Annotated in this window: 109 protein-coding genes and 1 other RNA gene (1 of these 110 only partly in view); 56 read left to right on the forward strand and 54 right to left on the reverse strand. The window is 61.0% G+C overall.

Going from position 1 to position 111,724, the window contains the following annotated elements; translation table 11 throughout:
- The 4 genes in view from ACIROY_RS07630 to ACIROY_RS07645 are tightly spaced (at most 27 nt apart) and all read left to right on the forward strand, a layout consistent with a single transcriptional unit that may run on beyond the window.
- A protein-coding gene (locus ACIROY_RS07630) for an ABC transporter substrate-binding protein (RefSeq protein ID WP_402340971.1) crosses the window boundary here: on the forward strand, positions 1–538 show its 3' portion. Its footprint begins 479 nt before the window's first position; 538 of the gene's 1,017 nt are visible here — the last part of the coding sequence; the start codon falls outside the window, past its left edge; the stop codon is at positions 536–538.
- Between the two features lie 21 nt (positions 539–559).
- The gene (locus ACIROY_RS07635; RefSeq protein WP_402274090.1) at positions 560–1,327 is read left to right on the forward strand and encodes an ABC transporter permease; all 768 of its coding nucleotides are present in this window, start codon (positions 560–562) and stop codon (positions 1,325–1,327) included.
- Positions 1,315–2,055 carry an ABC transporter ATP-binding protein gene (locus ACIROY_RS07640; RefSeq protein ID WP_402274092.1) on the forward strand — a complete coding sequence of 247 codons (741 nt, stop codon included), beginning with the start codon at positions 1,315–1,317 and terminating at the stop codon, positions 2,053–2,055. Before ACIROY_RS07635 ends, ACIROY_RS07640 begins: the two co-directional genes overlap by 13 nt.
- A 27-nt stretch (positions 2,056–2,082) precedes the next feature.
- Positions 2,083–2,382 carry a hypothetical protein gene (locus ACIROY_RS07645; protein WP_402340974.1) on the forward strand — a complete coding sequence of 100 codons (300 nt, stop codon included), beginning with the start codon at positions 2,083–2,085 and terminating at the stop codon, positions 2,380–2,382.
- 155 nt (positions 2,383–2,537) lie between these two features.
- On the opposite strand, the gene ACIROY_RS07650 is transcribed toward ACIROY_RS07645, so the two are convergent.
- On the reverse strand, positions 2,538–3,137 hold the full coding sequence (locus tag ACIROY_RS07650; RefSeq protein ID WP_402340977.1) for a LysE family translocator: 600 nt from the start codon (positions 3,135–3,137) through the stop codon (positions 2,538–2,540).
- 187 nt (positions 3,138–3,324) lie between these two features.
- A complete protein-coding gene (locus tag ACIROY_RS07655) occupies positions 3,325–4,527 on the reverse strand; it encodes an ammonium transporter (protein ID WP_402340979.1) in 1,203 nt (400 codons plus the stop codon).
- Between the two features lie 384 nt (positions 4,528–4,911).
- Between ACIROY_RS07655 and ACIROY_RS07660 the strand changes: the two genes are divergently transcribed.
- Entirely contained in the window at positions 4,912–6,579 is a 1,668-nt protein-coding gene (locus tag ACIROY_RS07660; RefSeq protein WP_402340982.1) for an alkaline phosphatase D family protein, read from the forward strand.
- Positions 6,580–6,620: 41 nt separating this feature from the next.
- On the opposite strand, the gene ACIROY_RS07665 is transcribed toward ACIROY_RS07660, so the two are convergent.
- The 16 genes from ACIROY_RS07665 to ACIROY_RS07740 all read right to left on the reverse strand — a co-directional run bounded on the left by ACIROY_RS07665 (position 6,621) and on the right by ACIROY_RS07740 (position 22,901).
- Entirely contained in the window at positions 6,621–7,421 is an 801-nt protein-coding gene (locus ACIROY_RS07665; RefSeq protein ID WP_402274950.1) for an IclR family transcriptional regulator, read from the reverse strand.
- A gap of 141 nt (positions 7,422–7,562) precedes the next feature.
- Positions 7,563–8,288: an SDR family NAD(P)-dependent oxidoreductase gene (locus tag ACIROY_RS07670; RefSeq protein WP_402274103.1), complete on the reverse strand. Its 726-nt coding sequence runs from the start codon at positions 8,286–8,288 to the stop codon at positions 7,563–7,565.
- Positions 8,289–8,315: 27 nt separating this feature from the next.
- Positions 8,316–9,605: an MFS transporter gene (locus ACIROY_RS07675; RefSeq protein WP_094565389.1), complete on the reverse strand. Its 1,290-nt coding sequence runs from the start codon at positions 9,603–9,605 to the stop codon at positions 8,316–8,318.
- A gap of 128 nt (positions 9,606–9,733) precedes the next feature.
- Entirely contained in the window at positions 9,734–10,468 is a 735-nt protein-coding gene (locus ACIROY_RS07680; protein WP_402274106.1) for an SDR family NAD(P)-dependent oxidoreductase, read from the reverse strand.
- A gap of 16 nt (positions 10,469–10,484) precedes the next feature.
- Positions 10,485–11,012 carry a 2,4'-dihydroxyacetophenone dioxygenase family protein gene (locus ACIROY_RS07685; protein WP_402274109.1) on the reverse strand — a complete coding sequence of 176 codons (528 nt, stop codon included), beginning with the start codon at positions 11,010–11,012 and terminating at the stop codon, positions 10,485–10,487.
- A gap of 361 nt (positions 11,013–11,373) precedes the next feature.
- On the reverse strand, positions 11,374–12,276 hold the full coding sequence (locus tag ACIROY_RS07690) for a LysR family transcriptional regulator (RefSeq protein ID WP_402274111.1): 903 nt from the start codon (positions 12,274–12,276) through the stop codon (positions 11,374–11,376).
- Between the two features lie 20 nt (positions 12,277–12,296).
- Positions 12,297–13,121 (reverse strand): dioxygenase, encoded by an 825-nt coding sequence (locus ACIROY_RS07695; protein WP_402274113.1) that lies wholly within the window; start codon positions 13,119–13,121, stop codon positions 12,297–12,299.
- 66 nt (positions 13,122–13,187) lie between these two features.
- The gene (locus ACIROY_RS07700; protein ID WP_402274115.1) at positions 13,188–13,610 is read right to left on the reverse strand and encodes a DoxX family protein; all 423 of its coding nucleotides are present in this window, start codon (positions 13,608–13,610) and stop codon (positions 13,188–13,190) included.
- A gap of 135 nt (positions 13,611–13,745) precedes the next feature.
- Entirely contained in the window at positions 13,746–14,987 is a 1,242-nt protein-coding gene (locus tag ACIROY_RS07705) for a class I SAM-dependent RNA methyltransferase (RefSeq protein ID WP_402340985.1), read from the reverse strand.
- 177 nt (positions 14,988–15,164) lie between these two features.
- Entirely contained in the window at positions 15,165–15,770 is a 606-nt protein-coding gene (locus tag ACIROY_RS07710; RefSeq protein WP_402274119.1) for a 2-hydroxychromene-2-carboxylate isomerase, read from the reverse strand.
- Positions 15,771–15,802: 32 nt separating this feature from the next.
- Complete coding sequence (locus tag ACIROY_RS07715; RefSeq protein ID WP_402340988.1) at positions 15,803–16,225, reverse strand: CopD family protein; 423 nt, start codon at positions 16,223–16,225, stop codon at positions 15,803–15,805.
- Between the two features lie 211 nt (positions 16,226–16,436).
- Positions 16,437–17,708: a glutamate-5-semialdehyde dehydrogenase gene (locus ACIROY_RS07720; RefSeq protein ID WP_402340991.1), complete on the reverse strand. Its 1,272-nt coding sequence runs from the start codon at positions 17,706–17,708 to the stop codon at positions 16,437–16,439.
- Between the two features lie 125 nt (positions 17,709–17,833).
- A complete protein-coding gene (gene holA / locus ACIROY_RS07725) occupies positions 17,834–18,853 on the reverse strand; it encodes a DNA polymerase III subunit delta (RefSeq protein WP_402340994.1) in 1,020 nt (339 codons plus the stop codon).
- Positions 18,854–18,856: 3 nt separating this feature from the next.
- On the reverse strand, positions 18,857–19,396 hold the full coding sequence (gene lptE, locus ACIROY_RS07730; RefSeq protein ID WP_402340997.1) for an LPS assembly lipoprotein LptE: 540 nt from the start codon (positions 19,394–19,396) through the stop codon (positions 18,857–18,859).
- 37 nt (positions 19,397–19,433) lie between these two features.
- Positions 19,434–22,091 carry a leucine--tRNA ligase gene (gene leuS / locus ACIROY_RS07735; RefSeq protein WP_402274131.1) on the reverse strand — a complete coding sequence of 886 codons (2,658 nt, stop codon included), beginning with the start codon at positions 22,089–22,091 and terminating at the stop codon, positions 19,434–19,436.
- Positions 22,092–22,250: 159 nt separating this feature from the next.
- Complete coding sequence (locus ACIROY_RS07740) at positions 22,251–22,901, reverse strand: DUF1120 domain-containing protein (RefSeq protein ID WP_402274134.1); 651 nt, start codon at positions 22,899–22,901, stop codon at positions 22,251–22,253.
- Positions 22,902–23,165: 264 nt separating this feature from the next.
- Here ACIROY_RS07740 and ACIROY_RS07745 point away from each other — a divergent pair, with 264 nt between their 5' ends.
- The 6 genes from ACIROY_RS07745 (at position 23,166) to ACIROY_RS07770 (ending at position 28,849) form a co-directional block, all read left to right on the forward strand.
- Positions 23,166–24,176 (forward strand): LacI family DNA-binding transcriptional regulator, encoded by a 1,011-nt coding sequence (locus ACIROY_RS07745; protein WP_402341000.1) that lies wholly within the window; start codon positions 23,166–23,168, stop codon positions 24,174–24,176.
- A gap of 97 nt (positions 24,177–24,273) precedes the next feature.
- Positions 24,274–25,263 carry an ABC transporter substrate-binding protein gene (locus ACIROY_RS07750; protein WP_402274952.1) on the forward strand — a complete coding sequence of 330 codons (990 nt, stop codon included), beginning with the start codon at positions 24,274–24,276 and terminating at the stop codon, positions 25,261–25,263.
- Positions 25,264–25,265: 2 nt separating this feature from the next.
- The gene (locus ACIROY_RS07755; RefSeq protein ID WP_402341003.1) at positions 25,266–26,120 is read left to right on the forward strand and encodes an ABC transporter permease; all 855 of its coding nucleotides are present in this window, start codon (positions 25,266–25,268) and stop codon (positions 26,118–26,120) included.
- A 13-nt stretch (positions 26,121–26,133) separates the two neighbouring features.
- Positions 26,134–26,937: an ABC transporter permease gene (locus ACIROY_RS07760; RefSeq protein WP_402341006.1), complete on the forward strand. Its 804-nt coding sequence runs from the start codon at positions 26,134–26,136 to the stop codon at positions 26,935–26,937.
- Positions 26,934–28,028 carry an ABC transporter ATP-binding protein gene (locus ACIROY_RS07765; protein WP_402341009.1) on the forward strand — a complete coding sequence of 365 codons (1,095 nt, stop codon included), beginning with the start codon at positions 26,934–26,936 and terminating at the stop codon, positions 28,026–28,028. Before ACIROY_RS07760 ends, ACIROY_RS07765 begins: the two co-directional genes overlap by 4 nt.
- The gene (locus ACIROY_RS07770; RefSeq protein ID WP_402341012.1) at positions 28,025–28,849 is read left to right on the forward strand and encodes a phosphodiesterase; all 825 of its coding nucleotides are present in this window, start codon (positions 28,025–28,027) and stop codon (positions 28,847–28,849) included. The genes ACIROY_RS07765 and ACIROY_RS07770 overlap by 4 nt, the downstream gene beginning before the upstream one ends.
- Before the next feature lie 88 nt (positions 28,850–28,937).
- Here ACIROY_RS07770 and ACIROY_RS07775 read toward each other — a convergent pair whose 3' ends face one another.
- The 5 genes from ACIROY_RS07775 to ACIROY_RS07795 all read right to left on the reverse strand — a co-directional run bounded on the left by ACIROY_RS07775 (position 28,938) and on the right by ACIROY_RS07795 (position 31,873).
- Positions 28,938–29,264: a barstar family protein gene (locus tag ACIROY_RS07775; protein ID WP_402341015.1), complete on the reverse strand. Its 327-nt coding sequence runs from the start codon at positions 29,262–29,264 to the stop codon at positions 28,938–28,940.
- Between the two features lie 2 nt (positions 29,265–29,266).
- Complete coding sequence (locus tag ACIROY_RS07780) at positions 29,267–29,707, reverse strand: ExbD/TolR family protein (protein WP_402341017.1); 441 nt, start codon at positions 29,705–29,707, stop codon at positions 29,267–29,269.
- On the reverse strand, positions 29,704–30,396 hold the full coding sequence (locus ACIROY_RS07785; protein WP_402341020.1) for a MotA/TolQ/ExbB proton channel family protein: 693 nt from the start codon (positions 30,394–30,396) through the stop codon (positions 29,704–29,706). Before ACIROY_RS07785 ends, ACIROY_RS07780 begins: the two co-directional genes overlap by 4 nt.
- 105 nt (positions 30,397–30,501) lie before the next feature.
- The gene (gene dapB / locus ACIROY_RS07790) at positions 30,502–31,308 is read right to left on the reverse strand and encodes a 4-hydroxy-tetrahydrodipicolinate reductase (protein ID WP_402341023.1); all 807 of its coding nucleotides are present in this window, start codon (positions 31,306–31,308) and stop codon (positions 30,502–30,504) included.
- A 52-nt stretch (positions 31,309–31,360) separates the two neighbouring features.
- Positions 31,361–31,873, reverse strand: coding sequence for an outer membrane protein assembly factor BamE (locus ACIROY_RS07795; RefSeq protein ID WP_402274955.1), 513 nt, complete (start codon positions 31,871–31,873; stop codon positions 31,361–31,363).
- 80 nt (positions 31,874–31,953) lie between these two features.
- Between ACIROY_RS07795 and fur the strand changes: the two genes are divergently transcribed.
- Positions 31,954–32,379, forward strand: a complete 426-nt coding sequence (fur, locus tag ACIROY_RS07800; RefSeq protein ID WP_029362949.1) for a ferric iron uptake transcriptional regulator — start codon at positions 31,954–31,956, stop codon at positions 32,377–32,379.
- A 166-nt stretch (positions 32,380–32,545) separates the two neighbouring features.
- Here fur and hrcA read toward each other — a convergent pair whose 3' ends face one another.
- Positions 32,546–33,592, reverse strand: a complete 1,047-nt coding sequence (gene hrcA, locus ACIROY_RS07805) for a heat-inducible transcriptional repressor HrcA (protein ID WP_402274160.1) — start codon at positions 33,590–33,592, stop codon at positions 32,546–32,548.
- A 66-nt stretch (positions 33,593–33,658) separates the two neighbouring features.
- On the reverse strand, positions 33,659–34,348 hold the full coding sequence (locus ACIROY_RS07810; protein ID WP_402274163.1) for an HAD family hydrolase: 690 nt from the start codon (positions 34,346–34,348) through the stop codon (positions 33,659–33,661).
- A 272-nt stretch (positions 34,349–34,620) separates the two neighbouring features.
- Here ACIROY_RS07810 and ACIROY_RS07815 point away from each other — a divergent pair, with 272 nt between their 5' ends.
- The 7 genes from ACIROY_RS07815 (at position 34,621) to can (ending at position 43,860) form a co-directional block, all read left to right on the forward strand.
- A complete protein-coding gene (locus ACIROY_RS07815) occupies positions 34,621–35,538 on the forward strand; it encodes an NAD kinase (RefSeq protein ID WP_402274165.1) in 918 nt (305 codons plus the stop codon).
- Between the two features lie 98 nt (positions 35,539–35,636).
- A complete protein-coding gene (gene recN, locus ACIROY_RS07820; RefSeq protein ID WP_402341026.1) occupies positions 35,637–37,283 on the forward strand; it encodes a DNA repair protein RecN in 1,647 nt (548 codons plus the stop codon).
- Between the two features lie 53 nt (positions 37,284–37,336).
- The gene (gene hemH, locus ACIROY_RS07825; RefSeq protein ID WP_402341028.1) at positions 37,337–38,443 is read left to right on the forward strand and encodes a ferrochelatase; all 1,107 of its coding nucleotides are present in this window, start codon (positions 37,337–37,339) and stop codon (positions 38,441–38,443) included.
- Positions 38,444–38,932: 489 nt separating this feature from the next.
- Positions 38,933–39,472, forward strand: a complete 540-nt coding sequence (gene grpE, locus ACIROY_RS07830; RefSeq protein WP_402274172.1) for a nucleotide exchange factor GrpE — start codon at positions 38,933–38,935, stop codon at positions 39,470–39,472.
- 150 nt (positions 39,473–39,622) lie between these two features.
- The gene (gene dnaK / locus ACIROY_RS07835; protein ID WP_402274174.1) at positions 39,623–41,557 is read left to right on the forward strand and encodes a molecular chaperone DnaK; all 1,935 of its coding nucleotides are present in this window, start codon (positions 39,623–39,625) and stop codon (positions 41,555–41,557) included.
- Between the two features lie 198 nt (positions 41,558–41,755).
- Positions 41,756–42,889: a molecular chaperone DnaJ gene (gene dnaJ / locus ACIROY_RS07840; RefSeq protein WP_402274177.1), complete on the forward strand. Its 1,134-nt coding sequence runs from the start codon at positions 41,756–41,758 to the stop codon at positions 42,887–42,889.
- 287 nt (positions 42,890–43,176) lie between these two features.
- On the forward strand, positions 43,177–43,860 hold the full coding sequence (gene can / locus ACIROY_RS07845; protein ID WP_402274179.1) for a carbonate dehydratase: 684 nt from the start codon (positions 43,177–43,179) through the stop codon (positions 43,858–43,860).
- 75 nt (positions 43,861–43,935) lie between these two features.
- On the opposite strand, the gene panB is transcribed toward can, so the two are convergent.
- The 3 genes from panB to ACIROY_RS07860 all read right to left on the reverse strand — a co-directional run bounded on the left by panB (position 43,936) and on the right by ACIROY_RS07860 (position 45,876).
- Positions 43,936–44,769, reverse strand: a complete 834-nt coding sequence (gene panB / locus ACIROY_RS07850) for a 3-methyl-2-oxobutanoate hydroxymethyltransferase (RefSeq protein ID WP_402341030.1) — start codon at positions 44,767–44,769, stop codon at positions 43,936–43,938.
- A gap of 2 nt (positions 44,770–44,771) precedes the next feature.
- Positions 44,772–45,413 carry a deoxynucleoside kinase gene (locus tag ACIROY_RS07855; RefSeq protein ID WP_402274185.1) on the reverse strand — a complete coding sequence of 214 codons (642 nt, stop codon included), beginning with the start codon at positions 45,411–45,413 and terminating at the stop codon, positions 44,772–44,774.
- A 115-nt stretch (positions 45,414–45,528) separates the two neighbouring features.
- Positions 45,529–45,876: a DMT family protein gene (locus ACIROY_RS07860; protein ID WP_116434077.1), complete on the reverse strand. Its 348-nt coding sequence runs from the start codon at positions 45,874–45,876 to the stop codon at positions 45,529–45,531.
- A gap of 307 nt (positions 45,877–46,183) precedes the next feature.
- On the opposite strand from ACIROY_RS07860, the gene ACIROY_RS07865 reads away from it, so the two are divergent.
- From ACIROY_RS07865 to ACIROY_RS07915, 11 genes are all read left to right on the forward strand, one after another.
- Positions 46,184–47,248, forward strand: coding sequence for a chemotaxis protein (locus ACIROY_RS07865; RefSeq protein WP_402341033.1), 1,065 nt, complete (start codon positions 46,184–46,186; stop codon positions 47,246–47,248).
- A gap of 90 nt (positions 47,249–47,338) precedes the next feature.
- The gene (locus ACIROY_RS07870) at positions 47,339–47,710 is read left to right on the forward strand and encodes a response regulator (RefSeq protein ID WP_402274191.1); all 372 of its coding nucleotides are present in this window, start codon (positions 47,339–47,341) and stop codon (positions 47,708–47,710) included.
- 8 nt (positions 47,711–47,718) lie between these two features.
- Positions 47,719–48,057 carry an STAS domain-containing protein gene (locus ACIROY_RS07875; RefSeq protein ID WP_402274194.1) on the forward strand — a complete coding sequence of 113 codons (339 nt, stop codon included), beginning with the start codon at positions 47,719–47,721 and terminating at the stop codon, positions 48,055–48,057.
- Positions 48,054–50,249: a chemotaxis protein CheA gene (locus ACIROY_RS07880; RefSeq protein WP_402341036.1), complete on the forward strand. Its 2,196-nt coding sequence runs from the start codon at positions 48,054–48,056 to the stop codon at positions 50,247–50,249. Before ACIROY_RS07875 ends, ACIROY_RS07880 begins: the two co-directional genes overlap by 4 nt.
- A gap of 82 nt (positions 50,250–50,331) precedes the next feature.
- The gene (locus ACIROY_RS07885) at positions 50,332–52,128 is read left to right on the forward strand and encodes a methyl-accepting chemotaxis protein (protein WP_402274957.1); all 1,797 of its coding nucleotides are present in this window, start codon (positions 50,332–50,334) and stop codon (positions 52,126–52,128) included.
- 39 nt (positions 52,129–52,167) lie between these two features.
- The gene (locus tag ACIROY_RS07890; protein ID WP_402274200.1) at positions 52,168–53,775 is read left to right on the forward strand and encodes a methyl-accepting chemotaxis protein; all 1,608 of its coding nucleotides are present in this window, start codon (positions 52,168–52,170) and stop codon (positions 53,773–53,775) included.
- Between the two features lie 11 nt (positions 53,776–53,786).
- Complete coding sequence (locus tag ACIROY_RS07895; protein WP_402274202.1) at positions 53,787–54,344, forward strand: chemotaxis protein CheW; 558 nt, start codon at positions 53,787–53,789, stop codon at positions 54,342–54,344.
- A gap of 78 nt (positions 54,345–54,422) precedes the next feature.
- Complete coding sequence (locus tag ACIROY_RS07900; protein ID WP_402341039.1) at positions 54,423–55,253, forward strand: CheR family methyltransferase; 831 nt, start codon at positions 54,423–54,425, stop codon at positions 55,251–55,253.
- A gap of 7 nt (positions 55,254–55,260) precedes the next feature.
- Positions 55,261–55,830 carry a chemotaxis protein CheD gene (locus tag ACIROY_RS07905; protein WP_402341042.1) on the forward strand — a complete coding sequence of 190 codons (570 nt, stop codon included), beginning with the start codon at positions 55,261–55,263 and terminating at the stop codon, positions 55,828–55,830.
- A complete protein-coding gene (locus tag ACIROY_RS07910; RefSeq protein WP_402341045.1) occupies positions 55,827–56,963 on the forward strand; it encodes a chemotaxis response regulator protein-glutamate methylesterase in 1,137 nt (378 codons plus the stop codon). The genes ACIROY_RS07905 and ACIROY_RS07910 overlap by 4 nt, the downstream gene beginning before the upstream one ends.
- A 1-nt stretch (position 56,964) precedes the next feature.
- Positions 56,965–58,200 (forward strand): EAL domain-containing protein, encoded by a 1,236-nt coding sequence (locus ACIROY_RS07915; protein WP_402274210.1) that lies wholly within the window; start codon positions 56,965–56,967, stop codon positions 58,198–58,200.
- A 9-nt stretch (positions 58,201–58,209) separates the two neighbouring features.
- Here ACIROY_RS07915 and folK read toward each other — a convergent pair whose 3' ends face one another.
- From folK to ACIROY_RS07940, 5 genes are read right to left on the reverse strand one after another with little or no spacing between them, the layout of a single operon-like run.
- Positions 58,210–58,713: a 2-amino-4-hydroxy-6-hydroxymethyldihydropteridine diphosphokinase gene (gene folK / locus ACIROY_RS07920; protein WP_402274212.1), complete on the reverse strand. Its 504-nt coding sequence runs from the start codon at positions 58,711–58,713 to the stop codon at positions 58,210–58,212.
- On the reverse strand, positions 58,710–60,170 hold the full coding sequence (gene pcnB, locus ACIROY_RS07925; RefSeq protein ID WP_402341048.1) for a polynucleotide adenylyltransferase PcnB: 1,461 nt from the start codon (positions 60,168–60,170) through the stop codon (positions 58,710–58,712). The genes folK and pcnB overlap by 4 nt, the downstream gene beginning before the upstream one ends.
- Complete coding sequence (locus tag ACIROY_RS07930) at positions 60,167–60,847, reverse strand: HAD family hydrolase (RefSeq protein WP_402274216.1); 681 nt, start codon at positions 60,845–60,847, stop codon at positions 60,167–60,169. Before ACIROY_RS07930 ends, pcnB begins: the two co-directional genes overlap by 4 nt.
- Positions 60,844–61,539 carry a DnaA regulatory inactivator Hda gene (gene hda / locus ACIROY_RS07935; protein ID WP_402274219.1) on the reverse strand — a complete coding sequence of 232 codons (696 nt, stop codon included), beginning with the start codon at positions 61,537–61,539 and terminating at the stop codon, positions 60,844–60,846. Before hda ends, ACIROY_RS07930 begins: the two co-directional genes overlap by 4 nt.
- The gene (locus tag ACIROY_RS07940; protein WP_402274222.1) at positions 61,536–62,624 is read right to left on the reverse strand and encodes an AI-2E family transporter; all 1,089 of its coding nucleotides are present in this window, start codon (positions 62,622–62,624) and stop codon (positions 61,536–61,538) included. The genes hda and ACIROY_RS07940 overlap by 4 nt, the downstream gene beginning before the upstream one ends.
- Positions 62,625–62,738: 114 nt before the next feature.
- Between ACIROY_RS07940 and purM the strand changes: the two genes are divergently transcribed.
- On the forward strand, positions 62,739–63,782 hold the full coding sequence (gene purM, locus ACIROY_RS07945) for a phosphoribosylformylglycinamidine cyclo-ligase (RefSeq protein WP_402274224.1): 1,044 nt from the start codon (positions 62,739–62,741) through the stop codon (positions 63,780–63,782).
- 94 nt (positions 63,783–63,876) lie between these two features.
- Here the strand turns inward: purM and ACIROY_RS07950 are convergent, their stop codons facing one another.
- From ACIROY_RS07950 to ACIROY_RS07970, 5 genes are all read right to left on the reverse strand, one after another.
- Positions 63,877–64,761 (reverse strand): peptidase, encoded by an 885-nt coding sequence (locus ACIROY_RS07950; protein WP_402274226.1) that lies wholly within the window; start codon positions 64,759–64,761, stop codon positions 63,877–63,879.
- Between the two features lie 153 nt (positions 64,762–64,914).
- On the reverse strand, positions 64,915–65,907 hold the full coding sequence (locus ACIROY_RS07955) for an alpha-E domain-containing protein (RefSeq protein WP_402274229.1): 993 nt from the start codon (positions 65,905–65,907) through the stop codon (positions 64,915–64,917).
- Positions 65,908–65,910: 3 nt separating this feature from the next.
- A complete protein-coding gene (locus ACIROY_RS07960) occupies positions 65,911–67,326 on the reverse strand; it encodes a circularly permuted type 2 ATP-grasp protein (protein WP_116434060.1) in 1,416 nt (471 codons plus the stop codon).
- Between the two features lie 261 nt (positions 67,327–67,587).
- The gene (locus tag ACIROY_RS07965) at positions 67,588–68,028 is read right to left on the reverse strand and encodes a cupin domain-containing protein (RefSeq protein ID WP_402274234.1); all 441 of its coding nucleotides are present in this window, start codon (positions 68,026–68,028) and stop codon (positions 67,588–67,590) included.
- An 86-nt stretch (positions 68,029–68,114) separates the two neighbouring features.
- Positions 68,115–68,768 (reverse strand): glutathione S-transferase family protein, encoded by a 654-nt coding sequence (locus ACIROY_RS07970; protein WP_402341052.1) that lies wholly within the window; start codon positions 68,766–68,768, stop codon positions 68,115–68,117.
- A gap of 112 nt (positions 68,769–68,880) precedes the next feature.
- Between ACIROY_RS07970 and ACIROY_RS07975 the strand changes: the two genes are divergently transcribed.
- From ACIROY_RS07975 to ACIROY_RS07995, 5 genes are all read left to right on the forward strand, one after another.
- Positions 68,881–68,954, forward strand: a non-coding RNA gene (locus ACIROY_RS07975) — sX9 sRNA.
- A gap of 203 nt (positions 68,955–69,157) precedes the next feature.
- Complete coding sequence (locus ACIROY_RS07980) at positions 69,158–70,384, forward strand: polyhydroxyalkanoate depolymerase (protein ID WP_402341055.1); 1,227 nt, start codon at positions 69,158–69,160, stop codon at positions 70,382–70,384.
- A 98-nt stretch (positions 70,385–70,482) separates the two neighbouring features.
- Positions 70,483–73,869: a DUF2126 domain-containing protein gene (locus ACIROY_RS07985; RefSeq protein ID WP_402341058.1), complete on the forward strand. Its 3,387-nt coding sequence runs from the start codon at positions 70,483–70,485 to the stop codon at positions 73,867–73,869.
- Between the two features lie 80 nt (positions 73,870–73,949).
- Positions 73,950–76,508, forward strand: coding sequence for a circularly permuted type 2 ATP-grasp protein (locus ACIROY_RS07990; RefSeq protein WP_402274244.1), 2,559 nt, complete (start codon positions 73,950–73,952; stop codon positions 76,506–76,508).
- Positions 76,505–77,446: a transglutaminase N-terminal domain-containing protein gene (locus ACIROY_RS07995; protein WP_402341060.1), complete on the forward strand. Its 942-nt coding sequence runs from the start codon at positions 76,505–76,507 to the stop codon at positions 77,444–77,446. Before ACIROY_RS07990 ends, ACIROY_RS07995 begins: the two co-directional genes overlap by 4 nt.
- 13 nt (positions 77,447–77,459) lie before the next feature.
- On the opposite strand, the gene ACIROY_RS08000 is transcribed toward ACIROY_RS07995, so the two are convergent.
- Genes ACIROY_RS08000 through ACIROY_RS08015 form a run of 4 tightly spaced genes read right to left on the reverse strand, consistent with a single transcriptional unit; the run spans position 77,460 to position 82,071 of the window.
- The gene (locus tag ACIROY_RS08000; RefSeq protein WP_402274248.1) at positions 77,460–79,502 is read right to left on the reverse strand and encodes a sodium:solute symporter family protein; all 2,043 of its coding nucleotides are present in this window, start codon (positions 79,500–79,502) and stop codon (positions 77,460–77,462) included.
- Entirely contained in the window at positions 79,492–79,761 is a 270-nt protein-coding gene (locus ACIROY_RS08005; protein WP_402341063.1) for a DUF4212 domain-containing protein, read from the reverse strand. Before ACIROY_RS08005 ends, ACIROY_RS08000 begins: the two co-directional genes overlap by 11 nt.
- Position 79,762: 1 nt before the next feature.
- Positions 79,763–81,319, reverse strand: a complete 1,557-nt coding sequence (locus tag ACIROY_RS08010) for a sensor histidine kinase N-terminal domain-containing protein (protein ID WP_402274253.1) — start codon at positions 81,317–81,319, stop codon at positions 79,763–79,765.
- Positions 81,320–81,366: 47 nt separating this feature from the next.
- On the reverse strand, positions 81,367–82,071 hold the full coding sequence (locus tag ACIROY_RS08015) for a response regulator (RefSeq protein WP_402274255.1): 705 nt from the start codon (positions 82,069–82,071) through the stop codon (positions 81,367–81,369).
- Positions 82,072–82,302: 231 nt separating this feature from the next.
- Here ACIROY_RS08015 and ACIROY_RS08020 point away from each other — a divergent pair, with 231 nt between their 5' ends.
- The 3 genes from ACIROY_RS08020 (at position 82,303) to ACIROY_RS08030 (ending at position 84,466) form a co-directional block, all read left to right on the forward strand.
- Positions 82,303–82,713, forward strand: coding sequence for a hypothetical protein (locus ACIROY_RS08020; protein ID WP_402274256.1), 411 nt, complete (start codon positions 82,303–82,305; stop codon positions 82,711–82,713).
- A 200-nt stretch (positions 82,714–82,913) separates the two neighbouring features.
- A complete protein-coding gene (locus ACIROY_RS08025; protein ID WP_402274257.1) occupies positions 82,914–83,867 on the forward strand; it encodes a Tim44 domain-containing protein in 954 nt (317 codons plus the stop codon).
- A 176-nt stretch (positions 83,868–84,043) separates the two neighbouring features.
- Positions 84,044–84,466, forward strand: coding sequence for an OsmC family protein (locus ACIROY_RS08030; RefSeq protein WP_402341066.1), 423 nt, complete (start codon positions 84,044–84,046; stop codon positions 84,464–84,466).
- A 10-nt stretch (positions 84,467–84,476) separates the two neighbouring features.
- Here ACIROY_RS08030 and ACIROY_RS08035 read toward each other — a convergent pair whose 3' ends face one another.
- The 6 genes from ACIROY_RS08035 to ACIROY_RS08060 all read right to left on the reverse strand — a co-directional run bounded on the left by ACIROY_RS08035 (position 84,477) and on the right by ACIROY_RS08060 (position 90,030).
- Positions 84,477–84,707 carry a hypothetical protein gene (locus ACIROY_RS08035; RefSeq protein WP_402341069.1) on the reverse strand — a complete coding sequence of 77 codons (231 nt, stop codon included), beginning with the start codon at positions 84,705–84,707 and terminating at the stop codon, positions 84,477–84,479.
- Between the two features lie 35 nt (positions 84,708–84,742).
- A complete protein-coding gene (locus ACIROY_RS08040; RefSeq protein WP_402341072.1) occupies positions 84,743–85,723 on the reverse strand; it encodes an aliphatic sulfonate ABC transporter substrate-binding protein in 981 nt (326 codons plus the stop codon).
- A 37-nt stretch (positions 85,724–85,760) separates the two neighbouring features.
- Positions 85,761–86,624, reverse strand: coding sequence for an ABC transporter permease (locus tag ACIROY_RS08045; RefSeq protein ID WP_402341075.1), 864 nt, complete (start codon positions 86,622–86,624; stop codon positions 85,761–85,763).
- 4 nt (positions 86,625–86,628) lie between these two features.
- A complete protein-coding gene (locus ACIROY_RS08050) occupies positions 86,629–87,624 on the reverse strand; it encodes an aliphatic sulfonate ABC transporter substrate-binding protein (protein ID WP_402274267.1) in 996 nt (331 codons plus the stop codon).
- A gap of 165 nt (positions 87,625–87,789) precedes the next feature.
- A complete protein-coding gene (locus ACIROY_RS08055) occupies positions 87,790–88,395 on the reverse strand; it encodes a sensor histidine kinase (RefSeq protein WP_402274270.1) in 606 nt (201 codons plus the stop codon).
- Between the two features lie 3 nt (positions 88,396–88,398).
- Positions 88,399–90,030, reverse strand: a complete 1,632-nt coding sequence (locus ACIROY_RS08060; protein WP_402274272.1) for a tetratricopeptide repeat protein — start codon at positions 90,028–90,030, stop codon at positions 88,399–88,401.
- 412 nt (positions 90,031–90,442) lie between these two features.
- Here ACIROY_RS08060 and recA point away from each other — a divergent pair, with 412 nt between their 5' ends.
- From recA to ACIROY_RS08090, 6 genes are all read left to right on the forward strand, one after another.
- On the forward strand, positions 90,443–91,549 hold the full coding sequence (gene recA, locus ACIROY_RS08065) for a recombinase RecA (RefSeq protein ID WP_402274274.1): 1,107 nt from the start codon (positions 90,443–90,445) through the stop codon (positions 91,547–91,549).
- A gap of 56 nt (positions 91,550–91,605) precedes the next feature.
- Positions 91,606–92,076 carry a recombination regulator RecX gene (gene recX / locus ACIROY_RS08070; protein ID WP_402274276.1) on the forward strand — a complete coding sequence of 157 codons (471 nt, stop codon included), beginning with the start codon at positions 91,606–91,608 and terminating at the stop codon, positions 92,074–92,076.
- Positions 92,077–92,507: 431 nt separating this feature from the next.
- Positions 92,508–93,674 (forward strand): ADP-forming succinate--CoA ligase subunit beta, encoded by a 1,167-nt coding sequence (gene sucC / locus ACIROY_RS08075; protein ID WP_144967216.1) that lies wholly within the window; start codon positions 92,508–92,510, stop codon positions 93,672–93,674.
- Between the two features lie 17 nt (positions 93,675–93,691).
- Positions 93,692–94,573 (forward strand): succinate--CoA ligase subunit alpha, encoded by an 882-nt coding sequence (sucD, locus tag ACIROY_RS08080; RefSeq protein ID WP_053195940.1) that lies wholly within the window; start codon positions 93,692–93,694, stop codon positions 94,571–94,573.
- Between the two features lie 166 nt (positions 94,574–94,739).
- Entirely contained in the window at positions 94,740–95,465 is a 726-nt protein-coding gene (locus tag ACIROY_RS08085; RefSeq protein ID WP_402274280.1) for a TerC family protein, read from the forward strand.
- A gap of 198 nt (positions 95,466–95,663) precedes the next feature.
- The gene (locus ACIROY_RS08090; RefSeq protein WP_402274283.1) at positions 95,664–96,176 is read left to right on the forward strand and encodes a pilin; all 513 of its coding nucleotides are present in this window, start codon (positions 95,664–95,666) and stop codon (positions 96,174–96,176) included.
- Between the two features lie 63 nt (positions 96,177–96,239).
- Here ACIROY_RS08090 and moaC read toward each other — a convergent pair whose 3' ends face one another.
- Positions 96,240–96,755: a cyclic pyranopterin monophosphate synthase MoaC gene (gene moaC / locus ACIROY_RS08095; RefSeq protein WP_402274286.1), complete on the reverse strand. Its 516-nt coding sequence runs from the start codon at positions 96,753–96,755 to the stop codon at positions 96,240–96,242.
- Positions 96,756–96,853: 98 nt separating this feature from the next.
- Here moaC and ACIROY_RS08100 point away from each other — a divergent pair, with 98 nt between their 5' ends.
- On the forward strand, positions 96,854–98,413 hold the full coding sequence (locus ACIROY_RS08100) for a M48 family metalloprotease (RefSeq protein WP_402274288.1): 1,560 nt from the start codon (positions 96,854–96,856) through the stop codon (positions 98,411–98,413).
- A gap of 21 nt (positions 98,414–98,434) precedes the next feature.
- On the opposite strand, the gene ACIROY_RS08105 is transcribed toward ACIROY_RS08100, so the two are convergent.
- From ACIROY_RS08105 to ACIROY_RS08125, 5 genes are all read right to left on the reverse strand, one after another.
- A complete protein-coding gene (locus ACIROY_RS08105) occupies positions 98,435–99,031 on the reverse strand; it encodes a DUF2946 family protein (RefSeq protein WP_402341078.1) in 597 nt (198 codons plus the stop codon).
- Between the two features lie 3 nt (positions 99,032–99,034).
- Complete coding sequence (locus tag ACIROY_RS08110) at positions 99,035–99,985, reverse strand: YheT family hydrolase (RefSeq protein WP_402341081.1); 951 nt, start codon at positions 99,983–99,985, stop codon at positions 99,035–99,037.
- A gap of 64 nt (positions 99,986–100,049) precedes the next feature.
- Positions 100,050–100,481: a YybH family protein gene (locus ACIROY_RS08115; protein WP_402274295.1), complete on the reverse strand. Its 432-nt coding sequence runs from the start codon at positions 100,479–100,481 to the stop codon at positions 100,050–100,052.
- Positions 100,482–100,577: 96 nt separating this feature from the next.
- Positions 100,578–100,775, reverse strand: coding sequence for a zinc-finger domain-containing protein (locus ACIROY_RS08120; RefSeq protein ID WP_016832182.1), 198 nt, complete (start codon positions 100,773–100,775; stop codon positions 100,578–100,580).
- Between the two features lie 33 nt (positions 100,776–100,808).
- Positions 100,809–101,729, reverse strand: coding sequence for a branched-chain amino acid transaminase (locus tag ACIROY_RS08125; RefSeq protein WP_402341084.1), 921 nt, complete (start codon positions 101,727–101,729; stop codon positions 100,809–100,811).
- Positions 101,730–101,875: 146 nt separating this feature from the next.
- Here ACIROY_RS08125 and ACIROY_RS08130 point away from each other — a divergent pair, with 146 nt between their 5' ends.
- From ACIROY_RS08130 to ACIROY_RS08175, 10 genes are all read left to right on the forward strand, one after another.
- Entirely contained in the window at positions 101,876–102,658 is a 783-nt protein-coding gene (locus ACIROY_RS08130) for an AzlC family ABC transporter permease (RefSeq protein WP_402274301.1), read from the forward strand.
- Positions 102,655–102,978: an AzlD domain-containing protein gene (locus ACIROY_RS08135; RefSeq protein ID WP_116434028.1), complete on the forward strand. Its 324-nt coding sequence runs from the start codon at positions 102,655–102,657 to the stop codon at positions 102,976–102,978. Before ACIROY_RS08130 ends, ACIROY_RS08135 begins: the two co-directional genes overlap by 4 nt.
- Before the next feature lie 169 nt (positions 102,979–103,147).
- A complete protein-coding gene (locus ACIROY_RS08140) occupies positions 103,148–104,338 on the forward strand; it encodes a phosphoglycerate kinase (RefSeq protein ID WP_402341087.1) in 1,191 nt (396 codons plus the stop codon).
- Positions 104,339–104,373: 35 nt separating this feature from the next.
- Positions 104,374–105,807: a pyruvate kinase gene (gene pyk / locus ACIROY_RS08145; protein WP_402274308.1), complete on the forward strand. Its 1,434-nt coding sequence runs from the start codon at positions 104,374–104,376 to the stop codon at positions 105,805–105,807.
- Positions 105,808–105,831: 24 nt separating this feature from the next.
- Positions 105,832–106,896, forward strand: a complete 1,065-nt coding sequence (gene fba, locus ACIROY_RS08150; RefSeq protein WP_116434025.1) for a class II fructose-bisphosphate aldolase — start codon at positions 105,832–105,834, stop codon at positions 106,894–106,896.
- 154 nt (positions 106,897–107,050) lie between these two features.
- Positions 107,051–107,947, forward strand: a complete 897-nt coding sequence (locus tag ACIROY_RS08155) for a phosphoribosylaminoimidazolesuccinocarboxamide synthase (protein ID WP_402274311.1) — start codon at positions 107,051–107,053, stop codon at positions 107,945–107,947.
- Positions 107,948–107,949: 2 nt separating this feature from the next.
- Positions 107,950–108,453: a 5-(carboxyamino)imidazole ribonucleotide mutase gene (gene purE / locus ACIROY_RS08160; protein ID WP_402341090.1), complete on the forward strand. Its 504-nt coding sequence runs from the start codon at positions 107,950–107,952 to the stop codon at positions 108,451–108,453.
- Positions 108,450–109,655, forward strand: coding sequence for a 5-(carboxyamino)imidazole ribonucleotide synthase (locus tag ACIROY_RS08165; RefSeq protein ID WP_402341093.1), 1,206 nt, complete (start codon positions 108,450–108,452; stop codon positions 109,653–109,655). Before purE ends, ACIROY_RS08165 begins: the two co-directional genes overlap by 4 nt.
- A 10-nt stretch (positions 109,656–109,665) precedes the next feature.
- Positions 109,666–110,682, forward strand: coding sequence for an L-threonylcarbamoyladenylate synthase (locus tag ACIROY_RS08170; protein WP_402274317.1), 1,017 nt, complete (start codon positions 109,666–109,668; stop codon positions 110,680–110,682).
- A gap of 278 nt (positions 110,683–110,960) precedes the next feature.
- Positions 110,961–111,701, forward strand: coding sequence for an OmpW family protein (locus ACIROY_RS08175; RefSeq protein WP_402341096.1), 741 nt, complete (start codon positions 110,961–110,963; stop codon positions 111,699–111,701).
- The last annotated feature ends 23 nt before the right edge of the window (positions 111,702–111,724 follow it).

A 111,724-nucleotide genomic window follows, 5' to 3' on the forward strand; every position in this document is an offset into this window, starting at 1 on the left:
GCTGCGCAACCGGATCCGCGCCGACGTCTCGCAACTGAAGCTGATCTATCAGGGCGAATCGCAAATCCAGGAATCGCTGCTGACCGGCGCCATCGATGGCGCCGTGATCCTCGAACCGACCACCACCAACGTGCTCGGCAAGTCGCCCAAATCCAAGGTCATCGCGCGCGGCTCCGACCTGTTTCCCAAGCAACCCGGCGCGGTCCTGCTGGTGCGCGAAAAGATACTGCGCGAACAACCGGCGTTCGTGAAGGCCTTGCTCGCCGCGCATATTTCCGCCACCAGGCTGCTTGAGAACGAGCCGGCCAAGGCTGCGCCGATGGTGCAGAAATACGTCGGCGGCGGTCGCCTGCCGGTCAAGCTGGTGGAGCAGGCGATCCGCAATTCCAAGGGCCAGTTCGTCGCCGATCCCAACACCATCATTCCCGCTACGCTGGCGCTGCAGAAATTCCAGGCCGATACGGGCACCTTGTCCGGACCTGCAGTGGATGTGCCCAAAATGTTCAATACCACCTTCTACGATGCCGCCGCGCATTGATGCAGCGAGCGCCGCGCGACCATGCTGACTCGCACCTATTCCCTGCCGACGCGCATCGCCTACGGCGTTGCCGGCGTGGTCCTGTTCGTGCTGCTGTGGAAGGCAGTCGGCGTGTTCGGCTGGGTCAATCCCGGTATCCTGCCCGATCCCTTCCTGCTGCCCGAGGCCTTCCGGCTTGAATGGGAAAGCGACCGGCTGTTGCCGGCGATCGGCTCCAGCATGATTCATTACGTGTGGGGACTGAGCCTCGGTGCGCTGGCGGGCATCGTGGTCGGCCTGGCGGCAGCGACGGTGCAGCGCTTCGACATGCTGCAAGCGTATGTGACGCGCATCCTGCGGCCAATTCCACCACTGGCCTGGGTGGTGTTCGCCATCGCCTGGTTCAAGGTCAGTCACGCCGGCGCCGCCTTCGTGGTCGCCATCGGCGTGTTCTGGGTCAACTATTTCGCCACCTACAGCGCGGTGCGCAACATCGATCCGCGCTTCTATGAACTGGCGCGCAGCTTCGGCCAGGGCGGCTATTGGCGCCGCTCCGTCAGCATCACGCTGCCGGCGATTGCGCCGGGCCTGCTGGCCGGCATCCGGACCGGCATTGGCCAGGCCTGGATGACATTGATCGCGGCGGAGTTGCTCGGCGTCCCCGGCATGGGCCAGGAGATGAACGCCGCCGCCGGCGTCGGCGCCTACGATGCGGTGGTGGTCTACATGCTGGCGATTTCTGCGGTGTACGCGGCCACCGATCTGCTCTACGTCCTGTTCGAAAGGAAGGTGCTGGCATGGCGTCCGTAATCGAATTCGACCAGTTGTCCTACTCTCATCCGGGCGCGACCACGCCGGTGATCCAGGACTTGTCACTGGACATCGAGGCCGGCAGTTTCGTCGCCATCGTCGGCGGTTCCGGCGTCGGCAAGTCGACGCTGCTGCGCACCGCCGCCGGCTTGCTGACGCCCGACTCCGGCGAGATGCGTTTCAACCTGCCGCAACGTCCCGGCCGCCGCCGGCGCGCCATCGTGTTCCAGGACAGCCGCCTGCTGCCGTGGCGCACCGTGGATGCCAACATCGCCTACGGGCTGGAGACGCTCGGCATCGACAACCAGGAAAGCGCTGCACGCGTGGCCGAAGCATTGCAACTGACCGGTCTCGCCGACCTGCACGATCGCTGGCCGCATCAACTTTCCGGCGGCCAGGCGCAACGGGTCGGCATCGCACGCGCGCTGGCGGTCAAGCCGGACATCCTGCTGATGGACGAACCGTTCAGCGCGGTCGACGCGCTCACCCGGCGCAACCTGCAGACCGAACTGATCCGCATCTGGCAGGCCACCAATTCGGCCGTCATGTTCGTTACCCACGATATTGAGGAAGCGGTGTACCTGGCCGACCGCGTCGTGGTGCTCGGCAATCGCCCGGCCACCGTGGTGGAAAACCTGCACATCGATCTGCCGCGCCCGCGCGATCGCAACGCGGCTGAATTCGCTCAGTACGTTACGCATCTGTCGTCATGGCTGGGTGTGGAATAAGATCCGCGACTATTACTGGAGACCTCCATGGAAAACCTGCGACTGATCATTCACGCTCCCACCGCCGGCGCCCTTGAACGTGGCCGCCGCAATCTCGCCAATCTGCTCAAGCAGGCGCCCACCGCGCAGGTCGAACTGGTGATCAATGCCGGCGCGGTCGCTGCTGCGCTGGATACGCCATCCCCGCTCGATAGTCATCTACGCATCTGTCGCAACACGCTGGAAGCAAATCTGTTCACCGCACCGGACGGCGTGAGCGTGGTGGCTGCGGCAGTGCTGCATATCGCGCAGCGTCAGGCCGAGGGCTGGGCTTACATGCGGGCGTGAGCGGTGAGGAATGGAAGCGTTCGCGCGACATCATGGCGTGTCTCTTGAAAAGAAAAAGCCACCTCAAGGGGTGGCTTTTTCTTTGACCGGGTTTGTTTGCAACAGCGCTTGTAAATACAGTATCAAAGAAGCGCTCTCCCTCCTCGCGGCAATGTTTATCGAAACGCCGTCCAGGCGATGAGTGCCGAGAACATCCCCAGCGCTACCGAACTTATTTGCTGAATCTTGCGGGGACCAATGAAGCTCAGGCGCTTGGTATTCAATGCGCTACCTACGCTGATCCAGAGAGCGCCTATCGGCGCCAACAGGCAGGTAAAAGGGACCATCGCGAGTGCGTAGGCCGGCAAGGTTTCGAATGCGTGCGGTGGAAAGATCACCAATGCGAACAGCAGTCCTTTCGGATTCAGAAGGGTCGCCACAAACAATATTCTTGGCGTGATGCTTCTTTGTTGCGGCGTCTGCAATAACCTGGCGTCACGCCAGACCTTGATTGCCGTATAGGCCAGGTAGCCACTGCTGGCGACTTTAACCAGCGTGGCAATCCATGGAAATTGCACTTGGATTGGCGCCAGCAATATGCCCCACAGTGAAATTGAGAGAATGTATCCGGCCAACTCAAAGGCGAGTAAGGGCAGGGCGCGCCGAATGCCCAATCCCAAACCGGCCAAAGCCAGCAGGGTGTTGGTGGGCCCCGGTGTCAGCAGAATCACCGCGACACTGAGCAAGAAGACAAAAGAGTGGAAATCAAAAGACATGAAGATCAGAGCCGGTCAGTGTGTGCGAATGCGATCGCAGGGCGGTACGGTTTGCACGCAGAGCGAGAGATCTTATTGTTGTCAGGCAGTATATGACATGCTGTTGATATTGAATATCAAACAGGGCGTGCAGCTTGCCTGTCACGCCCTTGGATGTCGGTGCCGCCTACTTGATTTTCATTGTCCATCACCAACTGGTGTCCCGCTCCGCCGTCGATGAAATCTTGTGGATCGACAGATCGGCGCCTTCGAATTCCTGTTCCGGATCGAGGCGAATGCCGATGGCTTTTTTGAGCAAGCCGTAGACGATCCAGCCGCCGATGACGGCGATGCCGATGCCGAGCAGCGAGCCGCACAGTTGCGCCATGAAGGACACGTCGCCCAGGCCGCCCAGCGCCTTGGCGCCGAAGATGCCGGCCGCCAGTCCGCCCCAGGCGCCGCACAGGCCGTGCAGCGGCCACACGCCGAGCACGTCGTCGATCTTCCATTTGTTTTGCGTGCGGGTGAACATCCAGACGAAGATCGCGCCGGCGATGCCGCCGGTGACCAGCGCGCCCAGCGGATGCATCAGGTCGGAGCCTGCGCATACCGCCACCAATCCGGCCAGCGGACCGTTGTAGACGAAGCCCGGATCGTTCTTGCCCATCACCAGCGCCACCAGTGTGCCGCCGGCCATCGCCATGAGCGAATTGAGCGCGACCAGGCCATTCATCTTGTCGAGGGTTTGCGCGCTCATGACGTTGAAGCCGAACCAGCCTACCGTGAGGATCCAGGCGCCCAGTGCGAGGAAGGGGATGTTCGACGGCGGGTGCGCGGCGATATTGCCGTCCTTGGTGTAGCGTCCGCGTCGCGCGCCCAGCAACAACACTGCAGGCAGCGCGATCCAGCCGCCGACGGCGTGGACCACGATGGAGCCGGCGAAATCGTGGAACTCGGCGCCGAATGCGTTCTTGATCCAGGCTTGCACGCCGAAGTGCTGGTTCCAGGCGATGCCTTCGAAGAACGGATACACCAGGCCGACCAGCACTGCGGTGGCGATCAGTTGTGGATAGAATTTGGAGCGCTCGGCAATGCCGCCGGAGATGATCGCCGGGATGGCGGCTGCAAACGTCAGCAGGAAGAAAAACTTCACCAGTTCAAAGCCGCTGCGCGCCGACAGGACTTCGGCGCCGCTGAAAAAGCTGACGCCGTAGGCAACGTAATAGCCGACGAAAAAGTAGGTAATGGTCGATACCGCGAAGTCTGCGAGGATTTTGACCAGCGCGTTGACCTGGTTCTTGCGTCGCACGGTGCCCAGTTCCAAAAAGGCAAAGCCGGCATGCATCGCCAGAATCATGATCGCGCCGAGCAAAATGAAGAGCGCATCGGCACCATTTTTGTGATCATCCACAGAAAAATCTCCCAATAATTGTGCAAAAATATTTTAAAAGCACTCTATTAAGCAAATTTCATTCCATTTCGGTGCAAATTATTAAGCGACTGAATTTAAAAGGGATTTTTTTGAGGTTCCTGGAGCCGCGTGGAAATCGCACGTAAATCGTGCGAAATGATGCGTCCGCTTGGTGCGTCGTCAAAAACGAGCCGCTTGCGCAACTGTTGGCGTCTCGCCAGGTTTATTGGCAGGGAACGGAAGTCATTCAGGGTTTGGGTGGAGCAACATCGAGAATCTCAATACGAGTGATCCCGGGTCTGCACAGGTCGGCATTTGTTCATGGAACGGTCACATTGCATTGCTACATTGCAATTTTCCATATGATCAGCCAAGGAGTCCGCCATGTCCGACGATGCAGCATCTTCCTCTTCGCCGTCTTCACCATCATTGCCTTCGTCCCCGTCCGCACCTTTGTCTCCGCCTTCACGCCGCGATTTTCTGCGTGATGCGGCGCTCGGCGCCGGCGCGCTGTTGAGCGCAGGTTCGCTGACGTCCGCATTCGCCCAGCAGGCGCCTGCCGTTGTGACCTCGGAACGCTTGCGCCCGCAGGTCGACAGCGGCGCCATGAGCGGCGACATCACGCGCGATGCGGCGATGCTGTGGAGCCGCACCGATCGCGCGGCGCGCGTGGTGGTGGAGTATTCGGTCCATGAGAATTTCAAGAACACGGTCACGGTTGCCGGTCCCGCCGCGCTGGCGCGCAACGATTACACCGCGCGTGTGGATCTGCGCGGCTTGCCGGTGTCGCAGCGGCTGTATTACCGCCTGCGCTTTCATGACTTGCAGCATGAGTCGGCATGGAGTGCGCCGGTGACCGGCAGCCTGATCATTCCCGGCGGCGGTGAGCGTGACATCAGCTTCGCGTTTTCCGGCGACGAGGCCGGGCAGGGCTGGGGCATCAACGAAGCCTGGGGCGGCTATCGCGTGTATGAAACCATGCGCCGCTTCAAGCCGGATTTCTTCATCCATTCGGGCGACCAGATTTATGCCGACGGTCCGATCCAGGCCGAAGTGAAGCTCGATGACGGCAGCATCTGGCGCAATCTGGTGACGCCGGCCAAGTCCAAGGTCGCGCAGACGCTCGACGACTATCGGGGCAATTTTGCCTACAACCTGATGGACGCCAACAAGAAGCGCTTCATGGCCGAGGTGCCGTTCCTGGTGCAGTGGGATGACCACGAGGTGCGCAACAATTGGTATCCGGGCCAGGTGATCGGCGCAGCGGAGAAGCGCTATCAGGAGCGCGAGCTGGATGTGCTCAAGCAGCGCGCACGGCAGGCGATGTTCGAGTACAACCCGTTCCGCATCGACGTCGCCGATCCTGAGCGCATCTATCGTTCATTCAACTACGGTCCGCTGCTGGAAGTATTCATGCTCGACGAGCGCAGCTACCGCGGCGCCAATTCGCCGAATCGCCAGCCGCTGCAAGGACAGGACGCGGCTTTCCTCGGTGCGGCGCAAATGCGCTGGATCAAGCAGGCGCTGCTGCGCTCACGCTCGACATGGAAAGTGATCGCCAGCGACATGCCGATTTCCATCGTCGTGCCCGACCTGAATGCGGATGTACCGCAGGGCACCTTCGAGGCGTGGGCCAACGCCGACAACGGCAAGCCGTCCGGGCGCGAGCTGGAGGTCGCGGAGCTGCTGCGCTTCATCAAACGCCACAACATCAAGAACGTGGTGTGGGTGACGGCCGATGTGCACTACGCATCGGCGACTTACTACCTGCCGGAGAAGGCGCAGTTCACCGACTTCAAGCCGTTCTGGGAATTTGTCGGCGGGCCGCTGCATGCAGGCACCTTCGGCCCCGGCGAGATAGACCGGACGTTCGGGCCGGACGTGCGTTATGTGAGCATTCCCGCCGACATGAAACAGAACCGCTCGCCGGCGGATCTGTTTCAGTTTTTCGGCATCGCCAAGATCGATGCCAGGACCAAGGTCATGACGGTGTCTTTGCACAATGTCGAGGGAAGCAAATTGTATGGCGTGGAGATCGCGCCGGAGGTGTAAGCGGATGGAGTGATCTGCGGCGGTCCGCGTCAGGGGCAGTGTCAGCGACCCGGGCCGGACAGCTTCTGCGTGATCAGCTTGCAGGTCGACAGCAGCGGATCGATCAAGGCCTGCTGCAATTGCGCGGGTTTGCGGAACAGCGGAATGCTGACGCTGATGCAGGCGACCGGCGTGCCTTCAGCGCCGAAGATAGGGGCGCCGACGCAGAAGATCTGGGCTTCGTTCTCTTCGCGATCTTCGGTGTAGCCGCGCTGTTGGGCCACGGCGAGTTCGGCGCGCAGGACGTCGAGGTCGGTGATGGTGTGTTCGGTGAACTTCTGCATCCTGACCGAACGCAGCAGGCGATTGCGGGTGGCCTCGTCGAGCGCAGCCAGGTAGGCTTTGCCGACCGAGCTGGAATACAGCGTCACGCGCGTGCCGACGCGCGAGGTCATGCGCACGGCTTGCGGGCTTTCCAGCTTCTCGATGTAGACCATGCCGTTGTCGCTGGGCACGGCCAGATGGACGGTCTCGCGGGTAGTGTCGCGCAGCTGTTGCAGGGCGTCGATGGCGGCGGTGCGCACATCCGAGCGCGACCATGATTTGCTGGCGAGATTGATCAGGCGCGGGCCGAGTTCGAAATGGCGCGTGCGCGGATTTTCCACCACCATGCCTTCGGCCGTCAGCGCCGCCAGGATGCGGTAGACGGTCGGACGCGGATAGCCGCTCAGTGCACTGAGCTGGGCAATCGACAGCGGCGCGTCCTGGTCGGCGATCAGCTGCAGCACGGCCATGAACTTGGAGAACGCGGCGGTGCCGGCGATTTTGGGATTGTCTTCGGCGGCGGTGTCGGAGGTCGGCATGAGCGGCATGGGCATCGGGTGTGAAGCCGGGAAAAGGAAATCAGGGGAGGAGCAGAACTGCAGAGGGGCATTATAGCCGAGGGTTTTCCCGGCACTGCGGATAGGGCGGCAGCGCCGGGAAGGTAATGCGTTACTGCAGGATCAGGACACCAGATAGCCGCCGTCGACTGGCACCACGGCGCCGGTCATGAAGGAGGCTGCCGGCGTGCACAGGAAAGCCGCGACATTGCCGATGTCTTCCGGCGTGCCCCAGCGATTGAGCGGCGTGCGTTGCAGGATAGGGCCGGAACGCGCCGGATCTTCCTGCAGCGCCTTGGTCAGCGGCGTCGCGATCCAGCCCGGCGCCACCGCGTTGACGCGGATGCCGTCGGCGGCGTAGGCGATCGCCAGCGACTTGGTCAGTTGCGCCACGCCGCCTTTGCTGGAACTGTAGGCCGGCACCAGGCCGCCGCCGAAGAAGCTCAGCATCGACGCCAGGTTGACGATGCAACCCTTGCTCTCTTTCAGCAGAGCGCGCGCTGCGGAGCAGATGCGCATGGTGCCGGTCAGGTTGACCGCGATCACCTGTTCGAACACCTCGACCTCATGCTCGGCGCCGCGCTTGATGATGCCGGCGCAGTTGATCACGATGTCGAGTTGCTGGATGCCCGCGAACAGGGCCTTGACGCTGTCTTCCGAGGCCACGTTGAGTTCGGCCAGCGTGACGCCGGTGCCGTCGAACTCTTCCGTGGCGAACGGCGGCAAGCCTGCCGCGATGACCTTGGCGCCCATGGCGGCGAGCTGGCGCGCCACCGCGCCGCCGATGCCCTGGGTGCCGCCGGTGACCAGCGCGGTTTTACCCTGGAACAGATTGGGAGTGAATGTCATGTGCTTTCCTTCAGATCGAAAATAAAATTACGCTGCTACCCGGTCGCCTTCGATCGGCTTGTTCACCACGAACATGTACACCAGCGCGGCAGCGAATGCGACTGCGGCGCTGATCAGCAGGGCGTTGACGAACGAATGGGTCTTATCGACCACGATGCCGGTGATGAGCGGAGCGAGTGAGCCGCCGAGGTAGCCGCCGAAGTTTTGCAGGCTGCCCAGCGAGGCCACCAGACGGCGTGGGATCGCCACGCTGACCAGCGCCCATGCGCCGCCGCTTGCCATGTTCACGAACGCCATCGCCAGCGAGATGTAGACAATCGCCATGAAGGTGCTTGGTGTGTAAGCAGCAGGAATGGTGAACGCGCCCGCACCGATCAGGCCGGCGCAGATCGGCCACTTGCGGCTGCGGATCGGCGCCATGCCGCGCTTCATCAGACCGTCGGCGATGTAGCCCGAAGACAGCATGCCCAGCGTGCCGAAGATGTACGGAATCACCACCACCCAGCCGGTGCGTGCAATGCTCAGGTGACGTTCATGTTCGAGGTAGGCAGGCAACCATGTCAGGTACAGCCACACCATGTAGATCACGCCCATGAAGCCGAACAGCATGCCCCAGGTGGTGCGGTATTTGAACAGGCCTTTCCATTCGTGCCAGGTCAGCTTGGCGTTGGCGTTCGGGTCGTTGTCGGTGCCGTCGGCGAGGTACAGCATTTCGGACGGCGTCAGTTCGACTTCATTGCGGTTGCGGTAGAAGATGTACCAGCCCACTGCGACCGCGATACCGGCGATACCCATGATGACGAACATCATGCGCCAGCCGAAGGACAGCATCAGCACGGTCAGGATCGGCGGCGCGAGGGCCGGGCCGATGGTTGACGAGGCGACGAAGATGCCGGTCGGGCCGCCGCGTTCGCGCACGGCGAACCATTCGGACACCACTTTGGCGCCGGCCGGGAATTGCGGCGCTTCACCGAGGCCGAGGAACACGCGCGCCACCAGGAACTGATGCAGCGAACCGACGAAGCCGCCGGCCAGTTGCGCCACCGACCACACCATCATGCCGGCGCCGAGCATCACGCGCGCGCCGAACTTGTCGAGCATCGCGCCGATAGGCAATTGCGAGAAGGCGTAGGCGAGCGAGAATGCGGACAGCAGCAGGCCCATCTCCGATGCGCTCAATCCCAGCTCCTGGCTGACGGAATGATTGGCGATGGACAGCGTGCTGCGGTCGAGGTAATTGACGATGCCGGCAAGCATCAGGAACGTCAGTGCGACCCACTGAATGCGTTTGAGCTTGCTGCTCTTTTGGACTTCCATGTTGTCTCCAATGTAAATGAAAGCGCTGCAGGTGTGCTGCAAAAAATTCACCTGCCTGCGCCGTCTCTGCGGTGCTTGTTGCAGTTTGATGAAACATCCGACCACTTGTGGCGGTCGGACGGGTAGTACTAATACGTTGCGCGTCCGCCCGACAGATCGAACACCGCGCCGGTGTTGAACGTGCATGAACCGGAGCACAGCCACGCCACCATCTCGGCCACTTCCTCGACATAGCCGAGACGGCCCATCGGGCTCTTGGCGATCATCGTGGCGACGTGCGCCGGGCTCATCTGTTCCAGCAGCGTGGTCTTCACCGCGGCCGGCGCCAGTGCGTTGACGAGGATGCCGGCGTTGGCCAGCTCCTTGCCGAGTGACTTGGTCAGCGCCAGCACGCCGGCTTTCGAGGCGCTGTAGGCGGATGCGTTGGGTGTGCCTTCCTTGCCGGCCAGCGAGGCGATGTTGACAATGCGGCCTTGGCCCGCAGCACGCATGGCGGGCACCACCGAACGGCAGGTGTGGAACACGCCCATCAGATTGACGTTGACGATGCGATGCCATTCGTCGACGTCGTACTCATCCAGCGGCACGGTCGACCCGGCAAAGCCGGCGTTGTTGATCAGAAAGTCGATGTGGCCGCGCGAGGCCAGCAGGCGTTGCGTGGCGGCGTCCACCGACGCGGCGCTGGTGACGTCGACGGTGTCCTGGCCGTAGGGATAGTCGGCGACCGGCTTGAGATCCCAGCACACCACTTCGGCGCCGGCCTGGGCCAGGCGCGCGCTGATGGCCGCGCCGATGCCGCCGGAGCCGCCCGTGACGACGGCGACGGCGCCCTGGAAGTTGTAATCGGCTTGTACGTAGCTCATCGGATTGCTCACGTCTTCAGCGCACGAACTGCTGCACGAAGTCTGCGCCCAGGCCGACCTTCTCGTAATGCGCCTTGCACATGTCGAGCTTGGTGAAGACGTCTTCGTAGCCTTCGAACTTGCCGAACGGATCGCAGTAGTACATCACGCCGGTGATGTGGAAGTAGGTGATCATTTCTTCCACGTCTTCCGGTACGTACAGGGTGTGGGTTTCGCCGGGCGGTTCGAACACGTAGCTGCCTTGCTCGGCGATCCAGTTGTGTTCCAGGTAGCGCCAGCGGCCCTTTAGCACCATGCCGTGCACGGGAGCCGGGTGGCGATGGCGGCTCAGCACGCCGGACTTGCGTACGCGCAGCAGGTTGGTCCAGTAGCCTTGCGACACGTTCAGGCACAGCGGACGGAACCAGACGTTCTCGGCTTGTGGCACCCAGACTTTTTCGTCGTCGGGAATGGCCGAGTTGACCACGATTTCCAGCGGCGCTTCTTTCGGGTTCGGGTATTGGTAGGGCATCATTTTCGATGCCTCGGGCGTGGTGGGTTGCATGCCTATTCTCCTCAGGTTTCAGTAACTGTATGGGTGGCGACTACGGCCTTTTTATTATTCTCGGTCGTCCAATATATGGACATGTAGTCTGTAATGTGGTCACTTTGAGGCAATCTGAAAAGTATGTCAAGTCACCGGTTCACAACGGAAACGCTCTGAATGCGAGTCCGACAGGCGGTTTTGCAGGTATCCCACGCCGGTTTGAATTGGTCAGACCATTCAGCGCGACGAGCGCGGATTGTGCGCCTTAAGCGATGCGAAGAAAAGGGAGATGAAAAAAAATCCGCAAGCGAGCGGATTTTTTCATGTCGTCAGCTTGCGGTCAGCAAGCGTCCATTTGCAATTGATGAAGTGGCGATGATCAGTGATCTTCCCATGTCGCTTCCTCAAAAGCATGCACGAGGAAGTCGATGGTGGCGCGCACCTTGGCCGGCAAATGCGTTCGGCTCGGATAGACCGCGTAGATGCCCAGCTCGACGGAGGTGTAGTCGGGCATCACGCGCACCAGTTTGCCGCTGCGGATGTAGTCGTTGAGCATGAAAGTCGGCTGGCGCGTGATACCGATCCCGGCCAGCGCGGCGGCCACGCAGGTGTCGCCGTTGTTGGCGTGCATGCGCACGTTGGTCTTGACGCTGACGGGACCGTCCGGACCTTCGAAATGCCATTCATCCTTGTCGGCCGAATAGCTGTAGCCGAGCACCATGTGGTCCTTGAGATCTTCCGGATGCAGCGGCGTGCCGTGGCGTTCCAGATAGTCGGGCGCGGCGCACACGACGATGCGCGTCGAGGCCAGCTTGCGATAGATCAGCGACGAGCTCGGCAGGCGCGCGATGCGGATCGCCATGTCGTAGCCTTCTTCGATGATGTCGACGATGCGGTCCGACAGCGTGATGTCGAGCTTGATGCCGGGATAGCGTTGCAGCAGGCAGGGCCAGACCTTGACCAGGTGCAGCACGCCGAAGGTCTGCGGCACGTTGATGCGCAGCAGGCCGGTCGGATCGGTGTTGCCGGCGGTGAGCATCTGGTCGGCGTCTTCCAGCGCGGAGACGATCTGCTTGCAGCGATCCAGATACAGCACGCCGGCTTCGGTGAGTGAAAGCCGGCGTGTCGTGCGTTGCATCAGGCGCGTGCCGAGACGCGCTTCCAATTCCAGAATCGTGCGCGACACCGCGGCCTTGGACACATTCAGCGCGTCGGCCGCCTTGACGAAGCTGCCCAGTTCGGCCACGGCGATGAAGCATTCGATTTCGCGCAGTTTGTTCAAGCGAGGTCTTTCCGGACAGGTTATGCCGCAGCAGGCAAATCGGCGAGGATGGACGATTGCGAACCGAAGGCAAAGGCGTCCATGCGCAGACTATGATACGTCGAACCGCTGTCAAGATGCACCAATTGCGTCCAGTCGTCGGCTGCCCCCATGGCGAAAAACAGCGTCAGCAGGTGTTCGTCGGTCGGATGCGTGCGCACTGAATGCGGAGCCGATTCGCGATAGCTCAGCAGCGCTTCCAGATTGCCGCTCTGCATCTGCGTCAGGAACCATTGCAGGAACTCCAGCGTATGCGGAGCGTCTCCGGCATCCGCGTCGTTGCGGCGCAGTTCGCGCAGGTTGTGCGTGAAGCTGCCCGAGCCGACCAACAGGATGCCTTCCTTGGCCAGCGGCGCCAGCAACTGGCCGATGCGGTAGTGATAAGCCGGCGGCTGATGCGGTTGCAGCGACAACTGGACTACCGGAATATCGGCTTGGGGATACAAGTAGCGCAGCGGCACCCAGGCGCCGTGATCGAGGCCCCAGCCGCCGTCGGTCCGGGCAGGCAAACCGGCGTCGTGCAACAAGCCGGCGACGCGTTCTGCCAGCTCCGGAGAACCGGCGGCCGGATAATCCAGTTCATACAATTCCTGCGGGAAACCGCCGAAGTCATGGATCACGCGTTGCTTGGCCAGGTTGCCTGCGCGCGGCGCCTGGGTTTCCCAGTGCGGCGAGACGATCAAGATGGCTTTCGGCGTGGGCAGGCGCTCGCCGATGCTGCGCAACAGCGGCCCGGTCCTGCCCGGTTCCACCGCCAGCATGGGCGAACCGTGAGAAACGAAAAGCGATGGCAATGCGGTAGACATGGCAGTACTCCGAAAAGAGGGAAACCCCGCGGGGACTTCAGCTCCGCGCAGGTTTCAAGATAATGATTATGCAACGTTGTTCAGGCTCTTGCGCTTGACGGCGAAGGCGCCGTTGCCGAGCAGGTAGACCGCGATCAGGGCAACGATCCACATGGCCAGGTATTCCCAGCCGCCCTTGGGGTTGCTGAAGAAGAAACCGTTCTTGCCGTGCACCGTAAAGATGGCGCCGACCAGGTCGATCGCAAGGGGGATGGCCAGCAGGTCGCCGTAGAAGCCGATCACCAGCGCGATGCCGCCGACCACTTCCAGCAGGATGATCAGGTAAGCGAGGAAGCCGGGCAGGCCCAGCGACTCAAAGAAAGCGGCAGTGCCGGGCAGCGTGAAGACGAAAATCTTCATCGCGGCATGCGCCAGGAAGAACAGGCCCGCCGTGACGCGCAGCAGGAAGGCGGCGTAATCGGCTTTGGTGTTGAGGGTAGTGGTGGTCATGTTGGCTCCCATTGATGAATGAGGCCACGATTGGCCTCGATGGGAGCAACTGTAAGGAAAAGCGAGCTTGGGATAAATACAGCGTGGCGGGATGAATTGTTTCGGTGACGTTGACAATCATCCCGCCAAGGGTGCTTAAGCCTGCTCAGGCTTGGGCTTGGCCGCCTCGCGGCGGTTGAAGCCTTCCACCATGTCGAAGCGGAACAAACGGCATTCCAGCGCACCGTTGAAGAACGGCGTCTTGCGAGCTTCCTTCAGGCGCAACAATTTCGGCAAGCCGAGGTCGGCCGAGAACAGGAACACGCTCCAGCCGGCGAAGCGCTGCTTGAGCGTGGTGCCGAAGGCGCTGAAGAAGGCGACGAACAGTTCGTCGGTCGGCACGGCCGCATCGCCGCGCACGCTCAGGCGCTCGCCGTACGGCGGATTGGTCAGCATGATGCCGGTGCTCGGATTGCCGTTGGCGTCGACCGGTGGCTTGACTTCCTGCGCTTCGATCTGCTTCAACGGCACCTCGAACTGGATGCCGGCCTTGCGCAGGTTGCTGCGCGCGATATTGACCATGTCGCCGGAAATGTCGCTGCCGAAGATCGTCGGCACGGTCGGCAGTGGATTCGGCTTGAAATCGCCTTTGATCGCCAGCCAGGCTTCGGCGTCGAAGTTGCCGAATTTTTCAAACGCAAAACGGCGGCGTGCGCCCGGCGGAATGCCGGCCAGCATCTGCGCCGCTTCGGCCAGGATGGTGCCGGAGCCGCACATCGGGTCGAACAGAACCATGCCCGGCTTCCAGCCGCTGGTGCGCAACAGGCCGGCGGCGAGGTTTTCACGCAGGGGCGCTTCGCCGGTGTCGTCGCGCCAGCCGCGTTTGAACAGCGCTTCGCCGGAGGTATCGATATAGAGGGTGAACGTGTGCGCGTCGAGGAAGCCCGAGATGCGCATGTCCGGCGTCTTGGTGTTGACCGATGGACGCTCGTCGAAACGCTCGCGGAAACGGTCGCAGATGGCGTCCTTGATTTTCAGCGTGGCGAATTCAAGGCTGCGCAACGGCGACTTGACTGCGGTGACGTCGACGCGGATGGTGTGCGACACCTCGAACCAGTTTTCCCATTCCTGCTCGAGCGCCATGTCGTAGATGTCGTTCTCGTTCTTGTATGAGCCGTGCGCCAGGCGCAGCAGCACGCGGCTGGCGATGCGTGAGCGCAGGTTGAGGTGGTAGGCGCCGAGCATGCTGCCGGAGCAATGCACGCCGCCGGGAACCTGGGTATGCACTTTCAGGTTGGCGTCGGGGCCGGCCAGCTGGGCGATTTCATTGAGTTCTTCCGCGAGGGCGATTTCGAGGCCGCGCGGGCAGGGGCAAAAATAGGAATAATTGGTGGTCATGAGGGGTACCTTTTGTCCGTTGGGGTTGATGCCTGGGTCGCCGCACAACCTGATGTCGTGTGGCGGATGCTTCTTCCGGCGGCGTTGACGGCATCTTCCGATCTGCGCCGCCGGATTCCTGCTTGCGCGGGAATGACGAATTTTTATTGCTGGTTCTGCTATTGCTTCTACTTCAAATTACTTTTCGGCAAACGCGCGTTCGACGAAGTCGAGGCGATCCTGACCCCAGTAGCCTTCGCCGTCGACGATGAACCACGGCGCGCCGAACACGTTGGCGGTGGTGGCTTCTTCGCTGAAGCGGTCGAACTCGGCCTGGACGCTGGCGGTTTCCGAGGACTTCAGCAAGCTCGCGCCGTCGTGGCCGAGGCCGTTGGCGATCGCCAGCAGGGTGTCGGTGTCGGCGATGTTCTTTTCTTCTTCCCAGATCGCGCGCATCACTGCGCCGGTCAGTTCAAGCGCGGCATTGGTGCCGTGCGCCAGTTGCGTGGCGATGATCAGGCGCGCGGCGACGTCGCTTTGCACCGGGAAGTAGGTCGGCTGCAGGTTCATCGGCAAGCCGAGGAATTTGCTCCAGCGTTCCAGTTCCTTGAGGCGATAGGCCTGGCGCTGCGGTGCGCGCTTGGCCAGCGGCAAGCCGCCGGACTGGCCGAAGATCTTGCTCAGGTCGAACGGCTTGAGCACGACCTGGACGTCGTACTGCTTGGCCAGAGCGACGAAACGCGCATGTCCCAGATAGGCAAAGGGAGAGTGCGGCGCGAAGAAATATTCACATACCTTGCCCATGAAGGACTCCGTAAAAGGATGAATCAGAAATATCAGAAAGGTTTGACGACCACCAGAATCACGATGGCCAGCAACAATAATACCGGGACTTCGTTGAACCAGCGGAACCAGGTGTTGCTGCGCTTGTTTTTGCCGTTTTCGAACTTTTTGAGCAGCGAGCCGCAGGCGTGATGGTAGCCGATCACCAGAATCACCAGCGCCAGCTTGGCATGCATCCAGCCGTTGCCCGGGCCTTTGCCGATGCCGATGACCAGATACAGGTACAAGCCCAGCGCGATGGCAGGAATCGCCAGCACGGTGGTGAAACGGTACAGGCGGCGCGCCATGCCGAGCAGGCGCTCCCTGGTGACGGTCTCGGTTTCCTGCGCCAGGTTGACGAAGATGCGCGGCAGATAGAACAGGCCGGCGAACCACGAGGCGATGAACACGATATGCAGGGCTTTGATCCAGAGCATGCGGCTTCCTTTTGGCGATTGGCTGAGAACCTGCTTGCGATCTTACTGCGAGGCCATGATCCGCGAATTGGCAATCCTTGGGCGGTGCTCGGAATCCTCATGTACCGAAGTACACTCCAGGGTTGCATAACTGAGCTCCGCTCCGGCCGCCACCGGCGATGACCTTTCGCTACAGATCGTAAACAGGTTCTGAGAGGTAAAACGATAAGGCTTACTGGCGTACTTGTCCTTGTCCCAGCACGACATACTTGAGCGAGGTCAGGCCATCCAGTCCGACCGGGCCGCGCGCGTGCAGCTTGTCGTTGGAGATGCCGATCTCGGCGCCGAGGCCATATTCGAAACCATCCGCAAAACGCGTCGAGGCATTGACCATGACCGAGGCCGAATCCACTTCGCGCAGGAAACGCATGGCGCGCGTGTAGTCTTCGGTGACGATGGCGTCGGTATGCTGCGACGAGTAGGTGTTGATGTGGTCGATCGCTTCATCCATGCCGGCGACGATTTTCACGGCCAAAATCGGCGCCAGGTATTCGGTGCTCCAGTCTTCCTCGACGGCTTCCTTGAGCAGCGGATAGCCGGCCAGGATCTGACGGCTTTCCGCGTCGCCGCGCAGCTCGACGTCCTTGGCGCGGTACAGCTCCGCCAGTTTCGGCAACACCTCGGCGGCAGCGTCGCGCGCCACCAGCAGCGTTTCCATGGTGTTGCAAGTGCCGTAGCGATGGCACTTGGCGTTGAAGGCGACGTCCAGCGCTTTTTGCAGATCGGCCTTGTCGTCGATGTAGACGTGGCAGATGCCGTCCAGGTGCTTGATCATCGGCACCTTGGATTCCTTGATCAGGCGCTCGATCAGTCCTTTGCCGCCGCGCGGCACGATGACGTCGACGTAGTCGGTCATGGTGATCAGCGCGCCGACGGCGGCACGGTCGGTGGTCTCGACCACTTGCACCGCGTCTTCGGGCAGACCTGCGCCGGCCAGGCCTTCCTTGACCAGTTTCGCCAGCGCCTGGTTGCAATGGATCGCTTCCGAGCCGCCGCGCAGGATCGTGGCGTTGCCGCTCTTGATGCACAAACCGGCGGCGTCCACGGTCACGTTGGGACGCGCTTCGTAGATGATGCCGATGACACCCAGCGGCACGCGCATCTGGCCGACCTGGATGCCGGTCGGGCGATACTTCATGTTGGAGATTTCACCGATCGGGTCGGGCAGTGCAACGATCTGTTCCAGGCCTTCGGCCATGGTGGCGATGGCCTTGTCGGACAGTGTCAGACGGTCGAGCATGGCATCCGACAAGCCGTTGGCGCGTGCCGCGGCCAGGTCTTGCTGGTTGGCGGCCCGTAGCGTATCGGCGTCGCGACGGATGGCGGCGGCGATCAGGGCCAGCGCGCGGTTCTTTGCCGCCGTGTCGGCACGGGCCATGGCGCGCGATGCCTTGCGGGCGCGCTGGCCGATGTCGTTCATGTAGTGTTCGATGTTGAGCGTCATGATGAATGTTCTCTTAATGGACTTGCACAAAACCGCCCCAGCGTCGTTGTACCTCCTAGCCGTACAACCGTACTGTCTTCGTCGGCACGCCTAGCTGGGACAATTTTGTGCAAGTCCTGACTAAATTAGTAACCTCGCGCGACTTTGAGACCCAGCTGCGACAACGCATCCCAGGCATCGCCCGAGAACGCCTTGGCGCGCAAGCCCTTGACCATCTTGTCGATTTGCGCGGCTTCCTGCAGCGCGGTTTGCAGCGTGGCCAGGCTGATGCGGCGCAGCGCCGGATCCATCAGCTTTTCGCGCGGACCCCAGATGCGGTATTCCTTGAGCAGCATGCCGAGCTGCTTGCCTTGCGCGACGCCGGATTTGAGCTTGAGCAGCGTGCGTACTTCCTCGGCCACGGCCCACAGCACCAGCGGCAGCGCTTCGCCTTCACCCTTCAACCCGTCCATCATGCGCATGAGGCGCGCGGCGTCGCCCGACAGCATCGCTTCGTTGAGCTTGAAGACGTCGTAGCGCGCCACGTTCAGCACTGCATCGTGCACCTGTTCGAAGCTCAGCTTGCCGGCCGGGTAGAGCAGTCCGAGCTTCTGGATTTCCTGATGCGCGGCGAGCAGGTTGCCTTCAACACGGTCGGCAATGAAATCCATGCACTGGCGGTCGGCGCTCTGCTGCTGAGCGGCGAGCCGGTTGCCGATCCAGCCCGGCAGATGTGCGCGCTCGACCAGCGGAATGTCGATGTACACGCCGGCCTGTTGCAAGGTGCCGACCCAGGCCGTTTTCGCGGTGGCCCAGTCGAGCTTGGGCAGGCTGATGATGGTCAGGTTGTCGGGGTTCAGGTTGGCGGCATATTCCTGCAACGCCTGGCCGCCGTCCTTGCCGGGTTTGCCGGTCGGGATGCGCAGCTCGATCAGCTTCTTGTCGCCGAACAGCGATTGCGACTGGTTGGCGGCGAGCAGTTCGCCCCATTTGAAGCTGCGTTCGACCACCAGCACGTCGCGCTCGGTGTAGCCGTTGGCGCGGGCAGTCTTGCGGATCTTGTCGGCGGCTTCCAGTGCCAGCAGATGTTCGTCGCTGGCGATGACGTACAGCGCCGACAGCGATTTCGTCAGATGAGTGTCGAGCGCATCCAGCCGCAGTTGCATCGCTTATTCCTCGACGGCGTCTGCGGTGCCGGCTGTGGCGTTTTTGCTGGCGGAGAGACGGCGCAGGATCTGCTGCACCAGGTCGCTCTGCATGTCGCGGTACAGCAGCGCTTCTTCAGCCTGCTTCGCCAGTTCCTGGTTTTCGTCGTAGGTAATGTCGCGCTTGAGCGTGATGTTGGTCAGCGGTACCAGAAGGGCGCCCTTGTTGTCTCTGACCACGAAGCTGAAACGTTGATACAGCGAAAATTCTCGTACGCGGCCGTTGGTATTCAAGGTCAGGATCTTTCTGTCGCGGGTGTCGGCGATCACTTGCAGCACCGCTTCCGCCTCCTCCTTGTCGGACACCACTTCCGCACCGCTGGCGCGGATGTAGCGCTTCAGTTCCGTGCCCAGCTGCGAGTTGTCCGCAAAGCCGAGGTAAATCGTCTTGAACGGCAGGTTCGCCGGCCCGCGCATATGAAAGCCGCAGGCGCTGAGCATGACCGCTGCCAGCAGCATCAGGAACCATTGCAGTACTTTGCGTTGGTGGAGTTGAAATGGCATGTGTGTGTCCGTGGTCAGGTTCGTGAGCGAAAATTTACTAGGCAACGATGTTGATCAGCTTGCCGGGGACGACGATGACTTTCTTCGGTGCGCCGGTCAGGAATTTCTGCACGCTCTCATTGGCCAGCGCGGCTGCTTCGATGCTGGCCTTATCGGCGTCCTTGGCGACGGTGATGCTGCCGCGCAGCTTGCCGTTGACCTGGATCATCATTTCGATCTCGCTCTGCTCCAGCGCGGCGGCGTCGACTTGCGGCCAGTCGGCGTCGAGGATGTCGCCGTGCTGCTTGGCGAAGCCCAGTTCCTGCCACAGCGCATGGGTGATGTGCGGCGTGATCGGGTTGAGGATGCGCAGGAAGATCGAGGTGCATTCGGCCAGCACGGCGTTGGCCACCGGGCTGTCTTCCAGCTTGGCGGCTTCGAGCGTGTTGAGCATCTTCATGCAGGCCGATACGACCGTGTTGTACTGGATGCGTTTCAGGTCGTGATCGGCCTGTTGCAGCACCTTGTGCACTTCGCGGCGCAGCGTCTTCAAAGCATCGTTCAGTTGAGCAGCATCAACCGCGCCGGCGCCTGCAATGCGCGCAGCGTTGTTGTAAGCGAACGCCCACACGCGGCGCAGGAAGCGGTTGGCGCCTTCGACGCCGGTGCCGGACCATTCCAATGTCTGCTCCGGTGGCGACGCGAACATGGTGAACAGGCGCGCGGTGTCGGCGCCGTACTGGTCGATCTGGGCTTGCGGGTCGATGCCGTTTTTCTTGGATTTCGACATTTTCTCGGTGCCGCCGATGATTACCGGCTGACCGTCTTCCTTGAGAATCGCGGAGGTCGGACGTCCCTTGTCATCAAGTGTCAACTCTACGTCGGTCGGATTGATCCAGATTGTTTTTCCGGTGGTGTCTTCCCGATAGTAAGTTTCGTTGAGCACCATGCCTTGCGTGAGCAGATTGGTAAACGGTTCGTCGAACTTGACCAGGCCGAAGTCGCGCATGACCTTGGTCCAGAAGCGCGCGTACAGCAAGTGCAGCACGGCGTGCTCGATGCCGCCGATGTACTGGTCCATCGGCATCCAGTAATCGTTGCGCGAATCGACCATGGCGTCGTTGCCGCCGTTGGAAGCTGCGGGCGAGGTATAGCGCATGAAATACCATGATGAATCGACGAAGGTGTCCATCGTGTCGGTTTCACGGCGCGCCGGCTTGCCGCATTGCGGGCAGTCGACGTGCAGGAATTTTTCATGCTTGTTGAGCGGGTTGCCGCTGCCGTCCGGCACGCAGTCTTCCGGCAGCACTACCGGCAGGTCTTTTTCCGGCACCGGCACGTCGCCGCAATCGGCGCAGTGGATGATCGGGATCGGCGTGCCCCAGTAGCGCTGGCGCGAAATGCCCCAGTCGCGCAGGCGGAAGGTGACTTTCTTTTCGCCCAGGCCCTTGGCGGCCAGATCGGCGGCGACCGCATCGACGGCGGCCTGATAGCCGAGGCCGTCGTAGTTGCCGGAGTCGACGGTCTTGCCGCCTTCCTTGTCGCCGTACCATTCTTCCCACACGTCGGTGGAGTAGGTCTTGCCGTCGACAGCGACGACTTGTTTGATCGCCAAGTTGTATTTTTTTGCGAAAGCGAAGTCGCGTTCGTCATGCGCCGGCACGCCCATCACGGCGCCGTCGCCGTAGGTGATCAGCACATAGTTGCCGACCCACACTTCGACTTGCGCGCCGGTCAGCGGATGGGTGACGAACAGGCCGGTCGGCATGCCCTTCTTTTCCATCGTCGCCATGTCGGCTTCGATGACGCTGCCTTTCTTGCACTCGGCGATGAAGTCTTGCAGCGCCGGGTTGTTCTTCGCGGCGAAGGTCGCCAGCGCGTGTTCCGGCGCCACGGCGCAGAAGGTCACGCCCATGACCGTGTCGGCGCGCGTGGTGAAGACCCACAGCTTGCCGTCGTTGATCAGTTTGCCGTCGTCTTTGATGTCATGCGGGAAGGCGAAACGTACGCCGGTCGACTTGCCGATCCAGTTGGCCTGCATCAGGCGCACGCGCTCGGGCCAGCCCGGCAGTTTGGTTTCGACGTGTTCCAGCAGTTCTTCGGCGTAGTCGGTGATCTTGGCGTAGTACATCGGGATTTCACGCTTCTCGATGACCGCGCCCGAGCGCCAGCCCTTGCCGTCGATGACTTGTTCGTTGGCCAGCACGGTCTGGTCGATCGGATCCCAGTTCACGGTGCCGGTCTTCTTGTAGATGATGCCCTTCTCAAGCATCTTCAGGAACATCCACTGGTTCCACTTGTAATACTCGGGCGAGCAGGCCGTCATTTCGCGCGACCAGTCGATCGCCAGGCCCATCGACGCCATCTGCTTCTTCATGTACTCGATGTTCGAGTAAGTCCATTGCGCCGGCGGTACGCCGTTTTCCATCGCGGCGTTTTCGGCTGGCATGCCGAACGCATCCCAGCCCATCGGCATCAACACGTTGTAGCCGCTCATGCGCAGGTAGCGGTACATCACGTCGTTGATCGTGTAATTGCGGACGTGACCCATGTGCAGCTTGCCCGATGGGTAAGGCAGCATGGAGCAGGCATAGAACTTCTTCTTGTCGCGGCCGTGCTTGTCCTTGGCGTGTTCGACGGTCTTGTACGCGTCGGTCGCGATCCAGTGCTGTTGCGCGGATTGTTCTACTTCTGCTGGGCTGTATTTATCTTGCATGTCGGGTTGAGGCAAAGGAAAGATCGAAACCCGGCATTATACCGGCTCGCCAGAGGGGAGACCTAGTTCTGTATCGATGTCAATCCGGCCATGAATTGCATAGTGGAAATAACAAACCGCTCCATGCAAGAGCGGCTTCGGGGATCCGGCGCGACTGTTTCAGAGATACAGCATCTCGATGCTGATCGAGCCGTCCAGCTGGATGTCGTCGGCCAGCAGCTGGTAGGCCACGCGGCTCAGTTTGGCGCTGATGTCGAGGCCAGCCACCAGCTCGCTGAAGGCCACCGGCGTGCTCCCCGCGCCGAACGAGACCTGGCTGCCGTCCTGGCGCAGGCCGCGCAGGGCGCTGCTGCTCCAGGCGGCGCTGCCGTTGGGGCGGCCCAGGATGCCGACCGACTGCCCATCGGCGACGGCGGTGGCGAAGCGCACGGCGTAGCCGCCGATGCTCTTGCCGCGGTACAGGCCCAGGCCGAAGTTGTCGCCGGCGTCGATGCCGGGAATGTCCTTCTCACGCGTCGCTTCGCGGTTATCAACGGCCTTCACGGCGATCTTGGTGGGGCCGTCGCAGGAAATGCGCATGTCCACACGCTGCGCGGGCAGGTCCTTGAAGCGTTCCTTCAGTTGCGGGTCCGATTTGATGGTGCCGAAATCGATCACGCTATTGCCGGGAAAGCTGGCCAGGCAGGCGGAAGGGCGGATCGTGCCCTTGACCACCAGTTCTGTGGTATCGGCTGCATGGGCGCCTGCGGCTGCGCTGAACAGCGGCGACGCCAAGGCGGAAAACAAGAAACGGAGCAAAGGGGGTCTCATGAAGCCTCTCTGGATAAGCAGACTGCAGGCGGGATGGTGCGCAGACGGCAAGACCATTCTGAGGCAGAGTTCCTCGGATTTATATAAGAAAACTCTCAAAAATGACTTGTTGGCAAATTGAAATGTTTCTATTCGAATATCGAGTAGAAATCGCAGCGTCCTGCGAATCTGTTTGATGGTCATAAGCCGGTAACAATGCGCTGGCACGATGTAATCGTTTTCATGCGATTCCATCTACCTCCAGTCAGATAGTCAGCCATCATCGTGCCGCCTTCCATCAAACAAGTCGCCCTGCAAGCCGGCGTGTCCACCGCGACAGTGTCGCGCCTGCTAAACAGCCCGGCATCGGTCAGCGCCGACACGGCCGGCAAGATCAACGAGGCCATTGCCGCGCTCGGCTTTCGTCCCAATTTCAACGGCCGCAACTTGCGTGCGGGACGTTCGCGCACGGTCGGCGTGGTGGTGCCGACGCTGTCCAACACGGTATTCGCGCAATGCCTGCAAGGCATCGAACTGGCGGCGCGCGCACTCGACTACTCGGTCATGTTCACCGCCACCGAATACCGCCAGGAAGACGAAGCGGCGGCGGTCAACCTCTTGCTCAGCCATCGCGTCGACGGCGTCATCCTGACGGTGGCCGATGCCAGCGCCAGCGGCACGCTGGATGTGCTCGACCGTGAAGGCATCCCTTACGTGCTGACCTACAACCAGCCGCAGCAGGCTTCACGCCTGTCGGTCTCGGTCGACAACCGCGCCGCCGCACGTGATGCCGTGGCGCACCTGATTGCGCTCGGCCATACGCGTATTCAGATGCTCACCGGTCAATTTAACGCCTCCGACCGCGCTATCCAGCGCTACCACGGTTACCTCGACGCCATGCGAGCGCATGCGCTCACGCCGATGACGCCGATCGAAGTGCCGCGCCATACCGGACTTACCAGTGCCCATCTCCAGGCATTCGCCAACCCGCAGCAACGTCCGAGCGCCTTGTTCTGCTCCAACGACTTGCTGGCGCTGGCCGCGATGCGCGATCTGCGCGGGCTGGGTTTGCGTGTGCCGGAAGACGTCTCCGTCATGGGCTTCGACGGCATCCCGCTGGGCGAGATGATGTCGCCGGTGCTGGCCAGCGCGGTGCAGCCGTCCGAACAGATCGGCGAAGTCGCCCTGCGTACGCTGGTGGCGGCCATCGGCCAGACCGAAGGGAGCGCCGGTCCGGTCTCGCAAATACTTGCGCACACGATTCGCCACGGCGGCTCGGTGCGGCTTTTCTCCTGAGGCTTTTTTCTTCAGATTCTTTATTCGTTCACATCAACAGCAATAGAAAGGAAACGACATGCGATCACTTCCACGTTTGTCACGCATTCTCCGGGCAATGGCGGCCACTGCCGCTTTCGCGGGTCTTACTGCTTCGTTCAGCGCCGCGGCGCAAAACGTCATCTGCTACAACTGTCCGCCGGAATGGGCTGACTGGGCCACCCAGATCAAGACCATCAAGGAAAAGACCGGCATCACCGTGCCGCCCGACAACAAGAACAGCGGCCAGGCGCTGGCGCAGATCATGGCCGAGAAGGCCAGCCCGGTTGCCGACTTCACCTACGTCGGCGTGACCTTCGGCATTGAGGCGAAGAAGAACGACATCATCACTCCTTACAAGCCGGCCGGCTGGAACGACGTGCCTGCTGGCCTGAAGGATCCGGAAGGCTACTGGACCACGATTCACTCCGGCACCATGGGCCTGATGGTCAACGTTGACGCGTTGAAGGGCAAGCCGGTACCGCGTTCGTGGAATGACCTGCTCAAGCCGGAATACAAGGGCCTGATCGGCTACCTCGACCCGGCCAGCGCTTTCGTCGGCTATGTCGGTGCGGTTGCCGTGAACCAGGCATTGGGCGGCACGCTGGACAACTTCACACCGGGCATCAACTACTTCAAGGCGCTGCAAAAAAATCAACCCATTGTGCCGAAGCAGACTTCCTACGCACGCCTGATCTCGGGTGAGATCCCGATCCTGTTCGGCTACGACTTCGATGCTTACCGCGCCAAATACAAGGACAAGGCCAACGTCGCGTTCGTGATCCCGGCCGAAGGCAGCGTCACGGTTCCCTACGTTGTCAGCCTCGTGAAGAACGGCCCGAACCAGGCCAACGCCAAGAAGGTGCTGGACTTCCTGTTGTCCAACGAAGGCCAGGCCATCTGGGCCAACGCCTACCTGCGTCCGGTGCGCGCCTCGGCGATTTCGAAAGAAGCCGAAGCCCGCTTCCTGCCGGCTGCCGACTATGCCCGCGCCAAGTCGGTCGACTACGGCAAGATGGCCGACGTCCAGCGTCAGTTCAGCGAACGCTATCTCTCTGAAGTGAAGTAAACATGTCCGTGCAACTGACTCGTTCAAGTCAGCCGCACCGCAAACGTCCGGCCGGCAAGGTCTGGCTGTTTGCGGTGCCGGGCATGACGCTGTTCGCCGCGTTCTGGCTGTTGCCGATGCTGCGCCTGGTCGGCGTCGGCGCCAGCGGTCCGACCGGCGCGATGGCCTATCTGGCCGTGGTGACCAATCGCCACTATCTGTGGAGTCTGGTGTCGACGCTGCTGCTGTCGGGCGTGGTCACCGTGGCGACGCTGGCGATTTCGTCGCTGGTCGGCCTGTTCCTGCAACGCAATCACGTCCCCGGCAAGTCGCTGTTGCTGGCGATGCTGACGTTTCCGCTGGCGTTCCCGGGTGTGGTGGTCGGCTTCATGGTGATCATGCTGGCCGGACGCCAGGGATTGATCGGCGCGCTGACCGACAAGCTGTTCGGCGAGTCGCTGGTGTTCGCGTACTCGCTGGCCGGTTTGTTCGTCGGTTATCTGTATTTCTCGATTCCGCGCGTCATCCTGACCGTGATGGCCGCCGCCGAAAAGCTCGACCCTGCGCTCGAAGAAGCGGCGAGGTCGCTCGGCGCCCATCCGTTGCGCGTGTTCTTCGACGTGGTGGTGCCGGCCCTGATGCCGGCCCTGATTTCGTCGGGCGCGATCTGCTTCGCCACCAGCGTCGGCGCCTTCGGCACCGCGTTCACGCTGGCGACCAATATTGATGTCTTGCCGATGGCGATCTATAACGAATTCACCAGCTACGCCAATTTCGCCATGGCCGCCGCCTTGTCCATCGTGCTCGGCCTGATCACCTGGATCGCCCTGGCGCTGGCGCATTCGCTGTCAGGCAGCAGCGTTCCGGCCACGGCATGAAGAAGGGAACACAATGAAACACTCCCTGCGGTTTTATCTGCAACTGACGTTCACGCTGCTGGTGTGCGCCTTCCTGATCGTGCCGGTGGTGCTGTCGGTGCTTGCCGGCGTGACGGAGAACTTCTTCGTCGGCTTGTCGAGCGGCTTCACACTGCGCTGGGTCGCGCAGGTGTGGGATACCTATCAGATGACCATCTGGCGTTCCATTGCGATTGCGCTGGCTTGCCTGGTGGTGACGCTGCTGGTCGGCGTACCGCTGGCCTATATGCTGGCGCGCTACAAAGGTGGCAACAGCCGCCTGGCGCGCGTCTTCGAAGAGCTGCTGATGATGCCGGTGGCGGTGCCCGGCCTGGCCACGTCGCTTGCGCTGATCATGGCCTACGGCCAGTACCGCGCCTTCCGCGGCAGTCTGCTGTTCATCCTGGTCGGACACGTGCTGTTCACCTTGCCGTTCATGGTGCGGCCGGTGCTGGCGGTGATGCAGTCGTCGCAACTGGCGGTGCTGGAAGAAGCCGCCGCCAGCCTCGGCGCCGGTGCACGTCAGCGCTTCTTCGGCGTGGTGATCCCGAACGCCGCGTCGGGCATCCTGGCAGGTGCGCTGATGGTGGTGACCTTGTCGATCGGCGAGTTCAACATCACCTGGATGCTGCATACGCCGCTGACCATGACTTTGCCGGTCGGACTGGCCGACGCCTACGCTTCGATGCGGCTGGAAGTCGGTTCCGCCTATACCCTGATTTTTCTTTTGATGATCGTGCCGCTGCTGGTCGCCATGCAATGGGCGACCCAGACATCACGCACACGCGTACGCCTATGAACTCTTCTCTTTCCATCAAACTGCGCCAATGCGCCAAGACCTTCGGCAGCGGTAGCGGCGCGCCCGCGCTGGAGCCGATCGACCTGGAAATCCATCCCGGCGAAACACTGGTGCTGCTGGGGCCGTCCGGCTGCGGCAAGACCACCACGCTGCGGCTGATCGCCGGACTGGAATTCCCCGACGCCGGCGGCCGCGTGCTGTTCGGCGACGACGATGTCACCGACCTGCCGATTGAAAAGCGTGGTGTCGGCATGGTGTTCCAGAACTATGCGCTGTTCCCCAACATGACGGTCGGCGAGAACATTGCCTACGGCCTCAAGATCCGCAAGATGCCGGCAGCCGAACGCGCTGCGCGGATCGATACGCTGCTGGAGATGGTGCACCTGCAAGGCCTCGGCCATCGCCGCATCGACCAGCTCTCGGGCGGGCAAAAGCAGCGCGTGGCGCTGGCGCGTGCACTGGCGGTGGAGCCGCGCGTGCTGCTGCTGGACGAGCCGCTCACCGCACTCGACGCCAAGCTGCGCGAAACGCTGCGCGCCGACCTCAACCAGCTGCTGCGCAAGCTCGGCATCACGGCGATCTACGTCACCCACGACCAGGGCGAAGCGATGGCGCTGGGCGACCGCATCGTCGTGATGGAGCGCGGCAAGATCGCACAGATCGGCACGCCGCAAGATATCTACTATCGGCCGGCGTCGGAATTCGTGGCCGACTTCATCGGCACCATGAACCGCGTGAGCGGCGTGACGCGTGTCGGTCACCTGCAGATTCCGGCCGGCATTGTGCCGCTGGCGAATGCGAATGGTAATGGGAAAACGGACCAGCAGGCGACGGTGATGTTCCGTCCCGAAGACGTCGAGATCGTGCCGCTCGATACCGCCGGCGCGGAAATGTTCGGCGACGTCATGTCGACCTTTTTCATGGGCGACCGCACGCGTTTGATGGTGGACGTCGGCGCCGACATGCCGGTGATCGTCGAGACGCGCCGGCGCGGCGTCTGGCACGCCGGCGAACGCATCGGCCTGCGTGTGCCGGAACATGCGGTGATGCAATTGCCGGTGCAACATTTTTCCGGGGAGACGCGCTCATGATCCTGTGCCAGATTTCCGACCTGCACATCAAGGCGCAGGGTAAAAAATCCTATCGTGTGGTCGACACCGCCGAGAGCCTGCGGCGGTGCGTCGCGCAGGTCAACCGGCTCAAGCAGCGGCCCGATGCGGTGGTGTTCACCGGCGACCTGGTCGACTTCGGCCTGGCCGACGAGTATGCGGCCCTGCGCGAACTGCTGGCGCCGCTGGCGATGCCGTATTACCTGCTGCCCGGCAATCACGACGAGCGCGCCGCGCTGCGCCGGGCGTTCCCGGACCATGCTTACCTGCAAGGCGCGGCCGACGACGCGCGCATCGAATACGTGATCGAGGATCATCCGCTGCGGATCGTTACGCTGGACACGGTGATCCCGCGTTCCAGCAAAGGTGAACTGGCCGCTCCCAGCATGGACTGGCTGGACAAGGTGCTGAGCGAACAATCGCAGCGGCCGACCGTGATCGCCATGCATCATCCGCCGTTCACCACCGGTATCGGACACATGGACGACATCGGCCTCATCAATCCGCAACTGCTGGAGCCGGTGGTACGTCGCCATCCTCAGGTCGAGCGGGTCATCTGCGGTCATCTGCATCGGTCGATACAGGCGCGCTTCGGCGGGACGATGGCGTCAACCTGTCCGGGTGTATCGCATCAGGTGGTGCTGGACCTGGATCCGCAGGCGCCGTCGCAATTCGTGATGGAGCCGCCGGGGTTCCAGCTGCATTGGTGGGGAGAGAAGACGGGGCTGATCAGCCATACGGCTTACGTTGGTGAATTCGACGGGCCGTATCCGTTCTATGACGGTGATCAGTTGATCGATTGAATTTGCTTAGAGCCTGTTCTCGATCTGTAGCAAGAGGCCGCCAGCCGGCGCCTGGTCACGGCCTCGCAGTAAGATCGAGAACAGGTTCTCAGAGCAGCGCCAGCTTGAGCGTGGCGGTTTCGTCGTAGTCTTCACAGCGTTCGTTGATCATGGCGACGCAGAATTGCAGTTCTTCCACGATGTCCGGCGCGGCGGCGCGCAGCTTGTCGCTGTGCTGGACTTCAATGGTCAGCACTTCGTTTTCCTTGAGCACGAACTTGCTCATGCCGTCGTCGTCGCGCAAATAGCTCAGGCAATCGACCCAGGCGTTCATGTTGCTGCCGTAAAAATCGGGGAAGCCGAACACACTTGCGCATTGGCGGTGGAAACTGTCCCAGTCGGTGATGAGTTCGCCGTTCAGGCGTGCTGTTGCCATGATTACTTCTTCTCTGTACTGGTTGTATCTGGTTTTGGATCGGTTACAAAACCGAGCTTGTTCACACCGTTGTTCTGCGCCGCCGACATCACGTCTGCAATCACTTCATAACGGGTCGCCTTGTCGGCGCGCAGCTGTACTTCCGGCTGCGGCTGCTTGCCTGCGGCATCGGCCATGCGCCGCGTCAATTCTTCCAGCGTGACCGGCTGGTCCTGCCAATACAGCTTGCCGGCGGCGTCGATGGCGACGCTGACGGTTTGTGGTTTTTCCGGTGCCGGCGCCGATTTCGCGGTCGGCAGATCGAGCTGCAGCGAATGCGTAAACAGCGGCGCCGAGAGGATGAAGATCACCAGCAGCACCAGCATCACGTCGACCATCGGCGTGACGTTGATCTCGGCCATCGGGCCGGCCTGGTGGTTGTCGTTGAAGCCGCCGAAACTCATGCTTCCCCCTTGCCGACGCGTTCGCCGGTGGTGAGGTAGGCGTGCAGGTCGTGTGCGAAGCCGTCGAGTTCGGCCAGCGTCAGCCGGTTGATGCGTGTAAAGGCGTTGTAGGCCAGCACGGCGGGAATCGCCACCACCAGCCCCAGCGCAGTCATGATCAGCGCTTCGCCGACCGGACCGGCGACCTTGTCGATCTGCACCGTGCCGCTGGCCGAGACCGCCGCCAGCGCGTGGTAGATGCCCCAGACGGTGCCGAACAGGCCGACGAACGGCGCAGTCGAACCGACCGAAGCCAGCAGCGTCAGGCCACGCTCCAGCCGCGCCGAGACACGGTTGATTTCACGCCGCAGCGTGCGCGTGATCAGTTCGCCTGGATCGGTGGCGGCATTGAGGGAGGGAGTGCTTTGTTTGGACGAGATGCCCGCGGCTTCGGAGGATCGTTGCGCCAGCGGAGTAAAAATTTCTTCGCTGTCGACAGTGCGCATGACGGCAATGGCGTCGGTCAGCGTGGGCGCTTTCCAGAAACCGTCGAGGGCATTGCTGCCGCGCCGGATGCGCCACGAACTCCAGGTCTTGGAAAGAATGTAGTACCAGCTGGCGACGGACATCAGCAGCAGGACATACGCGACAGCGTGCGAAACGGCATCGCCTTGCGCCCAGTAATGAGCGAATCCAACGGTTTGTTCCATATCGTGTTCTCTTGGTTGGAAGCAGAAAGAATAAATGGCAATCCGTTGGAGCGCGCATCCGCAAAAAGATTCGCTGCATCCGTTGCCAGATGCAGCGATGGATGCTTACTTCAGTCCGAGCACGTCCTGCATGTCGTACAGGCCGGTCTTCTTGTCGGCCAGGAAACGTGCGGCGCGCAGGCTGCCGTGGGCGTAGGTGACGCGGCTCGAGGATTTATGCGTGATTTCGATGCGCTCGCCGATGCCGGCAAACAGCACGGTGTGGTCGCCGACGATGTCGCCGCCACGGATGGCGGAAAAGCCGATCGACGACGGGTCGCGCTCGCCGGTGATGCCTTCGCGGGCGTAGACGGCGACGTCGTCGAGCTTGACGCCGATGGCGTCGGCGATGACTTCACCCATTTTCAGGGCGGTGCCGGACGGCGCGTCGACCTTGTGGCGATGATGCGCTTCGATGATTTCGATGTCGTAGCCGTGCGAGAAGCTCTTGGCAGCCATTTCCAGCAGCTTGAGCGTGACGTTGACGCCGATGCTCATGTTGGGAGCGAGCATGATGGCGGTCTTTTCCGCGGCGGCGGCGATGGCGCTCTTGGCGTCCTGTTCCAGGCCGGTGGTGCCGATGACCATCTTGACGCCATGCGCGGCGCAGTATTCGGCGTGCTTCAGAGTGCCTTCGGGACGTGTGAAGTCGATCAGGACATCGGCGTTGGCAAGGCCTTTGGCCAGGTCGGATTCAATCGCGACGTTGGCAGGTTTGCCGAGGAACGATGCGGCGTCGCTGCCGATGCTGGGCGAACCCGGCACGTCCAGGGCGCCGGCCAACACCATGTCGTCGGCGTTTTGGATGGCTTCGATCAGCATGCGGCCCATACGGCCGGATGCGCCGGCGACGGCGATTTTCAATACGCTCATAATGCTTTTGCTTGTAGTTGCGAGTATTGCCAGAACTTGCGTGGTGGCGTGGTTACTTGGCGGAGGACGGCGGCGTCGTGTTGGTCGGCGCGTCCGACAGTTCCGGCATGGCGCCCTTCTTGGAACCGGCGATCAGGGACAGGTATTCCTGCTCGGTGGGCAGGTCGTTGCCGCCTTCGTAGCGTTCCATCAGGTTGTCCTTGAAGAACACCGATACGCGGCTGCTCATCAGTTCGCCGTTGCCCTTGGCCAGGCGGAATTCATAGTCCCAGCGGTCCGAGTGGAACATGTCGGCCAGCAGCGGCGTGCCGAGCACGAAGCGCACTTGCTCGCGGGTCATGCCCGGCTTCAGTTGCGCGACCATCTCCTTGGAGACGAAGTTGCCTTGCTGGATATCGATGCGATAAGGCTTGAGGAAGCCGAACAGGCTGCTGCTCTTCGAAACCTGCACGCCGGTCGCGTCGGGCGCTGCTGCGCCTTCCACCGGTTTTTTGGATGCACAGCCGGACAGCAGGGTGCTCAGGGCGATCAGCGCCAGAGCGGTAGTACGGTAGGAAGGCAACATTCGCATAAAGATTTCAATTGGTTGAGCAATTGTGCTAAAACGCTATATGATAAAGCAGATAACCCGATTTTTACTGAAACATGCCTAATAATCCATCCGAACTGAAAGCCAGCGGCCTCAAGGCTACTTTGCCGCGTCTGAAAATCCTGGAAATCTTCCAAAACACCGAGGTGCGTCACCTCAGTGCGGAAGACGTCTACAAAATGCTGCTGGCGGACAATCTGGATGTCGGCCTGGCCACGGTCTACCGCGTGCTCACGCAGTTCGAGCAAGCCGGCCTGCTGCAGCGCAATCACTTTGAAACCGGCAAGGCCGTGTTCGAGCTCAACGAAGGCTCGCACCATGACCATCTGGTTTGCCTGGATTGCGGCAAGGTCGAGGAGTTCTTCGACGCCGAAATCGAGAAGCGTCAGCTCAAGATTGCCCAAGAGCACGGTTTCGAGATCGCTGATCATGCGCTGGCCTTGTACGGTCATTGCAAGGATTGCCGCAAAACAAAGAAATAAGCATTCATCCCGGCCCGATTCAATCCGGGCCCTGTTTGCAAAAAAGCCATCCCGCTGTCGCCGGATGGCTTTTTTATTGCCGCTGCGATGATGAGCGCCGGCGCTGTAAAGAAGGGTAAGCGATGTGCAACAGTTGGCCGCAGCTGCCAGTTCTGTTTGGCCCGGCTCAGCTGTTGTTGCCGCTGAGCGCGCTCGACAGCAGCTTGGCGGTGATATCGACGATCGGGATCACGCGTTCGTACGCCATGCGCGTCGGACCGATCACGCCCAGCGTGCCGACGATCTTGCCGTTGACTTCATACGGCGCGGTGACGATGCTCATGTCGTCCATCGGCACCAGTTGCGATTCGCCGCCGATGAAGATCTGCACGCCGGTGGCCTTGCTCGATACGTCCAGCAACTGCATCAGGCTGGTCTTCTGTTCGAACATGTCGAACAGTTTGCGCAGCGAGGTCATGTTCGACGACAGGTCGGAGACGCTCAGCAGATTGCGCTCACCTGAAATCACCACGTTGTCGGATTCGTCCGCCATGGCATCGCTGCCAGCTTCGACGGCGGCCTGCATCAGGCTGGTCATGTCGTCGCGCAGCTGGCGCAGTTCGTTTTGCAGGCGCAGGCGGACTTCGTCGAAGCCGAGACCGCCGTAGTGTTGGTTGATGTAATTGGCCGCCTGCACCAGTTGCGAAGGCGTGTAGTCGACCTCCGTCAGCAGCAGGCGATTCTGCACGTCGCCGCCGGGACCGACGATGACCAGCAGGATGCGCTTTTCGGACAGGCGCAGGAATTCGATCTGCTTGAAGATCGATTCGCGCTTCGGCGTCATCACCACGCCGGCAAATTGCGACAGCGACGACAGCACCTGCGCCGCATTGGAAATGATCTTTTGCGGCGAGTTGATCTGTGAGCGCGATTGCAGTTTGGTTCCCAGCGCCGCTTCATCGAAAGCGCCAAGGGCATCGGTCGATTCGATCGTCAGCAGCGTGTCGACGAACACGCGGTAACCGCGTGGCGTCGGAATGCGTCCGGCGGAGGTGTGCGGACTGGCGACGAAGCCCATTTCCTCGAGGTCGGCCATGACGTTGCGGATGGTCGCCGGCGACAGTTCCAGTCCCGAAATCTTGGAGAGCGCGCGCGAGCCGACCGGCTGGCCGTCGGCGATGTACCGTTCGACCAGGGCTTTGAGCAGGGTTTGAGCGCGATTATCTAGTTGCATGTCTTCATTCTAACGAGACGGGGCCAAGCGTGCCAACATCCCGCCATATATATCTGTCCCCGCACACTATGACGCCAGCCAGTGCGCCAATTCGTTCAGATCGGTGCATACCGCATCGGGCCGGACGTGATCCGGCAACGCGCGTTGGAAACGGTTCATCCAGACGGCGCGCAAGCCGGCTTGCTGGGCGCCAAGCACGTCCAGCGTGAGGTCGTCGCCGACGTAGACGGTGTGTTCCGGCGCCACGCCGAGCGCCGTACAGGCGGCGTGGAAGATGGCCGGATCGGGTTTGGCTGTGCCGAATTGGTGGGCAGCGATGGAGATTTCAAAATGCTCGGCCAGGCCGATGCGCGCCAGATCGGCGAATCCGTTGGACACGGTGCCCAGTTTCAGGCGCGGCTTCAGCTGCTGCAGAGCGGGGACGACGTCGTCAAAGGGCGTAACGGCATTACGGCCGGTGGTGAAAATTTCCATGGCGGGGTCGGCCAGCGCCGGGTCTTCGCCATGCTCGGCCAGCACCGCCGTCAGCGCCGCATGGCGCAACGCCCACAGGTTGATCTTGTAGGCCGGATCGGTCTGCGCCAACAGCTGCCGACGCGCGCGCAGGCTGAGAATGCTCTCGCGTTGCACCACGCCCGGCGCATGCTGGGTCAGCCATTCGTACAGCCGGGTTTCGGCAAGATGCAGCACCGGCTCGATCGCCCACAGCGTATCGTCGAGGTCGAACAGGACTGCCTGGATGTTGGTTTTGTTCATGAAATCGGTTCAGAGTAGTCTGGGGCCTGTTAACAATGAATTTGCGAGGTGCGTTTCAGCCAGCAGTGTGCTGGCAAGCCATGCAACGCGGCCAGTGCACTGCCTGGCTGAAACCCTCCGGTAACGGCTGCAGGCGTCGCCTGCCGTTGTTGCCGCTCCTTGCCATAGCACCGCTATGTCGCGTCGCTGCGCCTGGGCAGTCAACGCCTGCCGCGCGTTCGCACTCGCAAATTCATTGTTAACAGGCCCCGAATTATGCTTTAATCCGCAGCATGTGGCCCATCAAATTACCCGTGCAGGCGGCAACGCCTAAAACCATCGCAATCGTCGGCAAATATCATGCCGCCGGCATCGCGCAGTCCCTTTCCGACATCGCCGCCTTCCTGGAGGCGCATGGTCACACCATCGTGTTCGAAGCCGAGACCGCGCAGAACATCGCGCTGGAAGGCTATGACGCCATGTCGCCGGAACAGATCGGCCAGTTCGCCGACGCCGCCATCGTGGTCGGCGGCGACGGCACCATGCTCGGCATCGCACGTCAGCTGGCGCCGTTCAATGTGCCGCTGATCGGGATCAATCAGGGGCGGTTGGGGTTCATGACGGATATTTCGCTAGACCGCATGATACCGGTATTGGCCGACATGCTGGACGGCAAGGTCGACGTCGAGACCCGTTCGCTGCTCGAAGCCACGGTATTCCGCGACGGCGAGCAGATTTTCAATGCGCTTGCGTTCAATGACGTGGTGGTCGCGCGCGGCGCCTCGTCCGGCATGGTCGAACTGACCGTGGAAGTGGACGGTCGCTTCATGTACAACCAGCGCTCCGACGGCCTGATCGTGGCCACGCCGACCGGCTCGACCGCGTACGCCTTGTCGGCCGGCGGACCGATCCTGCATCCGAGCCTGCACGGCATCGTGCTGGTGCCGATTGCGCCGCATGCCCTGTCGAACCGTCCGATCGTGATTCCGGATTCCTGCGAGATTTCGATCCAGGTCGTCAACGGCCGCGACATCAGCGCCAACTTCGACATGCAGTCGCTGACCAGCCTGTCGCACGGCGATCGCATCGTGATCCGGCGCTCGGCGCACAAGATCACCTTCCTGCATCCGGAAGGCTGGAGCTACTACGACACCTTGCGGCAAAAGCTGCACTGGAACGAATACCCATCGGTTGAAGGCCGCCTGCAATAAGCCCACGCTCAGTAGAATAGGCGACAATAAGCGCCTCGGGCGTCTTCTCATCAGGAAAGACGCCGCCGATATTGATAAAACACCAATTTCACCATCCCATGCTGCGTACCCTCTCGATTCGTGATTTCGTTATCGTCGATGCCATCGAACTTGAGTTCGCTCCCGGATTTTCCGTCTTCACCGGCGAAACCGGCGCCGGCAAATCCATCCTGATCGACGCTCTGGCGCTGGCATTGGGCGGCCGTGGCGATGCCAGCGTGGTGCGCGAAGGCGCGGCCAAGGCCGACATCACGGCCGATTTCAGCGCCGGCCCCGATGTTGCCGCCTGGCTTGAAGCGCATGAGTTTTCGGAAGAGGATGGCGGCGTGCTGCTGCGCCGAGTGATCGACAACGCCGGTCGCTCCAAAGCCTTCATCAACGGTATCGCCGCCACCGCGACGCAATTGCGCGAACTCGGCGAACTACTGGTCGACATCCACGGCCAGCATGCGCATCAGTCGCTGCTCAAGGCCGACGCGCAGCGCCAGTTGCTGGACAGCCAGGCAGGCTTGCTGGACGAGGCCAAAGCCGTCGCCGCCGCTTACAAGACGTGGCGCGCCCTGGCGAAACAGCGTGAAGAATTCGAAGTCAACGCCAAGAATGTCCTGCTCGAGCGCGAACGCCTCGAATGGCAGGTCAGCGAGCTTGAAAAGCTGGCCGTCAAGCCGGGCGAGTGGAGCGATATCAGCAACGAACACAGTCGCCTGTCGCATGCCGCCAGCTTGATCGATGGCGCGCAGGAAGCGTTGAATGCGATCTCCGAATCGGAGTCGCCGATCCTGTCGCAACTGTCGTCGCTGACGCAGAAGCTGGGCAAGCTGACCGACGTCGACGCCGCGCTCAAGCCGGTCATGGATGCGCTGGAGCCGGCGCAAATCCAGCTGCAGGAAGCGGTCTATGCGCTCAACGATTACCTGGGCCGGGTTGAGCTCGATCCGGCGCGTTTGCGGCAGGTGGATGGGCGGATGGAAGCAATCCACTCCACTGCGCGCAAATTCCGCCTGGCGCCGGACGACTTGCCGCAGGAGCACGCCAAGCTGGCGGAAGAATTGAAGCAACTGGCCGATGCCAGCGACCTTGACGCCTTGCGCGCGCAAGAAGCAAAACTACAGGCCGCCTACACCGGCGCCGCGCAGAAATTGTCGAAGGGCCGCGCCAAAGCCGCCAAGGCGCTGGGTGAAGCGGTCACCGCCGCGATGCAGGATCTGAGCATGTCGGGCGGACGTTTCGCCATCGCGCTGGAAGGCTGTGAACCGGCGGCTTACGGCGTCGAACAGGTGGAATTCCTGGTGGCGGGCCACGCCGGCGTGGCGCCGCGGCCGTTGGCGAAAGTCGCCTCCGGCGGCGAACTGGCGCGCATCGCCTTGGCGATTTCGGTGATCGCGTCGAGCTCGACGGCGACGCCGACATTGATCTTCGACGAAGTCGACAGCGGCATCGGCGGTGGTGTGGCCGAAGTGGTCGGCCGCCTGTTGAAGCGCCTCGGCCAGGATCGCCAGGTCTTGTGCGTGACGCACTTGCCGCAAGTCGCCAGCCAAGGCAACCAGCACTTCCAGGTCAGCAAGCGCAACGACGCCGGCAAGACCGTATCGCAGATCGAAGCGCTCGACGCCAAGTCGCGCGTGGAAGAAATCGCGCGCATGCTGGGCGGCCTGGAAATCACCGCGACCACCCGCAAGCACGCACGCGAGCTGCTGGCGCTGTAACGCCCCGGCAGCATCGCCTCCTTCCAGCTAACGCCAGACCTTCACGGATTTCCATGTCATTTCGCAAAGAACCTCCTTACACCCACGGCGCGACTGCGCAGACAGCGGTCGTGCTGGTCAACCTCGGCACGCCCGACGCGCCGACCGCGCGCGCGGTGCGCCGATATCTGAAGCAATTTTTGTCGGATCCGCGCGTGGTGGAAATCCCGCGCGCTATCTGGTGGTTCATCCTCAACGGCATCATTCTGCCGTTCCGCTCGGGAAAGTCGGCTGAAAAATACGCCTCCATCTGGGACGCGGAAGGCTCGCCGCTCAGGCTCAACACCGAACGCCAGGCCGCCTTGCTGCGCGCACGCCTGCTTGAGCGCGGCCACCGCGTACACGTGACGTATGCGATGCGCTACGGCAGTCCGGCGGTGTCGCAGGTGCTCGATGAACTCAAGGCGCAAGGTTGCGACCGCATCCTGATCCTGCCGGCTTATCCGCAGTATTCGGGCACCACGACGGCCTCGATTTTCGACGCCGTATTCCAGCACTTCGCCAAGGTGCGCAATGTACCCGAACTGCGCCTGATTAAGCATTACCACGACCACGACGGTTACATCCAGGCGCTCAGGCAGTCGGTGCAGGCGCATTGGGACGCCAACGGCCAGCCGGACAAGTTGGTCATGAGTTTCCATGGCGTGCCCAAACGCACGCTGCTGCTGGGCGACCCTTACCATTGCGAATGCTACAAGACCGCACGGCTGCTGGCCGAAGCGCTGGGCCTGAGCGAGGCGGAATACGTGGTGACGTTCCAGTCGCGTTTCGGCAAGGCCGAGTGGCTGCAACCCTATACTGCGCCGACCTTGCAGGAACTGGCGCGCCAGGGCGTGCAGCGCGTCGACGTCATGTGCCCCGGCTTCACCAGCGACTGCCTTGAGACGCTGGAAGAAATCGCGATGGAAGCCAAGGCCGAATTCCTGCACGCCGGAGGCCGCGAGTTTCATTTCATCCCGTGCCTGAACGATGCGCCCGCCTGGGGCCAGGGCATGATGGAAATTGCCGAACAGCACCTGATCGGCTGGCCAACCTTGGCCGGCGCCACTGCGCGCGAAGAAGAACAAAAGCAGGCTGCCATCTCCGCCGAACAGGCCCGCCGCCACGGCGCCACGCAATAGTATCAACGCCGCAAACTGGACGTGATCGGGCTGCAGCCTGTTAAAATAGCGGGCTGCGCTGGTCTTGCATTGAGGAAATTTTGTGCAGGTCGGGGCGCCGTGCGGCGCTACCGGGACGAATCCCGGTCCCGGCTTCAATACAGCGCAACCAGTTGTGAATAGCTGATCCACGCTGCTGCCAGCAGGGTATAGGCAAGGATGGTGGCGGAGATAAGCGGCAATTTCATGACGTCTCCTTGAAATTTGGCGGGGAAAACATAAATCGAGTCTGATCGCACCATCATAAATGTTGCATCGCAAACGCCTGTTTCAAGTGTAGTAAATTCTGTAACAAGACGTTAGAACGTTTAGTTGGATGCCATATGACTTCTGGATATGGCCTCGGCGCGTAATAACCATTGAAAAACTAGGGTTAAGCCTCATGTGCAGCCCCAAGCGCCATAAGGCGCGTAAAACCTACCATGCGTACCATGTCGGAGAGTATTAACTATGCAAGATACGGAAAAACCAGCGGAAAACGAAGCAGTGCAGGACGCACAAGCGCAGACGCAGGCGTCTGAAGCCGTCGAGCCGGGCCTGGAAGAACAGCTGATCGCCGCCGAAGCCAAGATCGCCGAGATGCAGGATGCTTTCCTGCGCGCCAAGGCAGAAGCCGAGAACATCCGTCGCCGCGCCCAGGACGATATCAGCCGCGCCCACAAGTTTGCGATCGAAGGCTTCGCCGAGTCGCTGCTGTCGGTCAAGGACAGCCTGGAAATGGCGCTGAAGATCGAAACACCGTCGGTCGAATCGCTCAAGGAAGGCGTCGACATGACATTGAAGCAACTGTCGGCTGCCTTCGAAAAGAACAAGCTGCTGGAAATCAGTCCGCAAGCCGGTGAAAAGCTGGACCCAATGAAGCACCAGGCGATTTCGGCCGTGCCGGCGGAGCAGGAAGCCAACACCGTCGTGACCGTCCTGCAAAAGGGTTACACCATCTCCGAACGCCTGCTGCGTCCGGCTCTGGTGACCGTTGCGCAAGGCAAGTAAGCTGTCGCTGTACAGATAAAAACGATAAACGGCACAAAATTTGCTTTTAAGTGACACTCGTCGCTTGAAAGTCAGATTTTTCTCCACATATTAAAACTATCAAAACTATTGTTGTTCCCTAACGGGGACTTAAGGATCGAAGGAAAAATCATGGGCAAAATCATTGGTATTGACTTGGGTACAACCAACTCGTGCGTCTCCGTCATGGAAGGCGGCCAGCCGAAAGTCATCGAAAACTCCGAAGGCGCGCGTACCACGCCTTCGATCATTGCGTATCAGGAAGACGGCGAAGTACTGGTTGGCGCACCTGCCAAACGCCAGGCCGTCACCAATCCTAAAAACACCATCTACGCCGCCAAGCGTCTGATCGGCCGCAAGTTCGACGAAAAGGAAGTGCAGAAGGACATCTCCCTGATGCCTTACGCGATCGTCAAGGCCGACAACGGCGACGCCTGGATCGGCGTGCGCGACAACAAGCTGGCGCCGCCGCAAATCTCCGCAGAAGTGCTGCGCAAGATGAAGAAGACCGCCGAAGACTACCTCGGCGAAGAAGTCACCGAAGCGGTCATCACCGTGCCGGCTTACTTCAATGACGCGCAACGTCAGGCAACCAAGGATGCCGGTCGCATCGCCGGTCTGGAAGTCAAGCGCATCATCAACGAACCGACTGCGGCAGCGCTGGCGTTCGGCCTCGACAAGACCGAAAAGGGCGACCGCAAGATCGCCGTGTATGACCTGGGCGGCGGTACTTTCGACGTTTCGATCATTGAAATCGCCGACGTCGATGGCGAGAAGCAATTCGAAGTGTTGTCCACCAACGGCGATACGTTCCTCGGCGGCGAAGATTTCGACCAACGCATCATCGATTACATCATCGACGAGTTCAAGAAGATCAACGGCCTCGACCTGTCGAAGGACGCGATCGCCCTGCAACGCATCAAGGCTTCGGCCGAACGCGCCAAGATCGAACTGTCGTCGTCGCAGCAAACCGAAATCAACGAGCCGTACATCGCCATGGCCAACGGCGCACCGGTCCACCTGAACCTGAAGATCACCCGCGCGAAGCTGGAATCGCTGGTGGAAGAACTGATCGCCAAGACCATCGAGCCATGCCGCACCGCCATCAAGGATGCCGGCGTCAAGGTCACCGACATCGACGACATCATTCTGGTCGGCGGCATGACCCGCATGCCGAAGGTGCAGGAGAAGGTCAAGGAATTCTTCGGCAAGGAACCGCGCAAGGACGTCAACCCGGATGAAGCGGTCGCCGTCGGCGCCGCAATTCAAGGCTCGGTGTTGTCGGGCGAGCGCAAGGACTTGCTGCTGCTGGACGTCACGCCACTGTCGCTGGGTATCGAAACCATGGGCGGCGTGATGACCAAGATGATCAAGAAGAACACGACCATCCCGACCAAGTTCAGCCAGGTGTTCTCGACTGCCGACGACAACCAGCCTGCGGTGACCATCAAGGTTTACCAGGGCGAGCGCGAAATGGCGGCCGGTAACAAGGCCTTGGGCGAGTTCAATCTGGAAGGCATTCCACCTTCGCCGCGCGGCACGCCGCAAATCGAAGTGACCTTCGACATCGACGCCAACGGCATCTTGCACGTCGGCGCCAAGGACAAGGCCACCGGCAAGGAAAACAAGGTCACCATCAAGGCCAATTCCGGCTTGAATGAAGAAGAGATCGAGAAGATGGTGCGCGACGCCGAGGCCAACGCCGACGAAGACAAGCGCCTGAAGGAACTGGCCGAAACCCGCAACCAGGGCGACGCGCTGGTCCACTCGACACGCAAGGCATTGACCGAGTACGGCGACAAGCTGGAAGCCGGTGAGAAGGACGCCATCGAAGCCGCCATCAAGGAGCTGGAAGAAGTCCTGAAGGCCAACGACAAGGCCGCCATCGACGCCAAGACGGCAGCGCTGTCCGTGGCTGCGCAAAAGCTGGGCGAGAAGATGTACGCCGACCAGCAGGCACAGCAGGCTGCGGCCGGCGGTGCGGCTGGCGCAGGCGCGGCAGGTGCAGGCGAATCGCGTCCGAAGGACGACGACGTTGTCGATGCCGACTTCAAGGAAGTGAAGTAATCCGGATTGCGGACGAAGGGAAATTTTTCTTTCGTCCGCAGCCCGACGCAGCATTCGGATTCAGATTTAGAAACACGTCGGCCGGCTTTGCCGTCCGACACGCCGAGCAAGATGGTCGCAAGATCGTCTCTCGGCTTTTTCACATTGTTGGTTCTCGCGCAGGTGCGGGGGAAGCCCAATAACAAGGTGTTATAAAACATGGCAAAACGTGACTTTTACGAAATCCTTGGTTTAGCGAAAAACGCGACCGACGACGAGATCAAGAAGGCTTATCGCAAGCTGGCGATGAAGTACCATCCTGACCGCAATCCCGACAGCAAGGGCGCGGAAGAGAAGTTCAAGGAGGTCAAGGAAGCCTACGAGATGCTGTCAGACGCGCAGAAGCGCGACGCTTACGATCGTTACGGCCATGCCGGCGTCGACCCCAACATGGGCGGCGGTGGCGGCGCGGGTGCGGGCGGCTTTGCCGACGCCTTCGGCGACATTTTCGGCGACATTTTCGGTGGTGGCGGCGGCGGTGGACGTGGTCGCGGCGCGGGTCCGCAGGTGTACCGCGGCGCCGACCTGCGCTACAACCTCGAGATCACGCTGGAACAAGCGGCGCACGGTTTCGACACCACCATCCGGGTACCGTCCTGGGACGAGTGCGATACCTGCCACGGTTCCGGCGCCAAGCCCGGTACCTCGCCGACCACTTGCGGCACCTGCGGCGGCCACGGCCAGGTACGCATGCAGCAGGGCTTCTTCAGCATTCAGCAGACTTGCCCGAAGTGCCACGGCAGCGGCAAGGTGATTCCCGAGCCATGCCCGACTTGCGCCGGCGCCGGTCGCCTCAAGCGCAACAAGACGCTGGAAGTGAAGATTCCTGAAGGCATCGATGACGGCATGCGCATCCGTTCGTCCGGCAACGGCGAACCTGGTATGAACGGCGGTCCTCCGGGCGACCTGTATGTCGAAATTCACATCAAGCAACACGAAGTATTCCAACGCGACGGCGACGACTTGCATTGCGAAATGCCGATCTCGTTCGCCAAGGCGGCATTGGGCGGCGACATCGAAGCACCGACCCTGAGCGGCAAGGCCTCCTTCACGATTCCCGAAGGAACGCAGTCGGGCAAGACGTTCCGCTTGCGCGGCAAGGGCATCAAGGGTGTGCGTTCTGGCTACGCCGGCGATCTGTTCTGCCACGTCGTGGTGGAAACGCCGGTCAAGCTGACCGAACGTCAGAAGGACCTGTTGCGCGAATTTGAAAAACTGACTGCCGAAGGCGGCGCCAAGCACAGCCCGCAGACCAAGACCTGGAAAGACAAGGTCAAGGAATTCTTCGAGTAAATCCGACAAGACCGGCGCCGCCGTTTGAGGCCGCGCCGGTTTTTGCGGCGTTTTTTCTATACAATGCAGTCGCGGCCCATGGTGCTGGTAACACAGTGCTCAGAACATGCGCCGCACATTTCCGGAAGACATCGTTAGCATGCGCCATCGGCCGCCAGGCCGCATCCAGCGCCCGCCATGGCAAACATGGCGAACGTCCGGTCTTCTTTCATTCATCCTCATGCCCGCCGCGATCGGCCCTTTCGGGTGCGATGCGACGACAAGCGTGAAACTCGATCTTGCCGACTATGACAATACCAAGCCAACAAGACCAGGTTCAGCTGCAACTGCTGCAAGGCAACCGCCGCTGGGCAAGTGAAATCACCGCGCGGGATCCCGACTTCTTTTTGAAGCTCGGCTCGCAGCGTTCCCCCGAATATTTCTGGATCGGCTGTTCGGACAATCGCGTTCCGGCCAACGACCTGCTCGGCCTGTTGCCGGGTGAACTGTTCGTCCACCGCAACATCGCCAACGTGGTCGTGCACACCGATTTGAATTGCCTGTCGGTGTTGCAGTTCGCGGTCGACGTGCTGAAGGTCAAGCACATCATCATCTGCGGCCACTATGGTTGTGCAGGGGTGCAGGCAGCGCTCACCAAGCGCCGCGTCGGCCTCGCCGACAACTGGCTGCAGCACGTGCAGGACGTCCACGAAAAGCACATCGGTTGTTTCCACGACCACATGTCGCAGGGCGATCAGCATGACCGCCTGTGCGAGCTCAACGTGCTCGAACAGGTCGCCAACATCTGCCGCACCACCATCGTCACCGATGCCTGGGAACGCGGTCAGGAATTGAGCATCCATGCGCTGGTCTACGGCGTGCACGACGGCCTGCTGGAAGCCTTGTCGCCGACCATCAGCAATGCCGACGAGTGCAGCAAGAACCTGGCCGTCAGCCTGGATCGCTACAAGGACATCAAGGACATTCGCTGACGCGAAACCGTCCCTGAAAATAAAAAGCCCGCGCGAGCGGGCTTTTTTGCGTCTGCCGATACCCAGGGAGCGCGCTCAGAAGCAATGCTCCGCCGCCGGGAAACCGCCGTCCTTGACCGCCGTCACATAGCCGCGCACGGCATCCTCCACGCTGGCCGCACCGTCCATGAAATTTTTCACGAAGCGCGCCTTATGGCCCGGGAACACGCCCAGCATGTCGTGCATCACCAGCACCTGGCCGGAGCAGTCAGGGCCCGCGCCGATGCCGATGGTGGGGATGCGCAACTGCGCCGTCACGTCCGCGCCGAGCGCCGCCGGAATCGCTTCCAGCACCAGCAGCGAAGCGCCGGCCGCCTGCACCGCCCTGGCGTCGGCATGCAGCAATTCAGCGCCTTCCAGTGTCTTGCCCTGTACTTTGAAACCGCCCATCTGATGCACCGATTGCGGCGTCAGGCCCAAGTGCGCGCAGACCGGAATGCCGCGTTCAGTCAGCAGGCGGATAGTGTCGGCCAGCCAGGCGCCGCCTTCAATCTTCACCATGTGCGCGCCGGCCTGCATCAGCTTCACGGCGTTGTCGAATGCCGCCAGCGGCGAGCCGTAGGTGCCGAACGGCATGTCGGCGATGATCAGCATGGACAGGTTGCCGCGCGCCACGCTGGCGGTGTGATAGGCGATGTCGGCGATAGTCACCGGCAGGGTCGACTGATGACCCTGGCAGACCATGCCCAGCGAATCGCCGATCAGCACGGTGTCGACGCCGCTGCGGTCCATCAATGCTGAAAAGCTGGCGTCGTAACAGGTCAGCATGGTGATCTTGTCGCCTTTGTCGCGCATGGCTTGCAGCGTGTGGATGGTGACGGCTTTCTTGCGTGCTGCCGGGCTTGGGGCGTCTTGCAGATAGGCGGCCATGGTTATTCTCCTCGGTTCAGGAATGCGCGCTTGCCGCGCATCTCAACGATGTGCGACAGCAGCAGCTCAAAATCTTCGTCGCTGTCGGCCATGTTCATGTGCTCGTTGTTGACGATCAGCAGCGGCGCAGCATCGTAGTTATAGAAAAAGCGGCTGTAGCTGTCGCCCAGGCGCTGCAGGTAATCGTGCGAGATCGACGCTTCCATCGGGATGCCGCGCTTGCGGATGCGCTCGACCAGCGTCTCCACCGGCGCCTGCAGGTAGATCACCAGGTCCGGCTGCACGGCATGTGTGCGCAGGTGCTGGTAAAGCTGTTCGTAGAGTTTCAGTTCTTCGTCGGCCAGCGTCAGGCGTGCGAACAGCGGATCTTTTTCCAGCAGGAAGTCGCCGACGAAGCGGGTGTTGAACAGGTCCGACTGCGCCAGCTCCTGCAATTGCTGGATGCGCTGGAACAGGAAGAACATCTGCGTCTGCAGCGCGTAACGGCCGGCGTCGCGGTAGAACTTTTCGAGGAAGGGATTTTCCTGCGGCTGTTCCAGCACGGACTGCGCGCCGAGACGCTCGGCCAGCTTGCGCGCCAGCGTGGTCTTGCCGACGCCGATCGGGCCTTCGATGACGATGTAGTGGTAGCTGTCTAGATCCATTCTCGCTCTTGGCGGATATTGCACCGCACACAGTGGATGGGAGTCCGCATTGTACGAGAGTCGTGCCGTGCTGTCAGCGCACTGTCAGAACCGGTTCCGCAGAACGAGCGGGACGTCAACTGCGGAAAATGAAATACACCGCCCCCACCAGGCACAGCGCCGCCCACACATAGTCAAGCTTGAACGGCTGCTGCATGTAAATCATTGCAAACGGCACGAACACGGTCAGCGTGATCGCCTCTTGCATGATCTTCAGTTGCGCCAGGCTGAACTGGGTGTAGCCGATGCGATTGGCCGGCACTTGCAACAGGTATTCGAACAGCGCGATCGACCAGCTGATCAGCGCCGCGATCCACCAGGGTTTGGAGGCCAGGCTCTTGAGATGACCGTACCAGGCGATGGTCATGAAAATATTCGACAGCGCCAGCAAGCCGACGGTCTGTAACGCGACAGGAATTTGCATGGGATCAATAAGGGTGGTGAAGCTTGTTTCTGGATGGCAACGCATACTCTGACAAATCAAGCTGAATTCTGCCTCTATTCGGCCCACAGACCAAGTCCCCGGCGGTCCAGAATAAGGAACGCAGAACATGACCGTCGATACAGAACGTTGGTCTGCGGAAATTTTAAATATTCTCGACGAATGTATAAAAAACCGGCTGCATGTTGCCGTTAATGCATGAGAGGCGGCAAGTGACGCGATATGTGGAGGCGATGTGGGGGTCGTCCCGCCGGAACCATCAAAAATCAAACATTCAGATTGGAACATCGTGAAGTCGAATTACCGCGCCTTGCTTATGTTGTGGGGGACCAATGCTCTTTTGCTCGCGCTGCTCGCGCCGCGATGGTGGCAAGGTGTCATCGCCGGTGCGCTGATCGCAGGCGTGGCCTGGGTGCTTGGGGCCAGTCCGGCGCAAGCCGGCGGGCAATCGGCGGTGGACGTTCCCTCTTCCCATACAAAGGAGCCGGCAACCCGGGCGTCGGATCTGCCGGTGCTGGTGCAGGCGGTGGTGCCGGCCTGGCGCAACAACGTGCAACTCGCGCGCACCCAGACGCAGGAAGCCATCGACAAGCTCACCCAGCGTTTCGTCGGCATCCATCAACGCCTTGGCGGTGCGGTGAGCCTGGCCGAAGGCGGCAAGAACGGCGACGTCCTGCAAGTCATTCAGAACGCCGCTCAACAGCTCGGCGGCATCGCCGACGCGCTGGAGCAAGTGCTGACCACGCGCGACGCCTTGCTGCGCAAGATTGAAGCGCTCAGCCTGCACAACGACGACATTCGCCAGCTTGGCCTGCAGGTCGAGCAAATCGCCGGTCGCACCGGCGTGACCGACCTGTTCTCCGACCAGGCCAGCTGGACCGAGCTGGCGGCCAGGTCCGCCGAGACGGGTCGTCAGATCGTCAGCAAGACCAAGGCGGTCCAGCAACAGATCCAGGCCACGCATTTGTCCGCCAACCAGCTGGATGCAGACGCCGGCCGCATGGTCGACGACTCGCGCATGGTGATCGATTCGGTCATCGCCGATTTCCGCCAATCCGCGGACAAGCTCAGCGGCACCGTCGGCCAGCTTGAAGAAGAAAATCGCGAGGTTGACCAGGAGGTCTGCGACATCCTGGTCAACCTGCAATTCCAGGATCGCATCAGCCAGATCCTTGATCACGTCCAGCTCGACATGGTCAAGCTGACGGGACTGGTGGAGAGCGCCGCACCCTTGCCGCCCAGCGCGGCATGGCTGTCCGATCTCGAAAAAACCTATACCACGCAGGAGCAACGCCAGGTACACGCCGGCCAGCAGGCCGACAAGTCAATGCAATCACAAGTTGATTTCTTTTGAAGAGGATGGCATGCATGCACGAACCGAGTTTTTTTCACGCCGCGGGCAGCACGGGCATTTCTGCAACGACTTCTTGCGGGGATCGCTGACATGAGTCCCAAGACCATTCTCATCGTTGACGATTCGTTCAGCCTGCGTCAGACCATCAGCATCGCGCTCAAGGCTGCCGGTTACGACGTGGTCGAAGCAATCGACGGCCGCGACGCGCTCAACAAGCTCGACGGCCGCAAATACAATCTGATCATCTCCGACGTCAACATGCCCAATCTGGACGGTCTGAGCTTCGTGCGCGAAGCCAAGCAGAACCCGAGCTACAAGTTCACGCCGGTGCTCATGCTGACCACTGAAAGCGGCGATAAGCGCAAACAGGAAGGCAAGGCCATCGGCGTGCGCGCCTGGGTGCACAAGCCGTTCCTGCCGCCGGTGCTGCTCGACGCCGTGGCCAAGTTGGTGACTCCTTAGGACATGACATGCCATTGACGCAAAGCACGCGCGACGGACATTTGCTGCTGCTGGTGAGCGGAGGCTTCACCATATTCCAGGCAGCCGAGTACAAGCCGCAACTGCTGGGTGTGCTCGATGGCGCCGACGATGTGCTGGAGCTGGATCTGAGTGCCTGCGACGAGCTCGACACCGCCGGTCTGCAGCTATTGCTGCTGCTCAGGCGCGAGGCCGCCGCGCAGTACAAGCAGCTGTTGCTGAGCGGTGTCGGCCCGGCCGTGCAAAGCGTGTTGAACATGTTGCAACTGCAGGATCTGATGCGGGCCGATTCGACTTCGTCGTCAACTTCGTTGCAGGGGCTGGCATGAAAAAAGATGCCGCCCGCGACGCTCTGGTGCAGGAAGCGCGCGAACTGCTCGTCGCCATGGAAGCGGCGTTGCTGCAGATCGAAAGCGATGGCGCCAGCCGCGACGCGATCAACGCCATCTTCCGTGCGGCGCATACGATCAAGGGGTCGGCGGGACTGTTCGCTTTCGACAGCATCGTCAGCTTCACCCATCTGCTGGAAAACGTCCTCGATAAGGTGCGCAACGGCATCGTGAAGCTTGATGACGCCATGATGTCGCTGCTGCTCAATTGCGGCGACTACATGAGCGAGCTGGTCGACGCCATCGCCGAACTCAAGGAAGAGCAGGATCCCGATCCGGTCCGGCGTGCCGAACTGGAAGCAACACTCAATACGTACCTGGCGCATGTCGCGCAACCGCAGGCGGAAAGCGTCGATGTCGCTGCAAACCTTGTCGCTGACGTGGCCACGCCCGATGCACCGGGCGCAGCACCCGACCCCGGCGCGGTCTCCAATCCGCATTGGCACCTGTCGTTGCGCTTCAGTCCCGACGTCTTGCGCGACGGTCTTGATCCCTTGTCCTTCCTGCGCTATCTGCTGACGATGGGCAGCATGGTCTATGCACATGTGATCGATCTCGCCATTCCGGCCGCCGATGACATGGACGCGGAACTCTGTTATCTCGGCTTTGAAATCGGTTTTTCCAGCACGGCCCGGCGCGAGGAAATCGATAGCGTCTTTGAATTCGTGCGCGAAGACAGCGACATCATCATCCTGGCGCCGCACAGTCAGCTCACCGAGTACCGGAGCTGGCTGCAGAGTCTGCCCGAACGCGAGGAAGTCGCGTTGCATCTGTTGCAGTCCGGCGCCCTGAACGCTATTGAATGGCGTCAGCTGCAAATCGACACAGTCGATGTTGTCGATGCCGTCGCCGAGTCCGATCCGCATGCCGTGACAGCGTCGCCGATTTCTGCACGCATGCCTGCCCTGCGTCAGAAAGTCGGAGACGAAAAGAAAAACCTGGAACAGAAATTCATCAAGATCGAAGTCTCCAAACTGGATCAGCTGATCGATCTCGTGGGCGAACTGGTGATCGCCGGCGCCGGCGCCAGCCTTGTGGCCAAGCGCAAGAAGGATCAGCGTTTTGAAGAAGCGACACAGGTGATTTCCGGATTGGTGGAGCAGATACGCGACGCCGCGTTGACGCTGCGCATGGTGCAGATCAACGAGGTATTCCAACGCTTCCCGCGTGTCGTACGCGACATGTCGCGTGAGATCGGCAAGAACATCGAATTGATCGTCACGGGGGCCGACACCGAACTCGACAAGTCGATGGTGGAAAAGATCGCCGACCCGCTCATGCATATCGTACGCAACGCCATGGATCACGGCATTGAATCGGCGGAATCGCGGCGCGCCGCCGGCAAGCCGGAGATCGGCGTGTTGCGCCTTAACGCGACGCATGAATCAGGCAGCGTGGTGATCGAAGTATTCGACGACGGACGCGGCCTCGACAAGGAGCGCATTCTGCGCAAGGCGGTCCAGCAGGGACTGGTGACGGCAGATGCGGGTTTGTCCGAACGCGACATATTCCGCCTGATCTTCGAGCCCGGATTTTCTACCGCCGAGCAAGTGACGTCGCTGTCCGGTCGCGGCGTCGGCATGGACGTGGTCAAGCGCAACATCGATGCGCTGCAAGGCGAGGTCGAGATCTACAGCAACCCCGGTCAGGGCACGATGGTGCGCATTCGCCTGCCGCTGACGCTGGCGATCATCGCCGGCTTCCAGGTGGTGGTGGGCGGTGCGGTGTTCGTCATCCCGCTCGACCTGGTGGTGGAATGCATCAACCTGTCCAGTCATCAGGTGCACAACAACGTGGTGACGCTGCGCGACGAGCCGCTGCCGTTCATTCCCTTGCGTGAACTGTTCGACCTGCCGCAGCGTGAATCGGCGCGCAAGAGCCTGGTGATCGTCCAGTACGGGCCGTTGCGTGCGGGCCTGCTGGTCGACAACCTGTTGGGTGAATGCCAGGCGGTGATCAAGCCGCTCGGCAAGCTGTTCAGCAAGGTGAAGGGGTTGAGCGGATCGACCATCCTCGGCGATGGGCGCGTCGCCCTGATTCTGGATGTGCCGCATCTGATCGCGCATACCGGAAGGATGGAACAGGCCGAGGTAAGACGTACCGAGAGCCGCATGAGCGCGGCGAATGACTGACATGAACAAGCAGGTGCGCGTGAAGGATTCCATCCACCGCGACGCCGACCAGAAAGACAGAATGCAGAACAGGGGAGTAGTCATGAAAAACAAGTTGACGCAACGAATGAGCATCCGCCAGCTATTCGTCTGGCTGGTGATCGTGCTGGCGGTGCTGATGGGATCGATCGTCAGTGTCACGCGCGCGCTCAAGGAGGCCAATACCAATCTCGACCTGGCGCACGAATCGCGGTACTACTCGTTTGTTCTGGCCAACGAAATGCGGCGCAGCTCGGAAGACCTGACCAAGTTCGGTCGCGCCTATGTCACGACGGGGGACCCCAACGACGAAGAGCGTTACTACATCGTGCTCGATATCCGTAACGGCAAGCGTCCGCGTCCGAAGAACTATGAGCGTGTGAATCTTGACCTGGTGATGGCCAAGCAGCTCAACGCCATGCCGGCCGATCCGGCGGTGCCGCTGCTCGACCTGATGAAGCAGGCCGGCTTCACCGCACCGGAATTGGCGAAAATGCAGGAAGCGAAGGTCACCTCCGATGCGTTGACCAAGACCGAGATTACGGCGTTCAACGCCGTCAAGGGGCAGTTCGATGACGGCGCCGGCAACTTTACCGTGACCGGTGCGCCCAACCAGGCAATGGCCCAAGAACTGATGTTCGACCAGAACTACCGCGCCATGGTAGGCCGCATCATGGTGCCGATCAATGACTTCCTGCGCATGGTGGATGAGCGCACGCAGCGACGCGTGAACGTCGCACAGGCGCGCTATTCCGAACTGGAGATGGTGATCTTCTCGCTGCTGGGCGCCTCGATGCTGCTGTTGCTGGTGTGCCTGTTCTTCACCTACCGCGTGATTCGTTCGCAACTCGGCGGCGAGCCGCGCGACGCCATGATCGTGCTGCGCAAGGTGGCCGAAGGCGACCTCACGGTCAAGGTGCCGGTGTCGGACAAGGATACCGGCAGCGTCTTGCACAGCACCCAGCAGATGATCGCCAAGTGGACCGCCGTGATCGGCGACGTCAACGGCACCGCCAGTTCGCTGGCGTCGGCGTCGGAGCAGATCTCGGCGTCATCGCAGGCGCTGAGCAAGAATGCTTCGCAGCAAGCGTCCAATGTGGAAGAAACCAGCGCCTCGGTGGAAGAGATCACCGCCACGATCGCGCAGAATGCGGAGAACGCCCGCGTCACCGACAGCATCGCCAGCAAGTCCGCCAGTTCCGCCGTGGAAGGCGGTGAAGTGGTGCGCGAAACGGTGATGGCCATGAAGCAGATCGCCGGCAAGATCGGCATCATTGACGACATTGCCTACCAGACCAATCTGCTGGCGCTGAACGCGGCCATCGAAGCGGCGCGCGCCGGCGAGCACGGCAAGGGTTTCGCCGTGGTCGCGGCAGAAGTGCGCAAGCTGGCGGAACGTTCGCAGACTGCCGCGCAGGAAATCATCGCGGTTGCGGAGAACAGTGTCAGCCTGGCCGAAAAAGCCGGTCATCTGCTGGATCAGATGGTGCCGTCGATCCGCAAGACCGCCGATCTGGTGCAGGAGATTTCCGCCGCTTCGCGCGAGCAATCGGCCGGTCTCGAACAGATCAACAACGCCGTGCACCAGATGGCGCAGACCACGCAATTGACGGCGTCGGCATCCGAAGAATTATCGTCCACCTCCGAAGAAATGAGCGCGCAGGCCATGCAATTGCAGGAGTTGATCCTGTTCTTTCAGGTCGGTGAAGAAAAGCGCCCGCAGTCGAAGAAAACATCCAAGCCCGGCAAGGTGGTCAACGAGCCGCCCACGATCAGCACAAAGTTCGTCAAGCCCGCCCGCATTTCGATGCTGGACGGCGGCGACGATCCGATTGACGAATCTTCGTTCAAGCGCTTTTGACCGGCACGCCACGATAGGTTGAGGCGAGGAGGAATTGTGATGAAGCTCTCCAGCAAGCTCGCAGTCTGTTTTGCTTTCGGTGCGCTGCTCACCGCCGCGGTTGGGGCCGATGGCGTGGTCAACCTGTTTCGCGTCAATGCCATGTTGCAGGAAATTTATACCGTCAATCTGCTGACGATCGTGAACCTCAACCAGACCAACAAGGTCGCGGTCGAGATTGCCATGTCCCTGCAAAACATGGAGAAATCTGAAGAACCTGTGGAGCGGAAACGCATCGCCGATGTATTGAAGTACCGGCTGGACGATCTCGGGCAAGCCTATGCGAACTACAAGACGACCACGGTCCTGAGCGATCTGGAACGCACCCTGCAGCGACAAGCTGATGTGCTGATCGACGGCTATGTCAAACGTGTTGAGCAACGGCGCGATCAGTTGTTGCGCGACCAAGACGCCAAAGGGAATCCTGATTCGCTGCGCATTGAATCCGATAGCCTGCGTTCACAGCTGGCCGCGCTGGTGGACGAGAACGTGCGGCAGGCGACAGTGAACAAGACCAAGGCGGCGACGCTTGAGCGCCGGACGCTGGAAGAAGTTGTCGCAGTCACCGCGCTCGCGCTGTTCATCGCGCTGGCATTGGCGCTGTACACGCGCCATACGTTTGCGCGCCAGATCGGCGGCGATCCGCGTGAAGTCATGCGCATATTGCGCAAGATCGCCGATGGTGACCTGACGGTGCAGTTTGCCGTCGGCAAGAAAGGGCAGGGCAGCGTACTGCACAGCGCGCAGCGCATGCTCGATCAGCTTGCGCTGGTGCTCAGGGACGTCAATACGGCGGCGGTGACGCTGGCCTCGGCGTCGGGACAGCTGACTTCGGCCGCCGAACAACTCAGCAAGAATTCATCCCAGCAGGCGGCGGATTCCGAAGAAACCAGCAGCGCCATTGGTCAGATTTCGGTGACGGTCAGCCATAACACCGCCAACGCCAATCACACCAATGCCATCGCCAGCGAATCGGCACGAGCTGCGACCGAAGGGCGTGAGGCCGTACGCGAGACGCTGGAAGCCATGCATCAGATTGTTGCCAAGATCGGTGTCATCGACGATATCGCCTATCAGACCAATTTGCTGGCGCTCAATGCTGCGATCGAAGCGGCGCGCGCCGGTGAGAACGGCAAGGGCTTTGCGGTGGTGGCCAACGAAGTGCGCAAGCTGGCCGAGCGATCGCAGATCGCCGCCCAGGAAATCGTCTCGGTGTCGGACCACAGTGTAGGCCTGGCCGAGAAGGCGGGCATGCTGCTGGAAGGCATGCTGCCATCGATCCAGCAGACCGCCGACCTGGTCGAGGCGATCTCGCTGTCGGCGCGCGACCAGAACGCCAGCCTGGTGCAGATACACAGCGCCATCGGCCAGATCACGCAAGCCATCCAGCTCAATGCGGTGGCCTCCGAAGAATTGTCAGCGACGTCGGAAGAAATGAATGAGCAAGCCCATCAATTGCGCGAACTGATGGGCTATTTTTCACTGGGGGCGCCTGATGAAGAGCGTGCCTCAGTGCCGCCGGAGCCGCCGGTACGCGAAGGAAAATATCTCGGCGGTGGCGCTGCAGCTGCCGATGGAAAAATGGAAACGGTGTTGTCGGATGTTTGAGGAGTACATGCATGCCAAGTTTGTCGCTTAACGGCGAATCGTCGTTCGCCAGGACGCAGCATCAGGAACCGGTGCAGAGCCGCCAGTTCCTGACCTTTGTGCTGGGCGAAGAGTTGTTCGCCATGCCGATTGAAGATATTCGCGAAATCATCGAATTCAGCAGCCTCACCGAAGTGCCGCTGATGCCGAATTTTTTACGCGGCGTGATCAACCTGCGCGGCGCCGTGGTGCCGGTGATCGACTTGTCGGTGCGCTTCGGCAGGGCGCAGACGCCGGTCGCCAAGCGCACCTGCATCGTCATCATGGAGCTGATGCAGGAGCAGCAGGGCCTGCTTCTGGGCGTGATGGTGGATGCGGTGCGTGCAGTGCTGACCGTCGAAGATGAAAAGATCGAGCCGCCGCTGTCGTTCGGTGCGCGCCTGCGCGCCGACTTCATCGAAGGCATGATCAACATCAAGGACAGGTTCGTGGTGGTGCTGGACGTCAAGGCGGTGTTGTCGGTGGATGAGTTGTCGACGCTGATCGGCATGGCTGCCGTCGAGGAAATGTCGACGCCCTCCGGACAGTAGAAATTAAAAAAGGCGCCGCCCGCCGTCGGCGGCGCCACGAAATACGAAGCAGGCAATCGTTAACCGGGGATCACGCAGATGAGTTCCAGCATCGAGTCAATGGCACTGGATGTCAGCGATCAGGAAATGCTGTTGTTCCAGCAGCTTTTCAGGGAGCACATCGGGCTGTACCTGCCCTTCTCGAAGAAGGCGCTGCTGTGCAGCCGCCTTTCGCGTCGCCTGGGCGAGCTGAGCCTGTCCAGCCTCAAGGAGTACCACGCGCTGATTTCGCGTCCGCAGGAAGAGGCGGAGCGTCAGCGCGCGATCGACCTGATCACTACCAACGAGACCTATTTTTTCCGCGAACAGAAGCACTTCGACGCCTTGCGCGACGATATCCTCCCGGCAATCGACCGGCGCCATCCGCTCAAGGTATGGAGCGCCGCCAGCTCGACCGGCGAGGAAGCCTATTCCATCGCGATGGTGCTGGACGATCATCGCAGCCAGCTTCCGTGGAGCATCCTCGCATCCGACATCAGCCAGCGCGTGCTGTCGTTCGGCCGGCGCGCCCTGTATCCGATGGTGCGCGGAGAGTTGATCCCGCCGTCGTATCTGTCGCGCTATTGCCTGCGCGGCACCGGCGAGTACGACGGCCATTTCCTGATCGACCAGAAGATCCGCAAGCGCGTGAACTTCGAGCAGCGCAATCTGCTGAGCCTGCCGGTTGAGATGGATGGGCAGTTCGACGTCGTGTTCTTGCGCAACGTCATCATCTATTTCGATTTTCCGACCAAGGTTGATGTCTTGCGTTCCGTGGTGAACAAGCTGCGTCCTGGCGGCTGGCTCATCGTCGGTCATTCCGAATCGCTGCACGGCATGCCGCTGGAGCTGCAGATGCACGCGCCCTCAATCTATCGGCGGCTGCCATGAGGCTGCCATGACTCAGCGCATCTTCGTCAATCTGGGAGAAGTGTATTTCGGCCAGGGCGACCTGCAGGTCGAGACGCTGCTCGGGTCCTGTGTGGCGATCACGCTGTGGCATCCGGTGCGACATTTCGGCGGGCTCTGTCATTTCGTCTTGCCGGAGCGCAGGCATTCCCCCCGGCTGGGTGCTGACGGCGTGCAAGTACACGAAGCGCCAGACGGCCGGTACGGCGACGAGGCTTTATCACGCTTGCTGGAGCAGGTTCGGGTGCATGGCACGCGCATTGCCGATTACACGGTCAAGGTCTTCGGCGGCGGCAACGTGCTGGGCCTGCCGCCGACCAAGCTCAGGATAGGCCAGGCCAATGCCGATTTTGCACTCGACATCCTGCAGCAGCATCACATCCCCGTGACGGCGCAGGATGTGGCGGGCGAGGGTTATCGTTACCTGCGTTTCGATCTCAACAATGGCGACGTCTGGGTCAGGCGGGGCCATGGTGTCTCGCACGACATGGAAAAAGTCCCTGCTGCAGCCGCAGGCAGACCGCTACGCACTGCAGCGTTTGGCAAGGAGCAGACATGACGATCAAGGTCATGATAGTCGACGATTCGTCGGTCGTACGCCAGGTCATTCAGGATCTGCTGGAGCCCTGTCATGACATCAGCGTCATTGCCACGGCGCCGGATCCGATTTTCGCCATGGCGAAAATGCGGGCCAACTGGCCCGACGTCATCGTGCTCGACATTGAAATGCCGCGCATGGACGGCATCACCTTCCTGCGCCAGATCATGGCGATACGGCCGACGCCGGTGGTGATCTGTTCATCGCTGGCCGAGCGCAGCGCTTCGGTGACGATGGAGGCATTGGCGGCGGGCGCAGTCGGCATCATCACCAAACCGCAGCTGGGCATACGCGACTTCCTGCAGGATAGTTCGGATGACCTGATCGCAGCGATACGCGCTGCTGCTCAGGCCCGCTTGCGACGTGCGCCGACCGCGTCGAATGCGGCCGGGGGCCTGAGTTTCGGCAACGAAGTCGAGCGCAATGCGCGCCATGATTCCGTCGCGGCAGGCATTGCCGACGGCAGCAGGCTGACGGCCGACGCGATGCTGGATGCGCCCGGCTACCTCGACGGCCTGATTCCCGTTACGCCGAAAATCGTCGCCATCGGCGCCTCGACCGGTGGGCCGCAAGCGCTGGAAAAAGTGCTGCGTGATTTGTCCGAAGAATGTCCGGGCATCATCATCGTGCAGCACATGCCGGAGAAGTTCACACTCAGTTTCGCCAAACGCCTCAACGCCATTTCAGCCATCGAGGTCAAGGAAGCCGAGCACTACGACCTGGTGTTGCCAGGACGCGCACTTGTTGCGCCGGGCGGGGCCCATATGATGGTCAAGCGCGATGGCGTGCAGTACTATGTAGAGGTGGTCAACGGCCCTCTCGTCAGCCGTCACAAGCCATCGGTGGACGTCTTGTTCCGTTCCGTCGCCAAAGCTGCCGGCAAGAATGCAGTGGGTATCATCATGACCGGAATGGGCGACGACGGCGCGCGCGGCATGAAGGAGTTGCACGACGCAGGCGCGTCAACCTATGCACAGGATGAAAACAGTTGCGTGGTCTTCGGCATGCCTAAAGAGGCATTGGCGCAAGGCGGCGTAAGCGATGTGATTTCTCTTGAGAACATGTCTTCCGTGATCAACCAACATGGCTACTAACATGACGCCCTTTACCATTGAGACTTTGCTGATTGTCGACGACAGTCCTCTGCAACGTTTGCACACCGTGGGCCTGATGCGCGATCTCGGTGTGGAAATGATCTACGAAGCCGGCGACGGCCAGGAAGCACTCGATTTGCTGGGGCTGTTGAAGTTGCCGCCGAGTCTCGTGATCGTCGATCTCGAGATGCCCGGCATGGACGGCGTCGAGTTCATCCAGCACCTGCAGGAAAGAAAACTGAATTTCCCCATCATCGTCGCCTCCAGCCGCGAGACATCCCTGCTGGCGTCAGTGGAGACCATGATCGAGGCGCTCGGCATGCACGTGTTGGGCGCGCTGCAAAAGCCGCTCAATCAGGAAAAGATCCTCGGCGCGCTGAAATCATTCGACAGCAATCTTGCCCTCCCGACGAAAGACGATGCGCTTCCCGCCGTGTGCGAAACGGAACTGGCGGCGGCGATCCGCAACGGCGAAATCATCGCCTTCTATCAACCCAAGGTGGATATCCGCACCGGCATGCTCAAAGGCGTCGAAGCATTGGCGCGCTGGATGCATCCGGCCAACGGCATGGTGCCGCCCGATCGTTTCATTCCGCTGGCGGAGAAGAGTGGCCTGATCCATGAGCTGACCTTGTCGATGCTGACGCAGGCGATGGCGCAGGCGGCGCTATGGAACGAGCGCGGATTGCCGCTGAAGGTGGCGGTGAACCTGTCGCCGTTGTCGCTCGACATTCCCGGCTTCGTGCAGAAGATCGTCGACCTGCTGGCGCAGCATGCATTGCAGGCGGATCAGATGGTGCTGGAAATTACCGAAGGTTCGGTGGTGGCCAATCTGGGCACGGCGCTCGGTACGCTGGCGCGGCTGCGCCTCAAGGGTTTTGGTTTGTCGATCGACGACTACGGCACCGGCTTCTCGTCGATGCAGCAGCTGGCGCGCATCCCTTTTACGGAACTCAAGATTGATCGCTCATTCGTGCACGGCGCGCATTCGCGCCAGAACTTGCGCGTGATTTTGCAATCCGCACTGGACATGGCCAGGCGTCTGGAACTGGTGACCGTGGCCGAAGGTATCGAGACAATCGAAGACTGGCGTTTGCTGCAAGAATCGGGATGCATGATAGGGCAGGGTTACCTGATCGCGAGGCCGATGCCGGCCAACGATTTGCCGGTATGGCTCAAGGGACACCATCGGCGTTTGGGTGAACTGCGTCCTCCGGCAGGCGCTGTCGAGACCTGAACGTTCGGGTCAGTTCAGCAGTTCGATCGCCTGATCCCGCACTTGCGCTTGCAGGTCGCGCGCTGCGCCGATACCGGGAATGACGGCGTCCGGTGCAATCTCCAACAAGGGTATCAACACGAAGGCACGCAGCGCCATGCGCGGATGCGGCAGCGTCAGTACGTCGTCTGCAAGCTGCAGGTCGCCGTAGGACAGGATGTCGAGATCGAGGGTGCGCGGTGCATTGCGGTAAGGACGTTCGCGTCCATGCGCCAGTTCGATGGCTTGCAAGGCCGCGAGCAATGCGTGCGGCGTGAGCGTGGTGTCGAGTTGGGCAACGGCATTGACGTAATCGTCGCCGCCGGCGTCAACCGGCGCAGTGCGGTACAACTGCGATTGTGCGCTCAGCACGGTGTCGGGCAACAGCGCCAGGCGGCGCAATGCATCTTCCACCGTAGCCCGGGCGTCGCCCAGGTTGCCGCCGATGCCGATGAAGGCGCGCACCGCCGTTACGGCTGTTGCCGCAGGCGTCATGCGTCGCCGTCAGACGAGGAGTTGCCGCCACTGCCACTGCCGCTGCCTTCTCCGCCACCGCTCTTGCTGCGATTGCGGCCGCCGCGACGCTTGCGTTTGCGCGCTGCCGGAGCAGGGCCAGCACCAGCACCAGCACCAGCACCCGTACCAGCGGAACCTGCCGACGCTGCACCGCCGGCGCTGCTTGTCGTGGGCTTGCGCGCCAGCAGTGATTCGCGGCCGGAATTGTCGGCTTCCATGAAGTCGGTCCACCAGTCGCCCAGCTCTGCATCGATTTCGCCGGAGGCACAACGCAGGAGCAGGAAGTCGTAACCGGCGCGCAGGCGCAGATGTTCCAGCAATTTATATGGCGCCTTGCCGGTGCGGCGTTCGAAGCGCGGTTGCATGGCCCAGATGTCGCGCATGTCGGAAGCGATCTTGCGCTGCAGGGCGAGCTTCTCGGTCTGCGCGTTGAGGACGTCGTCGGCAGCCAGATGCAGCGCCGGGATCGGGTACTCGCCGGAAGCCTGGTAGGCGCGCCATTTCTCAAGCACCTGATGCCACAGTAGCGAAGCGAACAGGAAGCCCGGCGAGACCGGCTTGCCCTGCTTGATGCGCGCATCGGTATTGGCCAGCGCCAGGGTGACGAATTTTTCGCCGAGCGGCTGCTCCAGCACGACGTCCAGCAGCGGCAGCAGGCCGTGATGCAGGCCTTCCTTGCGCAGCTGTTGCAGGCAGGCCAGCGCGTGGCCGCTCATGAGCAGCTTGAGCATTTCATCGAACACGCGCGCGGCCGGCACGTTGTTGATGAGCGGCGCCATGACCGGAATCGGCGCGCTGGTGGCGGCGTCAATGCTGAACTTGAGCTTGGCGGCGAAGCGCACCACGCGCAGCATGCGCACCGGGTCTTCGCGATAGCGCGCTTCCGGCACGCCGATGATGCGCAAGGTCTTGGCGCGGATGTCGGCGATGCCGCCATGGTAGTCGAGCACCGTTTGCGCCGCCGGATCGTAATACATGGCGTTGATGGTGAAGTCGCGGCGCACCGCGTCTTCATGCTGTTCGCCGAAGGTGTTGTCGCGCAGGACGCGGCCGTGTTCGTCCTTGGGGGCGGCGTCCGCCGAACTGCCGCGGAAGGTGGTGACTTCGATCAGCTCCTGGCCGAACATCACGTGCACGATCTGGAAGCGGCGACCGATGATGAAGGCGCGCCGGAACAATTGCTTGATCTCTTCGGGCGTGGCGTTGGTGGCGACGTCGAAGTCCTTGGGCTTGACCGACAGCAGCAGGTCGCGCACCGCGCCGCCGACGATGAAGGCCTTGAAGCCGGCTTCCTGCAAGGTCTGCGTGACGCGGATCGCGTTCGGCGAGACCAGCTGCAGATCGATGCCGTGCTGCTTCTGGCTGAGGACGGTGGGCTCGGTGGTGTCGAGCTCTTTTTTCTTGCCCAGGAAGGAGCGGATGAATTTTTTGATCATTGCGCGTGGGCGTCGAAGAGATTCAGGATGGGCCAGCCTTGGGCAATCGCATGTGCCTTGAGCTTGTCGTTCGGATTGGTGGCGACCGGGTGGGTGACGGCGGCCAGCAGCGGGATGTCGTTTTGTGAATCGCTGTAGAAATGGCTTTGCGGGAAGTCGGCAATGCTCTTGCCTTGCTCTCGCAGCCAGGCCTGGGTGTGCACGATCTTGCCCGGGCCGAAGGTCGGTGTTCCCAGAAGGCGGCCGGTGATGTTGCCTTCCGCATCGAACTCCGGCAGTGCGGCGATCAGGTGATGCACCTTGAACAGCTTGGCGATCGGTTCGGTGACGAAGCTGTTGGTGGCGGTGATGATGGCCACCAGGTCGCCGGCGTCGAGGTGCTTTTGCACCAGTGCGAGGGCGGCTGGCGCCATAGCAGGCTTGATGACTTCGTCCATGAACTGCACATGCCAGGCGTCCAGCTGGGCGCGCGGGAATTTGGACAGCGTGCCGAAGGCGAACTCGAGATACTTCACCGGGTCCAGCGTACCGGCCTGGTAATGTGCGAACCACTCGTCGTTGGCCTTGCGGAAAGCAGCGGCGTCGATGGCGCCGGTGCGCGCCAGGAACTCGCCCCACTCATGGTCGGAGTCGATCGGGATCAGCGTATGGTCGAGGTCAAATAAGGCGAGATTCATGGCGTTTCGTTTTCAGCTTCCTGTTGAAGAAGGTCGCGTAGCAGCGGCAGGGTGATGGGGCGCTTGGTTTCGAGCGAATAGCGGTCGAGCGCGTCGAGCATGCGCGACAGTGAAGGCATGTCGCGCCGGTAATGGGTGAGCAGATAGGACAGGATGCCGGGCGACACGGTCATGCCGCGCGCCTGCGCCGATTGCGTCAACGCGGCGATCTTCTCGTCGTCGGTGAGACCGTTTACTTGATAGATCAGGCCCCAGCCGAGGCGCGTACGCAAGTCTTCGCGCACCTGCAGCTGTGCCGGCGGCTGTGCGCCTGCGCTGACCAGGTAGCCACCCAGTTCGCGGATCTGGTTGAACAGGGCGAAGGCAGCGATCTGCGACGCCGGCGGCAACTGCTCGCAGTCGTCGAGCAGGTAGCATTGGATGGCCGGGTCGTAGTCGAAGGCGCCGTCGTCGGCATCGGCGGAAATCAGGCGGGAACCGGTCGGGATCTTCTGCGCCAGCGAATGCAGCAGATGTGTTTTGCCCGCACCGGTTTCGCCCCAGAGATAGATGAAGCGATCGCTCAAGGTCGGTTGCGCGTGCGCCGCGGCGATGTCTTGCAGGCGTTGCAGCAATTCTGCATTCTGGCCTGTCACAAACGTGTCGAAAGTCGGCGGCTGCTGCGCGCTCAAATCCAGCAGAAGTTGTCTCATGTCTCGCTATTGTAGAAACTGCTGCTCAGGTAATGCTGGCGCAGGTGGCGCACCACCACCGACATGATCGCCGAGGCGGGCAGGGCCACCAGCACGCCGACAAAACCGAACAACTGACCGAACGCCAGCAGCGCGAAGATCACCATCAGCGGATGCAGGCCGATACGTTCGCCCACCAGTTGCGGCGTCAGGATGAAGCTTTCCAGCACCTGACCGATGCCATAGATGATGGCCACGGCCACCAGGCCATACAGGCCGGTGAATTGCAGCACGGCGGCGATCAGCGCCAGCACCAGGCCGAGGCCGAAACCGACGTAGGGGATGAACACCAGCAAACCGGTCAGGATGCCGACCGGCAAGGCGATGTCGAAGCCGGCGATCGCCAGCGCTACGGAATAATAGGTCGCCAGGATCAACATGACCAGTAATTGGCCGCGCAGGTATTGCGCCAGCAGGTCGTCGACTTCTTCCGTCATGGCGCTGATCTTGCCGACCCAGCGGCGCGGGATCATGCCGCGCAGGCGCTTGATGAAGGGATGCCAGTCTTGCAACAGGTAGAACAGCACCATCGGGATGAACAGCAGGTTGGCGGCCCAGGTCAGCAGCGCGGTGCCGCCGATCTTGGCCGACGCCAGCACCGAGGCCCAGATTTCATCGCCGCTGGTGGCCAGCTGCTGGGTCAGGATGCGCTTGATGCCGGTGATGTCGAGGCGCACGTGGATGCCGAATTCGCTCAGGCGCGGCGCCACCTTGGCATTGAGCTTGTCGAGGAAATTCGGGATCTGCTGCTGCAGCAGCGGAATTTCCTTCACCAGCACCGGCACCACGATCAGGACCAGTGCCAGCCCGGCCAGCAACAGCAGCAGGACGACGATCAGCACCGCCACCACACGCGGCAGCAAAAACGGCCCGATGCGGCGGCGCGCCAGCCAGTCGACACCCGGATTGAGGGCGTAGGCCAGGATGGCGGCGGTGACAAACGGGGTCAGCATCGGCCCCAGCAATATCAGGAGGCCTACCAACAACAGCCCTAAGGTGAGCCACAACAAGCTTTGTTTTTGCTCATCCGTTAAAGAAAAAGGCATGGAAATAGGGCTTTAGATGAATCGGTTTGTTAAAATCACGGTTTACTTCAGGTTTCAGCGGCCTTGTTGCCGCAGATACTCCTCTATTTTACCGCCTCCAGTGCCAATATCATCATGACTTCATCATCCAATGTTTCCCTCTCTTACCGCGACGCGGGCGTCGACATCGATGCGGGCGACGCTTTAGTCGAGGCTATCAAGCCGTTTGCCAAGCGTACGACCCGCGAAGGCGTGCTGGGCGGCATCGGCGGTTTCGGCGCGTTGTTTGAAATCAGCAAGAAATTCAAGGAGCCGGTGCTGGTGTCCGGTACCGACGGCGTCGGCACCAAGCTGAAACTGGCTTTTCACCTGAACAGGCATGACACGGTCGGCATCGATCTGGTCGCCATGAGCGTCAACGACATCCTGGTGCAAGGCGCCGAGCCGTTGTTCTTCCTCGATTACTTTGCCTGCGGCAAGTTGGACGTGGCCAGCGCCACCGATGTCATCAAGGGCATCGCCAAGGGCTGTGAACAAGCCGGTTGCGCGCTGATCGGCGGCGAAACCGCTGAAATGCCGAGCATGTATCCGGACGGCGAATACGACCTGGCCGGCTTCGCCGTCGGCGCGGTGGAAAAATCCAAGCTGATCGACGGCACCAAGATCATCCCGGGCGACGTCGTCTTGGGTCTGGCCTCCTCGGGCGCCCACTCCAACGGTTATTCGCTGGTCCGCAAGATCCTGGAAGTCGCCAAGCCTGACCTGAACGCCGATTTCCACGGCCGCAAGCTGGCCGACGTGCTGCTGGAACCAACCCGTATCTACGTCAAGCCATTGCTGGCGCTGATGGAGGCTATGGAAGTGAAAGGCATGGTCCATATCACCGGCGGCGGCCTGGTCGAAAACATCCCGCGCGTCCTGCAAGACAATCTGACTGCCGTGCTCGACAGCAAGGCCTGGACCATGCCGCCGCTGTTTACCTGGCTGCAGGAGCACGGCGGCGTGGCTGACGCCGAAATGCACCGCGTCTTCAACTGCGGCATCGGCATGACCGTGATTGTCTCCAAGGAAAACGCCGCCGCCGCCGAAGCGCAGTTGAAGGCGGCCGGCGAGACCGTGTTCCGCATCGGCGAAATCCGCGCCCGCGCCGAAGGAGAAGCTCAGACGATCGTTGTTTGAGTCTTTCGGACATTGCCGCCCGGTTGACGCCGGGCAATAAAAACGGCTGCAAGAAATTGCAGCCGTTTTTGTTTGGATGATCTGCAGCGCGCGATCAGTTCGGTTGCTGCGCCACTTCCGCTTCGCCGTCGCCGGCCAGGGTCTGCCGGGTGACCGGCGGCACATCGCGGGCCACGGCTTCCGGCGGCTGCACGCGCACCGGCTGGCTGTGGTCGACCGATGACGACAATACATTGAGCGTCGCTTCAGGGGCGGCGTCCCAGACCGGATCGTCGATCGCCTCGAACACGCGCTTCAATTGCGAGCCCCAGCTGCGGCGGATCATCTGGAAATACTGGTTGTGCTCGTCAATGGTGACGAAGCGCGTCACCGCCAGGTCATTGCTGTTGTAGACCAGCAGGTCCAGCGGCAGACCGACCGAGATGTTCGACTTCAGCGTCGAGTCCATCGAGATCAGCGCACACTTGGCAGCCTCGTCCAGCGAGGTGTGGGGCGTGACGACGCGGTCGATGATCGGTTTGCCGTACTTGGCTTCGCCGATCTGGAAATAGGTGTTCTCGTCGTGCGATTCAATGAAGTTGCCCGCCGAATACATCTGGAACAGGCGGCAGCGCTCGCCCTTGATCTGGCCGCCGAAGATGATGCTCACATTGAAGTCGATACCGAACTTGGCCAATTCTTCCGCATCGCGCTGATGCACAGTGCGGATCGCGTCGCCGAGAATCTGCGCGGCTTCGTACATCGAGGTCGCGGTCCAGATGGTGCGGCCTTCGGCGTTGGTCTTCTCCGACACGATCTGGCGGATCGATTGTGAAATGGAAAGATTGCCCGCCGTCATCATCACCATGACGCGTTCGCCCGGATTCTCGTAGACGTTCATTTTGCGGAACGTGCCGATATGATCGACGCCCGCATTGGTTCTCGAGTCGGATAAAAAGACCAGGCCTTCGTTCAGGCGCATGGCGACGCAATAAGTCATGATGTGAGCTAAAAATGTAAAAGCCGGATTTTACAGGAAGCCCCGCCGGCACTGAGTGCGGGCGGGGCCCAAATGTCGTGGACCTGACACATTATCGGCAAATTCCAGACAATTCTTAACCGTCAGGTTGGCAATTAATAAATTTTTTACGATTTATGCTGCCAAAGGAACAAGAAAATCCTTGCTGATACGATTGCCGAGCTCAAAGATGCGCTCCAAAAACACCGTCAGGTAATCGTGCAGGCCGGCATCGAAGACTTCCTCGATGCGGCTGAACTTGAGATCGGCGTCCAGCTTGCCGGCGAAGCGTTCGGTATCGGCCGAGACGTCGTTGCGGACGTGTTTCAGGTTGCTTAGCACATGGTCCATGCAGGCCGCCAATGAACGCGGCATGTCGGCGCGCAGGATCAGCAATTCGGCAACGCGTTCCGGCGTGATGACGTCGCGATAGACCTTGCGGTAAATCTCGAAGCCCGACACCGAGCGCAGGATCGCCGCCCAGTAGTAGAAGTCGATCTGGCTGTCCTGGCCTTTGGTTTCCTTGCTCAACAGGCCTTGCTGCTGGCTTTGGCCCGACTTGACGGTTTCCTTGGCGCCGTGGAATTTGACGTCGATGATGCGCGCGGTGTTGTCGGCGCGCTCGAGGAAGGTGCCGAGGCGGATGAAGTGGAAGGCTTCATCCTTGAGCATGGTGCCGATGGTGACGCCGCGCGACAAATGCGAGCGATGCTTGACCCATTCAAAGAAGTCGCTCGGGTTCTGCTCCAGCGCATTGGTCTGCAGATAACCCTGCATCTTGATCCAGGTGGCGTTCTGGATTTCCCAGGCTTCGGTGGTCAGCGCGCCGCGCACTGCGCGGGCGTTCTCGCGCGCCTGCTTGAGGCAGGACGCGATCGACGACGAATTGCTGGGGTCGCGCACCATGAAATCGATGACATCCTTTTGCGTCAGCGCATCGTACTTCTTGTTATAGCCATACTGCAGCTCGGAAATGCCGAGCAGCGCGCGCCAGCCTTGCTCGGCGTCGTCGGTTGATTGCGGCAGCAGGGCGGTCTGCACGTGCACGTCGAGCATGCGGGCGGTATTTTCGGCGCGTTCGGTGTAGCGCGCCATCCAGAACAGGTGGTCAGCGGTGCGGCTCAACATGATTTATTTCTCCAGAATCCAGGTGTCCTTGGTGCCGCCGCCTTGCGACGAATTCACCACCAGCGAGCCTTCCTTGAGCGCCACGCGCGTGAGGCCGCCTTTGACCATCGAGACGGTCTTGCCGGACAACACGAAGGGACGCAGATCGAGATGGCGCGGCGCGATGCCTGAGTCGACATAGGTCGGGCAAACGGACAGCGCCAGCGTCGGCTGGGCGATATAGCCATCGGGTTTTGCGATCACGCGCTGACGGAAATCCTCGATCTCCTGTTTGGTCGACGCCGGGCCGACCAGCATGCCGTAGCCGCCGGCGCCGTGTACTTCCTTGACCACCAGCTTGTCGAGATTGGCCAGCGTATAGGAAAGGTCTTCCTTCTTGCGGCACTGATAAGTCGGGACGTTGTTGAGGATGGGTTCTTCGGACAGGTAGAACTTGATCATGTCCGGCACGTACGGATAGATCGACTTGTCGTCGGCGACGCCGGTGCCGATGGCATTGGTCAGCGTGACCTTGCCGGCGCGATAGGCGGCCAGCAGACCCGGCACCCCCAGCGAGGAATCAGCACGGAACGCCAGCGGATCAAGGTAGTCATCGTCGATGCGGCGGTAGATGACGTCGACACGTTTCGGTCCGCGCGTGGTGCGCATGTAGACGGTGTTGTCCTTGACGAACAAGTCCTGTCCCTCGACCAGCTCGACGCCCATCTGCTGCGCCAGGAACGCATGTTCGAAATATGCCGAGTTGTACATGCCCGGCGTCATTACCACCACGGTCGGATCGACCACGCCGACCGGCGCGACCGAGCGCAGATTGTCGAGCAGCATGTCGGGATAGTGATCGACCGGCGCGATCTTGTGACGCGTAAACAGTTCGGGGAACAGCCGCATCATCATCTTGCGGTTTTCCAGCATGTAGGACACGCCGGACGGTACGCGCAGGTTATCTTCCAGCACGTAGAACTCGCCCTCGCCGGCGCGCACGATATCGACGCCGGCGATGTGGGCGTAGATGTCGGAGGCGACGTCGACGTCCTGCATCTCGGGACGGTATTGCGCGTTCTTCAGGATCTGCTCAGCCGGGATGACGCCGGCCTTGATGATCTTCTGGCCGTGATAAATATCATGGATGAACATGTTGAGCGCTTTGACGCGCTGCACCAGGCCTGCTTCCAGCTTGGCCCATTCGGCGGCATGAATGATGCGCGGAATGATGTCGAAGGGGATCAGCCGCTCGGTGCCGGCATCGTTGCCGTAGACCGCGAAGGTGATGCCGACGCGGCGGAAAATCAGGTCCGACTCAGCGCGTTTGCGAACGATGGTCTCAGCAGTTTGGGACGACAGCCACGCCGCGAATTCATCGTAGTGCTTGCGGACCGAAACGGTGCCGTCGGAGTACATCTCATCGAAAAAATTTGCCATAAATTTGCTTCATTTTCTGGTGCTGATGCGGGGGATTTTTAGCTTGGGGCTTTAGCTTGAGACTGGGCGAATATTATTTGTTCATTGGTAGTTGCCGGCATCCTCATCGCTGGTGAAGGTAGGCACAGACTATCACGCCATTTCCGCTTTTGGACAGCGAAAATTGCATGCGGTTCTGGTCCTCAATTGCGCCAGCGATGGCCGCTCCGGTTTGATGAGCGCTTTGATGATGCGGATTGAAAATGATTTGTTCCTCCTGATTCAGGCCCACGGCGTCGGCGCGGGAACCGCGGCCGGCGCGGGCATGTCGATGGTGGTGAAGTCGGCCGGGCTGACGATTTCCAGGTACTCCATGTCCGGCGAGTAGTCGAACAGAAAGTGCACGATGCCCGGACGCTGGTGCACGCAATCGCCGGTTTTCACCAGCGTGACCTGGTCCTCATACATGAAGCGCGCCCAGCCCTTGAGCATGATGACAATATGAAAGTTCGCTTCGTGCCGGTGCCAGCCGGTACCGGCTTCCGGCGCCATGTTGGCCTTGACCAGCTGAGCCACGACCTGGCCGCCGGTGGCTGCGGCGATGCCGAGGTCGCGGTACAGGAAGAAGTCGCGCAGGCCACCTTGTTCATACTGTGTGTCGCCTTCGCTGACGTGGGAGAACACATTCAGGGAGGTCGGCTTTGTTTCGGCTATCGTATTCATGACACTGGTCCTTTCTGCGGCGGGCCGCATTCGGTTGGCTGATGAAATACCTTGGCTTGCGTCTCCTGATCCACTCTTGGCTTTTCTTAGAATTCCACGTCCAGTTCGTCGATATCCTCAGGTTCCTTCTGTGCGGCGGCGATCCATTCCTTCATCTCCGGCATCGCCATGATGCGCTTGCTGTAAGCCGCGCAGATCGGCTCCAGCTTGACGTCATAGGTGATGAAACGCGTGATCACCGGCGCATACATGGCGTCGGCCATGGTGCGTTCGCCGAACAGGAAGGGGCCGCCATAGGTGGCCAGGCACTCCTTCCAGATGGTGGTGATGCGCTGGATGTCGGCCTGCGCGCGCGACCAGACTTTGAAATTGGGGAAGTGCGCCTTGAGGTTCATCGGCAATGCCGAGCGCAGGGCGCTGAAGCCGGAATGCATTTCGCCGCAGATCGCACGGCAATGCGCGCGCGCCGCCTGGTCGGCCGGCAGCAGCTTGGCGGCCGGGCGGATTTCGTTGAGATACTCGGCGATCGCCAGCGTATCCCAGACAAAGATCTCGCCGTGCTTGAGGCTGGGCACCAGGATCGACGACGACAGCAGCAGGATTTCTGCGCGCGCATCGGGGTCGTCCGGCGACACGATGTCTTCCTGAAACGGCAACCCGGCAAATTTTGCGAGCAGCCAGCCACGCATGGACCAGGACGAGTAATTCTTGCTGGTGATGCGCAAAGTCGTTTTAGGCATGTCAGTCCTTTATGTGTATGGGTGCTTTTGACTTTGGCGCGTCATTTATTGAACGTGCCTGCGATCTTACTGCGAGGCCATGATCCGGCGTCGGGTGGTGCTCGGGATCCTCATGTGCTCAAGCACACTCCGGTTCCTGCGCTCCGTCCGCCACCGGCTGATGGCCTCTCGCTACAGATCTCAGGCGCGTTCAGACGCGCAGTTTGCGTGGACGCGTCCGTAGCGGCAGACCGCCATTTTTCGGCCTGCGGATGTTGCGAGTCCTCTACTTGCAAAGGGCGTGCCAGCGACGTCCATGATGTCGGTCGCGGCTCATACGCTCCCGAAGGTCAATGGCATGCATATTGCATCGAAGGAGGGACTGGTGAAACCGAGGGAGTGGGTTGTATATGACAAATATTTACCAGGCCTACCAGCAATACGCCGACGCCACCGATCCGCTGCGCGCTTCGGCCCGGGCGGCAGCGCCGTTTCTGGGGCATAGCTGGCCGGGTTTGCCGTCCAGCCCCATGCTGCGCAAAATGGCCGCAGCCTACGAGGTATTTGCACGCACGCAATTGACGCATGTGCGCCCTCCCTTCGCTATCGACAGCGTTCTGGACGGCGGGCGCACCGTTGCGGTGCGTGAAGAAGTCATCGACCGCACACCGTTTTGCACGCTCCTGCGTTTCCGCAAGGAAACAACGGCCGAGCAACCGGCGGTGTTACTGGTGGCGCCGATGTCGGGCCACTTCGCGACGCTGCTGCGCGGCACCGTCAAGACCCTGCTGCGCGACCACGACGTCTACATCACCGACTGGCACAATGCGCGCGACATTGCGCTCGAACACGGCCGCTTCGGCCTCGACGAATACGTCGGTCACCTGATCCGTTTTCTGCAGGTCATCGGCCCCGGCGCGCATCTGGTCGCGGTGTGTCAGCCGACCGTGGCGGCCATCACCGCCGCCGCCGTGATGGCCGAGAGCGACGACCCGGCCCAGCCGCGCACCATGACACTGATGGCCGGGCCGCTCGACACGCGCGTCAATCCGACCACAGTCAACGAGCTGGCCAAGAGCAAGCCAATCGAATGGTTCGAGAAGAATCTGGTCAGCACGGTGCCGGCGCGCCATCCCGGCGGCGGCCGCAAGGTCTACCCGGGTTTCATGCAGCTGGCGGCGTTCATGAACATGAACCTGAATCGCCACGTCGACGCCTTCCGCAACCTGTACACCTACCTGATCGAGGACGAACACGACAAGGCCGAAGCGATCAAGGTGTTCTACGAAGAATACTTCGCCATGTCGGACCTGCCGGCCGAGTTTTACCTGGAAACGGTGCGGGTGGTGTTCCAGGAACACGCCTTGCCGCTCGGTTTGCTGCAGTTCCAGGGGCGACCGGTCAACCTCAAGGCGATCCGGCGCACCGCACTGTTCACCGTGGAAGGTGAGAAGGATGACATCTGCGCCGTCGGCCAGACTGTCGCTGCACAGGATATGTGCAGCAGCATCCGCCCGTACATGCGCCTGCACCATGTGCAGACGGCGGTGGGCCACTATGGCGTCTTCAACGGACGCCGCTGGGAAAATGAAATCTATCCACGCCTGAGGGATTTCATTAATATGCACCACAGGTGAACGTTTCCTGATCTGGTGCAACCCAAGCAACAATAGGACATCACAGCAGTCCATCACAGCAGTCCATCAGCTCAACTTGTTTGTAGTAAAGGATCTTCATGTCAATTCATGTGGCGCTGAACCATGTCACGTCTTACCGTTATGACCGTGCTATCAATCTGGGACCTCAAGTCGTGCGCCTGCGCCCGGCGCCGCATTGCCGTACGCGGATCCTGAGCTATTCGCTGCGCATCCTTCCCGAGCCGCATTTCATCAACTGGCAGCAGGACCCGCAGGCCAATTACATGGCGCGGCTGGTATTCCCCGAGAAGACCGAAGAATTCCGCATCGAAGTCGATCTGGTGGCCGAAATGTCGGTCATCAACCCTTTCGACTTTTTCCTTGAGCCGTATGCCGAACAAATTCCGTTCAAGTACGCCGAGGAGCTGCTCAACGAGTTGTCGCCGTATCGCAAGACACTGCCGCTGACACCGCGCTTCCAGAAATTCCTCGATGGCATTTCGCGCGAGAAGATGAACAGCGCCGACTTCCTGGTTGCGTTGAACCAGAAGCTGGCCGACGCCGTCGCCTACACTATCCGCATGGAGCCGGGCGTGCAGACGCCGGAGGAGACGCTCGAGATCGGTTCCGGTTCCTGCCGCGATTCGTCCTGGCTGCTGGTGCAGGTGCTGCGCCACCTCGGCCTGGCGTCGCGCTTCGTCTCCGGTTACCTGATCCAGCTCACCGCCGACCAGAAATCACTGGACGGCCCATCCGGACCGGAAGCCGATTTCACCGACCTGCACGCCTGGTGCGAAGTCTATCTGCCGGGCGCCGGCTGGGTCGGCCTCGATCCGACCTCGGGCCTGTTCGCCGGCGAAGGCCATATCCCGCTGTCGTGCACGCCCGAGCCGTCGTCGGCGGCGCCGGTCAGCGGCATGGTCGATCCCTGCGAAGTGGAATTCGAACATTCGATGAGCGTGTCGCGCTTCTGGGAAGCGCCGCGCGTCACCAAGCCGTACACCGAAGCACAATGGAGCGAAATCGAAGAACTCGGCCACGCCATCGACGACGACCTCGACGCGCTCGACGTGCGTCTGACCATGGGCGGCGAACCGACTTTCGTGTCGCTTGATTATCCCGACGAACCTGAATGGGCCACCGCCGCATTGGGTGCCACCAAGAAGCCGCTGGCAGCCGATCTGTACCACCGCATGCGCGAAAAATACGCGGTGCAGGGCCTGCCGCATTTCGGCCAGGGCAAGTGGTATCCGGGCGAACAATTGCCGCGCTGGGCGCTCAACTGCTACTGGCGCCGCGACGGCCAGCCGATCTGGCACAACCGTGATCTGATCGGCGACGAAACCACACCCAACGTCAAGGACGACGACATCCCGGAGCGTTTCCTCAAGGGCGTGGCTGCACGCCTGGCGCTCGACGGCAAGCACATCTTCCCGGCCTATGAGGACGTGTTCTACTACATGTGGCGCGAGCGCCGCCTGCCGGGCAACGTCGATCCTTTCGATTCCAAGCTCGACGACAAGCAGGAACGCGCGCGCCTCATGCGCGTCTTTTCGCAAGGCCTCGACAAGGTCGCCGGCTACGTGCTGCCGGTGGCGCGCCGCCCCGACAACCTTGGTTGGCAAAGCGGCGACTGGTTCCTGCGCAGCGAGCGTTGCTACCTGTATCCGGGCGATTCGCCGCTGGGCTATCGCCTGCCGCTGGATTCGCAGCCATGGGTCAAGTCGACCGACTATCCTTATGTGCATGCAGCCGATCCGACACAACAGTTTGCGCCTTTGTCGCCGGCGAACGATGTGCGCCTCAAGTTCGTCCAGCGGCCCGCGCTCAACGGTGCGACGTCGGTGGCGTTCCAGCCGAATCACTACAACACGCGTCGCGGCAGTCCGTTGACGGGCCCCGGCAAGGGCGTGCCCGGTGCACAGGGATTCGCCGGCGGCGCGCCTGCGCTGTTCCAGTCTGCCGACTGGATCACCCGCACCGCGCTGTGCGCCGAAGTGCGTAACGGCGTGCTGTACCTGTTCATGCCGCCGCTTGCCGAGCTCGACAATTATCTTGAATTGGTAGCGGCCATCGAAGCCACCGCCGAAGAACTCGGCCAGCCGGTCCTGATGGAAGGTTACGAGCCGCCCAATGATCCGCGCGTGCGCAAGTTCAGCGTCACACCGGATCCCGGCGTGATCGAAGTCAACATCCAGCCGGCCTACAACTGGCGCGAGCTGGTCGACCAGACCACGCACCTGTACGAAGCCGGCCGCGAGTCGCGCCTGACCACAGAGAAGTTCATGCTCGACGGCCATCATTCAGGCACCGGCGGCGGCAACCACATGGTGATGGGCGGCGCCACGACGGCGGATTCGCCGTTCCTGCGCCGGCCCGATCTGCTGCGCAGCCTGATCAGCTACTGGCACAACCATCCGTCGCTGTCCTATTTGTTCTCAGGCATGTTCATCGGTCCGACTTCGCAGGCGCCGCGCATTGATGAAGCGCGTAACGATTCCACCGTGGAAATCGAACTGGCCTTTGCCGAAATGGAAAAGCAGATTGCCCAGGGCGGTTGTGCACCGTGGCTGGTCGACCGTTTGCTGCGCAATTTGTTGATCGACGTCACCGGCAACACGCACCGCGCCGAGTTCTGCATCGACAAGCTGTATTCGCCCGACAGCGCCACCGGCCGCCTCGGCCTGCTGGAATTGCGTGCCTTCGAAATGCCGCCGCACGCGCGCATGAGCCTGACCCAGCAGTTGCTGCTGCGCGCGCTGGTGGCGCGTTTCTGGAAGACGCCGTACAAGCCGCAGCGTCTGGTGCGCTGGGGCACCGAGCTGCATGATCGTTTCCTGTTGCCGCATTTCATCTGGCAGGATTTCAACGACATCATGGACGACATGCAGGAAGCCGGCTATCCGATGCAGGCCGAGTGGTTCGCGCCGCATTTCGAATTCCGCTTTCCCAAGATCGGCGACTTTGCGGTCAAGGGCATGCAACTGGAATTGCGCACCGCGCTGGAGCCATGGCACGTCCTGGGCGAAGAGGGTAGCTCGACCGGCACCGCGCGTTATGTCGACTCATCGGTGGAGCGGCTCGAGGTCAAGGTCAACGGCATGGCCAAGGACCGCTATGTGCTCACCTGCAACGGTGTCGCCGTGCCGCTGCAACCGACCGGCGTGGTCGGCGAGTTCGTCACCGGCGTGCGTTATCGCGCCTGGCAACCGCCGTCGGCGCTGCATCCGACCATCGGCATCGATTCGCCGCTGACCTTCGACCTGGTCGATACCTGGAACGGCCGTAGCCTGGGCGGATGCCAGTATCACGTGGTGCATCCGGGCGGACGCGGCTACGAGACCTTCCCGGTAAATGCCTTCGAAGCGGAAAGCCGGCGTCTGACACGCTATCTGCGTCTCAACCACACGCCGGGAAAGATGGAAGTAAGCGCTGCGCGACCATCAATCGAGTTCCCATTTACGTTAGACTTGCGACATTACTAATTAACAACGCAGGCCGTTCTGCCGTTGCCGCAGATCATCGCCATCCTGGGTGATTGCGGCAACGGCGCCCTCGAAAATCTATGTATCAGCGCCTCCTGCAAAGCTACACCGCCGACGCCGATCGTTACGACGAGATGCTGGCTGCCGACGGTCGCTTACGGCCGCACTGGCGCACGCTGATCGATCAGCTGGAAAATCTTTCGCCCGAGATGATGCGCCGCCGCGCCGACGAAGTGCGCGACGCCATCGCCTCCGACGGCATGACCTACAACGTCTATGCCGATCCGCAAGGCGTCAGCCGTCCGTGGGAACTGGACCTGCTGCCGCAGATCGTCGCCGCCGACGAATGGCAGCAGCTGTCCGCCGCCGTCGCACAACGTGCGCGCCTGCTCAACGCCGTGCTCGACGATCTCTACGGCGAACAGCATCTGCTGGCCGAAGGTTTGTTGCCGCCGGCGCTGGTGTTCGGCCAGCATGGCTATTTGTGGCCATGCCGCGATGTACGTCCGCCGGGCGGCGTGCACCTGCATCTGTACGCCATCGACCTGGCGCGCTCGGCCGACGGCAACTGGTGGGTAATCGCTGATCGGACGCAAGGACCTTCTGGCACCGGCTACGCCTTGCAGAACCGCCAGATCATGACGCGCGCCTTGCCCGAAGCGATGCGCGACATGCACGTGCAGCCGCTGCTGAATTATTTCCACGCGCTGCATCAATGCCTGACGCGACTCGCGCCCAAAAGCAGTGAACCGCCGATGGTGGTGCTGCTGACGCCGGGACCATACAACGAAACTTATTCCGAGCACGCCTTCCTGGCGCACACGCTGGGCTTCCCGCTGGTCGAAGGCGTGGATCTCACTGTGCGCGGCGACATGGTTTATCTCAAGACGCTGACCGGCCTGCGCCGCGTGCATGCGATCATGCGCCGCCTCGACGATGACTACTGCGATCCGCTTGAATTGCGCTCGGATTCCGCGCTCGGCATTCCCGGCCTGACGCAGGCTGCGCGCTCCGGCAACGTGCTGATCGCCAACGCGCTCGGCAGCGGCGTGCTGGAGTCGACTGCGCTGCATGGTTTCCTGCCGGCGATCAGCCAACGCCTGCTCGGCGAAGAACTCGCCTTGCCGGCCGTGGCGTCATGGTGGTGCGGCGAAAAGCCGGCGCTGGACTATACGCTGGCGCATCTGGAAGAACTGGTGATCATGCCGGCCTTCCCGTCGATGCGCATGCAGCCGGTGTTCGGTCATACGCTGAATGCGACCGCGCGCCGTCGCCTGATTGAAAGCCTGCAATTGCAGCCGCACGCTTACGTCGCGCAGGAGTGGGTGCGGCTGTCGCAAGCGCCGGTACTGTCGCGCGGCGGTGAGTATCACCTGACCAACCGCACCGTCAGCCTGCGTGTGTTTGCCGCCGCCGACGGCGAAGGCGGCTATCACGTGATGCCGGGCGGCCTCACGCGCGTGGCCCCGCGTCAGCGCCGCGACGTCGTCTCCATGCAGCAGGGCGGCACCAGCAAGGACGTCTGGGTTCTTGGCGAAAAAACTGATGCGGACGATGCCGCCGGCGTTGCCAGCGCCATGGCCGCCGCAGAGACCAGTGTCGCCGTCGGCCCCGGCGCGATGACCGATCCGGTGTCGCGCACTTCGGAACTGATTCGCACCACCGTAGACGTCTCCTCGCATGCCGGGGAAAACTTGTTCTGGATGGGCCGCTACGCCGAACGCACCGACAATCTCGCACGTTTGTTGCGCACGACCCTGCAATGCACGATCGAACCGCAATCCGACAACCGTGTGATCCTGCGCAGCGTCAGCGAGATTTGCATCCGCCTCGGCATCCTGATGCCCAAATCGGAGCAGGCGCATCCCACCATCACCGCCCTTCAGCAGAGTCTGCAGGCGGCGATCGCGGACCCCAGCGCCACGGTCAGCATCTCCACGCACGTGCGTCACCTGCATCATTCCGGTTACCAGGTGCGCGAGCATCTGTCGCTGGACAACTGGCACGCGCTCAATCGCATGCCGCCGATGGTGCAGGAAAAAATCAACTCGCCGACCGCCATGCTGCACGTCCTCAACAACGTCGTCCAGGCTTGCTCCGGTCTGGCCGGCCATGCGCTGGACGACATGACACGCGATGAAGGCTGGCAGTTCCTGATGATCGGGCGCCACATCGAACGCATGGTGCACCTGGCGGCCTTGTTCGATCAGTTCATGCAACTCGAGCCGGCGCGCCAGAACGCGGCGCTGACCTGGCTGCTGGAGTCCTCGAGCAGCATCGTCACCTATCGCGTGCGCTACCGGCGTACGCCGGAGTGGCTGCAGGTGCTGCACCTGCTGGTGTTCGACGTCAGCAATCCGCACAGCATTGCCTACCAGTTCCGCATGCTGCAGCACTACCTGACCGACATCGCGCAGCAGCTCGGCATCCTCAGCATGAACATCCCGGCGCATCTGAGCGAGCAGCTCAACAGTTTTGCGCTGCCTGATTTTGCGCGCGATGCGGCGACCTCGGAAGCCGCCGGCGAACGCCTGATCCAGCTGATGCGCGAAGCGCGCGGCGCAGGCTTCTCACTGACCGATGATCTGTCGCGGCATTTCTTCACGCCGCTCAGTGCGCCGGTGAGCCAGGGGGTATGACGATGAGCGACGCTATCTATCACATCGTGCACGAGACCAATTATCAATATGCGGCGCCGGTACGGCTGTCGCATCAGGTGCTGCGCCTGACCCCGCGCTCGCTGCCGTGGCAGACCTGCACCTCGCATTTCATCAACATCCTGCCGGGACCGACTAACCTGATCAATCTCTACACGGACAGCTTCGGCAATGCGCTGCAGTCGTTCTCGCTGGATCAGGATCATGCCAGCCTCGATGTCTATGCAGAGTCATGGGTGGAGATCTCATCACGCCAGTTGCCTACCGCCACGCCGGCCTGGGAGACGGTAGCCGAGACGCTGTCGTATCACGCCGGTCGCAGCCTTTCTGTCGACAGGCTAGAGGCGTCGCGGTTTCTGTTCGAATCCTCGCATGTCCGGATTAAACGCGAATTCGCACATTACGCTGCAGAGTGCTTCACACCCGGATTGCCGTTGCTGCACGGCGTTGAGGCGCTGATGAAACGCATCTTCAATGAATTCACGTTCGATCCCGAAGCGACCACGGTGTCGACGCCAGTGACCGACGTCTTCGTCAGCAAGCGCGGCGTGTGCCAGGACTATGCCCACTTCATGCTGTCCTGCCTGCGCTCGCTGGGGTTATCGGCGCGCTACGTCAGCGGCTATCTGCTGACGCAGCCGCCGCCGGGCCAGCCGCGCCTGATCGGCGCCGATGCGTCGCACGCATGGGTATCGGTGTATTGCCCGGGCCAGGACGGCCAGCCGGATTGCTGGATCGATGCCGATCCGACCAACGGCATCTTCCCCAATGTCAGCCACATCACGTTGGGATGGGGACGCGATTTCCTCGACATCTCGCCGTTGCGCGGCGTGTTGATCGGCGGCGGTCAGCAGACCATGCAGGTGGCCGTGACGGTGATGCCGGCGCAGGAAGTGCCGGGATTACCGTTCGCGCGTTGACGCATGTTGACGACTACGGCGTGCGAATGTGATCGATCAGCGCAATCGTTCGTTCATCGGGTGGCGGCGTCAGCAAGCTGACAATCACCAGCGCGGCGATGCCGACCGGCACGCCGAACAGCCCGGCCGAAATTGGCGCGATGTGGAACCACTGGTTGGCGGCATTGCCGCCAAAGGCCGGATGCGTGGTCAGCATGTAGTACACGCACATCACGAAGCCGGCGACGATGCCGGCGACGGCGCCGGGCTGATTGGCGCGCTTCCAGAAAATCCCGAACACCAGCGCCGGGAACAGCGTCGACGCTGCCAGTGAAAATGCCACCCCCACCATCGACAGGATGTCGCCCGGTTTGAGCGACGCCGCATAGGCGGCCAGCAACGCCACCACCAGCAACAGCAGCTTGGAAATCGTCACGCGTTTTTGCGTCGAGGCGGCCGGATCGATGACCTTGTAATACACATCGTGCGACAGCGCATTGGAAATGGTCAGCAACAGGCCGTCAGCAGTCGACAGCGCTGCCGCCAGACCGCCCGCCGCCACCAGCCCCGAAATGAAATACGGCAGGCCGGCGATCTCCGGCGTGGCCAGCACGATGATGTCGCCGTCGAGCGCGATCTCGCCGAGCTGCACCACACTGTCGTGGTTGAGATCGGTGATGCTGACCAGCGGATTGACCTTGTCGATATTTGCCCAGTAGTAGACCCAGTCGGGCAGGTGCGAATAGGTACTGCCGACCAGCGAGGTGTAGATGTCGTACTTCACCAGGATCGCCAGCGCCGGCACCGTGATATAGATCAGCATGATGAAGAACAACGTCCAGAACACTGACTTGCGCGCCTCGTGCACCGAGGGCGTGGTGTAGTAGCGCATCAGGATATGCGGCAATGCTGCGGTGCCGACCATCAGGCAAAACACCAGCGCCAGGAAATTGTTGCGCTTGATGTTGGCTGCGTCCTCATCCTTGCCGGGGAAGGGCTCGGTCTGCGACACCGGCGGTTGCGCGCGCGCGATATTGTAGGCCTTGGCGTCGGTCCACTTGCGTTCGGCCTCCTCGGCGCTCTTGGGGTAGGCCGTCAGCGCGCGGCTGGCGCTCTTGATCTCGGCCAGCGAGGCATGGCTGTTGCGTTTGACTTCCTCGATGTGATGCTGGGCGTCGATGCGGCCTTCTTCCCATGAGCGCGGCAGGGTGCGCAGTTTCTTTTCGTAGTCGTCGGCGCGCGCCTGGAAGATCGCGCTGACTTCTTTTTCTTTGGGATCGTCGGCGATGCGTTTCTCGGCTGCATTCAGTTTCGGCAGCACCGACCCGTAGGCCACCTGCGGCACCGGCACGCTGGTGTGCTTGGCCGACAACCAGATTACCGGGATCAGGTAGGCGAACAGGATGATGATGTATTGCGCCACTTGGGTCCAGGTGATCGCGCGCATGCCGCCGAGGAAGGAGCACACCAGGATGCTGGCCAGCCCGAGGAAGATGCCGATCGAAAAATCGATGCCGGTGAAGCGCGAGGTGATCAGGCCGACGCCATAGATCTGCGCCACCACATAGGTGAACGAAATGATGATGGTGGCGATCACCGCGAGGATGCGCACCAGGTTGCCGCTGTAGCGGCCCGGATAGCGTTCGGCCAGGAAGTCGGGAATGGTGTATTGGCCGAACTTGCGCAAGTAAGGTGCGATCAGCAGCGCCACCAGGCAATAGCCGCCGGTCCAGCCCATGATGTAGGCGAGGCCGTCGAAGCCTTGCAAATAGAGGCCGCCGGCCAGGCTGATGAAGGTCGCCGCCGAGATCCAGTCGGCCGCTGTCGCCATGCCGTTGAACAGCGCCGGCACACGCCTCCCGGCGACGTAGTATTCGGGTACGTCGGAGGTGCGGCTGACCACGCCGATGCCGGCGTACAGCGCGATCGTCACGAACATGAACAGGTAGCCGATCCAGGCGCGCGGCATGCCTTCGTGCTCGAGCACCGCCAATACCAGCAGGAACAGGATGAAGCCGACCGTGTACCACGAGTAGTAGCGCGTCAGTCGCCAGAAAAAACTCTTGTCACTCTCCATGCGTGTGCTCGCCGGTTTGTTGTAGTTGTCGTTCTGCTCGGCCCATCCGGATCGTGTACGCCGCGACGATCGCCAGGTAGACCAGCATGATGCCCTGCGCCGCCATGTAGAACGACAGCGGCCAGCCGAACAGGTTAACGCGGTCCAGTTCGCGCGCAAAGAACACGGCACCGAAGGTGACCACGAACCACAGCCCCAGCAGTGTCATGGTCAGGCGACGCGTCTTGTCCCAGAAATTGGATGCAGTCTTGTTTTCCATATCAGCCGATGTCGTCCATGTAGGTCTGGCGCGGCGTCATGCGCAGCGTCACGCGGAACAGGCAGCCGGGTGCTTTCGGATCGGTGCTGCGCGGGTTGTTGGAGATGTCGACGGTCGCTTCGTGCTGCTGCGCGATCTCGCGCACAATGGCAAGTCCCAGGCCGCTGCCGGCGGTGTGGGTGCCAAGGATGCGGTAGAAGCGTTCGAATACGTGACCGCGTTCGGTCGGAGCGATGCCGGGACCGGTGTCTTCCACTTCCAGGAAGGCCTGCCCGCTGTCTTCGTCGGCACGCGCGCGCACCGTGACGCTGCCGAGCGCCGGGGTGTAGTGGAGGGCGTTGTCGAGCAGGTTGCTGAGCAGCTCGCGCAGCATGATGGAGTTGCCCGAGATCATGATGGGATGGCCGGGCTGCTCGAAGCCGAGATCGATGCGCTGCGTGAACGACATCGGCACCCAGTCCTGCACGACGTTACGCGCCAGCTCCGACAATTCGATCGGTTCGAATGGTGCGGTCGCGGGCGTCTGGTTTTCGGCGCGGGCCAGCGACAGCAATTGATTGACCAGGCGCGTGGCCGACTCCGAGCTCTTGGCCAGTTGCTCCAGCGAGCGGTGGATGTCGGCCTGGTCGGTCTGGCGCAGGGCAAGTTCGGACTGCATGCGCATGCCGGCCAGCGGCGTTTTCATCTGATGCGCGGCGTCGGCGATGAAACGTTTTTGCAGCGCGATGGTTTGCGACAATCGCGCCAGCATGTCGTTGAGCGAACGCACCAGCGGCGAGATTTCTTCCGGTACTTGGCCCGAGTCGATCGGGCTCAGATCATCGGGACGGCGCGCGCGGATGCGCTGCTGCAATTCAGACAGCGGCGACAGTCCGCGCGACAAGGCGAACCACACCAGCGCCAGCGCCACCGGCAGGATCACGAACTGCGGCAGGATCACGCCCTTGATGATTTCGTTGGCGAGCTGGGCGCGTTTCTCCAATGTCTCGCCGACCTGCACCGTGGCCAGGCGCGGCTCCTTCGACGACGCGGCGCGTTGTTCAGAAGTGCGGCGCAGGTCGACTTGCGTGTAGGCGATACGTACGTCGTTGCCGTGCAGGATGTCATTGCGGAACTGCACGGAGCCGATGGTCTTGTCTTCGTCAACCGGTGGCTGCGGCATGTCGCGGTCGCCTTCGACGAATTCACCGCGCGGGCCGGTGATCTGGAAATAGATGTTGTCGATGTCGTCGGCGCGCAGCAGGTCGCGCGCCGAGACCGGCAGGCGCGCCACGGTCTTGCCGTTGACTTCCGAGACTTGCTGGGCCAGCACGGTGACGCTGTCTTCCAGCGCGCGGTCGAACGGCTGGTTGGCGATCGATTGTGCGATCAGGTAGGTGATGGCGATGCTCATCGGCCACAGCAGCAGCAGCGGCGCCAGCATCCAGTCGAGGATTTCGCCGAACAGCGAGCGCTGGATGCGCTCTTCCGGCTGCGTCTCGATAGTGGCGCGGCGCTTGCCCTTGGGAGGGACTGCGGCAACGACGGGTTGCGGATCAATGTGGCGGGCGTCAGGCATGGCTCAGGCCTGCGCTAGGTGAGTTGGAGGTTGGAGACGCGGTGTGCTCAGGCGTTGCTGGCAACGCCGGCGCTCGCGATGGACTCGGGCAGTTTTTCCAGGCAATAGCCGAGGCCGCGCACGGTGGCGATGCGGATGCCGCCGACTTCGATTTTCTTGCGCAAGCGGTGGACATAGACTTCGATCGCATTATTGCTGACTTCCTCGCCCCATTCGCATAGATGATCCACCAGCTGTTCCTTGGAGACCAGCCGGCCGGTACGCTGCAATAATACTTCGAGCAGTCCCAGTTCGCGTGCGGAAAGATCAAGCATTTGCTCGCCGATGTAGGCGATGCGGCCAACCTGGTCGTAGCTGAGCGAGCCGTGGCGGATGACGGTCGGGCCACCGCCGGCGCCGCGCCGGGTCAGGGCGCGTACGCGTGCTTCCAGTTCGGACAGGGCAAACGGCTTGGCCATGTAATCGTCGGCGCCCAGATCGAGGCCCTGCACGCGCTGCTCGACCGAGTCGGCGGCGGTGAGGATCAATACCGGCAAGCGCGAGTTGCGCGCGCGCAGGCGTCGTAACACTTCCAGGCCGGACATCTTGGGCAGGCCGAGGTCGAGGATCAGCAAGTCGAAATCCTGGGTCGACAGCGCAGAGTCGGCTTCGATGCCGTTCTTGACGCAATCGGCGGCATAACCGGAATGGCGCAGCGAGCGCGTCAAACCGTCGGCCAGAACACTGTCATCTTCTGCAAGCAGGATACGCATGGTAGTGATCCGCGCAGGTGGCGGCCGTTGTCTCGAGTTATATTTAGGAGTATTGCTATATTTTTCTGCATATTCTACTAAATCGAGGCCTATTGCAATGCATAATCAGGCCTGCTCTTGCGCTGGCGCAAAGGCGCGCTATTTTTCTGTAAGCCCTTGATAAATCAGCTTAACGCCCGCATTTGAGCTTACTCTTGGTATAATTTTCGAGTTGATTGTCTTAAAACTGCGATGAAGCGTCTGTTTGCCATTTTGCTGATCTGTTTGCTGCCCGTGCAAGTCTTTGCAGGGATGCTCACGTACAAGACGGCCATCGACTCGGTGGCGCTTGAGCAGCAAGTGCAGCAACAGGAACAATTGCGCCAGGCACTGGAACTTGCCGCCGCATCCGGTGGCGAGGTGAATGCCGATGATGCCGCTGCACAACAGCAGGCGCTGGCCGACTCCGCCGATGGCGACGACGATCTGTCGTATGCCGATACCGAAGATTTTTCCAGCCATGCCGGCGTGGGCGACGAAACCGTGCTCAATCCGGCCATGGCCTTTGTCTCAGACTCGGCCACATTGGCGCCTGCTCTGCGCAGCGACGATGCGCGCCAACCGCCTTTCCTCCCTCTCGCCGGCCGTCCGCCGCGCGTTTAAGTCCCCCTTTGCCGTTCGCGGCAAACACCGGTTTTCGTCCCTCGTGCGGCGATAGCTGATTGCGCGCATCTTGCATTGTCTTGCGTTGCGACCCTGTCATCTGCTGCATCCGACTTGAACCGGTACACGCACCAACTAGTTTCTATTGTTTTACGGCCGATGCGACCGCCTTCGCATCACATTCCATCTCAGGAGATAGCATGAAAAAAGTATTTGTCGCGCTGATAGTGGCTGCGATGACCCTCGCCATCGGCGTCACCAGCGTTGAGGCCAAGCGCCTCGGCGGCGGTGGTTCGATCGGCAAGCAATCGTCGGGCGCCAGCCGCCAGGCGCAAAGCCCTATGCAGCAGAACCAGGCCGCAGCGGCCAAGCCGGCTGCGCCCGCCGCAGCCCCTGCAGCAGCGGCGCCGAAGCCTAGCCCATGGAAGGGTATCCTCGGCGGCGCCTTGCTGGGTCTCGGCCTGGGCGCGCTGTTGTCGCACTTCGGCCTTGGCGGCGCCATGGCAAGCATGATCAGCACCATTCTGATGGTCGCCCTGCTGGCTTTCGCCGCCATGTTCATCTACCGCATGTTCCGCCGCAAATCGGAAGCCAACAGCAACAGCAATGAGCGTCCGGCCTACGCCGCCAATCAGGGCGACTTCAGCAACCAGACGCCGGCCATCGGCTCGCAACTGGAAGCCGAGCAACCGAAGGCGCTGCAAGGCAACACCTTCGGCAGCGGTGCTGCTGCTGTCGGCGGCGCCGGTGCTGCAGCGTTTGAGCCATCGTCTTACGGCGTTCCCGCGGACTTCGATACGGTCGGTTTTGTGCGCAATGCCAAGACTTACTTCATCCGTCTGCAAGCCGCCTGGGACAAGGGCGACGCCAATGACATCCGTGAATTCACGACGCCTGAAATGTTCGGTGAACTGAAGATGCAATTGACCGAGCGCGGCGCCTCGGCCAATCACACCGACGTGGTGTCGCTGGATGCGGACATGCTGGGCGTCGAGACGGTCGGCAACGACTATCTGGCAAGCGTGAAATTCTTCGGCTTCATCAAGGAAGACCAGAACGCTTCGCCTACCCAGTTCAATGAAATCTGGAACCTGTCCAAGCCGGTCTCCGGCAACGGCGGCTGGGTATTGGCTGGTATTCAGCAACTGTCCTGATCGACGTTTGATCGGACTGGAAAGCCGCTCTTTGGAGCGGCTTTTTTTTGATCGCGATGCTGGCGTCAGTACCGACCTCGTCAACTCCTACGCCTGCTTGCGCGCTTGTCCTATGTCGCCGTCTCAGCAGACGTCGCATGATGACCCTTTAGTCCAATGATGCAAAGGAGAACACCATGCAACGACAAGCTTCCGCCGTCTGGAACGGCAGCCTGAGGGATGGCAAGGGCGCGCTGACCACCGAAAGCAAGACACTGGACTCGACGCAGTATTCGTTTTCCACGCGCTTTGAAAACGGCGTCGGCACCAATCCCGAAGAACTGATCGCCGCCGCACATGCAGGTTGCTTTTCGATGGACTTGTCCAGCCGTCTCGGCAAGGCGGGACTCGGCGTGGAACGCATCGACACCAACGCCACACTGACGCTGGAGAAAGTGGAAGACGGCTTCTCCATCACCACCATCGTGCTGGATGTGAAGGCGAAATTGCAGAATCCGGATCAGGCCAAGTTCGACGAAGCGGTCGATGCTGCCAAGAAGGGCTGTCCGGTGTCGAAGGTACTGAAAGCCGACATCAGCGTGCGCGCCAGCCTGGTTTAAGAGTGAAGACCTATCGTCGAGACGACGAAAGAGAATCGGGTTGCCGCTCTTGCGTCGGCTCTTCTTCCTGAGGAAAGTCTTGACGGTTGACTGACTCGGCCGCTTTGGTCTCCGTAGCTGCTGCGCAATCGCAGGCCGCCGTCTCGGCGCCTGAATCTTTATTTGTACGGAAGGAATAACGCAAAGCCAGCGGTACGGCGATGATCGCCAGTGCCGCTGTCGTTGCGTCGAGCCAGTCCATGCTTATCCTCATTTATCCCGATTTGAACGGCCGGCTTACGCCGGCTTCCAGATCGACACGTCGGTGGCGTTGACCTTCTTCGGCAGCAAGCCTGCCGCGAAGAAGGCATCGGCGATGCGCTGCTGTTCACCCAGCGCATTCACCACCACCGCGCGCACGTCATAGCTGCGGCGGCTGTTTGCCAATTCAATGGTCGGCGCATCCAGGCCCCAGATCGGCGCCAGGAAAGCGGCCGCTTCCTTCGGATTCTGGCGTACCCACAATCCCGTCCTTTTCAATTCATCAAACACGATCGCCAGCACGTCCGGATGCGCTTCAGCGAACGGCGTCGAGGCCAGGTAATAGCGCTGGTAGTCAGCCACATTGCGGCCATCCGACAAGATGCGCACCTGCGTTTGTTTCTGCACGCCCGCGAGGAACGGATCCCAGGTCACCCAGGCGTCCACGCTGCCGCGTTCGAAGGCGGCGCGGCCGTCGGCCGGGGTGAGATAGGCGGCATCGATGTCGCTGAATTTCAGGCCGGCCTTTTCCAATGTTGCAATCAACAGGTAATGCACGCCGGCCGCCTTGGTCACGGCAATCTTCTTGCGCTTGAGATCGGCCACGGTCTTGATCGGCGAATCGGCGCGCACGACGATCGCTTGCGCCGATGGCGACGGCGCCTCCTGCGCCACGTAGGTCAGCTTTGCGCCGGCCGCCTGGGCGAACACCGGCACGGTATCGGCAACGTCGGCGCTGAGGTCGACACCGCCGACGTTGAGCGCTTCCAGCAGCGGCAGGCCGCTGGAGAATTCGTGCCAGCTGATCTTGACGTTGAGCGGTGCCAGCAGTTTTTCCAGCGTGCCGTTGGCCTTGAGCACGGTCAGCAGCGTCGAGGATTTCTGATAGCCGATGCGCGCCAGTACCGGCTTACCGGTCTGTGCGAAGGCGGGCAGGGCGAAGCTGCCGGCTGCAGCGGCGGAGGTCAGTGTGGCGATAGCGTGGAGCAGGCGGCGGCGTTGCAATTGAGTTGTCATGAGGAGAAAAGGTAAAGTCGAAAGATGGTCAGCCGGGTCAGTCTGGCCGAGAAGCCAGCACGTCGCGCCAGCGCAATTTGCGCGTCTCGATATGCTTGAGCAGGCTGTCGGAAAGTTTCCCCAGCGTGGCCAGGATGATGATGGCGGCCAGTACGATGTCGGGACGGCTGCTTTCGCGGCCGTCGGACAACAGGTAGCCGACGCCCTTGGTGGCGGCGATCAGTTCAGCCGCGACCAGGAACATCCAGGACAGGCTGAGTCCGGTGCGTAATCCCGTGAACAGGTTCGGCAAAGCCGCCGGCAGCAGGATGCGGCGAATCAGGTCGCGTGATGAAAGACCATGGATTTCGCCGACTTCGAGCAGTTTGCGATCGACATTGTGGATGCCGGCCACCAGATTGATATAGACCGGGAAAAACGCGCCGATGGCGATCAATACAATCTTGGGCGTCTCGTCGATGCCCAGCCACAGCAGCAGCAAGGGAATCCAGGCCAGGCTGGGGATTGCACGCAGCGCCTGAAAGGACGGCTCCAGCAGCGACTCGGCGCGTCTATGCATGCCGACCAAGACGCCGAAGACGACCGCCAGCAACGCGCCGATGGAGAAGCCTGCGGCTACGCGCGCCACGCTGACGGCGATGTGGGCGAACAGGTCGCGCTTGGCCAGTGCGTAGATGGTCTGCGCAATCTCACTCGGCGGCGGCAGCAGCCGTGACGGGATCAGGTCCAGCGCTGAGCCGATTTCCAGCGCGCCCAAAAAAAACACGGGCAGCAGGGCTCCCCATGGCCAGTTGATGGGCTTCTTCGGCGCGCGGGCGACCTCCGTGGCACGGTCTTGCGCATCGTGCAAAAAACCAGCTTGATGCGCTTCCAGCGACAGTAGCGAGTGCGACTCTTTCATGGCTTCATGCCTGGCGGATCAGGCCTTGCGAGTAAGCAGGATCGATCAGCGTGGTGATCGTTCTGGAGAGGTCGGTGCCGCCCTTGACCAGTTCTTCGTCGAGCAGGATGGGCGCAGCGGCGCGCAGCGCGTCGATATGTTCCTTACCGATCTGCGGGTTGGAAAAATCATTGCGTTTGAGTTGCAGTTGCGCCACCGGCAGCGACAGCTTGGCTTCTTCGGCGATCAGCCTGGCGGTCTCGTCCGGGTTCTTGATGATCCACAGGCGCGCACGTTCGTAGGCGCGAATCACGCGCTTGACCTCGTCCGGATATCTGGCGGCGAAGCTGTCGCTGACGTTGAGGAAACCGTAGGTATTGAAATTGACGTTGCGATAGATCAGCTTCGAGCCGGCTTCCAGCTCGCTGGCCGCCAGATGCGGATCGAGTCCGGCCCAGGCGTCGACGCGTTTTTGTTCCAGCGCGACGCGACCGTCGGGATGTTGCAGGTGGAGGATTTCCACGTCGCTCTTGGAGAGACCGTTTTCATGCAGCGCACGCAGCAGGAACAGATAAGGATCGGTGCCCTTGGTGGCGGCGATTTTCTTGCCCTTGAGTTCCTTTACCGATTTGATGGTGGAGTCTTTCTGTACTGCCAGCGCGGTCCACTCGGGACGCGAAAATACATACACCGCCTTGGCCGGATTGCCGTTGGCGCGCGCAAGCAGGGCGGCCAGACCGGCTGTGCTGCCGAAGTCGACGCTGTCGCTGTTGAGGTATTCGAGCGCGCGATTGCTGCCCTGGCTCAGCACCCATTTCACCGAACCTCCGGAGGACTTCAGGTCTTCTTCCAGCCAGCCGAATTTCTTCAGCACCAGGCTGGGTGGTGAATACGTTGCATAGTCGAGGCGGATGGTCTTGGGCGCGTCGGCGGCGCGGCCGATCAGCGGCAGGCCCAATGCGGCAGAGCCGAAGGTTGCTGCCGTGGCAGTGCTCAACTGGAGGAAGTGGCGGCGTTGCATGATGTCCTTTTCTTGTTCGAGTCTGTCAGGCCGCCTCGTTGCAAACGAGGCCAGCCTGTCCCTGTCGGGATGACTCTACGGACGAAGTCCGGGGAAAAGAACGATTTTTTTCGCGCTTGCTTATGCGTTCAACGCATGCCGGGCGCGCAGAGAATCAGCACGATGTCAGGGTAAATGCAGTTCGAACTGGGCGCCGCCGTCGGGATGGTTGCTCAGCAATGCTTCGCCTTTCTTGTCGCCCTTTTGGTGGGCGGCGGCGATGGCCTTGCACAAATCCATGCCGAGACCGGTGGACGGTTTGATTTCGTGCGTGCCGATGCCGGGGCCGTCGTCGCGGATACTGAATACCACGCCGTTGCCATCCTTGCGGCAGGACAGTTCGATGTGCGAGCGGGCGAAGCGGGTGGCGTTCTGCAACGCGGCTTCGAGCGCCAGGCCGACCAGATTTTCATCGAAGAAGGCGACCAGCGGCATGCCTGCGCTATTGATCGCGACCTCGAGGCCAGATTGACTGATGGTCAGGTGGCGTAGCAGGCCTTCAAGGAAATCCTGCGGCGACAGCGCTTCGATCTGCGCCGTCAGTCCTTGCGAAGACGCTTTATACAGCGTCAGGAAGCCGATCAGCTTTTCCTGCAGCGTGAGGCAGGTCAGGTGCGCGTGGCCGGCGCGCTCGTCGGGCGACTCGGCGGCAAGCACGCGCAATTCACCCTCCAGTACGCCGAGCGAATTCTTGATGTCGTGAACAATAATGGCGGCCAGTTTTGCGTCCATGGATCAGCTCTTCTGCGCAGCTTTGGCAACCGCGTCTCGTAGGAATTTATGCATCTTGCTGACGCGGTCGTTGCCCGGGATCAGGCGGTCCAGCGTATTGAGGTAGCGGTTGACGCGCTTGACGTAATCCTGATTGATCCCGCGCTGGCTCATCCACAGCAGATGCAGCTGGGCGGCTGCCATCAGCACGCCGGTGTTTTCCGGCATGCTGTGCAGCGCTTCTTCCAGTTTGGCCAGCGATTCATCCGGCTTAGCGCTGCGCATCAAGGCGTTCGCTTCGGCAATGATGCCCATGCATTGCTTGACGGCGCCGTCGACCAGTTCGTCGGTCATGCTTTCCTTGCCGCAATCAGCCAGGACTTTGCGCGCCAGCGTCAGCAGCGTCTTGTTTTCGTGGTCGGACTTGACGGCCTGTGAAATCAGCTGCGCGCCTTCTTCGTCGCGACCGACCGAGAACGCAGCCTTGGCCAGCGCCAACGTCCCCATTTCAGATGGGGTACCTTCGGCGGCATTGCGTGCCGCTTCGAACGCCATTTCGGCGGAAATCATGTCGCCCAGCTGAACATACGCCTGCGCCGCCACTGCCGATTGCGTCGAGATGAACATCTTCGATTCAGCGTAGCGCTTGGGCGCATTGGCCAGCAGCGCCAGCGCCGCATCTCCGTCGCCGGTGTCGACGTGCACCTGTGCCAGCGTCAGCAGGTCGCTCGGCTGCGCGGTCAGCGAACCCTTGGTGTGCTTGAGCACCTTGTCGAACGCTTCCTTGGCCTGGTCCAGGTCGCCGACGCGGTAGGCGGCGTCGCCGACCAGGCGGCTGCGGCGCGCCGACGGGATGATTTCGGACGAACGCGCGAGGGCATCCAGCGCCTGTTGCTGATTGCCTTGCGCCTCTTCAATCTGCGCCAGCAGGTCGTAGGCTTCAATGTATTGCGAATTCTGCGCCAGCACGGCTTGCACCAGCACCTTGGCGTCGTCGAATTGGCCGGCCACGATATTGCAGCGCGCCATGCCGACCTTGGCCCATACCAGGTCGTCGCGCATTTCCAGCGCCTGCGCGTAGACCGCGCGCGCTTCTTCGATGCGGCGCAATTCGATCAGCAGGCTGCCCTTGGTCTTGAGGATGTCGACGATCCATTTGGGCGCGACCTTCAGCACGTTGTCGCATTCAACGATGGCGCCGGCCTGGTCCTTGCGCTTGAGCTTTTCATTGATCGGCAGCAGCGCGTTCTGCTTTTCCAGCAGGCGGTCGATCCGGTCGGCCAGCTTGGACGCCGTCAGCGGCTTGAGCATGTAGGCGTCAGGCTGGAATTCGGCGGCGCTGGCAACCAGGTTGTAACCGCTTTCGGCCGTGACCATGATGAACATGGTGGTGGGCGACAGCATATGCTGGGTGCGGAAGAATTCCAGCAACTGCTGACCGTTGGTTTCCTTGTTCAGGTTGTAGTCGCAGACGATGAGGTCGTACGTACTGCCGCCCTGGACGGCGCGAATCGCTTCGTCGGGCGTGCCGGCCTGGTCGACTTTGGTGATGCCGAGCTGGCCCAGATGCATGCGAATGTTTTGGCGCATGGCCGGCATGTCGTCGATGATGAGCGAGCGCAGGCTGGAAATGCGGCTGAATGGAACCAGGGTCATAGGGGGAAAGCAGGAAACTCGTAATATTACTAGCTAGAAATGTATATCAAATACGTCGAATATCCGCAATAAATCTGGGATATTCCTTGAAATCATCTGCATTATCGCTGAAAGACGCTACAGCCGTCGCTTCCGAAAAACGAGGAACAGACGTTGTGCATGCATGAACCGTACCGGCAGGGCCGTTATAATCGGAATCTCGGGAGCCGGGGAATCGGCGGCATACTAACAGACTATCGAAATTTTTTTCGATCGCAATCGTGTTCCTTACGCTGTCGCGCCATTTCGGCCCATTCCGCTATTCCGGATTGCAACAGCAGAAAAAGAACTTGCACAAACAACTGTTTTTTTATACAGTGCTGCTTAGTTGATCTCTGACTGATCCGAACGAACACTTTGTTGAAAGAACCCTATGGACGATAAAAAATCCGCGAACAACTCTGAGAAGGGCAAAGCGCTGGCCGCTGCCCTTGCACAGATCGAGAAGCAATTCGGCAAGGGCTCGGTCATGCGTATGGAAGACGGCGCAGTCCTCGAGGAAATCCAGGTCGTCTCGACCGGCTCCCTCGGCCTGGACATCGCGCTGGGCGTCGGCGGTCTGCCGCGCGGCCGCGTGATTGAAATCTACGGTCCGGAATCCTCCGGTAAGACCACGCTGACACTGCAAGCCATTGCTGAAATGCAAAAAATCGGCGGCACCTGCGCCTTTATCGACGCGGAACATGCACTGGACGTGACTTACGCGCAGAAGCTGGGCGTCAACTTATCCGAACTGCTGATTTCGCAGCCCGATACCGGTGAACAAGCGTTGGAAATCACCGATGCGCTGGTGCGCTCCGGCGGTGTTGACCTGATCGTGATCGACTCGGTCGCTGCCCTGACGCCACGTGCCGAAATCGAAGGCGACATGGGTGACTCCCTGCCGGGGCTGCAAGCACGCCTGATGTCGCAAGCGCTGCGCAAGCTGACCGGCAGCATCAACCGCACCAGCACCACCGTGATCTTCATCAATCAGATCCGCATGAAGATCGGCGTCATGTTCGGCAACCCCGAAACAACCACCGGCGGCAACGCGCTGAAGTTTTACGCCTCCGTGCGCCTGGATATCCGCCGCACCGGCTCGATCAAGTCTGGTGACGAAGTCATCGGCAGCGAAACCAAGGTCAAAGTCGTCAAGAACAAGGTGGCGCCGCCATTCCGCGAAGCTCACTTCGACATTCTTTATGGCGAAGGCACATCGCGCGAAGGTGAAATCCTCGATCTGGGCTCAGACGCCAAGATCGTGGAAAAGTCCGGCGCCTGGTACAGCTATAACGGCGAACGTATCGGCCAGGGTAAGGACAATGCACGCAATTTCCTGAAAGAACGTCCGGAACTGGCGCGCGAAATCGAAAACAAGGTACGCGTTTCGTTGGGCGTTCCTGAATTGGCTGCAGGTGGTGCAGGTACTCCTGCTGCTGCAACACCGGCACCAACTGGCAAAGGTTCTGCAAAGAACGTCGCTGCCGAAGAATCCTGATGTCGTTGTACTTCGCTCGTGTCTTGTCGGTCGCAACGATCGCGACGGTGTGACCGATGCCCAGGCCGCAAATCAGCCTGAAGGCGCGAGCGCTCAAATATCTCTCTTCACGTGAGCATAGTCGTCTGGAACTTGCGCGTAAGCTAACTCCTTACGCGCAAGATGACGACGATATCGAAGCTCTGCTGAACTGGCTGCAAGAATCCAAATTCCTTTCTCAAGAGCGTTTCTCCGAATCCTTGGTGAATCGTCGCGTTGGCCGTTACGGCAACAACCGCATCCTTTCCGAATTGAAAAGCCACGGCATCACCGGCGAAGCGCTGGGGGAAGCCAAAATTGGGCTCACCCAGGGTGAAAACGAGCGGGCGCGCGAAGTTTTGCGGCGCAAATTCGATGAAGCGCCGACCGACGGCGTGGCGCGCGCCAAGTGCATGCGTTTTCTACAGCAGCGTGGTTTTTCGCATCGGGCGATTCAAGCGGCGGTCAAAACTGCGTGGAGCGACGGTGAGCATGACGATTTTGATTGACCGATCGGTCGATTAATCAAGGTTTCCCTTCGGTAGTTCGTCAATACCCCTGCTGTAGCGTGGACTTTTGTCCGTACGGCAATCCCGCAAAAATAGTCTCCATAAGCCCATCCTGCTGCCTAGGCGGGGCGAGCTGTGCTAAAATCTCCGGGTTTTTGCTGCGCCGCATTAGCGGCTGTCATGGCAATCTTTGCGATGACGACACGCAATGCGACAACGACTAATGTTGATCAAATGGCATTCTCTATGCCCAATGCACTGTCTGCACCTTCTACTAAGCAATCCGCCCGGCTGCATCAGCCACGCGTCTCCTCGTTCGGGGAAAACGCGCCAGCGCGGATTCTTGCCTCCATTCGCGCCGCGCGGTGTTGCCGCCAGCCGGATTTCAATCCAGTAAGTTTTATTTAATAGTGTCTTAAAGGGAAGCTCCCATGAAAATCCATGAGTATCAGGGCAAAGAAATCCTCCGCCAATTCGGCGTGACCGTTCCACGCGGCATTCCATGCCAATCCGTTGAAGATGCCGTCAAGGCAGCTGAAACGCTGGGCGGTCCGGTGTGGGTCGTCAAGGCGCAAATCCACGCGGGTGGCCGCGGCAAGGGCGGCGGCGTGAAAGTCGCCAAGTCCCTGGAACAAGTCAAGGAATACGCCGGCCAGATCCTCGGCATGCAATTGATCACGCACCAGACTGGCCCTGAAGGCCAAAAAGTGCGTCGCCTGCTGATCGAAGAAGGCGCGGACATCAAGAAGGAACTGTACGTTTCCATGGTCACCGACCGCGTCAGCCAACGTGTGGTTCTGATGGCTTCCAGCGAAGGCGGCATGGACATCGAAGAAGTTGCAGAAAGCCACCCTGAACTGATCCACCAGATCGCCATCGATCCGTCGACCGGCCTGACCGATGCCGACGCTGACAGCATCGCCACCAAGATCGGCGTTCCAGCCGCGTCCGTGGTCGACGCGCGCAAGCAATTGCAAGGTCTGTACAAGGCATACTGGGAAACCGATGCGTCGCTGGCCGAAATCAACCCGCTGATCCTGACCGGCGACGGCAAGGTCATCGCTCTGGACGCCAAGTTCAACTTCGACTCCAACGCGCTGTTCCGTCATCCTGAAATCGTCGCTTACCGCGATCTGGACGAAGAAGATCCAGCTGAAGTCGAAGCTTCCAAGTTCGACCTGGCCTACATTTCCCTCGACGGCAACATCGGCTGCCTGGTCAACGGCGCCGGTCTGGCCATGGCCACCATGGACACCATCAAGCTGTTCGGCGGCGAGCCAGCCAACTTCCTGGACGTCGGCGGCGGCGCAACTACAGAGAAGGTTACCGAAGCATTCAAGATCATGCTGAAGAACCCAGAACTGAAAGCCATCCTGGTCAACATCTTCGGCGGCATCATGCGCTGTGACGTGATCGCCGAAGGCGTGATCGCTGCGTCCAAGGCCGTTTCCCTGAAAGTGCCGCTGGTTGTGCGCATGAAGGGCACCAACGAAGAAATCGGCAAGAAGCTGCTGGCCGACTCCGGCCTGCCGATCATCTCGGCAGACAGCATGGAAGAAGCTGCGCAAAAAGTTGTTGCTGCAGCCAACGGTAAATAATAGGACAAGGAATAGCTATGTCGATTCTGATCAATAAAGACACCAAAGTCATCACCCAAGGTATCACCGGCAAAACCGGTCAATTCCACACCCGCATGTGCCGCGATTACGCGAACGGCAAGAACGCTTTCGTTGCAGGCGTGAACCCGAAGAAGGCCGGCGAAGATTTCGAAGGCATTCCAATTTTCGCGAATGTGTCCGAAGCCAAGAAGGCTACCGGCGCGACCGTTTCGGTGATCTACGTTCCACCTGCAGGCGCAGCAGCTGCGATCTGGGAAGCTGTCGAAGCCGACCTGGACCTGGCCATCTGTATCACTGAAGGCATTCCTGTGCGCGACATGCTGGAACTGAAAAACCGCATGGCCAAGGCCGGCAGCAAGACATTGCTGCTCGGTCCTAACTGCCCAGGCCTGATCACACCGGACGAAATCAAGATCGGCATCATGCCGGGTCACATCCACAAGAAGGGCCGCATCGGCGTGGTTTCCCGTTCGGGCACATTGACCTATGAAGCCGTCGGTCAACTGACCGCACTGGGTCTCGGTCAATCGTCCGCAGTCGGTATCGGCGGCGACCCGATCAACGGTCTGAAGCACATCGACATCATGAAGGCCTTCAATGACGATCCGGACACCGATGCCGTCATCATGATCGGTGAAATCGGCGGTCCTGACGAAGCCAACGCTTCGTACTGGGTCAAGGACAACATGAAGAAGCCAGTCATCGGCTTCATCGCCGGCGTGACTGCGCCTCCAGGCAAGCGCATGGGCCATGCCGGCGCGCTGATCTCGGGTGGTGCTGATACTGCCGAAGCGAAGCTGGCGATCATGGAAGAGTGCGGCATCAAGGCAACACGCAATCCGTCGGAAATGGCGCGTCTGCTGAAGTCGGTGCTGTAATTCATTTGCCGCACTGGCAAGCGAACGGCAGGCTGGATTGATTTGTCGACGTTGTTGCGATCGTTGCAAACTCGGCAGAACTTCCCGGCCTGACCGGTGACATACCAATATGGGGAGCTCCGGCTCCCCATATTGCTTTAGTGTTCACGAATATTTTGGGGGTTGTATGGATTTTTTGACGGAACTGAACTGGCTGGCGGTCGGCCAGATCATCCTGATCGATATTTTGCTCGGTGGCGACAACGCCATCGTGATTGCGCTGGCGTGCCGCAACCTGCCGGCCAACCTGCGCTTGCGCGGCATCCTGTGGGGCACGTTCGGCGCCATCGCCATTCGTATCGTGCTGATCGCCTTCGCGGTGACCTTGCTGCAAATGCCGTTCATCAAGCTGGTGGGGGGCGTCCTGCTGTTCTGGATCGGCACCAAGCTGCTCAGCGAAGACGACGGCCATGGTGAAATCAATGGCAGCGACAAGCTGTTGTCGGCGATCAAAACCATCGTCGTGGCCGACCTGGTGATGAGCCTGGACAACGTCATCGCGATTGCCAGCGCTGCCGAACAGGCAGCCGGCGAACATCAGTTGCTGTTGGTGGTGTTCGGCATTCTGGTCAGCATCCCCATCATTGTCTGGGGTAGCACGCTGGTGCTCAAGCTGATGGAAAAGGCGCCGCTCATCATCACGCTGGGCGCGGCTTTGCTCGGCTATCTTGCGGGCGGCATGATCATCTCCGACGTGGCGATCAAGGGCTGGGTGCAGACCTATCTGCCGCACCATGAGTTCGAGGTGCCCGGCCTGCAACTGCATCTGAGCCTGCCCGGCGTGGTCGGTGCCATCGGCGTCGTGATGGTCGGCAGCTGGCTGGCACGCAGGGCGCAAAAGCACGCGGCATAAAGAAGGTCTGAAGCAACCGGGCGAGGCCGGATGATAAATTCCGCCTCGCCCGTGCGGTTATAAAGATGTTCACAAATTCGCCGTGGGCGAATATGATCCATGCGGGGAGTCTGGCGTTGCCCGAGAGAAAACGACGGCCGTGGACAGATGGCCAGGCAACGCTCCCGAAACTCGATTTTTTTGTAATAGGAAAACAATATGCAAGCGAAGCGGTCTGCACGTTACTCACCCACCGGTTTCACCCTGATTGAATTGATGATCGTTATCGCCATCGTAGGTGTCCTCGCGATGGTGGCGATTCCGCAATACCGGGATTACCTGGTCCGCACGAAAGTGGCGGAAGGGCTAAATCTGGCGACGCCGGCAAAGATGGCGGTATCGGAGACGATTGCCTCCAAGAATGGCACCGGCTTTGACCAGAACGCGACCGGTTATACATTTACGCCGTCGACCGATATCAAGTCGATTTCCGACATCAAGATCGCGCAAGGCGGCATTATCACTATCACCTTTGGCGAGATTGGTGGCGAAGCCAATGGAAAGACCCTGAAGCTGGTGCCGTCGGCGAGCAATCCAAGCGCGATTACCTGGTTGTGTCAGACCGCGCCCGGAACATCAACTACGGCGACCACACCGGCTACGGCAACCACACCGGCTGCAGACTTGCCGACGCTGCCTGCAAAATACGCCCCAGAAGTCTGCCGCGGTTAATCCGTTCAGCGGTAATAAAAAAGCGTGCATCAGCACGCTTTTTTTACGCCCACAGCAAACGTCTCAGGCCTGCGACCACGATCCCGATTTTCCGCCATGTTTCTCCTGGACCCGAATATCGGACATCACCATGCCGCGGTCAATCGCCTTGGACATGTCGTAAATCGTCAGCAGTCCGACCTGCACGGCAGTCAGTGCTTCCATCTCGACGCCGGTCTTGCCGTTGGTTTCCACGCGCACCGTGCAACTGATGCGCGACAAGACTGCATCAATGGAAAAATCCACCGACACATGCGTCAGCGCCAGCGGATGGCATAGCGGAATCAGGTCGCTGGTACGCTTGGATGCCATGATGGCGGCGATGCGGGCGATGCCGAGGACGTCGCCTTTCTTCGCGGTGCCAGACTGGATCACGGCCAGCGTTTCGGGTTTCATGGAAATGACGCCGCTGGCGACGGCGATGCGATGAGTGTCCTGCTTGGCGCCGACGTCGACCATGTGCGCTTGTCCGCCCTGATCGAAATGGGTCAGGCCCTGGTTGGCGTCGGCCGGTGAATTTGGCGTGTTGGAATCGGTCATGGCGGCGGAAAGTGAAAATCGGTCATTACTGCAGGTATCATAGCAGGCATTGAAAGAGCCACTCACGCTCCAAGCCACCCCTTACTCAGTGCCCGTCTATGCGTCAGTCTGTATCTTCTGAACAAACACATCGTCGTCGTTCGCTGTTGCGTCCAGCTTTGCGTTCCCTGTTCGCCGCGCTCGCGCTGACTGCTGCGACGCTGCCGCTGGCCGTCGCGCCGACCACAGGTGTTGCGCAGACGTTGCCGACGCTGGGAGATACCGAACGCGAGGGATTGTCGCCGCTGGTGGAGCGCAAACTCGGTGAGCAGATCATGCGCGATATCCGGCGCGATCCCGACTACCTCGATGACGGCCCGGTGCTGGAATACCTCAACAACTTCGGCTCCAACCTGGTGTCCGTGCGGCCGGACGTGCGCGGTGAAGCAGGCTACGATTTCTTTTTCTTCGCGGTGCGCGATCCGGTGTTGAACGCCTTCGCTTTGCCGGGCGGCTTCATCGCAGTACACTCCGGCCTGATGCTGGCAGCGCAGAGCGAGTCCGAATTGGCCTCGGTGCTGGCGCATGAAATCGGTCACGTCGCCCAGCGCCACATCGCGCGCATGATCGGCCAGCAAAAGCAGAATTCCATGATCCAGCTAGCTTCCATCGTGCTCGGTGCGCTGGCCGGCGTCTCCAGAGTCGGCGGCGACGCCGCCATGGCGACGATGATGGGCGGCACCGGCCTTGCGATGCAACGGCAACTTAATTTCAGCCGCGACGCCGAGCGCGAGGCCGATCGCGTCGGTTTGCAAATCCTGCGCGACGGCGGCTTCGACACCTCTGGCATGGTGGCGTTTTTCGGTCGTCTGCAAAGCGCGTCGCGCGGGCTCGGCGACGCAGTGCCCCCCTACCTGCTGACCCACCCGCTGACCACCGAACGTATCGCCGACATCCAGGCGCGCATACGCGACCAGCGTTACAGGCAGCGCGCCGACAATCCCGATTTTCAGCTGATTCGCGCGCGCGTACGTCTGTTGCAGAACAATACGGCGCAAGGTACCCGCGATGCCCAGGCGTACTTTGAATCGCAGCTGCGCCAGAACACCAAGATGCAGATCATGGTGTCGAAGTACGGTCTGGCGTACGCGGCTTATCTGCAGCGTTCCTACGACAAGGCCGAGAGCCTGTTGCAGGAAGCGCGCGCGGCGTCGCAGCCGATGGTGCCGAGCATTCTGTTCACCAATCTCGACATTGACATCAAGCTGGCTAAAAAACAAGGCGCCCAAGCGCTCAAGGAAGCCGACGCTGCGCGCAAGCAATTCCCCTTGTCGCGCGTGGTGGCGCATCAGTACGCGGATGCGTTGATCGAGGGGCAGCGCTACGACGTCGCCGTTACCTACTTGCGCGACCAGGCGCAGCTGTATCGCCAGGAAGTCGCGGTGCAGGATCTGCTCGCCAAGGCCTATGCGGCGCAGGGCAAGCAAGCGCTGCAACACATGGCGCTGGCGGAATCCTATGTACTGCAAGGCAGTTTGCCGGCGGCGCTGGAGCAGCTCGGCATCGCACGCAAGGCGCCGGATGCCACCTTCTACGATCAGGCCATGATTGATGCGCGTGAGCGCGATCTCAAGGAGCAGTGGAAAGACGAGATGAAGGAAACCAAGGGGCGCGGATAATCGTCACGACTCAAGACCTTGTCAGGAAGTCGCGCGAGGGTGCGTGACGAAACCGAATTGTCCGGCCAGCTCGTCCGCACCGATTCGTTGCAAAGGGAGGTCGCGGCCGTCATGGGAGAAAACAAGTCCGGCTGCATCGCTTCCGTCCAGCCACTCCATGATTTCCTCATCACCGGCCGCCCGGCCCCCAACCGTCAGTGTCGCCAGCACGGCGGCGGCGTCGCGGTCGTCCAGCGCAGCGACGATAGTGCTCGATGCCAGCACCAGTTGGCCTTCCCGCGTCAGCCAGGCTTGTGAAATCGCTCCCAGTGTGGCGCCGGTCTGGGTGATGAATCCCGCGACCGGATCGGTGCGCACGATATGCGGCGTCAGTTCCAGATCAACATAGACCCGTTGCGGACCGTTCTGAAAATACCAGCGGCCTTCCTCATCATGGGTGTAATTGCGATTGATGAAGCCGAGCAGTGCCGGATGCGCGATCCTGTCGCCGGGAAGATCAAGATGCTGGGCGCGCTCGTCGCGCATGCGCCAGTGCCCGCGCGCATCCAGCTTCAGCCAGCCGAAGCAGTGCGGCACATTCGGCCACTTGGCCATCGCTTGCCTGACGACGTCATCCATTGCTTATTTGCCTTCCAGAAAATGCAGCATGCGTTGCGGCAGCCAGCCCAGCTCGCCCGGCGGTGCGCCGGTAGGGAAGCCGACATGGCCGCCTTCGTCAGGATATTCCAGTTTGACGCAGGCGGCAGCGCTTTCCGGCAAATACTGCGGCGGCAGGAATGGATCGTTTTTGGCGTTGAGCACCAGTGTCGGCACCGTGATGTCGTGGAGGATGTGCTTGGCGCTGGCGCGGTCCCAATAGTCTTCGGTATTGCGGTAGCCATGGAGCGGCGCCGTGACGATGTTGTCGAAGGTGTAGAGGTCGCGGGCCTGCAGCAGCGCGTCGCGGCTGAACAGGCCGGGGAATTGATCCAGCTTGACCAGGCATTTGGGACGCATGGTGCGCAGGAACACATGTGAATAAATCCGGTTGAAACCATGCGCCAGCGCCGCGCCGCCGCCGGCCAGGTCGAGCGGCGCCGACACCGCGCACGCGGCGTCGATGAACTCGGCCTGGTGCTGCGATTCGCCGAGCCAGCGCAGCAGAGCGTTGGCGCCAAGCGAGACGCCGGTGGCGTAGAACTTGCCGGCGCCGATGGTCGCCCGATGCGTGACCAGGCGGCGCAATATCCAGTCAAGTTCGCTGCTGTCGCCGGAATGGTAAAAGCGCGGCGCCAGATTGATTTCACCCGAGCAGCCGCGGAAATGCGGCACCACGCCGGTCCAGCCGCGCGCAGCCACTGCCGCCATCAGGGCGCGGCAATAGTGGCTGTCGGAGGAACCTTCCAGTCCATGGAACAGTACCACCAGCGGTTGCCCTGGCTGGCCGTCGACGAAGTCGACATCGATAAAGTCGTCGTCGGGCGTGTTCCAGCGTTCACGCCGGAAATGCACCGGCGGCTTGGCGATGAAGGTCGACGGATAAATCGTTTGGAGGTTGCCGCCGGGAAGCCAGCGAGGCGCGATGTAGTGCATGGATGGAGAACAGTGGATGCGCCGCCGCAGGACGGGATGCCAAGCGGGCGGCGCAGAAAAAATATCAGTGCAGCATGGTCTCGGCGATCGGCTCCGACGGCGCCGGTCCCGGTGCGACCGAGGCGTGGTGCGTGACGATGCGCCAGCCTTGTGCGGTCTTCATGTAGACATTGGTGGCGATGACGTGCACGTCCGGCTGGCTGTTGTCGGGATGGTGGATGTCCTCGATCACGTTGTGCACGGCGGTGGTGATGGTGTGTGCCGCATGCAGCTGGCGCGGCTGGATGTGCAGGCCGCCGCGCGCGAGGATTTCTTCCCAGCTGTTGCGGATGGCGACATGGCCGACCAGGCGTGCTGCGCCGGGATGGATACAGACGATTTCCTCGTCGTCGGCCCACAGCGCCATCAGCGCATCGAGGTCGGCGCGGGACAGCGCATCGTAATACGCTGCTTCGATTTCATCGGGTGAACCATGTAACAGTTTGGCGCGCGGCATGTCTTCTCCAGGAGGAAAAAGCAAAGAGGACCAATCGTTTCCTGGTGGTCCTCTTTATTGGTGTTGCTACTGCTGGGCAGGCGGCGATCTCAGGCCTCAGTGCGCCTTGACGACGGCGCCCGGCTTGAGCTGGTATTGCGTGCCGCAGTACGGACACTTGGCGGCGCCGTGGTCGTCGAGCTCCAGGAACACGCGCGGGTGCGACGACCAGTGCGGCATGTTCGGATTGGGGCAGTGTGCCGGCAGGTCTTTGCCGTCGAGTTGAACTGGCTGGGTTTGTTGGACTTGGCTCATGGTGTTTCTCCGGTGCGATATTGCTTATTTAAATTAAACCAGTGTCAGCCAATGCTGATATTGGGGCGCCTTGCCCGACACGACGTCGAAGAACAAGGTTTGCAGTTTTTCCGTGATCGGACCGCGGCCGCCGTTGCCGATGGTGCGGTTGTCGAGTTCGCGGATGGGGGTGATTTCCGCGGCGGTGCCGGTGAAGAAGGCCTCGTCGCAGCAATACATTTCGTCGCGCGTGATGCGCTTTTCAATGACCTCGATGCCGAGGTCGCGCGCCATCGTCAGCACCGCATCGCGCGTGATGCCGTCGAGGCATGAGGCGAGGTCGGGCGTGTAGAGTTTGCCGTTCTTGACGATGAAGACGTTTTCGCCGGAGCCTTCCGAGACGTAACCGTCGGTATCCAGCAACAGCGCTTCGTCGTAACCGTCGGCCAGCGCTTCCTGGTTGGCCAGGATCGAATTGATGTAATAGCCGGAGGCCTTGGCGCGCACCAGCGAGACGTTGACGTGGTGGCGGCTGAACGACGAGGTCTTGACGCGGATGCCCTTGTTGATGCCGTCTTCGCCCAGATACGCGCCCCAGGTCCAGGCAGCGATGGCGACGTGGATCTTGTTGCCCTTGGCGGAGACGCCGAGCTTCTCCGAGCCGATCCAGATCAGCGGGCGGATGTAGCCGGACTCGAGTTTATTTTCGCGCACCACCTGGCGTTGCGCTTCGAAGATGGTGGCCTGGTCGAACGGCACTTCCATCTGGAAAATCTTGGCCGAATTGAACAGGCGCTGGGTGTGTTCCTTCAGGCGAAAAATCGTCGTGCCCTGCGGCGTCTTGTAGGCGCGCACGCCCTCGAACACGCCCATGCCGTAATGCAGCGTATGGGTCAGCACGTGGATGGTCGCATCGCGCCAGTCGATCAGTGCACCGTCTTTCCAGATTTTTCCGTCGCGGTCATCCATGGACATGGGAGGTCTCCGAAGGGGTTCAAGAGGCAAAGACCACATTTTAACGGAACAAGCGCGTAAAAAGTTTCATCTGTAAAATGTCTGGACTGCGTAAAAATGCCGTATTGCAAGTTCATCGCATTCAATAAAAGCGGACCAGGGCAAGAATGAATAAGGAGACAGACGCCGGGGACAGTCGACCTGACCCGGCAGTCAATGTAGCAACTGCGGCCGCACTCGCGGCGCGGCGCATCGAAAAGGAAGCGTTTCAGGAAGGCTGGCGCGCGAGCGCCTCGACCATTCCGGCCGTGGCCGCCTGGGGCGTGGTCTCGGGGATGGCGATGGTCAAGTCCGGCATGACCCTCTGGCAATCGCTGGCGATGACGCTGACGGTCTACGCCGGTTCCGCCCAGTTCGCGGTGCTGCCCTTGCTGGCGGCGCATACGCCGCTGATCGTGATCTTCCTGACGGCCATGATCGTCAATCTCCGTTTCGTCATTTTCTCCGCCGCTGTTGCGCCTCATTTTGCTCATCTGCCTTGGTACCGGCGGGTCTGGTACGGCTACTTCAACGGCGACATCTCGATGGGATTTTTTCCTCGCCGCTTTCCCGCGCACACGGTGCATCAGCCGGCCGGCAAAATCGGCTTTTTCGAGGCGATCTGCTATCCGGGCTGGTTTGCGTGGCAGATCGGCGCGATCGTCGGCATCCTGCTGGCCAGCCAGATCCCGGAAAGCTGGAACATCGGTTTCGCCGGCACGCTGGCGCTGATCGCCATCACGATTCCGATGATCATCAACCGCGCGGCGCTGGCGGGTGTGGTGGTCTCCGGTGCTGTCGCGGTGGCGGCAATCAGCCTGCCTTACCGGCTGGGCCTGTTGCTGGCGGTGGTGATCGGCATGGCCGCGGCAATGGTGGCCGACAAATTCATCGACAAGGAAAAAGAATGAACGCCTTCGACGTTTGGGTTTCTATAGTCTTGTTGGTTGTGTCGACATTGATCACGCGCAGCGGTTTTTTCCTGTTCGGCCATGCCGTCAAGTTGCCGCCCAAGCTCCAGCACGCGCTCGGTTATGCACCTGCGGCGGCGATGGCGGCGATCATCTTGCCGGACCTGGTGACGACGAATGGCGCGATTGACATCAACTGGGCCAATCCCAAATTGCTGGCCGGCATCGGCGGCGGCGTGTTTTTCTTGGTAACGCGACATCTTTTGGGGACGATTGTTGCCGGAATGGCACTATTTACCGTGCTGCGCCTGGCGCTGTAAGCCCTTCCCGGGAGGCCTCGGCCGCTTGCCGGGCCGATTACTGCGGGAGTGCAACGCCAAATATTGTCGAATGCCGCCGAATGCTGCATTCCTGTCTGAAAACCATGCTGGGAGCAGGGCGGGTAGAGTAAAATAACGCCTTTTTGCCCCACCTTAGATTCCGCGAAAAATGAAATTCAACCGACTCAGCGACCTCATCTCCTCCAACCAACTGCAAGGCAAGCGCGTTTTCATTCGCGCCGATCTGAACGTGCCGCAGGATGATGCAGGCAATATCACCGAAGATACGCGTATCCGCGCGTCGGTGCCGGCCATCCGCCAGGCGCGCGACGCCGGCGCGGCAGTGATGGTGACTTCGCACCTTGGCCGTCCGGTCGAGGGCGAATTCAAGCCGGAAGATTCGCTGGCGCCGGTCGCCAAACGCCTGTCGGAATTGCTGGGCGCAGAAGTCAAACTGGTCTCGAACTGGACCAAAGGCGTCGACGTCGCTCCCGGCCAGGTTGTCCTGCTGGAAAACTGCCGCCTCAACAAGGGCGAAAAGAAGAACAGCGACGAGCTGGCGCAAAAGATCGCCAAGCTGTGCGACGTTTATGTCAATGATGCTTTCGGCACTGCCCACCGCGCTGAAGCCACCACCTACGGTATTGCCAAATTTGCGCCGGTCGCTTGCGCCGGTCCGCTGCTGGCAGCTGAACTCGATGCGCTGGGCAAGGCCCTGAACCAGCCGGCGCGTCCGCTCGTGGCGATCGTCGCCGGCTCGAAAGTCTCCAGTAAATTGACTATCCTGAAAGCACTGGCCGACAAGGTCGACAACCTGATCGTCGGCGGCGGCATTGCCAACACCTTCATGCTGGCGTCCGGCCTGAAGATCGGCAAGTCGCTGGCCGAAGCCGATCTGGTCGAGGAAGCCAAGGCCATCATCGACATGATGGCCAAGCGCGGCGCATCGGTGCCGATCCCGGTCGACGTGGTGTGCGGCAAGGAGTTTTCGCCGACTGCGGTGGCGACCGTCAAGGACGCCAAGGATGTAGCCGACGACGACATGATTTTCGACATCGGTCCGAAGACCGCCGCAACGCTGGCGGCGCAGCTGGCCAAGGCCGGCACCATCGTCTGGAACGGTCCGGTCGGTGTGTTTGAATTCGACCAGTTCGGCGGCGGCACCAAGGCATTGGCGCAGGCGATTGCGGATTCGGACGGTTTTTCGATTGCGGGCGGCGGCGATACGCTGGCGGCAATCGCCAAATACGGCATTACCGACAAGGTCGGCTATATTTCGACCGGCGGCGGCGCTTTCCTGGAATTCCTCGAAGGCAAGACCTTGCCAGCCGTGGAAATCCTGATGCAGCGCGCCCAATAAAAGAACAACAGCTTTACCACCAGAGAAAGATTTTCATGCAAAGAGCCACCAAGATTGTTGCCACCATCGGCCCCGCTTCCAGCGACAGAGACACGCTGACGCGCATGATCAAGGCGGGCGTTAATGTGGTGCGCCTGAACTTCTCTCACGGCAAGGCGCAGGACCATATCGACCGCGCCGTGCTGGTGCGCGAAGTGGCCGACGCCTGTGGCGTCAAGGTCGCCATCATGGCCGACCTGCAAGGTCCGAAGATCCGCGTCGGCAAGTTTGAAAACGGCAAAATCAATCTCGAAAACGGCGACAAGTTCATCCTCGACGCCGACTGCGCCATGGGCAACCAGGAGCGTGTCGGCCTCGACTACAAGGCATTGCCGCGTGACCTCAGGGGCGACGACGTGCTGCTGCTCAACGACGGTCTGATCGTGCTGGTGGTCGAGCGTGTGTTGGGCAATGAGATCCACACCGTCGTCAAGATCGGCGGCGAGCTGTCCAACAACAAGGGCATCAACCGCCAGGGTGGCGGTTTGTCGGCACCGGCGCTGACGGCCAAGGACATGGACGACATCAAGACGGCGATGAGCTTCCAGGCCGATTACGTCGCCGTGTCGTTCCCCAAGAATGCCACCGACATGGAAATGGCGCGCCAGCTCGGCAACGTCGCCGGCGAGCCGTTCGGCCACAAGCCGCTGATGATCGCCAAGATCGAACGCGCTGAAGCGATCCCATTGCTGCAGGAAATCCTCGACGCCTCCGACGGCATCATGGTGGCGCGCGGCGACCTGGCCGTGGAAGTCGGCAACGCCGCCGTACCGGGTCTGCAAAAGCGCATGATCAAGATGGCGCGCGCCTCCAACAAGCTGACCATCACCGCCACCCAGATGATGGAGTCGATGATCGTCAACGCCGTGCCGACGCGCGCGGAAGTGTCCGACGTCGCCAACGCCGTCCTGGACGGCACCGACGCCGTGATGACCTCGGCCGAAACCGCTTCGGGCAAGTATCCGGTGGAAACCGTCGAAGCCATGTCGGCCATCTGCCTGGCCGCGGAAAAATCCGAAGACTGCAAGCTCGACGCCGACTTCCTGAATCTGCAATTCACTCGCGTCGACCAGTCGATCGCGTACGGCGCGCTGTTCACCGCGCATCATCTGCGCGTGAAGGCGATTGCCGCGCTGACCGAGTCCGGTTCCACCGCCTTGTGGATGAGCCGGCACAACATTGATGTCCCTATTTTTGCCATCACCCCCAACGTCGCGACGCGCCAGAAGGCCGCGCTGTTCCGCAACGTGCGTACGTTCGAACTGGCGCAGTCCACCGACACCGAAGTGGTGTTGAAGGCCGTGCAGGACTTGCTGCTGGAGCAAGGCGTCGTGCAAAAGGGTGATTTGATCGTCGTGACCTGGGGTGAGCCGATTGGACAAGTCGGCGGCACCAATGCCCTGAAGATTCTCAGGGTCGGCGAGTACTGATTTTTATCGTTCTGGAGTTTTATCATGCCTCTCGTATCCATGCGTCAATTGCTGGACCACGCCGCCGAAAACGGCTACGGTCTGCCAGCGTTCAACGTCAACAATCTGGAGCAAGTCACTGCGATCATGCAGGCTGCCGACGAAGTTGGCGCGCCAGTCATCATGCAAGCCTCCGCCGGTGCACGTAAATACGCCGGTGAGGCGTTCCTGCGCCACCTGATCGAAGCCGCAGTCGAAGCCTATCCGCACATCCCCGTCGTCATGCACCAGGATCACGGCCAGTCGCCGGCGGTCTGCATGGCCGCGATCAAGTCGGGCTTCACTTCGGTGATGATGGACGGTTCGCTGATGGAAGACGGCAAGTCCGTCGCCAGCTACGAATACAACGTCGAAGTGTCGCGCAAGGTGGTCGAGTTCTCGCACGCCATCGGCGTCACGGTGGAAGCCGAACTGGGCGTGCTCGGTTCGCTGGAAACCATGATGGGCGACAAGGAAGACGGTCACGGCGCCGACGGCAAGATGACGCGTGAACAGTTGCTGACCGACGTCGCGCAAGCCGCCGACTTCGTCAAGCAAACGCAATGCGACGCACTGGCCATCGCCATCGGCACCTCGCACGGCGCTTACAAGTTTTCGCGCAAGCCGACCGGCGACATCCTCGCCATCGACCGCATCAAGGAAATCCACGCGCGCATTCCGAACACCCATCTGGTGATGCACGGTTCGTCTTCGGTTCCGCAAGAACTGCTGGCTGAAATCCGCGAGTTCGGCGGCGACATGAAGGAAACCTATGGCGTGCCGGTGGAAGAGATCCAGGAAGGCATCAAGCACGGCGTGCGCAAGATCAACATCGACACCGACATCCGTCTGGCGATGACTGGCGCGATCCGTCGCTACCTGATGGAAAATCCAGGCAAGTTCGATCCGCGCGATTACCTCAAGCCTGCCCGCGAAGCTGCGAAGCTGGTGTGCAAGGCGCGCTACCTGTCGTTCGGCTGCGAAGGCCAGGCCGGCAAGATCAAGGCGATCCCGCTGGAAAAGATTGCAGAGAAATACAAGAAGGGCGAGCTCTCCCAGATCGTGCAATAAGCAGCAAGCGATCAGCGAGCGAACCAAGCGACCGGGACTGGCAACAGCAGTCCCGGTTTTTTGACTTTAAAGGTGGGTAGAAAAACGGCGTTTTCGCCGTTCCAGGGTAACCCCGAATCCCAGAGCTTCAACCCACGGAATGACCGGAATCAACATGACCAGCCTCTACAAAACTTCCATCACTTCACTGCCCCTGCTGGGCAACGGCAAGGTGCGCGACAACTACGCCGTCGGCGACGACAAGTTGCTGATCGTGACGACCGACCGCCTGTCGGCTTTCGACGTCATCATGAACGAACCGATTCCGGGCAAGGGCAAAGTGTTGAACCAGATGTCGGATTTCTGGTTCGAGAAGCTGGGCGACATCGTGCCGAATCACCTGACCGGCATCGCTCCGGAAACCGTGGTTGCCGCCAATGAGGTCGAACAGGTGCGTGGCCGCGCCGTCGTCGCCAAACGCTTGAAACCGATCCTGGTGGAAGCCGTGGTGCGCGGCTACATCATCGGGTCCGGCTGGAAGGATTATCAGGATACCGGTTCGATCTGCGGCATCAAATTGCCGGAAGGCCTGCAACAGGCCGCCAAGCTGGCGGAGCCGATCTTCACGCCGGCCGCCAAGGCCGACCTCGGCGAGCACGACGAAAACATCAGCTTCGCCGACATGGAACAACGCATCGGCAGCGAACTGGCCAACAAGATGCGCGACATCAGCATCAAGCTGTACAAAACAGCCGCCGACTATGCAGCGACGCGCGGCATCATCATCGCCGACACCAAGTTTGAATTTGGTCTCGACGACAACGGCGTGCTGCACCTGATGGACGAAGTGCTGACCGCCGACTCGTCGCGCTTCTGGCCTGCCGACAGCTACAAGGTCGGCATCTCGCCACCATCGTTCGACAAGCAGTTCGTGCGCGACTATCTGGAAACCGTCGACGGCTGGAAGAAGACGCCACCTGCGCCTGCGCTGCCTGCCGAAGTGATTGAGAAGACCGGCGCCAAGTACCGTGAAGCGCTGGAACGCCTGACCGGCAATGCCCTGAAGGACTGATGATGAGCGAGAACAACGCACAAGCGCCGGTCGTCGGCGTGGTCATGGGATCGTCGTCCGACTGGGACGTGATGCAGCACGCCGTGGCCATCCTGAAGGAATTCGGCATCCCGCACGAGGCGCAAGTCGTCTCCGCGCATCGCATGCCGGACCAGATGTTCGATTACGCTGAGAACGCGCGTGCGCGCGGCTTGCGCGCCATCATCGCCGGCGCCGGCGGCGCCGCGCATTTGCCGGGCATGATCGCGGCCAAGACCATCGTGCCGGTGCTGGGTGTGCCGGTGCCGTCGAAGTATCTGCGCGGCGAAGATTCGCTGCTGTCCATCGTGCAAATGCCCAAGGGCATTCCGGTCGCAACGTATGCCATCGGCGAAGCCGGCGCCGCCAATGCCGCCTTGTCGGCCATCGCCATGCTGGCGACCACCGACGATGCCCTGGCTGCGAAGCTGGAAGCCTTCCGCGTCAAGCAAACGCAAGTTGCCCTGGATATGAAGTTGCCGTTATGAGTCAGAAGCAGTCCCCGTTGAATACCGTTTCGATCCCCACCACGACCCCGGCCACCTGGCTGGGGGTGATGGGCGGCGGCCAGCTCGGCCGCATGTTTGCCCACGCCGCACAGGCAATGGGCTTCAAGGTCGCCGTTCTGGAGCAGGAGGAAGATTGTCCGGCCGGACAAGTTGCCGATCGCCTGATCCGTACCTCGTATATCGATCCCAAGGGTTTGGAAGAACTGGCGTCGCTGTGCGGCGCGGTCACCACCGAGTTTGAAAACGTCTCCGCCGACAGCCTTGCCGCGTTGGCCGCAAAAACCTATGTCGCGCCATCTGCAGCCGGTGTGTCGATTGCGCAGGACCGCATCGCCGAAAAACGTTTCTTCGTCGACTGCAGCGCCAGTTCCGGCGTGCAGCCTGCGCCGCACAAGGTGATCGCTTCCGAAGCGGATATCGATGCGATCCCCGCCGATTTGCTGCCGGGGATTCTGAAGACCGTACGCATGGGGTATGACGGCAAGGGCCAGGTGCGCGTGCGCAGCATCGCCGATGTCAAGGCAGCGTTCGCCGACATGAAGGGCGTGACCTGCCTGCTGGAAAAAATGCTGCCGCTGGCCTACGAGGTCTCGGTATTGGTGGCGCGCGGCGCCGACGGCGCTGCCGTGGTGTATCCGATTGCCGAGAACGTTCATCGCGACGGCATTTTGTTTACCACCACTGTGCCATCGGATCATGTCTCTGACGCTGTTGCAAAGAAGGCGCAGGACGCCGCATTGGCGATCATTGCCAAGCTCGATTATGTCGGCGTGCTGTGCATAGAATTTTTCGTGCTGACGGACGGTTCGCTGGTCGTCAACGAGATGGCGCCGCGCCCGCACAACAGCGGTCATTACACCATTGACGCCTGCATCACCAGCCAGTTCGAACAACAGGCGCGCGCTATGGCGCGTTTGCCGCTGGGCGACGTGCGCCAGCATTCTCCGGCGGTCATGTTGAACATCCTCGGCGATGTCTGGTACGAAGGCGACAGCGACAGCATGCGGGAACCGGCTTGGGACAAGATCCTTGCGCTGCCGGGCGCGCATTTGCATCTGTATGGCAAAGCGCATGCGCGCCGCGCACGCAAGATGGGACACGTCACCTTTGTCGGGCCGACCATGGAACAGGCGCAGGCGCAACTGGTTGCCGCCTGCGTCATTCTCGGCATCGCGCCGTAAGGACTTTGCAATGATGACGATCGACATGGATGCGGTGCGGCTCGCCGCACGCAAGCTGGAGGCCGGCAAGCTGGTGGCATTTCCTACCGAGACTGTCTACGGTCTCGGCGGCGACGCAGAGAATGCCGCGGCGATTGCCGACATCTATGCCGCCAAAGGTCGTCCTGCCAATCATCCGGTCATTGTTCACGTCGCGCCTGAAGCAGACATTTCGTACTGGGCCGCCGACGTGCCAACGCAGGCCCACGCATTGATCGAGGCATTCTGGCCCGGTCCGCTGACGCTGATTCTCAAGCGCGCCGCGCATGTTCCGGCAGCCGCTTCCGGCGGTCAGGATTCGATCGGTGTACGCTGTCCGTCGCATCCGGTTGCGCAGGCTTTGTTGCGTGAATTCAAGGGCGGCAAGGGCGGCGTCGCAGGTCCCTCAGCCAACAAATTTGGTCACGTGAGTCCGACCACGGCGCAACATGTGCGCGAAGAATTCAGCGAAGCCGACAGCCTGCTTGATTACGTCCTGGACGGCGGCCAAAGTGAAGTCGGCATCGAATCAACCATTGTCGATCTGTCGCGTGTGGAAACACATGGCGCCGTCTTGCTGCGCCCCGGCCAGATCAGCGTCGACCAGATTGCTGCAGTGCTGGGTGTCGCGCCACGCGCTCCCGATGCAGCTGCGCCGCGCGCCTCGGGTACGCTCGATGCGCACTACGCGCCACATACGCCGGTCGCCCAGGTGGCGCCGGAACAACTCGCCGGCGTGCTGCAACAGCTCGCTGCGGGCGGTTACAAAACAGCGTTGATTTATCGCACCGCCGCAATGTCGGCGCACGCTTCGGTGGCCATGCCGGCGGATGCTGATCGCTATGCTCATGATCTTTATGCTGCGCTGCGAGATATGGATCACGAAGCCGCTGACGTCATCGTGGTGGAGTCGTTGCCGCAGGCTGCGGAATGGCAAGGCATCAATGATCGGCTGCGTCGCGCAGCCTTCGATTCGAGCGGAATCCTGTCGCGTTTATTGGCGACCTGACGTTCTTTTTCTCACTTCTTCCGCACGGTTTTTGGCAGGGAAATTATTTCCAGTTGCCAAAAAAATACACGTCTATACAAAGCGAATTAAAGCTGGCATAGTATCGCAAAAGAATAGCACGCGCGTTCTTTTTGTCAGGCGAGTGTAAGGCGGGAGGGCAATCGTTCCCAATGTGCATTCAACAAGAACAGGCGACGAACAACGTTGCCGTCACTTCCGAACCATAGTCGGAATAATTTATAAAACAGGGCGCAGCCCTTCACATTTGGAGACGACACATGAAGCAACAATTTTCCCTTTTGCCCAAAATCGCTGCGCTGTCCATCGCTGCCGCTTTCGCTGCGCCAGCAATGGCACAAACCGCCGGCAGCAACATCGTCAATCTGGGATGGTTCCATCTGGCGCCGCAGGATTCGAGCGAAACGCTGCGTGTCAACAGCCCAATCCAGACTACCCTGCCGGGCAGCGGCGCGTCGGTCGGCAATGCGGATACCTTGGGCGTAGCATTCACGCATTTCTTCACCGATAACTTTGCGGTGACGACAGACGTCGGTATTCCGCCAACCTTCAAGCTGACCGGCACCGGAACGCTGGCAAGCGCAGGTGAATTGGGCAAGGCCAAGCAATGGAGCCCGGCGATCATCGCGAAATGGTATTTCGGCGACGGCACCAGCAAGTTCCGTCCGTTCGTGGGCGCAGGTGTGTCGTATGTGTGGTACTCGGACGTCGAGCTGACCAGTCAGTTCCAGGGCGCGTTGGCGAGCCGCTTCTCAAGTGGTGCGACTACTTCTGGCAAATCCACTGCAGATCTGAGCTCCTCCCTGGCGCCGGTGTTGAACGTGGGCGCAACCTACAACTTCGATCAAAACTGGTCGCTGGGTTTCTCGGTCGCGTACATCCCGCTCAAGACCAAGGCCGACATCACAACTACACTGCCAACCGGCACGCAGTTCAAGTCGTCCACAAGTCTGACGCTGAATCCTATCGTGACCTTCCTGTCGGTCGGTTACAAGTTCTGATTCCTGTATGCAGAAATAAAAAA

Source organism: Herbaspirillum sp. NPDC101396, assembly GCF_044767365.1.
Taxonomy (GTDB): domain Bacteria; phylum Pseudomonadota; class Gammaproteobacteria; order Burkholderiales; family Burkholderiaceae_D; genus Herbaspirillum.

What these genes read in the sequence shown, in the direction of transcription:
- ACIROY_RS07635 (WP_402274090.1), top strand. Translation starts at nt 560, where the DNA reads ATGCTGACTCGCACCTATTCCCTGCCGACGCGCATCGCCTACGGCGTT.
- ACIROY_RS07640 (WP_402274092.1), top strand. Translation starts at nt 1,315, where the DNA reads ATGGCGTCCGTAATCGAATTCGACCAGTTGTCCTACTCTCATCCGGGC.
- ACIROY_RS07645 (WP_402340974.1), top strand. Translation starts at nt 2,083, where the DNA reads ATGGAAAACCTGCGACTGATCATTCACGCTCCCACCGCCGGCGCCCTT.
- ACIROY_RS07650 (WP_402340977.1), bottom strand. Translation starts at nt 3,137, where the DNA reads ATGTCTTTTGATTTCCACTCTTTTGTCTTCTTGCTCAGTGTCGCGGTG.
- ACIROY_RS07660 (WP_402340982.1), top strand. Translation starts at nt 4,912, where the DNA reads ATGTCCGACGATGCAGCATCTTCCTCTTCGCCGTCTTCACCATCATTG.
- ACIROY_RS07665 (WP_402274950.1), bottom strand. Translation starts at nt 7,421, where the DNA reads ATGCCGACCTCCGACACCGCCGCCGAAGACAATCCCAAAATCGCCGGC.
- ACIROY_RS07670 (WP_402274103.1), bottom strand. Translation starts at nt 8,288, where the DNA reads ATGACATTCACTCCCAATCTGTTCCAGGGTAAAACCGCGCTGGTCACC.
- ACIROY_RS07675 (WP_094565389.1), bottom strand. Translation starts at nt 9,605, where the DNA reads ATGGAAGTCCAAAAGAGCAGCAAGCTCAAACGCATTCAGTGGGTCGCA.
- ACIROY_RS07680 (WP_402274106.1), bottom strand. Translation starts at nt 10,468, where the DNA reads ATGAGCTACGTACAAGCCGATTACAACTTCCAGGGCGCCGTCGCCGTC.
- ACIROY_RS07685 (WP_402274109.1), bottom strand. Translation starts at nt 11,012, where the DNA reads ATGCAACCCACCACGCCCGAGGCATCGAAAATGATGCCCTACCAATAC.
- ACIROY_RS07695 (WP_402274113.1), bottom strand. Translation starts at nt 13,121, where the DNA reads ATGTCTACCGCATTGCCATCGCTTTTCGTTTCTCACGGTTCGCCCATG.
- ACIROY_RS07700 (WP_402274115.1), bottom strand. Translation starts at nt 13,610, where the DNA reads ATGACCACCACTACCCTCAACACCAAAGCCGATTACGCCGCCTTCCTG.
- ACIROY_RS07705 (WP_402340985.1), bottom strand. Translation starts at nt 14,987, where the DNA reads ATGACCACCAATTATTCCTATTTTTGCCCCTGCCCGCGCGGCCTCGAA.
- ACIROY_RS07710 (WP_402274119.1), bottom strand. Translation starts at nt 15,770, where the DNA reads ATGGGCAAGGTATGTGAATATTTCTTCGCGCCGCACTCTCCCTTTGCC.
- ACIROY_RS07715 (WP_402340988.1), bottom strand. Translation starts at nt 16,225, where the DNA reads ATGCTCTGGATCAAAGCCCTGCATATCGTGTTCATCGCCTCGTGGTTC.
- ACIROY_RS07720 (WP_402340991.1), bottom strand. Translation starts at nt 17,708, where the DNA reads ATGACGCTCAACATCGAACACTACATGAACGACATCGGCCAGCGCGCC.
- holA (WP_402340994.1), bottom strand. Translation starts at nt 18,853, where the DNA reads ATGCAACTGCGGCTGGATGCGCTCGACACTCATCTGACGAAATCGCTG.
- lptE (WP_402340997.1), bottom strand. Translation starts at nt 19,396, where the DNA reads ATGCCATTTCAACTCCACCAACGCAAAGTACTGCAATGGTTCCTGATG.
- leuS (WP_402274131.1), bottom strand. Translation starts at nt 22,091, where the DNA reads ATGCAAGATAAATACAGCCCAGCAGAAGTAGAACAATCCGCGCAACAG.
- ACIROY_RS07740 (WP_402274134.1), bottom strand. Translation starts at nt 22,901, where the DNA reads ATGAGACCCCCTTTGCTCCGTTTCTTGTTTTCCGCCTTGGCGTCGCCG.
- ACIROY_RS07750 (WP_402274952.1), top strand. Translation starts at nt 24,274, where the DNA reads ATGGCGGCCACTGCCGCTTTCGCGGGTCTTACTGCTTCGTTCAGCGCC.
- ACIROY_RS07755 (WP_402341003.1), top strand. Translation starts at nt 25,266, where the DNA reads ATGTCCGTGCAACTGACTCGTTCAAGTCAGCCGCACCGCAAACGTCCG.
- ACIROY_RS07760 (WP_402341006.1), top strand. Translation starts at nt 26,134, where the DNA reads ATGAAACACTCCCTGCGGTTTTATCTGCAACTGACGTTCACGCTGCTG.
- ACIROY_RS07765 (WP_402341009.1), top strand. Translation starts at nt 26,934, where the DNA reads ATGAACTCTTCTCTTTCCATCAAACTGCGCCAATGCGCCAAGACCTTC.
- ACIROY_RS07770 (WP_402341012.1), top strand. Translation starts at nt 28,025, where the DNA reads ATGATCCTGTGCCAGATTTCCGACCTGCACATCAAGGCGCAGGGTAAA.
- ACIROY_RS07775 (WP_402341015.1), bottom strand. Translation starts at nt 29,264, where the DNA reads ATGGCAACAGCACGCCTGAACGGCGAACTCATCACCGACTGGGACAGT.
- ACIROY_RS07780 (WP_402341017.1), bottom strand. Translation starts at nt 29,707, where the DNA reads ATGAGTTTCGGCGGCTTCAACGACAACCACCAGGCCGGCCCGATGGCC.
- ACIROY_RS07785 (WP_402341020.1), bottom strand. Translation starts at nt 30,396, where the DNA reads ATGGAACAAACCGTTGGATTCGCTCATTACTGGGCGCAAGGCGATGCC.
- dapB (WP_402341023.1), bottom strand. Translation starts at nt 31,308, where the DNA reads ATGAGCGTATTGAAAATCGCCGTCGCCGGCGCATCCGGCCGTATGGGC.
- ACIROY_RS07795 (WP_402274955.1), bottom strand. Translation starts at nt 31,873, where the DNA reads ATGTTGCCTTCCTACCGTACTACCGCTCTGGCGCTGATCGCCCTGAGC.
- fur (WP_029362949.1), top strand. Translation starts at nt 31,954, where the DNA reads ATGCCTAATAATCCATCCGAACTGAAAGCCAGCGGCCTCAAGGCTACT.
- hrcA (WP_402274160.1), bottom strand. Translation starts at nt 33,592, where the DNA reads ATGCAACTAGATAATCGCGCTCAAACCCTGCTCAAAGCCCTGGTCGAA.
- ACIROY_RS07810 (WP_402274163.1), bottom strand. Translation starts at nt 34,348, where the DNA reads ATGAACAAAACCAACATCCAGGCAGTCCTGTTCGACCTCGACGATACG.
- ACIROY_RS07815 (WP_402274165.1), top strand. Translation starts at nt 34,621, where the DNA reads ATGTGGCCCATCAAATTACCCGTGCAGGCGGCAACGCCTAAAACCATC.
- recN (WP_402341026.1), top strand. Translation starts at nt 35,637, where the DNA reads ATGCTGCGTACCCTCTCGATTCGTGATTTCGTTATCGTCGATGCCATC.
- hemH (WP_402341028.1), top strand. Translation starts at nt 37,337, where the DNA reads ATGTCATTTCGCAAAGAACCTCCTTACACCCACGGCGCGACTGCGCAG.
- grpE (WP_402274172.1), top strand. Translation starts at nt 38,933, where the DNA reads ATGCAAGATACGGAAAAACCAGCGGAAAACGAAGCAGTGCAGGACGCA.
- dnaK (WP_402274174.1), top strand. Translation starts at nt 39,623, where the DNA reads ATGGGCAAAATCATTGGTATTGACTTGGGTACAACCAACTCGTGCGTC.
- dnaJ (WP_402274177.1), top strand. Translation starts at nt 41,756, where the DNA reads ATGGCAAAACGTGACTTTTACGAAATCCTTGGTTTAGCGAAAAACGCG.
- can (WP_402274179.1), top strand. Translation starts at nt 43,177, where the DNA reads ATGACAATACCAAGCCAACAAGACCAGGTTCAGCTGCAACTGCTGCAA.
- panB (WP_402341030.1), bottom strand. Translation starts at nt 44,769, where the DNA reads ATGGCCGCCTATCTGCAAGACGCCCCAAGCCCGGCAGCACGCAAGAAA.
- ACIROY_RS07855 (WP_402274185.1), bottom strand. Translation starts at nt 45,413, where the DNA reads ATGGATCTAGACAGCTACCACTACATCGTCATCGAAGGCCCGATCGGC.
- ACIROY_RS07860 (WP_116434077.1), bottom strand. Translation starts at nt 45,876, where the DNA reads ATGCAAATTCCTGTCGCGTTACAGACCGTCGGCTTGCTGGCGCTGTCG.
- ACIROY_RS07870 (WP_402274191.1), top strand. Translation starts at nt 47,339, where the DNA reads ATGAGTCCCAAGACCATTCTCATCGTTGACGATTCGTTCAGCCTGCGT.
- ACIROY_RS07875 (WP_402274194.1), top strand. Translation starts at nt 47,719, where the DNA reads ATGCCATTGACGCAAAGCACGCGCGACGGACATTTGCTGCTGCTGGTG.
- ACIROY_RS07880 (WP_402341036.1), top strand. Translation starts at nt 48,054, where the DNA reads ATGAAAAAAGATGCCGCCCGCGACGCTCTGGTGCAGGAAGCGCGCGAA.
- ACIROY_RS07885 (WP_402274957.1), top strand. Translation starts at nt 50,332, where the DNA reads ATGAAAAACAAGTTGACGCAACGAATGAGCATCCGCCAGCTATTCGTC.
- ACIROY_RS07890 (WP_402274200.1), top strand. Translation starts at nt 52,168, where the DNA reads ATGAAGCTCTCCAGCAAGCTCGCAGTCTGTTTTGCTTTCGGTGCGCTG.
- ACIROY_RS07895 (WP_402274202.1), top strand. Translation starts at nt 53,787, where the DNA reads ATGCCAAGTTTGTCGCTTAACGGCGAATCGTCGTTCGCCAGGACGCAG.
- ACIROY_RS07900 (WP_402341039.1), top strand. Translation starts at nt 54,423, where the DNA reads ATGAGTTCCAGCATCGAGTCAATGGCACTGGATGTCAGCGATCAGGAA.
- ACIROY_RS07905 (WP_402341042.1), top strand. Translation starts at nt 55,261, where the DNA reads ATGACTCAGCGCATCTTCGTCAATCTGGGAGAAGTGTATTTCGGCCAG.
- ACIROY_RS07910 (WP_402341045.1), top strand. Translation starts at nt 55,827, where the DNA reads ATGACGATCAAGGTCATGATAGTCGACGATTCGTCGGTCGTACGCCAG.
- ACIROY_RS07915 (WP_402274210.1), top strand. Translation starts at nt 56,965, where the DNA reads ATGACGCCCTTTACCATTGAGACTTTGCTGATTGTCGACGACAGTCCT.
- folK (WP_402274212.1), bottom strand. Translation starts at nt 58,713, where the DNA reads ATGACGCCTGCGGCAACAGCCGTAACGGCGGTGCGCGCCTTCATCGGC.
- pcnB (WP_402341048.1), bottom strand. Translation starts at nt 60,170, where the DNA reads ATGATCAAAAAATTCATCCGCTCCTTCCTGGGCAAGAAAAAAGAGCTC.
- ACIROY_RS07930 (WP_402274216.1), bottom strand. Translation starts at nt 60,847, where the DNA reads ATGAATCTCGCCTTATTTGACCTCGACCATACGCTGATCCCGATCGAC.
- hda (WP_402274219.1), bottom strand. Translation starts at nt 61,539, where the DNA reads ATGAGACAACTTCTGCTGGATTTGAGCGCGCAGCAGCCGCCGACTTTC.
- ACIROY_RS07940 (WP_402274222.1), bottom strand. Translation starts at nt 62,624, where the DNA reads ATGCCTTTTTCTTTAACGGATGAGCAAAAACAAAGCTTGTTGTGGCTC.
- purM (WP_402274224.1), top strand. Translation starts at nt 62,739, where the DNA reads ATGACTTCATCATCCAATGTTTCCCTCTCTTACCGCGACGCGGGCGTC.
- ACIROY_RS07950 (WP_402274226.1), bottom strand. Translation starts at nt 64,761, where the DNA reads ATGACTTATTGCGTCGCCATGCGCCTGAACGAAGGCCTGGTCTTTTTA.
- ACIROY_RS07955 (WP_402274229.1), bottom strand. Translation starts at nt 65,907, where the DNA reads ATGTTGAGCCGCACCGCTGACCACCTGTTCTGGATGGCGCGCTACACC.
- ACIROY_RS07960 (WP_116434060.1), bottom strand. Translation starts at nt 67,326, where the DNA reads ATGGCAAATTTTTTCGATGAGATGTACTCCGACGGCACCGTTTCGGTC.
- ACIROY_RS07965 (WP_402274234.1), bottom strand. Translation starts at nt 68,028, where the DNA reads ATGAATACGATAGCCGAAACAAAGCCGACCTCCCTGAATGTGTTCTCC.
- ACIROY_RS07970 (WP_402341052.1), bottom strand. Translation starts at nt 68,768, where the DNA reads ATGCCTAAAACGACTTTGCGCATCACCAGCAAGAATTACTCGTCCTGG.
- ACIROY_RS07980 (WP_402341055.1), top strand. Translation starts at nt 69,158, where the DNA reads ATGACAAATATTTACCAGGCCTACCAGCAATACGCCGACGCCACCGAT.
- ACIROY_RS07985 (WP_402341058.1), top strand. Translation starts at nt 70,483, where the DNA reads ATGTCAATTCATGTGGCGCTGAACCATGTCACGTCTTACCGTTATGAC.
- ACIROY_RS07990 (WP_402274244.1), top strand. Translation starts at nt 73,950, where the DNA reads ATGTATCAGCGCCTCCTGCAAAGCTACACCGCCGACGCCGATCGTTAC.
- ACIROY_RS07995 (WP_402341060.1), top strand. Translation starts at nt 76,505, where the DNA reads ATGACGATGAGCGACGCTATCTATCACATCGTGCACGAGACCAATTAT.
- ACIROY_RS08000 (WP_402274248.1), bottom strand. Translation starts at nt 79,502, where the DNA reads ATGGAGAGTGACAAGAGTTTTTTCTGGCGACTGACGCGCTACTACTCG.
- ACIROY_RS08005 (WP_402341063.1), bottom strand. Translation starts at nt 79,761, where the DNA reads ATGGAAAACAAGACTGCATCCAATTTCTGGGACAAGACGCGTCGCCTG.
- ACIROY_RS08010 (WP_402274253.1), bottom strand. Translation starts at nt 81,319, where the DNA reads ATGCCTGACGCCCGCCACATTGATCCGCAACCCGTCGTTGCCGCAGTC.
- ACIROY_RS08015 (WP_402274255.1), bottom strand. Translation starts at nt 82,071, where the DNA reads ATGCGTATCCTGCTTGCAGAAGATGACAGTGTTCTGGCCGACGGTTTG.
- ACIROY_RS08020 (WP_402274256.1), top strand. Translation starts at nt 82,303, where the DNA reads ATGAAGCGTCTGTTTGCCATTTTGCTGATCTGTTTGCTGCCCGTGCAA.
- ACIROY_RS08025 (WP_402274257.1), top strand. Translation starts at nt 82,914, where the DNA reads ATGAAAAAAGTATTTGTCGCGCTGATAGTGGCTGCGATGACCCTCGCC.
- ACIROY_RS08030 (WP_402341066.1), top strand. Translation starts at nt 84,044, where the DNA reads ATGCAACGACAAGCTTCCGCCGTCTGGAACGGCAGCCTGAGGGATGGC.
- ACIROY_RS08035 (WP_402341069.1), bottom strand. Translation starts at nt 84,707, where the DNA reads ATGGACTGGCTCGACGCAACGACAGCGGCACTGGCGATCATCGCCGTA.
- ACIROY_RS08040 (WP_402341072.1), bottom strand. Translation starts at nt 85,723, where the DNA reads ATGACAACTCAATTGCAACGCCGCCGCCTGCTCCACGCTATCGCCACA.
- ACIROY_RS08045 (WP_402341075.1), bottom strand. Translation starts at nt 86,624, where the DNA reads ATGAAAGAGTCGCACTCGCTACTGTCGCTGGAAGCGCATCAAGCTGGT.
- ACIROY_RS08050 (WP_402274267.1), bottom strand. Translation starts at nt 87,624, where the DNA reads ATGCAACGCCGCCACTTCCTCCAGTTGAGCACTGCCACGGCAGCAACC.
- ACIROY_RS08055 (WP_402274270.1), bottom strand. Translation starts at nt 88,395, where the DNA reads ATGGACGCAAAACTGGCCGCCATTATTGTTCACGACATCAAGAATTCG.
- ACIROY_RS08060 (WP_402274272.1), bottom strand. Translation starts at nt 90,030, where the DNA reads ATGACCCTGGTTCCATTCAGCCGCATTTCCAGCCTGCGCTCGCTCATC.
- recA (WP_402274274.1), top strand. Translation starts at nt 90,443, where the DNA reads ATGGACGATAAAAAATCCGCGAACAACTCTGAGAAGGGCAAAGCGCTG.
- recX (WP_402274276.1), top strand. Translation starts at nt 91,606, where the DNA reads ATGCCCAGGCCGCAAATCAGCCTGAAGGCGCGAGCGCTCAAATATCTC.
- sucC (WP_144967216.1), top strand. Translation starts at nt 92,508, where the DNA reads ATGAAAATCCATGAGTATCAGGGCAAAGAAATCCTCCGCCAATTCGGC.
- sucD (WP_053195940.1), top strand. Translation starts at nt 93,692, where the DNA reads ATGTCGATTCTGATCAATAAAGACACCAAAGTCATCACCCAAGGTATC.
- ACIROY_RS08085 (WP_402274280.1), top strand. Translation starts at nt 94,740, where the DNA reads ATGGATTTTTTGACGGAACTGAACTGGCTGGCGGTCGGCCAGATCATC.
- ACIROY_RS08090 (WP_402274283.1), top strand. Translation starts at nt 95,664, where the DNA reads ATGCAAGCGAAGCGGTCTGCACGTTACTCACCCACCGGTTTCACCCTG.
- moaC (WP_402274286.1), bottom strand. Translation starts at nt 96,755, where the DNA reads ATGACCGATTCCAACACGCCAAATTCACCGGCCGACGCCAACCAGGGC.
- ACIROY_RS08100 (WP_402274288.1), top strand. Translation starts at nt 96,854, where the DNA reads ATGCGTCAGTCTGTATCTTCTGAACAAACACATCGTCGTCGTTCGCTG.
- ACIROY_RS08105 (WP_402341078.1), bottom strand. Translation starts at nt 99,031, where the DNA reads ATGGATGACGTCGTCAGGCAAGCGATGGCCAAGTGGCCGAATGTGCCG.
- ACIROY_RS08110 (WP_402341081.1), bottom strand. Translation starts at nt 99,985, where the DNA reads ATGCACTACATCGCGCCTCGCTGGCTTCCCGGCGGCAACCTCCAAACG.
- ACIROY_RS08115 (WP_402274295.1), bottom strand. Translation starts at nt 100,481, where the DNA reads ATGCCGCGCGCCAAACTGTTACATGGTTCACCCGATGAAATCGAAGCA.
- ACIROY_RS08120 (WP_016832182.1), bottom strand. Translation starts at nt 100,775, where the DNA reads ATGAGCCAAGTCCAACAAACCCAGCCAGTTCAACTCGACGGCAAAGAC.
- ACIROY_RS08125 (WP_402341084.1), bottom strand. Translation starts at nt 101,729, where the DNA reads ATGTCCATGGATGACCGCGACGGAAAAATCTGGAAAGACGGTGCACTG.
- ACIROY_RS08130 (WP_402274301.1), top strand. Translation starts at nt 101,876, where the DNA reads ATGAATAAGGAGACAGACGCCGGGGACAGTCGACCTGACCCGGCAGTC.
- ACIROY_RS08135 (WP_116434028.1), top strand. Translation starts at nt 102,655, where the DNA reads ATGAACGCCTTCGACGTTTGGGTTTCTATAGTCTTGTTGGTTGTGTCG.
- ACIROY_RS08140 (WP_402341087.1), top strand. Translation starts at nt 103,148, where the DNA reads ATGAAATTCAACCGACTCAGCGACCTCATCTCCTCCAACCAACTGCAA.
- pyk (WP_402274308.1), top strand. Translation starts at nt 104,374, where the DNA reads ATGCAAAGAGCCACCAAGATTGTTGCCACCATCGGCCCCGCTTCCAGC.
- fba (WP_116434025.1), top strand. Translation starts at nt 105,832, where the DNA reads ATGCCTCTCGTATCCATGCGTCAATTGCTGGACCACGCCGCCGAAAAC.
- ACIROY_RS08155 (WP_402274311.1), top strand. Translation starts at nt 107,051, where the DNA reads ATGACCAGCCTCTACAAAACTTCCATCACTTCACTGCCCCTGCTGGGC.
- purE (WP_402341090.1), top strand. Translation starts at nt 107,950, where the DNA reads ATGAGCGAGAACAACGCACAAGCGCCGGTCGTCGGCGTGGTCATGGGA.
- ACIROY_RS08165 (WP_402341093.1), top strand. Translation starts at nt 108,450, where the DNA reads ATGAGTCAGAAGCAGTCCCCGTTGAATACCGTTTCGATCCCCACCACG.
- ACIROY_RS08170 (WP_402274317.1), top strand. Translation starts at nt 109,666, where the DNA reads ATGATGACGATCGACATGGATGCGGTGCGGCTCGCCGCACGCAAGCTG.
- ACIROY_RS08175 (WP_402341096.1), top strand. Translation starts at nt 110,961, where the DNA reads ATGAAGCAACAATTTTCCCTTTTGCCCAAAATCGCTGCGCTGTCCATC.